Source organism: Streptomyces sp. NPDC002671 (assembly GCF_053592475.1).
Window position 1 is genome coordinate 111336 of sequence record NZ_JBSFVU010000016.1, and the last position, 107200, is coordinate 218535.

The following is a 107200-nucleotide window of genomic DNA, read 5'->3' on the forward strand; positions in this document are numbered from 1 at the left end:
GGCAGGTCCTGGAAGTCGCTGACCTCGGCGAGGCGTTTGGGCGGGAGCAGGTGTCCGAGCGCTCCGCCGATGACCTCGGGGTCGAAGAACGTGCTGTGCGGGATCAGTTCGATCAGTTCCCGTGCGGTCGTGGTCTTCCCCGCACCGAACGCGCCGTTGATCCAGACGACGGTCACGGACTCCCCCTCTTCTATTGGCCCCCTGTGGCTTGCCCGCTCCACCCTGCCACGGAAACCACATCCCGTTGAGGGTGCGCACACGGGAGTGCCGGTGCCCCGGTGCGGCGGGGCACCGGCACTCGGCGCGTACCGCTCCGGGCCCGGGGCCCTACTCCCCGCCGAGGGCGTCGTGGTCCACGGACAGGCTGTCCTGGTTGACGAGGTGGTCGACCTGGCCGACCGTGTCCGAGACGTTGAGGTCGCCGAGGGGGATCTGGTCGGCCGCGTGGGACGGGGTGACGGCGGCCACGACGAAGCCGGTGGCAAGGGTGGCGATGGCGAGGATGCTGCGCTTCTTCATGTGCTGATCAACTGCGGAACCGGCCGGGGGTCACGCGGATCACCACGTTTCCCAACAACGCACCTCTTCCAACAGAGACGGACATGTTCTAACGTAACCGCGCACCGATGACGCGTACCTTGCACCCCCCGTGGGCCCGCCGTCCGCGCGGCCCTGCCGTCTTCTCACCTCTCGCGAGTCGGAGGAACGTCAACGATGCGTCACCCTCACACCCGCACCACCACCACAACCCGCCGAGGAGTGATCGGCACGCTCGCCGCCGCACTGCTGTGCGCGGCGGGCCTCGCCGCGCCCGCCGTCGCGGCCCCCGCGCACGGTCCCGTCGCCCCGTCCCTGGCCGACGGCCTCGCCCTCACCCCGCCGATGGGCTTCAACAACTGGAACTCCACGCACTGCCGGGCCGACTTCAACGAAGCCATGGTCAAGGGCATCGCCGACCTCTTCGTGTCCAAGGGCCTGAAGGACGCGGGCTATCAGTACGTCAACCTCGACGACTGCTGGGCCCTGCCGAACCGGGATGCCGACGGGAAGCTCGTACCCGACCCGGTCCGTTTCCCCGGCGGGATCAAGGCCGTTGCGGACTACGTCCACGCCAAGGGCCTCAAGCTCGGCATCTACACCAGCGCCGGCTTCAAGACCTGCAACAACGCGGGCTTTCCCGGCGCCCTGGGCCACGAGTACAGCGACGCACGGCAGTTCGCCGACTGGGGCGTGGACTACCTCAAGTACGACAACTGCAACAACCTGGGCGTGGACGCCCAGTTGCGCTACAAGACCATGCGTGACGCGCTCAAGGCCGCATCTCAGGCAACAGGCCGCCCGATCGTCTACAGCATCTGCGAATGGGGCGAGAACAAGCCCTGGGAGTGGGCGTCGGAAGTCGGCCATCTGTGGCGCACCACCGGGGACATCAGCGACAACTGGTCGTCGATGCTGTCGATCACGAAGCAGAACCTCCCGCTCGCGCCGTACGCCGGCCCCGGCCACTGGAACGACCCCGACATGCTGGAGGTCGGCAACGGTGGCATGACGGACACCGAGTACCGCTCCCACTTCTCCCTCTGGTCGGTCATGGCCGCACCACTGCTCATCGGCACCGACCTGCGCAAGGCGTCCCAGGCGACCTTCGGCATCCTCGGCAACAAGGAGGTCATCGGCGTCGACCAGGACCCGCTCGGCAAGCAGGGCACGGTGGTCTCCGACGAGGGCGGACGCTGGGTGATCGCCAAGGAGATGAAGGACGGCAGTCGCGCGGTCGCCCTGTTCAACGAGTCCGGCACCGCGCAGCGCATCGCCACGACCGCCGGCGCGGTCGGCCTGCCCGACGCCGCCGGGTACACCCTGCGCGACCTGTGGCAGCACCGTACATACAACACCGCGGGCACCCTCGCGGCGACCGTCCCCGCCCATGGCACGGTCCTGCTGCGCGCCTCGGCCGACCCGCACTGGGCCAGCCACCCGCCTGCCGCCGAACTCGGTCTGGACGGCCGCCCGTTGGTGGAGGCCGGCACCCCGGCCACGCTGACCACCACGGCCACCGACCTCGGCCGCACCACCGCACGCCGGGTGTCCGTGTCCCTGACCGGCCCCGACGGGTGGAGCGTGCAGGCCTCCTCGACGACCACCGCCGCTGCCCTGGCGACCGGCGCGACCCTGCGCACCGGCTGGCGCGTGACCGCTCCAGCGGGCACTCCGCCCGGCTCCTACGACCTTACGGTCCAGGCGAGTTACCGCTCGCCCTCCGGCGAACGCGTCACCGCCGCCCTGCCGCTGACCGCGTCCGTCGTGGTGTCGCCGCCCGCCGGGACGTCGTACCTGAGCGACCTGCCCTGGCTGTCGGCGAGCAACGGCTGGGGGCCTGTGGAGCGTGACACCAGCAACGGCGAGAGCGCCGCGGGCGACGGGCATCCGATCACCCTCGGCGGAGCCCGGTACACCAAGGGGCTCGGCGTCCATGCCGAGAGCGCCGTCGAGTTCTACACCGCCGGCAAGTGCTCGACGGTCACCGCCCGGGTGGGCCTCGACGACGAGACCGGCATCCGGGGTTCCGTCGCCTTCGAGATCCAGGCGGACGGCAGGACGGCCGCCTCGTCCGGCGTGCTCACACACGCGACGCCCGCCCAGGCCGTGTCGGCCGACGTGACCGGAGCTCAGGTCGTCCGGCTCGTCGTCACCGACGGCGGCGACGGCATCGACTACGACCACGCGGACTGGGCTGACGCGAAGCTCACGTGCTGAGCGGCGGGCCCTGACCGACGTCACCGCGTGATCGTCGGGGGTTCACCACCCTCGACGATCACGCGGTGGCCGTCAGTGGCCTACCACCACGCGGTGCAGCGCGCGGTGTTGTCGCCGTTGGCCTGCACACAGACGCGGGCCAGTGCCGGGTCGTTGTCCGGGATGTAGGTGGACTCCTGGGTGTTCCACGGGTCGACCCAGATCCGGTTCTGCAGACCGTCGAAGTGGTTGGTGTCACCCTGCGAGGCCCAGTCGATCCAGCCCGAACAGGTGGTGCCGCCACCGCTGTTGTTCACGTAGTTCCGGACCTGCCAGCCCCCGCCGCCCGAGACGTACTGGGTCATCAGGGTGCCCGAGCAGCCGTTGCTCCAGACCGTGTACCGCGCGGTCTCGGCGGAGGCGACCCCGCTGCCGCCCAGCACCAGCGTGGCGACTCCGGCCAGCGTGCCGGCCCCGACGGCCGCCCGGCGCACGATGCTGCCTGCGTTCATGTTCCGTTCCCTCCCTCAATGTGCAGCGTTCGCCGCACATGAGGGATCGTCCGGGACGGCTCCAACCGCCGACCAACGGCTCCAACCGCCGACCAACGGAACGCCAACCGCCGAATGGAGCGTCAACCGCCGCTTTTCACACGGATGTTGGGGCAGCGGCGCGCAAGGCCGCCGCAGCCGCGCCCACCAGGCCCGCGTCCGTGCCCGTCTGCGCGGGCACGACCGTCAGCCGCTGGACGAAGGACAGAGTCGCGTACTCGGCGAGGGTCTTGCGCAGCGGCGTGAAGAGGATGTCGCCGGCCTTGCCGACGCCCCCGCCGATCACCGCGATGTCGATCTCGACCAGGGTCGCGGTGGCCGCGATCCCGGCGGCCAGCGCCTGGGCGGCCCGCTCGAAGGAGGCCACGGCGACCGGATCGCCCGCGCGCGCGGCGGCGGCCACCGCGGCGGCCGAGGTGTCGCCGTCGGGACCGGGCCGCCAGCCCTGTTCCAGGGCCCGGCGGGCGATGTTGGGGCCGCTGGCGATGCGCTCGACGCAGCCGCGCGAGCCGCAGGGGCACGGGTCGCCGTCGAGGTCGACGCTGATGTGGCCGATGTGCCCGGCGTTGCCCGTCGGGCCGGGGTGCAGCCGCCCGTTCAGGACCAGGCCGCCGCCGACGCCGGTGGAGACCACCATGCACAGCGCGTTGTCGTGCCCGCGGGCGGCGCCCTGCCAGTGCTCGGCGGCGGTGATCGCCACCCCGTCGCCGATCAGCGAGACCGGCAGCCCTCCGGTGGCCGCGCGCACCCGCTCGACCAGTGGGAAGTCGCGCCAGCCCGGCACGTTGACCGGGCTCACGGTGCCCGCCGAGGCGTCCACCGGGCCCGCGCTGCCGATCCCGACGCAGCCGGCGTGTCCCCACAGGTGCGACCCGGCGAGTTCGCCGAGCACCTCCTCGACGGCCAGCATGACCGTTTCGCCGTCCTGCCGCGCGGGCGTCGGGCGCTGCGCCCGCGCCTGGATCCGTCCGTGGACGTCCACCAGAGCGCCGGCGATCTTGGTGCCGCCGATGTCCAGGGCCGCCACGAGGTCGGTGTGCATCAGAGTCAGATCTCCCCGTTGAACCGTGAGTACGCGCGAAACAAGAGAACGCCGCAGGCCGGTCGCGGTGGGGGCGCGGGACCGAGACAGCGGTGGACAGTGTCTCCCGCATCTGACAACGTTGTCCAGGCCCTATGCTCGACGCCACATCCTCATACAAGCCCAGGATCGACGCACCACCCGGGTCGATTCCGGCCGACACCACGGACGACAGGACAGGACACCGCTCGTGCCCGAGACCACCCGCCGCGCAGACCGCCTCCCCGGAAGCCGCTACGGCAACCGTCCGACCATGAAGGACGTGGCCGCCCGGGCCGGGGTGGGCCTGAAGACGGTGTCCCGCGTGGTGAACGGCGAGGCCGGGGTCACCCCGGACACCGAGCGCCGGGTGCAGGAGGCGATCGACGCCCTCGGCTTCCGCCGCAACGACAGCGCACGGGTGCTGCGCAAGGGCCGTACGGCGAGCATCGGGCTGGTCCTCGAGGACCTCGCCGACCCGTTCTACGGCCCCCTCAGCCGCGCCGTCGAGGAGGTGGCCCGCGCCCACGGCGCCCTGCTGATCAACGGCTCCAGCGCCGAGGACCCGGAGCGCGAGCAGGAGCTATCGCTGGCCCTGTGCGCGCGGCGCGTGGACGGGCTGGTGGTGATCCCGGCCGGGGACGACCACCGCTATCTGGAGCCGGAGATCAGGGCGGGCGTGGCGACCGTGTTCGTGGACCGCCCGGCCGGGAAGATCGACGCCGATGTCGTCCTGTCCGACAACTACGGCGGCGCCCGCGACGGCGTCGCCCACCTGATCGCGCACGGCCACCGCCGGATCGGCTTCATCGGCGACATGCCCCGCATCCACACCGCGTCCGAACGGCTGCGCGGCTACCGGGCCGCCATGGAGGACGCCGGTATAGCGGTCGAGGAGCGCTGGATGTCCCTCGGGGCGACGAATCCGGAGCGGGTGCGCCGCGCGGCCGAGGAGATGCTCTCCGGCCCGGACCCCGTCACCGCGGTCTTCACGGGCAACAACCGGGTCACGGTCACCGTGATCCGGGTGCTCGCCGAGCAGGCCCGCCGGGTCGCCCTCGTCGGCTTCGACGACATCGAGCTGGCCGACCTGCTCCAGCCGGGCGTGACGGTGGTCGCCCAGGACGCGGCAGCCCTCGGCCGTACCGCCGCCGAGCGGCTCTTCCGCCAGCTGGACGGCACCCTCGTCGCGCCGGAGCGCATCGAGCTGCCGACCCGGCTCGTCACCCGCGGCTCGGGCGAGCTGCCGCCCGCGGACTGAGCCGCCCGTGACCGACGACGCCGGCCGCACCCTGGAGGAACTCGGCCTCGCCGAGGCACCCCGCGACCATCCGCTGAGCTACCCGGGCGCCTGGCCCGCCGGCTCCGGCCTGCTGCACGGCGACCGGATGCTGCCGCTGGAGCGGCTGGTGTACGACGACCGGGTGCCGGTCCTCGCCGTCGGCTCCAACGCCTGCCCCGGCCAACTGCGGCACAAGCTGGACGAGTTCGGGATCGACTCCCCCATTCCCATGGTGCAGGCGCGGGTGACCGGGATCGACGTGGGCGTCTCCGCGCACGTCAGCCGCATGGGCTATGTCTCGGCCTCGCCGGTCAAGTCCCCGCGTTCATTAGGGGAGTTGTTCCTCATCTGGCTGGACGCGCGGCAACTGGCCGTGATCGACGCCAGCGAGGTGAACTTCTGGCGGGCCTGGCTGCCCGCGCCGGACGTGCGGATCGGGCTGCCGGACGGCTCGGCGCTCCCCGGCGCGTACGCGTACGTCAACCGGCACGGGGTGCTGCACAACGGCGCCGGCGTGCCGCGCCCGCATCCCGGCCAGCACGCATTGCTGTCCGAACTCCTCATGAAATCGGCTCCGTTGAGGAAGCTGTTCGGTGTGACTCCCGAGGAGTTCTGCGCGCGGGCCCGCGCTGATGCCGGGCTGTGCGCTCGGGGCACCCGGCTCTTCGCGGAGCACGCGTGGGTGACGGAGTCGGGGCTGGAGCCGTACGCACACGGCCGGCCGCATACCCCGCCCGGCGCCGGGGGCAGGCGTCGGCGCCCCGGCCCGGGGCGTGAGCTCAAGGAGTCTTGGTGAAGAGCGCGACGACGCTGCGGTTCTTGTCCATGGTGATCTGGTACTCGGCCGTGGCGTCGGTCTGCTTCACGCCGTCGACCTCCCAGCCCGCGAACACGTAGCCGGCCGCCGGGTGGGCGGTCAGGGTCACCTGCGTGCCGGGGTCGTAGGGGCCGAACTCGCTGACCGTGATGGTGCCGCCGCCTGCCGGGGAGACGGACATCGTCAGGGTGTGCCGGTTGGTCGCCTTCGTGGCGCGGTAGGCGGACACGAGCGGGGTGGCCAGCTGGGCGATGCCGGCATTGTTGTTCTTCGCGTCACCGAGGGCCTTGCCGTCGGTCGTCGTATTGACGGTGTTGGAGTACTGGTTGATGACCTTGCAGCTGGGCAGGCAGGGCGTGTTGTAGGCCATCAGCGTGTGGAACTTGTTGTCGGACGTGATCCAGCCGAAGTTGGTGTCGTTCGGGCCCGGCGGCGTCTCCCCGTTGTTCATCACGGTCTTCCGGTCGTGCCGCATGCCCAGGTTGTGGCCGATCTCGTGGCCCAGGTTGTCCCAGTCCTTCACCGACAGGACGCTCGTGACCGAGTAGGCGCTCTCGCTGGTCCCCGAGGTCACGGGAATCGGCAGATCAGCCGAGCCGGAGCTGTTCTCGGCGGGGATGGAGGCGAGCAGGGCCACCAGGTCGGCGCCGTAGTCATCCCGGAACGCGTGGGCCGGGGCGCCGAGCGTCAGGTCCGCTCTCTTGTTGAGCTTGTCGAGCACGGTGCCGGCGTCCTCGTTGGCGACGCCGGACGGCGACGTCTGGTACGAGTGGACGACGTGCACGCTGGCCGGCACATGGCTGGTGGCGAAAGCCTTGTTGAGCTGGCTCACTCCGTAGCGGATCCGGGCCTGCACCTCCGGCACCCCGCCGAGCTCGGTGACGGCCGCGGGGGTGTAGGGGACGAGGACGTCGATCGCGACCGGGTTGTTGTTGTCGGCCCTGGCCGTCTTCTCCGCGTGCCCGGGACGGCCGGCTCGATCGGGCAGGGTCACGGTGTCGCCGGGCTCTCCACTCGGCGGCAGCTTCAGCGTGTCGATCTCCTGCAGGCGGTACTCGCCCGGACGCTTGGGCAGAGGGGTGAACACGTAGTCCTTGGTGCCGACCTCGATGACGCCGTCGAGGGTGACGTGGCCGCCGCCGCGCGTACAGGCTCCGATGATGGACAAGGACACCGTGTCCTCGGGCTGCTTCGGGTCGTGCCCGTCCCAGTAGACGGTGCCGTCCGCGTCCTTGTGGTAGTAGTCCCGCATCGCGGTGATGCCTCGGGTGCGGGGGAAGAGCCGGAACGTACGGTGCTCCGGCACGCCTTCCTTTTGCGTACGGCACAGGGACGCGAACTCCTTGGCGTCGGCGCGCAGTACGGCGGTGCGCACCACCCAGGGCTCGTCCGAGCCGCCGCCTGCGGGCGGTGTGGCCATGGCCAGGGGAAGGGGGGCGAGAAGAGCGGTCGCCGCGGTACAGGCGACGAGCAGGGAACGGCGCATCGGGGATGTCAGCCCTTCTGTGGGGGGAATGTGCCCCATGATCAGCGCCTGATCGCGTCGTACCGTCGAGCGCGGGGTCGCGGGAGCGATGTCGCCCGGAGGTTCATCCGGTCAGCCGCCTGCGGCCCCGGCCGGGACCGGACGCCACCGCAGTGGCCGCTGCCCGGACGCGCAGCCGCCCCCGGCGCCCTCCTCTGCGGGCACCGGGGGCGGCTCGTCCCGTCGTCGGACGCCGCTACTTCGCCGAGGCCGTCAGGTCGCCGCGCCGGGGTGCCGCGAAGCCCTCCAGGCCGGCGCGGGTCAGGCCGGACAGCCGGGCGACCTCGGCGATGTCGAGGGCGCCGCAGTCCAGGCCGCGCAGCAGGTAGCCGCTGAGCGCCTTGGCGGTGGCGGGCTCGTCCATGACGTCGCCGCCCGCGCGGTTGGCGTAGCGGGCGAGGCGGCCCGCGGCCTGCTCGAAGCCCTCGCGGTAGAAGGCGAATACGGCGGCGTAGCGGGTCGGGATGTGGCCCGGGTGCATGTCCCAGCCCTGGTAGTAGGCGCGGGCCAGGGCGCGGCGGGTGAGGCCGTAGTGCAGCCGCCAGGCGGCGTGGACCTTCTCGGTCGGGCCGACGGGCAGGACGTTGGTGGAGCCGTCCGAGACGCGGACGCCTGTGCCCGCGGCGGCGACCTGCATGACCGCCTTGGCGTGGTCGGCGGCGGGGTGGTCGCTGGCCTGGTAGGCGGCGGAGACGCCGAGGCAGGCGCTGTAGTCGAAGGTGCCGTAGTGCAGCCCGGTGGCGCGGCCCTCGGCGGCCTGGATCATCCGGGCGACGGCGGCGGTGCCGTCGGTGGCGAGGATCGACTGGCTGGTCTCGATCTGGATCTCGAAGCCGAGCCGGCCGGCGTCGAGCCCGTGGGCCTTCTCGAAGGCCTCCAGGAGCCGCACGAAGGCGCTCACCTGCTCGGGGTACGTCACCTTCGGCAGGGTCAGCACCAGCCCCTCGGGCAGGCCGCCGGCGTCCATCAGGCCGGTGAGGAAGACGTCCAGGGTGCGGATGCCCCGGTCGCGGACCGCGGCCTCCATGCACTTCATGCGGATGCCCATGTACGGGGCCGCCGTGCCGTTCGCGTAGGCCTCGGCGATCAGGCGGGCCGCGCGGGCCGCCGCCGCGTCCTCCTCGGCGTCGGGACGGGGACCGTAGCCGTCCTCGAAGTCGACGCGCAGGTCTTCGATCGGCTCGCGCTCCAGCTTGGCGCGCACCCGGGAGTACACGGGCTCGGCGAGGTCGTCGGACAGGCCGAGGACGGCCGCGAAGGAGGCGGCGTCCGGGGCGTGTTCGTCGAGGGACGCGAGGGCCTGGTCGCCCCAGGAGCGGATGGTGTCGGCGGCGAAGACGTCCCCGGGTACGTACACGGTGTGGACGGGCTGCCTGGTGCCGGGGTCGCCGGGGTAGCGGCGCTCCAGTTCCGCGTCGACCGGCGCGAGGGAGGCACTGATCTCCTCACTCACGGCGCCCGCGAGGCTTGTCGCCACCTTCTCCTGCTGACCCATCCCACACCCTCCAATTTTCCACTGTGCGGAATCAACAATCCGTAGAATGAAGTTATCCGGGGTGGTTCCCGCAGGTCAACACCCACCGGGATGCCATCAGAATGCACCGAGGCCCCCGTGACCGCGTCGGTCACGGGGGCCTCGTACGCCATGGAGGGGCGCGGAGGGGGTCAGCCCTTGCGGGCGTTGATCTCCTCGGTCAGCTGCGGGACGACGTCGAACAGGTCGCCGACGATGCCGTAGTCGACCAGCTCGAAGATCGGGGCCTCGGCGTCCTTGTTGACGGCCACGATGGTCTTCGAGGTCTGCATACCGGCGCGGTGCTGGATGGCGCCGGAGATGCCGTTGGCGATGTACAGCTGCGGCGAGACCGACTTACCGGTCTGGCCGACCTGGTTGGTGTGCGGGTACCAGCCCGCGTCCACCGCGGCACGCGAGGCGCCGACGGCCGCACCGAGGGAGTCGGCGAGGGCCTCGATGATCGCGAAGTTCTCGGCACCGTTGACGCCACGGCCACCGGAGACCACGATCGCGGCCTCGGTCAGCTCCGGGCGGCCGGTCGACTCACGCGGCGTGCGGGCGGTGACCTTGGTGCCGGTCGCCTTGTCGGAGAAGGTCACGGCGAGGGCCTCGACCGCACCGGCGGCCGGGGCGGCCTCGACGGCGGCCGAGTTCGGCTTGACCGTGATGACCGGGGTGCCCTTGATGACACGGGACTTGGTGGTGAAGGACGCGGCGAACACCGACTGGGTGGCCACCGGGCCCTCGTCGCCGGCCTCGAGGTCGACGGCGTCGGTGATGATGCCCGAGCCGATGCGCAGCGCCAGACGGGCGGCGATCTCCTTGCCCTCGGCGGAGGACGGGACCAGCACGGCGGCCGGGGAGACGGCCTCGACGGCGGCCTGGAGGGCGTCGACCTTCGGGACGACCAGGTAGTCGGCGTACTCGGACGCCTCGTGGGTGAGGACCTTGACCGCGCCGTGCTCGGCGAGGGTCGCGGCGGTGTCGGCGGCGCCGTTGCCCAGCGCGACGGCGACCGGCTCGCCGAGGCGGCGGGCCAGGGTCAGCAGCTCCAGGGTGGGCTTGCGGACGGCACCGTCCACGTGGTCGACGTAGACGAGGACTTCAGCCATGGGATTGCTCTCCTGCGTAACGAAGTTGAGGGGCGGTCAGCGGGGGCGAGCCCTTAGATGAACTTCTGGCTCGCGAGGAACTCAGCGAGCTGCTTGCCGCCCTCGCCCTCGTCCTTGACGATGGTGCCGGCCGTGCGGGCCGGACGCGGGGCCGCGTCCTCGACCTTGGTGAGCGCGCCGTCCAGACCGACCTCTTCGGCGTCGATCTCCAGGTCCTCCAGGTCCCAGGACTCCACCGGCTTCTTCTTGGCCGCCATGATGCCCTTGAAGGACGGGTAACGGGCCTCGCCCGACTGGTCGGTCACGGAGACCACGGCGGGGAGCTGCGCCTCGAGCTGCTCGCTCGCGGCGTCGCCGTCGCGGCGGCCCTTGACCGTGCCGTCCTCGACGGAGACCTCGGACAGCAGGGTGACCTGCGGGACACCGAGACGCTCGGCGACCAGCGCGGGGACCACACCGGCGGTGCCGTCGGTGGAGGCCATGCCGGAGACGACCAGGTCGAAACCGGCCTTCTCGATGGCCTTGGCCAGCACCAGCGAGGTGCCGATGACGTCCGTGCCGTGCAGGTCGTCGTCCTCGACGTGAATGGCCTTGTCGGCACCCATGGACAGCGCCTTGCGCAGCGCGTCCTTCGCGTCCTCCGGGCCGACCGTCAGGACGGTGACCTCGACGTCGTCGTCCGAGTTCTCGGCGATCTGCAGCGCCTGCTCGACCGCGTACTCATCCAGCTCGGAGAGCAGACCGTCCACGTCGTCACGGTCGACGGTCAGGTCATCGGCGAAGTGCCGATCGCCAGTGGCGTCGGGCACGTACTTCACAGTGACAACGATCCTCAAGCTCACGCCGGCTCTCCTACTGCATCGTCATTTCCTGGCTGCCTCTTGCAGGCAGCATAGGCGCCTGAAGCGGCCGATCCCGATCTGGGGCGTCCGCGCGCTCCGACCGAAATATTACTCGTCAGTACACCCAGTTCATGCCCGCTAAGCAAGCGCTTTGAACTGTGACCTTCGCAACGCAGCGTAACCGGAACTCGACGGCTTCGCAGAGGCGGGCGGGCGTGATCAATCCCGCAGGCTGTTGAAGCGGCCCTGGTGATAGAGGAGGGGGCGGCCGGCGCCCGTCGGGTCGCCGAGGACCAGTTCGGCCAGCACGATCCGGTGGTCACCGGCCGGGACGCGGCCGACGATCCGGCAGACCAGCCAGGCCAGTACGTCGTCCAGGACGGGTACGCCTTCCGGGCCCTCGTGCCAGGCGGTGGGCGCGCCGAAGCGGTCGGCGCCGCTGCGGGCGAAGGTGGCGGCCAGCTCGCTCTGGTGCTCGCCGAGTATGTGGACGCCGACGTGCTCCGCCTCGGCGATCGCGGGCCAGCTGGAGGCGCTCGTGCTGATGCCGAAGGAGAGGAGTGGGGGCTCGACGGAGACCGAGGTCAGGGAGGTGGCTGTGAAGCCGACCGGACCCCGGTCGCCGCGGGCGGTGATCACCGCGACCCCGGCGGCGTGCCGGCGGAAGGCGGAGCGCAAGAGGTCGGGCGAGGCGAGCTGGTAGGCGCCGAGGGCGGGCGTGGCCGTCACGGGGGTGTCCTTCTGCAAGGGGTGGTGAGCGGGGTCGGTGGGGGTCAGCACCCCGGACACCGCGCGCTCGCGGTGCGGACCAGGTCGACGTGGACCCGCCCGAAGAGAAGGAGTTCGATCGGCATTGGGTCAGGCTGGCGAAAGATGGCGGGTGCAGTCAAGGTCGCTCAGGGGACCGGGAGATACCTCACGGCCTCCTGAGACTCCCTCACACCGCCTCCCCCAGCGCCGCGATGACATCGGCCTTGCGCGGCTGTCCGGTGGCGCGGCGCACCACCCGGCCGACCGCGTCGAGGACCAGCACGGTGGGCGTCTTCAGGATCTCCAGCTCGCGTACGAGGTCGAGGTGGGCCTCGGCGTCGATCTCGACGTGCGCGACGCCGGGGACCATTCCGGCCACCTCGCCGAGGGTGCGCCGGGTGGCCCGGCAGGGGGCGCAGAACGCGCTGGAGAACTGCACGAGGGTAGCCCGCTCGCCCAGTTCAACGCCCAGCTCGGCCGCCCCGAACCGCCTGTCGTCGTCGTGCCCGCGCACCCGCACTCTCCCGCTCCGCTCCGTGTCCGGCGCTACTCCCTGTGCAGCGCTCCGGTTTCATCACAGCACTCCGGTTCATCACAAGGATTCACGAGTCCGAAATGATTCCGCGCGCTGTAAAGGCGGCCTAAAGATCACTGGCGGAATTTAGGCCGACGTGACGAGGATCTCGCCGCCGCGGGGCACCAGGACTGGCCACCTGTCCATTCTTCGGGCACGATCTGCGAGACGCCGTAAACCTACGGCTGCGTAACTTTCCCGCCGGGAGCCCCTTTCCCGAGCAGAGCAGAAAGGGTCCGTCCCGCCCATGGCAGAGCTGGTCTACCGCCCCGTCGTCGCTTTCACCAAGACGATGTTCAAGGTCTGGGACCTGAAGATCGACTGCCAGGGGTCGCAGAACATCCCGCGCTCGGGCGGCGCCGTCCTGGTGAGCAATCACATCAGCTACCTGGACTTCATCTTCGACGGCCTGGCGGCCCTCCCGCAGAAGCGTCTGGTGCGCTTCATGGCGAAGGAGTCCGTCTTCCGGCACAAGGTGTCCGGGCCGCTGATGCGCGGCATGAAGCACATCCCGGTGGACCGCAAGCAGGGCGAGGCGGCCTACGCCCACGCGCTGGACTCGCTGCGCTCCGGCGAGGTCGTCGGGGTGTTCCCGGAGGCCACGATCTCGCAGTCGTTCACCCTGAAGAGCTTCAAGTCGGGTGCGGCCCGCCTGGCCCAGGAGGCGGGCGTGCCGCTCATCCCGATGGCGGTGTGGGGCACGCAGCGGCTGTGGACCAAGGGGCACCCGCGCAACTTCAAGCGCAGCCACCTGCCGATCACCATCCGCGTGGGCGAGCCGGTCGAGGCCCCTCGCGACCAGTACGCCGGCGCGATCACCCGCCGGCTGCGCGAGCGCGTCCAGGAGCTCCTGGAGGCGGCCCAGCGCGCCTACCCCGGTCTCCCCAAGGGCCCGGAGGACTTCTGGTGGCTGCCCTCCCACCTGGGCGGTACGGCGCCGACGGTGGAGCAGCTGCGCGCGGCCGAGGCGCACTGACACCCCGCGGCCCGGCACCCCGCAACCGGTCGGCGCGCACCGGCCGGTAGGGTTCGCGTTCGTAACGGTAGAGCCCCATGGCTCTCCGGGGACGCGTGCGGCTACGGGGGCGGAGCGATGCGGCGCTGGATGAAGGTGACGGTGGCGGTGCTGGCCGTCCTGGCTCTGGGCGGCTGGTTCGCCGCTCCGTACGTCAAGGACTGGTGGCTGGTGCGCACGGCCTGCGACGGGGTGCTGCCCTCCGGTCCGGTGCGTCAACTCGCAAAGGGCGGCGGCCACTTCACGAAGGCGGAGACGACGTCCCACCGCGAACTCGGCGACTACGGCTGCAGCCTGCGCTTCGAGGGCCACGGGGACTACACGCTGGTGGTGCGGATGGCCGCCTACACCCGGCGGGACGATCAGGACAGCGAGTTCCTGTTCGACTTCCCGGAGAAGGGATTCCCCAGGCTGCGGGCGCTACCGCGGGGCCTGCCCGGGTTCCAGGACAGTTTCGGCGACCTCCATTTCCTGCTGCGCTGCCCGGACCTGGGCAAGGACGCCGAGGGCCGGCCGCGCAGGCTGCTGGTGGACACCGTCCTCGGCGACGCCACCGCGCGCACCACGCATGCCGCGTACGAAACCGTCGTCCCGCTGGTCAACTCCGCCTCGGACCACCTCGGTTGCGGCGCGCAGCCGCTGACGGTGCCGGCGGGCGACAGCGCACCGGCGGGCCCCGAGAACGAACCGCAGGCGGTCCCGGTCACCAGCGCCGCCGGCACCGCCTGCGGCTGGGTGGCCCGCTCGGGACTGCCCCAGGCCTCCGCGTGGAGCGTGGAGGTGCTGATGAACGACGCCGCACCGGCCGGGCGTTGCGATCTCACGAGCGGCGACGCCAACTCCGGGGACGAGAAGAGCATGTTGTTCGCCGCCTGGTACGGCGACTGGAGCAACCGCCTGGTCTCGCAATCCGGCGGGCTCCGCAGCCTGACCGCGAGCGCCCGATGCGACGGCGAGGCCGCCAACTTCGCCGTCGACGTGGACAACGAGAACGTCCCGGCCGCCGAGCGGCGGGAGAAGCGCCGGCTGCTGCAGGCCTTCGCCGAGGACCAGGTGCGGCGGCGCGGCTGCTCCGGGCTGCGGCTCAACGGCTGACCGGGTCCGTCAGAACACTCCGTACCGGAGGCCCTTCACGTACGCGTCGTCGAGCCACTGGCGCAGGGCCGCCACCCGCTCGGCCGGAACGCCGCGGGCCTCGGCCCAGGCGTCCAGCACGGTGAAGAGCTGCCGGCGCCCGTCCATCGGATCCCCGCGCAGCGCTCCGCTCACCGGCCGGGCGGCGATGCCACTCATGGGCGGGCGGCTGGTCAGCTGCCGGGGCGCCGCCCGGTAGGCGCCCCGGGTGTGGCTGCGAACGGTCGCGTCGAAGGAGCCGAGGTCGGAAATGCCGCCGTCGCGGGCGCCGTTCGCCCTGACGCCCATGAGCGCGCCGATGTGGCGGACGATGTCGTCGAGGTCTTCGTCCGGCCCCATGGTGGCCTTGTCCTCTTTCCACCTCTTGTCGGCGTGGAAGTCCGGGTCGCCGCCCTGACGGGTCAGCCGCTCCAGGTAGTAGGCGAAGTAGGCCCGCTCCGCGTCGTAGAGGGTCGCGAACGCCTCGGGGTCCTCGGCCAGGTGCTGGAAGAGCAGCCCCGTTTCGAGCTGCAACGTGCGGGAGTAGGTGAAGCCGAAGTCCGGGTGCGCGTCGCCGGGGGCAAGGAATCGGCCGAAGCTGGACTCCCCCGACGAGTCCGGGGCGGCCAACGAGCCGGGGACCGCCGGGGTGTTCGCATTGTCCTCGGGCACGACGAAGCGATTGGTGTCGACGACGTACCCGGCGAACATGCGGGCCAGGCCCGGCGCCGCGCCGGACGGCACATGGCCCTCGTCGTACACCACGGCGACGAGGTAGACCGCGCGCGCCTGCGCCAGGGTGTGCGGCCTGCCCGGGGCTGTCGCCCGGGTGGCGGCGTCCACCACCTGACCGAGCACCCGGCCGCCGTCGCCGCACAGCTCGCCGGTCGGCAGGAGTGCGCGCGCCGTGTCGAGGCGGGACATGTCGTCGCCGGGGTCGAGGGCGCGGGTGGCCGCCGCCGGGTTCGGTGCCAACGCCCGTGTGGTGGCGGGGAGTTCCTTGCAGGAGTCGTCGCCGGTGAGCGTGAGCGGCACCGCGACGGCACCGGCGACCAGGGCCAGCCCCACGGCCGAGGCGAGCAGCCGGTGCCGCCGAAGCCAGGCGAGCCGGCCACCGCGCTCGACTCCTCCTCGGCTCTGACCGGCTTCCTCCGCGCGGGCGTCCTGCCGGGCGGTCCCGTCTTCCGCTGCTCCCCCGTTGCTCATGGCCGGGAAGATTAGCGAGTGCGACGGAGCGACGGCCAGGCGGGGTGCCCCGAGTTGAGCGTCAGAGGGAGTCGGGGAGCGTCCTCGACAGGTGCGGTCGGTCCGGGGCCGCCTTGAGCGCGCCGAGGACGGCCGGGTGCGGCTCGGCGTACAGGTCCGGGTAGTCCAGCTCACCGGACGCCGGGTCGGGGATCCACGCCAGCCGCTCGCCGTCCAGGGAGAACTGGGCGTCGATGCCGGGCTTGTTGCCGCGCGGGTCCTGCCGGTGCCAGGCTCCGTTGAAGCGCACGGCGACCAGTCCGTGGACGGCATGGCCGCCGCCGTCGCCGTCGTTCGTGAGGCGCTGGTAGCACAGGGCGGTCGGGATGTCCTCGGCTCGCAGCAGGGCGGCCAGGGCGTGGGCCTTGGCGTAGCAGATGCCGGTGCCCAGGCTCAGTACGTCCGAAGCCCGCCAGGTGACACGGAGGTCACCGGAGTCCTGGGAGTGCGGGATGGTGTCGCGCACGAATTCATAGGCGGCGCGCGCATACCCATACGAGTCGGCGGCATCCTTGGCCAAGCGGGCGGCCGTCTCCCGGACGACGGGATGCTGGTGGTCGATGACCTCGTCGGCAGCCAAGTATGCCGAAAGGTCTGCGGTTTTCTGGATCGGCTCCATGTCCGCAGAGCATAGGAATGCGATCACCCGACAGTCAATGACTTTTCAGGTGACCGCATATCTATGCATCAGCCGGGGTCAGCGCGCCATCTCTTCCTTGACCGCCGCCACGAACGCGTCCACGTCCTCCTCCGTGGTGTCGAAGGAGCACATCCAGCGCACCACGCCGGCGGCCTCGTCCCAGAAGTAGAACCGGAACCGCTCCTGCAGCCGCTCGCTCACGTCGTGTGGGAGCTTGGCGAAGACGCCGTTGGCCTGCACGGGGTAGAGGATCTCCACCCCGTGCACGGCCCGCACACCCTCGGCCAGCCGCTGGGCCATCTCGTTGGCGTGCCGGGCGTTGCGCAGCCACAGGTCCCTGGCGAGCAGGGCCTCCAACTGCACCGACACGAAGCGCATCTTGGAGGCGAGCTGCATCGACAGCTTCCGCAGATGCTTCATCCGCCCCACGGCGTCCGGGTTGAGGACGACGACCGCCTCACCGAACAGGGCGCCGTTCTTCGTCCCGCCCAGGGAGAGGATGTCGACGCCGACCGCGTTGGTGAACGTCCGCATGGGCACGTTCAGGGAGGCGGCGGCGTTGGATATCCGCGAGCCGTCCAGGTGCACCTTCATGCCGTGCGCGTGGGCGTGCTCGACGATCGCCCGGATCTCGTCCGGCGTGTAGAGCGTGCCCAGCTCCGTGCTCTGGGTGATCGAGACGACCTGCGGCATGGCGCGGTGCTCGTCCTCCCAGCCCCAGGCCTGCCGGTCGATCAGCTCGGGCGTGAGCTTGCCGTCGGGCGTGGGCACGGTGAGCAGCTTCAGACCGCCCATGCGCTCGGGAGCGCCGCCCTCGTCGACGTTGATGTGCGCGCTCTCGGCGCAGATCACCGCGCCCCAGCGGTCGGTGACCGCCTGGAGCGCGACGACGTTCGCGCCGGTGCCGTTGAAGACCGGGAAGGCCTCCGCGGTGGCCCCGAAGTGGCTGCGGATGATCCGCTGGAGGTTCTCGGTGTAGTCGTCCTCGCCGTACGCCACCTGATGGCCGCCGTTGGCCAGGGCCAGGGCGGCCATCACCTCCGGATGTGCCCCGGCGTAGTTGTCACTGGCGAAACCGCGGACCTGCGGGTCGTGGTGGCGACGCGCGTCGGTCTTGGGAGGGTTCACGGCTTCTCGGTCAGCCACAGACGGTTTCCGTTCACTTCGGCGGCGGACTTGCTCCAGACGCCCTCGATGGCCTCGGCCAGGTCCTTGACGTCCGTGAAGCCCGCGAACTTCGCGTTGGGGCGTTCGGCGCGCATCGCGTCGTGCACCAGCGCCTTCACCACCAGGATGGCAGCCGCCGCGCGGGGGCCTTCAGCGCCCTCGGCGATCCCGGCCTTGCGGAAGCCGTCCGCCATCGCGAGCGTCCAGGCCTCGGCCGCGGCCTTGGCGGCGGAGTACGCCGCGTTGCCCGCGGTGGGCTTCGAGGCGCCGGCCGCGCTGATCAGCAGGTAGCGACCGCGGTCGCTGCGCTCCAGGGCGTCGTAGAACGCCAGGGAGGTGTGCTGGACGGTGCGGATGAGCAGCTTCTCCAGCAGGTCCCAGTCGGCGAGGTCGGTCTCGGCGAAGGTCGCGCCGCCGCGCCAGCCGCCGACGAGGTGGACCACGCCGTCGACGTGCCCGTACTCCTTCTCGACACGCTCGGCCCAGGCGCGGGTCGAGCCGAGGTCGAGCAGGTCGACCGTCTCACCCGTGACCGTGGCACCGCCGCGCGCGTAGCGGGCCGCGTCCACGGCCTCCGCCAGACGCTCGGGGTTGTTGTCCGAGCCGACGACCGTCGCACCGGCCTCGGCGAGCCGGATGAGCGCAGCACGCCCCGCGGGTCCGCCCGCGCCGGCGACCGCGATCACCGCGCCGCTGAGAGGCCCATTGTTGCCCGTGGCCCCGTTCCCCATGATTTTCCCCTTCGAAGCCGTGTTGTGGACGCGGTCGCTCACGCGGCGAGCCGCTCGGCGCTGTCAGCCGTGATGCCCTTGGTGGAGGCGATCACATTCTTCAGCTTCTTGGACAGGGCCTCAAAGAACATGCTCAGCGGAAACTCGTCCGGAAGCACGTCGTCCACGAGCTTGCGCGGCGGCTGGGTCAGGTCCAGGGCGTCGGGGCCCTTGGCCCATTTGGAGCCGGGGTGCGGAGCGAGGTAGGTGGAGACGAGCTCGTAGCCCGCGAACCAGTGCACGAGCTTGGGGCGGTCGATGCCGTCCCGGTACAGCTTCTCGATCTCGGCGCACAGCTGGTTGGTGACCTGCGGGGCACGCTCCCAGTCGATGGAGAGCTTGTTGTCGGTCCAGCGGATGACATCGTGCTTGTGCAGGTAGGCGAAGAGCAGCTGGCCGCCGACGCCGTCGTAGTTGCGGTTGCGGTCGCCGGTGAGCGGGAAGCGGAACATGCGGTCGAAGAGCACCGCGTACTGCACGTCACGGGCCTGCGGGACGCCGTCCGCCTGAAGCTTCACGGCCTCCTTGAAGGCGGTGAGGTCGCAGCGCAGCTCCTCCAGGCCGTACATCCAGAACGGCTGGCGCTGCTTGATCATGAACGGGTCGAACGGCAGGTCGCCGTGGCTGTGGGTGCGGTCGTGGACCATGTCCCACAGAACGAAGGCCTCTTCGCAGCGCTTCTGGTCGTGGACCATCGCGGCGATGTCCTCGGGCAGCTCAAGGCCCAGGATGTCGACGGCGGCGTCGGTCACCCGGCGGAAGCGGGCGGCCTCGCGGTCGCAGAAGATGCCACCCCAGGAGAATCGTTCCGGCGCCTCGCGCACGGCGATGGTCTCCGGGAACAGGACGGCGGAGTTGGTGTCGTACCCGGCCGTGAAGTCCTCGAAGGTGATGCCGCAGAACAGCGGGTTGTCGTAACGGGTGCGCTCCAGCTCGGCCAGCCACTCCGGCCAGACCATGCGCAGCACGACCGCCTCAAGATTGCGGTCGAGGTTGCCGTTCTGCGTGTACATCGGGAAGACGACCAGGTGCTGCAGGCCGTCCTCGCGGTTCGCGGCGGGCTGGAAGGCCAGCAGCGAGTCGAGGAAGTCCGGCACCGGGAAGCCGCCCTCGGCCCAGCGGCCCAGGTCCTTCACCAGAGCCTCGTGGTAGGCGACGTCGTGCGGGAGCAGCGGGGAGAGCTGCTCGACCGCGTCCGCGACACGGCGTACGGCGGCCTCGGCGTCGGCCTTGGCCGGAGCGCCCTCGGCGTCGAAGTCGATCGACCCGTCCGTGGACTGCCATGGCCGGATCTGTTCCACCGCATCCTTGAGCACCGGCCAGGCCGGGTGCTCCACCACCCTGGTCGACGAAGGAATCTGACCCTCCGTAGCCGCCTGCACAAGAATTTCCGTCATGTCCCATCCTCCACGGGAGAACCTCGCGTAAGGACACCGTATGCATAGCTCCTTTCAGCCAGCAAGAGGGGGACCGGGAAATTATTCTGTCCGCAACCTAGGTCACCGCTGTTTTTCCTGCGCCAAACCGTGACGGCGGTCACTTTCGCCGCCGAGGCGGGCTTTCAGTGAGCGCGAGGCGGGCCTGTGTGCCCAGAAGCGGGCACCGATCGGATCCAGCCAGACTCGAGCCGGTCAACCCGCGGAGGACGCGCCCACGCGCGGGTGACATGCGAGAGCGGGTTCAGGCCAGGTTTCGCCGACGGCGCGCCGCGATCGCCCGCGCACGTGCGGGTTCATCGCCGGACCCGGCGGTTAGGCTGCGAGCTTGCCGCGTGGACGGCGACGTCCGTCCGGTCCGCGCGTCGCCGAGCCGCCGTCGACGGAAGCGAGTCGAACCTTGAACTTCCTTACCATCGGTCACCGCGGGGTCATGGGTGTCGAGCCCGAGAACACCCTCCGTTCCTTCGTCGCCGCGCAGCAGGCCGGCCTCGATGTCATCGAACTCGATCTGCACCTGAGCAAGGACGGCGCCCTGGTCGTCATGCACGACACGGAGGTGGACCGCACGACCGACGGCACCGGCCCGATCGCCGAGAAGACCCTGGCCGAGCTGCGCGCCCTGGACGCGGGCCGCGGGGAGCGCGTGCCGGTGTTCGAAGAGGTGCTGGACGCCGTGAAGACGCCGCTGCAGGCCGAGATCAAGGACGTGGCGGCAGCCCGGGCGCTGGCCGAGGTCATGCGGCGGCGGGACCTCGTCTCACGCGTCGAGGTGCTGTCGTTCCACGACGCGGCGATCGCCGAGATCGCCCAGCTGGTGCCGGGAGTGCGCACCGCTCTGGTCGCCAGCCGCTACGGCACGGACGTCGTGGAGCGCGCGCGGGCGGTGGGCGCCGCGACCCTCGTGCTCAACATCCGCCGGCTGACCCTGGAGATCGTGGAGCACGCTCGCCGGGCGGACCTGCGGGTCATCGGCTGGGTGGTCAACACGCAGGACCACCTGCGGCTGGTCCGCGCCCTCCAGCTGGACGGCGCGACGACCGACTACCCGGAGATCAAGCGCACGGCCCGCTTCACCGCGTGACCCGGCACCCGGTGTCCCGTATGAACGTCACACCAGCGGCTTGACCAGCAGCTCGAACCGCAGGTCGGCGCGGCGCGGAATGCCGAAGCGCTCGTCGCCGTACGGGAACGGCGTCATCCGTCCCGTACGGCGGTAGCCGCGGCGCTCGTACCAGGCGATCAGGTCGTCGCGGACCGAGATCACCGTCATGTGCATCTCGGTGGCGCCCCAGGCCTCGCGGGCGTGCCGCTCCGCCTCCGCGATCACGGTCTTGCCGAGCCCGGCGCCCTGAAGGGTGGGGCTGACCGCGAACATGCCGAAGTAGGCGTGGTCGCCGCGGTGTTCGAGCTGGCAGCAGGCGACGATCCGGCCGTCGCGCTCGACGGTCAGCAGCCTGCCGTCCGGCGACTTGATCACCTCCAGCACGCCCTCGGGGTCGGTACGCTGCCCCTCCAGGATGTCCGCCTCCGTGGTCCACCCGGCCCGGCTGGCGTCCCCTCGGTACGCCGACTCGACCAGGGCCACCAGGGCGTCGACATCGGCGTCGGTGGCGTCACGGAAGCTGAGTCCGGCGGCGGTCTCCATGGGGCGGTCTCCGATTCTCGGGCGTGGCTGAGCCAGGGTCGAGGGTATCCCTGCCGCTAGGCTCCGCCGCCATGGTGCACGTACTCAGCAGCCGGACCCTCCTCACCCCCACCGACCCCGAACGGTCCCGTGCCTTCTACGGCGAGCAGCTGGGCCTGTCCGTCTACCGTGAGTTCGGCACAGGTCCCGAGCGCGGGACCGTGTACTTCCTCGGCGGCGGCTTCCTGGAGGTCTCGGGGCGGGGACGCGCCGGGGCCCCGCCCTCGCCCGCCGTACGGCTGTGGATGCAGGTCGAGGACGTAGCCGCCGCCCACGACGAACTGCGCGGCAACGGCGTGCCGATCGTACGGCCGCCGGTGGGGGAGCCGTGGGGCCTGATCGAGATGTGGATCGAGGACCCGGACGGACTCAAAATCGTTGTCGTCGAGGTACCTCAAGATCACCCCATCCGCTACCGCCCAGGTCTCTGATGACCTGTGGAAATGAAGAAGCCCCGCCCAGGGGCCCAGTCCTCCAGCGCTGGGTGTGTCTGCGGGCCTAGAACGTCGAGCAGCCCCGTTGCAGGAACTCTCCTCCGCGGCGGGGCTGTGTCGCACAGTGGGTAGTGGACTATCAGGGCGCAGAATCGATATACGCAGGCTCCGCATCACCAGCCCCTCAGGCGGGGAGGTACACAGATGCCACAGACGACGCGTATCAGGCCCTACTTCGAACTTCGCATCGGCGGCTTCCGCGTCACTTCCAATCGGATCCCCGTGCGGTTCGTAGCGTTCCTGTCCAGCACAGTGACCGGCGTCGCCGCGTTCCTATGGAGACGCTGATCGGTCGGGACGGGAGGATTCGAACTCGCGTTAACAGCCCGTGCCGACCGCTGGTTTGCTTCCCCGATGGCCGCGGTGAGTGGCGGCGGCTAGCGTGTGAAGGAGATCAGATCACCCCTGGGACGCCCCCTGGGACGCCCCCCTGGGGCGCGCGGCGGCCGGGTTCGGAAGGAGCTGACATGAAGTTCGACAAGCCGGTGACCGGCGGCCCCTGCTGGACCGAGCTGGGGACCACTGATCTGGAGGGGGCCAAGCGGTTCTACGCCGAACTGTTCGGCTGGCGCCCGGAGACGGACCCACGGCCGGAGGCGGGCGGTTACACCATGGCGCACCTCGGGGACGCGGCCGTCGCCGCACTGACCCCGCTGTACCAGGAGTCCCAGCCGGTGGCGTGGAACGTGTCCTTCGCGGTGCCGGACGCCGACGCGGCGGCCCGGAAAGTGGAGGAGGCCGGCGGCACGGTGATCCTCGGCCCGATGGACGTCTTCGACGTGGGCCGCTTCACGGTGGCCCTCGACCCGACGGGCGCGGCCTTCCAGTTGTGGCAGGCGCGCGCCTTCCCGGGCGCCGGGCTGTTCAACGCGCCGGGCACGCTGGGCTGGGTGGAGCTGGCGACGCGGCAGACCGACCGGGCCCGGGACTTCTACACCACGGTCTTCGGCTGGAGCGTCAACGCCTCGCAGTGGTACACGCAGTGGGGCATCGACGGCGAGGACTTCGGCGGGATGGCCGACATGGGCGACCGCTTCCCGCAGGATGTGCCGGCGCACTGGATGCCCTACTTCGCGGTGGACGACGTGGACGCGGCGGCCGAGGTCGCGGTGGGGGCGGGCGGCTCCGTCGTCGTTCCTCCCGCGTCCATGCCGGGCGGTCGGCGTATCGCGGTGCTGCGCGATGCGCAGGGAGCGGCGTTCGGGGTGTACAAGGCCGGCGAGGAGGGCTGAGCCGGGCTGCCGCTCAGGCCCGCCTCCGCCCTCACCGGGCGCGCTCCGTCGAGTGCTCCCCGTGTACATCCTTGCGCTCGCGTGCGCGCCGCGTGCCGTGGGCATCGCTTCCCTCGACCGACCGTCGAGCCGGGGAGGTACGCGTGCACGGACCGACGTCGGCGGCCTGGCTGCTGGTCGCGCTGTGCGCGGCGACCGGGGCCTACTGCCTGGTGCGGATGCGCAGCGGGGTCGAGGAGCAGCGCCGGTCGGCAGGCGGCGAGGCGCTCATGGGCTTCGGCATGGCCGTGATGGCGGTGCCCGCCACGGCGTTCACCCCGCCGGGCTGGGCCTGGCCGCTGTACACAGCCGTGTTCGGCATGGCGGCGCTGCACGCTCTGTGGGTCGTGCGCGGCGACCGGCACCATCTCCACCACCTGATGGGCGCGTCGGCGATGGTCTACATGTCGCTCACCATGGCCGCCTCCCCCGCTTCCGCTGCATCCGCGCACCACGCGCACGACGGTTCCGGGGTGCCGCTGCTGACCGGGGCGCTCCTGCTGTACTTCACCGGCTACGTGCTGCGGTCCGGCGCCCGCCTGGTGCCCGCCGCCGCCACAGCCGGCGGCGCGGGAGCCGTAGGGTGGGGGGACCGGCCAGAACTGGCGCGGGCGTGCCGGTTGTCGATGGGAATCGGCATGGTGGCGATGCTGCTGACGATGTGACCGCGCCGAGTGACAGGACGCGGGAGCGTTGTCTCCGTCACTTCACCGCCATGGACCGTACCCGTTCATGGCATCGCCCTCATAGGGTGCTGCCCATGATGGTCCCCGTGGCCCTGTTGCTGCTCGGCGCCCTGACCGCCGTCCTCGCCCCGCGTTGGCTCGCCCGGGCCGACTGGCCGGACCGAGAGCCGGTCGTCGCCCTGTGGGCGTGGCAATGCGTGGTGGCGGCCGTTCTGCTGTGCTGCGCGCTGTCGATGACGCTCAGCGCGGCGGCGGCCTGGCAGGCCGTGCGCGGGCATGTGTTCGCCCCGGCTCCGCACGCGGTGGTGGACGCGTACGCCCTCGGCGCGGCGGGCCCTTGGGCGGCGGCGACCGCGGTGACGCTCGCCTGCGGCGGGCTGTGGAGCCTGGCGATGCTGGTGCGCGAGGTCGTACGGGCGCGGGGGCGACGGCGGGTGCGACGAGCCGAACTCCTTGTGCGCGCCCCGCTGTTGCCGGGCGAGGACCAGGTGAGCGGCCGGCTGGTGGTGCTGGAGGGCGAGCGGCCCGACGCCTGGTGGCTGCCCGGTGCCGCGCCCCAGCTCGTCATCACCACGGCCGCGCTGCGCCGTCTGAAGGGGCGTCAACTGGACGCGCTGCTCGCGCACGAGCAGGGACACGCGCAGGCCCGGCACGACTGGCTGCTGCACTGCTCGGACGCGCTGGCGGACGGCTTCCCGCAGGTGCCGGTGTTCGCGGCGTTCCGGGCCGAGATGCACCGGCTGGTCGAACTGGCCGCCGACGACATGGCCTCGCGGCGCTTCGGCCGGCTGACGACGGCGCTGGCGCTGCTCGAACTCAACGAGGAGCGGGGGGTGTTCGGGCCGTCCCCGACCCCGCAGGCGCATGTGCCGCAGCGCGTGCACCGGTTGCTGACACCGCCCGACCGGCTCCCGGCGCTGCACCGGCTGCGGCTCACGGCCGTGGCCGCGCTGGTGCCGGCCCTCCCGGTCCTGGTGGCGTTCGTCCCCGGGCTCCGGGCGCTGGGCTGCTGAGCCCATGGCCGCCAGGGGTTGGCCCGCCCGCGTGCCCGCCACTGCCGGCGAACCTGCCTGCCAGCGGGGCCCGGTAGAGTCCCCGGCATGTCAGAGATGCGTGGAGTGCTGTTCGACTTCTCCGGAACGCTGTTCCGCATCGAGTCGGCCGAGTCCTGGCTGCGTGGCGCGCTGGACGAGACCGGGTACACCCTGCCCGAGCCCGAACTGACCGAGAAGGCCAGGGCTTTGGAGGTGGCGGGCGCGCTGGCCGGCGGAGCGGAACCGGTCGAGGTGCCGGCGGAGCTGGCCGGGCTGTGGGCGGTGCGGGACCAGAGCATGGAGCGGCACCGGGCCGCCTACACGGGTCTGTCCCGCCTGGTACCGCTGCCCGACCCGAGCCTGCACGACACGCTGTACGACCGGCACATGTCCCCCGCCGCCTGGAGCCCGTACCCGGACGCGGAAAAAGTGCTGCGCACGCTGTGCGAGCGCGGGATCGGCGTCGGTGTGGTCAGCAACATCGGCTGGGACCTGCGCCCGGTGTTCCGCGAGCACGGCCTCGACACGTACGTGGACGCCTACGTGCTGTCGTACGAACACGGTGTGCAGAAGCCGGATCCGCGGCTGTTCTCGGTCGCGTGCGAGGCGCTGGGCGCCGACCCTCGGCAGGTGCTGATGGTCGGGGACAACAGGGTGGCGGACGGCGGGGCCGCCGCACTCGGCTGCGGGGTGCACTTCGTGGACCATCTGCCGGTCACCCAGCGCCCGGACGGGCTGTTGCCGGTGCTGGACCTCGTCGACTGACGGCAGTGGGCGGATGTGCGCCTTTCACATGGCCGTCCGCCTGAGACGATCCCCCGTGTCGCCCCAGACGGACGGCAGCTATGAGCAGGCCGCGCGCCCACGGGCAGCGGCCCCCGCGCTGAGTATAGTTGGCTGGCAGCCAGTCAACGCAGGAGTTACAGGATGTCCCCGCGAAGCGCCTCGGTCAATGAAGAGCTGCGGCGGCGTTCCCGGGAGCGGCTGTTGCAGGCCGCCGTCGAACTCGTCGGCGAGCGGGGGTTCGAGGCCACGACCCTGGGCGACATCGCCGACCGGGCGGGCTCGGCGCGGGGGCTGGTGTCGTACTACTTCCCCGGCAAGCGCCACTTGGTGCAGTCCGCCGTGCACCGGCTGATGCACCGCACGCTGGAGGAGGCGCTGGAGCGGGAGCCGCGCACCGAGGACGGCCGGGAGCGGATGGCGCGGGCCATCGACGCCGTCCTGGGCCTGGCCCACGACCGTCCCGTGCTGATGCGCCAGCACATGGCCGGGCTGCTCCAGGCGGAGGGCTTCGTGCAGTGCCCGGAGCAGCGCCGGCTGGGCGAGCTGCTGAGCGACACCGTCGCCCGGTACGGCTCCCAGGACATCGCGGCCGACTACCCCATGCTGCGGGCGCTGTTGATGGGAGCTGTGTACTCGGCGCTGATACCGGGGGCGCCGATGACCGTTCCGGTACTGCGCGCCGAACTGTTCAAGCGGTACCGGCTCGACTGGGATCTGGGCATGCCACCGGGGAGCGGTCCGGGCAGCGGGGCGCCGGAACAGGACCTGTCGCGGTTCTTCGCGACCGAGGGCCCGGTGGAGGACCGCCCGAGCGCTCCCTGATCGTCGGCGGAACCCGGGACACGTCCCCGAGTCGTCGAAGTCCCGTTACTCAGCAGCGTGCATGACGAGGCGTCAGGAAGCCCGCGTCGCGCGCCTGGGCGATCATCCCGAGGGACCGGCGCCGGCTGTGCCCGGTCGCGCACATCACCGCGAGGACCGGGTCGCCACCCCCCTCCTGCGCGGCGCGGTACTCCTCCGCGACCAGCCGGCATCCCTCGATGCCCCGCGGCCAGGCAGGACGGGCGCGCCGTGGTCCCACGCGGACGGCACCCTCCTCACCACCCCGCGCGGGCGGGCACCCCTCGTCGTCGTACGGCTTCTGCGCCGCAGCGCACGCCTCGAACAGCGGCTCCTCGATCCAGTCGGCGAGTGCGGTCAGGTCGGCGAGGGACAGGGCGGGCTGCGCCTTGATGTCCTCGATGGACACGCACCCCTCGCTGACCACGGCCAGGGCGTCGACCCAGGCGTCGTCGGGGAAGGCCAGCCGGACATACAGCCAGGACGTCGCGCCGCCGTGCTCCTGCACCTCCCACGCGGGCCAGACGGACACCGCGCCGTCCTCGGCATGCCGATCGGAAAGATTGAGAGAGGATGCCTCTAGCACACACACAACGTAACCGCATGATCACATTCCATACGAACGGGACACGCGTCCCGATCACCCCACCGGCCTCTGCCGCTGCGGCCCCGGCGGTGCCATGCTGGAGCCGTCCGCACACCACCTCCTCCGGGCAGGGAGTACCGCCGTGCTGCGTGTCGCCGTCGTCGGTTCCGGGCCGAGCGGGTGCTACACCGCCCAGAGCCTCGTCCAGCAGGACCCGGACGTGCGCGTCGACGTCCTGGACCGGCTGCCGTGCCCGTACGGCCTGGTGCGGTACGGCGTCGCCCCCGACCACGAGAAGATCAAGTCCCTGCAGGGCAACCTGCGCACGGTACTGGAACACGAGCGGGTGCGATTCCTGGGCGGCGTCCTGGTGGGCGGCCCCGGCGGACTGCCCGTGGAGCGGCTGCGGAGCATGTACCACGCGGTGGTGTACTGCGTGGGCGCCGCCACCGACCGCCGGCTCGGGATTCCCGGCGAGGACCTGCCGGGCAGCTGGTCGGCGACGGAGTTCGTGTCCTGGTACAGCGCGCATCCGGACGCGCGGGACACCGGCTTCCTGAACGGGGTGCGCTCGGCGGTGGTCATAGGGGTGGGCAACGTGGCGGTGGACGTCACGCGCATGCTGGCCCGGGGCGCCGCGGAGCTGCGCCCGACGGACATGCCGCAGGGCGCGCTGGACACGCTCGCGGCCAGCGGGGTCACCGACGTGCACATGGTGGGCCGGCGCGGCCCCTCGCAGGCCCGCTTCACGACCAAGGAGCTGCGTGAGCTGGGCAGCCTGCCGGACACCGAAGTCTCCGTGGATCCGGCCGAGTTGGCGCTGGACACCACGGATCTCGCCGCGCTGCCCGCCGTGCGGCGCCGCAACGTGGACGTCGTGCGCGACTGGGCGGACCGGCCGGCCGCCGCCTCGCCCCGCCGCATCCATCTGCGGTTCTTCCTGCGCCCCGTGGAAGTGCTCGAGGACAACGGCCGGGTGGGCGCCGTACGGTTCGAACGGACCGCTCCGGACGAGCAGGGCGGCGTCACGGGCACGGGCCGGTACGAGGACGTACCGGCGCAGTTGGTACTGCGCTCTGTGGGCTATCGCGGAGTGCCCCTGGAGGGGCTGCCGTTCGACCCGGCCACCGGCACCGTGCCGCATCTGGAGGGAAGGGTCGTCCGCGAGGGCGTCGTCTCCCCGGGCGAGTACGTCGCCGGGTGGATCAAGCGCGGCCCGACGGGCGTCATCGGCACCAACCGGCCCTGCGGCAAGGAGACGGCGACCGCCCTGCTCGCGGACGCACCCGCGCTCGCCTCCCGGCAGGTACCGGAGGACCCGGTCGCGGCCCTGCGGGCGGCGGGCGTCGAGCCGGTTCCGTGGACGGGCTGGCAGGCGATCGAACGGGCCGAGGCGGAGCTGGGCGCGCGGCTGGGGCGGGGCGTGGTCAAACTCGCGGACTGGGACACGCTTCTCGGGGCGGCGCGGTCCGCCTAGCGGACCGGCCGGACCGCGTCACGCACTGGGCTGCCCGTCGTCGCCGAGGCGGGCGGACTGGCGGTCGGCGGCGGTGAGGAGGCTGGCGAGAAGGCCCGGGAAGAGGCCGTCCAGATCGTCCCGGCGCAGGCCGTTCATCTTGGCGGTGCCGCGGTAGACCTGCCGGATGACCCCGCTCTCGCGCAGCACCCGGAAGTGGTGCGTGGTGGTGGACTTCGTCACCGGCAGCACGAAGTCCGAGCAGGACAACTCACCGCCGTCGACGGCGAGTTCACGCACGATGGACAGCCGCATCGGGTCGGAGAGGGCGTGCAGCACGGCCTCCAGCCGGATCTCCGCCCGCTCCGGATGCGGAAGCGTGCGGCCGGGCGCGGCGGCGCCTGTCACGTCGGTCACGGCGACTCCCCTTTCCTCGTCCGCCCAGCATTCTTCATCACCTCCCCGCATTGTACGAGAACCGTCGTAGTTTGACATCTCTCGTACTACGAGGTCTATCGTACGAGCAGACCTACGGCCCCGTGACGAATGGAGTCCGCCGTGAGCGCTCTCTTCGAGCCCATCACCCTGCGCGAGGTGACCATCCCGAACCGGGTGTGGATGCCTCCGATGTGCCAGTACTCGGCCGAGCCGGTCGGCCCGCAGGCCGGTGTCCCGCACGACTGGCACTTCACGCACTACGCCGCGCGCGCCACGGGCGGCACCGGGCTGATCATCGTGGAGGCCACGGCGGTCTCCCCGGAGGGCCGGATCTCGCCGTACGACCTCGGGTTGTGGAACGACACCCAGACGGAGGCGTTCCGCCGGATCACCCACTTCCTCGCGGCGCACGGCACGGTGCCCGGGATCCAGCTCGCGCACGGCGGCCGGAAGGCTTCGACCGAGCGGCCATGGAAGGGCGGCGCGCCGGTCGGGCCGGAGGCGCACGGCTGGCAGCCGCTCGCACCGAGCCCGGCAGCGTTCGACGAACTCCACCCCGTGCCCACCGAGTTGACGGTCGATCAGATCCGGCAGATCGTCAGTCAGTTCGCCGAGGCCGCGCGCCGGGCACTCGCCGCAGGGTTCGAGATCGCCGAGATCCACGGCGCCCACGGCTATCTGATCAACGAGTTCCTCTCCCCGCACTCCAACCACCGCACCGACGCCTACGGCGGCTCGTACGAGAACCGCACCCGGTTCGCCCTCGAAGTCGTCGACGCGGTCCGGGCGGTGTGGCCCGACGACAAGCCGCTGTTCTTCCGTATCTCGGCGACCGACTGGCTGGAGGAGGGCGGCTGGACCCCGGACGACACGGTCCGCTTCGCCCACGACCTGCGGGCCCACGGAGTCGACCTGCTCGACGTGTCCACGGGTGGCAACGTCTCCGACGTCCGCATCCCGACCGGTCCCGGGTATCAGGTCCCGTTCGCCGCCCGCGTGAAGGCCGAGACCTCGCTGCCGGTGGCCGCGGTGGGCCTGATCACCGAGGCCGGCCACGCCCAGAAGATCGTGGCCAACGGCGAGGCCGACGCCGTGCTCCTGGGCCGGGAGTTGCTGCGCAACCCGTCCTGGGCCCGGCATGCGGCACGGGACCTGGGCGGCGAGATCCGGGTGCCGGACCAGTACCACCGGTCCGTCTAGGACCACCGCTCCGCCTGAGACCACCGGCCCGTCCGGCCGGGGACGTCAGCCCAGGTGCTCGCGCCCTCCCGCCGAGGACGCCAACTCCCGCTGGTACGCGGCGTACGCGGTGCGCAGCGCCTCTCCCGGCCAGTCGGCGGGCAGGAGTTCCGGCGGCAGAACGGGGTCGGCGAGCAGGTGGCGTACGGCCGCGGCGAAGGCGGTGAGGCGGTCGGCCGGGTGGCGGGCACCGGCTGTTCGCGCGAGCAGGGTACGGGCGGTGGCCGCCCAGTCGTCGAGCGGCCACAGGCGGGCGACCAGGTCCTGCGAGGGCTCGTCCGGGCGGGCCGTGTACGTCTGTGCCACGCGGCGGAGTTCGTCCGGCAGCGGCCGGCCGAGGTTGGCCGGGCGCAGCCAGACGCCCTCGCGGAGTTCGGCCAGCCGCAGGGCGGCCAACCGGGCGCGCAGCTCGGCGCGTTCTGCGGGGCCGCGGCCCGTCGCAGTGATCACCAGCATCTCCCAGTCACCGTCCCACGCGCGCGTGCGCGGATGCACCGCGTCGTCCTGGCGGCGCTGCCGGGCCAGCAGCCGGTCGCTGAGCCCGTAGACGGCGTCCGTGCGCCTGAGGTCCCCGGCAGCCACCATCCGGCTCAGGGCGGCCCGCAGCGTGGAGCCGCCGACGCCGAAGGGCTCCACCAGCCGGACCAGGTCCTTCACCGGCAGCTCCGGCGGATGCGCGCCGAGGAGCAGGCTCAGCACGACGGACCGCGCGGACAGCGGTCGCAGGCCGGCCTCCCCGGGCTCGGCAGACACGTTCATGCGCATGGGCACGTACTGTACGTGCGCCTTCATGTTGCATCATTGCTACGACCGCAGGATGAGTGCAACATAGCCGTATGGTCTCGATACCCGCGCAGTCGCAGCTTCAGCCGCAGCACGCCACGCACGACGTCACCAATCAGGCCCCGCCCCTGGCGCCGTACGACGCCTCCGACGACCCGGCGCTGCTGGAGGGCCTGCGCCGGGAGGGCGCCGGCTGGGCCGAGGAGGACATCCGCCGACTTGGTCTGCGGGCCGGCGGCGAGGAGGCGCAGGAGTGGGGCGAGCAGGCCAACCGGCACGAACCGGAGCTGCGCACCCACGACCGCTACGGCAACCGGATCGACGAGGTCGACTTCCACCCCAGCTGGCACCACCTGATGCGCACGGCGGTCGCCGAGGGCCTGGCGGGCGCCCCCTGGGCGGACGAGCGCCCCGGCGCGCACGTGGCCCGTACCGCGGGCGGGCTGGTGTGGGGGCACACCGAGGCCGGGCACGGCTGCCCGACGTCCATGACGTACGCCGCCGTCCCCGCGCTGCGCGCCCAGCCGGATCTCGCCAAGGTGTACGAACCGCTGCTCACCAGCCGCGTGTACGAACCGGGGCTGCGCGTTCCGGCCGAGAAGCCGGGCCTGATCGCCGGGATGGGCATGACCGAGAAGCAGGGCGGCTCGGACGTGCGCACCAACACCACCGAGGCCGCGCCCACCGGCGAGCCGGGCGTGTACACGCTGCGCGGGCACAAGTGGTTCACGTCCGCGCCGATGTCCGACGTCTTCCTGGTGCTCGCGCAGGCTCCGGGCGGCCTGTCCTGCTTCCTGGTGCCGCGCGTGCTGCCGGACGGCAGCCGCAACACCTTCCGCATCCAGCGGCTGAAGGACAAGCTCGGCAACCGGTCCAACGCCTCCTCCGAGCCGGAGTTCGACCGGACCGTGGCGTGGCTGGTGGGGCCCGAGGGGCGGGGCGTGAAGACCATCATCGAGATGGTCAACTGCACCCGACTGGACTGTGTGATGTCCTCGGCCACGCTGATGCGCAAGACGCTCGTCGAGGCCGGGCACCACGCACGCCACCGCAGCGCGTTCGGCGCCCGGCTCCTCGACCAGCCGCTCATGCGCAACGTCCTGGCCGACCTGGCGCTGGAGTCGGAGGCGGCGACGACGCTGACCCTGCGGCTGGCGGGCGCGGCCGACCGGGCGGTACGCGGGGACGCCGGGGAGCGGGCGTTCCGGCGGATCGCCACCGCGGTCGGCAAGTACTGGGTGACCAAGCGGGGCCCGGCGTTCACCGCCGAGGCGCTGGAGTGCCTGGGCGGCAACGGGTACGTCGAGGACTCGGGCATGCCCCGGCACTACCGGGAGGCCCCCCTGCTGTCGATCTGGGAGGGCTCGGGCAACGTCAACGCGCTCGACGTGCTGCGCGCCCTCGGCCGGGAACCGGAGACCGCCGAGGCCCTGTTCGCCGAACTCGCCCTCGCGCGCGGCGCCGACGCCCGGCTGGACGCGACCGTGGCCGGGCTGAAGGCGCAGTTGGCCGAGACCGACCAGGTGGGCGCGCGGCGTCTGGTCGAGCGGATGGCCCTCGCCCTCCAGGCCTCACTGCTGGTCCGGCACGCCCCGCATCCGGTCGCGGACGCCTTCTGCGCGAGCCGGCTGGGCGGTGACTGGGGCCACGCGTTCGGCACCCTGCCCGCCGCGACGGACCTCGGCGCCATCCTGGAGCGGGCCCTGCCCGACCGGAACTGAAGCCTCCCCCGCCTCTAGCCCGTCTCTCTCCCAGGTGGTGTGCCCGTGGCTGGTGACAGCCGACGGATCGCACACAGTCAGCAGACGATTCCGCATCGTTGTCAGTGCCGTGGTGCAGACTCGCGATGAGGTGGCACTCGCCCGGGGGAGGACAACGTGTTCACGGGGATCGACAAGGTCGACTGGGCCTCGCTACGGCACGCGTACGGCAGCGCGGAGGACGTGCCCGGATGGCTGCGGGCACTGGCCTCCGCGGACGCCGTCGAGCGGGAGACCGCGCTCGACGGCCTGTACGGCGCGCTGCACCACCAGGGGAAGGTGTACGACGCGACGCCGGCCTGCGTGCCCTTCCTGTTCTCGCTCGCGGCGCGCGAGGCGGTGCCGGACCGGGGCGGGATAGTCGAACTGCTGGTCAGCATCGGCACGGACAGCGCGGGCGGGAACCCGCGGGCGCGCTCGGCCGTGTGCGCGGACGCCGAACTGTTCGTGCCCCTCACCGACGACCCCGACCCGGGAGTGCGCCGGGCCGCGGCGGGGGCTCTGGTGCGGTTCCTGGACGAGCCCGGACGGCTCCTGGCGCTGCTGCGCCGCAGGTTCCACGCCGAGCGCGACGACTGCGTCCTGCTCGCCCTCACCGACGCCCTCGGCCTGTTCGCCCGTCGGCACCCGGGGCACGCCGAGGCCGCCGCGGACCTCCTGACCGCGCATAGCGCGCCGCCGTACGCCCCGGCGCCGCGGCTCGCGGCACTCGGCCAGCTCGCGCTCACCGCGCCCGGGCGGATCCCGGCCGACCTGGTGCCGACGGCCGTACGGCTGCTGCGGGACAGGTCCGCACAGCGCGCCCGCGTCCCGCACCCCTCGGACCGGGCCGAGTCGGACACCCTCGTGGGGCGGATACGGCGCCTGCGCCCCTCCGACGAACAGGGCTCGCGTCTGCTGCGCACGCTGCACACCGCGCTCGGCGACCGGGTCGGCGACCGGATCGCCCTGCTCACCGGGCAGTTGACCAGCCCCGACCCGGTGGACCGGTGCAACGCCGTGTGGATGTCGGCGGGCCTGTTCCGCGCGTGGCGCGCCGACTACACCAGGCCCGTCGCCCTGACCGGGGCCCAACTGGCGTCGGAGCAGGACCGGTTACGGGACGCGGCTGTTTCGGTGCTGTCGGAGCTGTACGCCCTGGCCGCACCGGCCGCGAACGACCTGTACGCGTTGGTGAGAGACCGGCCCGATCTGTGGACGCACCGCTGGGAGCGCACCTGCCCGACGCTGGGCGGTCCGCTCAAGGCCCTGGCCAGGACCGGCGATCCACGCGCGGTCCCGGTCCTGGCCCAGCTCCTGGCCGCCCCGGCGGCCCCCGCCGGCCTGGGCTTCGAACTCGCCCACCTGGGCCGCGCCGCGGCCCCGCTCGCCCCCGCGTTGCGACGGCGGCTCGGCCGGATACCACTGGCCTCCCCCGCCGCGGCCGAACTCGCCGCCCCCCTGCTGTCGGCGCTCAGGACCATCCACGACACGGAGGCGGTCCCGGAGGTACTGCGGCTGCTGCCCGAAGGAGGGGACGGTCTGGCGGCGCTCGCCCCGGACGTGATCAGGACGCTGGAGGCTCTCGGCGCCACCGCACACGCGATACCGCGCCTGCGGGAGTTGCTGCACACCCGCCACGCCGCCGCCGCGGCGGGCGCGCTGTGGTCGGCGGAAAAGGACACAGCAGTCGTACTCCCGGTCCTGCTGCGGGAGTTGCGGCAGGGGGAACCGGAGAACCGCCGCCTGGCCGCGCGGCACCTGGGCAGGCTCGGGACCGCCGCGCGCCCCGCTCTGCCGGAGCTGCGCCGGATCGCCCGGTCGGGGCTGCGGGTGCGGGAGCGTACATCGGCCGCGTGCGCCCTGTGGCACATCGACGGGGATCCGGCCCCCGTGCTCCCCGTGTTCCGGGCCGCCTGGTCGGAGCACCCGCACACCCGTGGCCCGATCGCCCGGCGCCTGGCCGCCATGGGCCCGGCGGCCCTGCCGTTACGGGACCTGGTGGCAAGGGAACTGACCACCGCGCGCCGGCACACGGCCCGCGAGGGCGGGTACGGGAGCGAGGACATCCTGAAGGACGAGGCGCTGCTGAGGACGTGCCGGGAGGTGATGTCGCGCTAGGACGTTGCGGAGGCCGAGCGGCCGGGGAGAAGGACTCACCGGCCGTAGAGAAGGGCTGCCCGCTACACCATCCGCCTCCACTGCGGCCCCCACCGGGCCCATTCCGTGTCCCACCGGTCCAGGCGGCGGCGCTCCATCCGGCCGCGCAGGACCAGGCCGCCGACGAAGGGGACGGCGGCGGTGCTCGCCCCGACGAGGACGCCGATCAGGCCGGCCCGGAAGGCGGCCCCGGAGGCGTTGACCGGGCGGGTCACGAGGTGGCCCTGCGGGTCGGTCCAGACCGTGACCCGGGTGCCGGCCGGGCTGCCGGGCGCGACACGGACCTCGCCGGTGTGCACCGAGCCGTCGGCCAGGGTCCAGCGCACCCTGGCCCAGACCCCGTCGGCGACGGGGGCATGGCTGCGCACGCGGGGCGCGCCGGGTGCCTGCGCCACCACGCGTGCGGGAGCGGGCCGCCAGGTCGCGCGTTCCCGGGCCAGCCCGTGCTCCACCGACCGGTCCGCCGCTAAGCCGCCCAGCACCCCGGTCAAGACGGTCAACAGCCAGACTCCGAGCACCACCCAGCCCTCCAGCACGTCGGCCCGCCGCTTCAGCGGACTGCGCCGCCAGCGCCACAGCCACACCTTCGGACCACGGAACGCCTTCAAGGCATCCTCCCCCATGAGCACACCGACAGGCCGGGACGCACTCCCGTACGGAAGAGTCCGCCCCCCTGCTCACGACGAGCCGTCACCTCGACGGTCGCACGAGACACCCGCTTCGCGCAGGCACATCCCGCAACGGACCCGGCCGATCTTCGCGACGGACCGACGACACCGCTGTGACCTGCGGGAACGTGCCGCACCGGGGAGACTGTCAGTGGCGGGGTGCAGACTGGCCGATATCTGACGACTACCCGGACAAAGACGTCCCGGAGGTGATCGGCATGACCGAGGTACTGCTCACCGTGGGCACCCGCAAAGGCCTGTTCATCGGGCGGCGGCGCGGTGGCGCCTGGGAGTTCGACGAAAGCCCGTATTTCAACGCCCAGGCCGTCTACTCGGTCGCGATCGACACCCGGGGCGAGCGGCCACGGCTGCTGGCCGGCGGCGACAGCGCGCACTGGGGACCGTCGGTGTTCCACTCCGACGGCCTCGGCCGCACCTGGACGGAACCGGCCCAGCCGGCCGTCAAGTTCCCGCAGGACACCGGAGCTTCGCTGGAGCGGGTCTGGCAGCTGCACCCGGCCGCCGCCGAGCCGGACGTGGTGTACGCGGGCACGGAACCGGCCGCGCTGTACCGCTCGGAGGACCGCGGAGAGAGCTTCGAACTGGTACGGCCGCTGTGGGAGCACCCCACCCGCTCGCAGTGGGTGCCGGGCGGCGGCGGTGAGGGCCTGCACACGGTGATCACGGACGCGCGCGACCCGCGGGCGGTCACCGTGGCCGTCTCCGCGGCCGGGGTGTTCCGCACCACGGACGGCGGCGCGAGCTGGGCGCCGTCCAACTCCGGTGTGTCGGCGGTGTTCCTGCCCGACCCGAACCCGGAGTTCGGCCAGTGCGTGCACAAGATCGCCAAGGACGCGGGCGATCCGGACCGGCTGTATCTGCAGAACCACTGGGGGGTGTACCGCAGTGACGACGCGGGCGCGCACTGGACCGACATCGGCGCGGGCCTGCCCTCGACGTTCGGCTTCGCCGCCGCCGCGCATCCGCACCGGGGCGGCACGGCGTACGTCTTCCCGATCAACGCCGACGCGGACCGGGTGCCGGCCGGGCACCGCTGCCGGGTCTTCCGCACGGCGGACGCGGGCGAGAGCTGGGAGCCGCTGTCCAAGGGGCTGCCGTCCGAGGACCACTACGGCACGGTGCTGCGCGACGCGCTGTGCACCGACGACGCCGATCCGGCCGGGGTGTACTTCGGCAACCGCAACGGCGAGGTGTTCGCCTCGGCCGACGACGGCGACAGCTGGCAGCAGCTGGCCGCGCATCTGCCGGACGTGCTGTGCGTGCGGGCGGCGGTGGTCACCTGAGAGCGTCCTGAGGGCGTGGTGTGCGGCGCCGGGTCTTGGCCACCGGTTGATCTCCGGCCGCCGTACGGCAGTAGGGTGACGGCCGTGGCACCACGACCCTTGCATGAAATCGTCGAACCGGGCTGGGCGAAGGCCCTGGAACCCGTCGCCGGACGGATCGCCGAGATGGGCGACTTCCTGCGCGCGGAGATCGCCGCGGGACGCACCTACCTTCCGGCCGGACCGAACGTCCTGCGGACCTTCCAGCAACCCTTCGACGACGTACGGGTTCTGATCGTCGGTCAGGACCCGTACCCGACTCCGGGCCACGCGGTGGGGCTCTCGTTCTCGGTCGCGCCCGAGGTCCGCCCGCTGCCGCCGAGCCTGATCAACATCTTCCGCGAGCTGAACACCGACCTGGGCCTGCCCCAGCCGTCGACCGGCGACCTGACCCCGTGGACGCAGCAGGGTGTACTGCTGCTCAACAGGGCGCTGACCACGGCCCCGCGCAGTCCGGGCGCCCATCGCGGCAAGGGCTGGGAGGAGGTCACCGAGCAGGCGATACGGGCGCTGGCCGGGCGCGGCAAGCCGCTCGTGTCCATCCTGTGGGGCCGGGACGCCCGCAATCTCCGGCCGCTGCTGGGCACCCTGCCCGCCGTGGAGTCGGCGCATCCCTCGCCCATGTCGGCCGACCGCGGGTTCTTCGGCTCGCGTCCGTTCAGCCGTGCGAACGACCTGCTGGTCCAGCAGGGCGGACAGCCGGTGGAGTGGCGTCTGCCGTGACCGTCCCCGGTTATCTCGCCGTCGACTCCGGGGGCTCCGGCCTCCGGGTCGTCGTCGGCACCGTCGGGCGGGAGCCGTCGGCCGCGCGGGAGACGGGAGAGCCGGTGCGCACGGGTGCGCGCGGGATCGACCCCGGTCATCTGATGGCGCAACTCCTGCCGCTGGCACGGTCGTTGGCCGCCGAGGCAGGGGTGGGCGAGCTGGGCACGGCCGTCGTCGGCGCCGCCGGGTTCGCCTCCCTGGGCGACGCCCTGCGCGATGAGCTGCCGGGCGCCCTTGCCCGGGAGCTGGGCGTACGCCGGGTGGCGCTCGCCGCCGACGCCGTCACCGCGTACGTCGGCGCCCTGGGGGCGCGCCCCGGTGCCGTACTCGCCGCGGGCACCGGACTGATCGCGATCGGCACCGATCTGACCAGCTGGCGGCGGGCGGACGGCTGGGGACACCTGCTGGGCGACTGCGGCGGCGGTGCCTGGATCGGCCGGGCCGGCCTGGAGGCGGCGCTGCGCGCCCACGACGGCCGGGAGGGCGGCTCCGGCCCGCTGCTGGCCTGTATGGAGGAGCAGTTCGGGCCGGCGCACACGCTGCCCGGCCTGCTCTACCCCCGCTCCGACCGGCCCGCGGTCCTGGCCTCCTTCGCGCCGCGGGTGGCCGGCTGTGCCGCGCACGACCCGGTCGCCGCCGGCATCCTGCGCGTGGCGGCCCGCAACATGGCCGAGTCCGCCGCCGCCGTGTGCCCGGCCTCCGGAGCACCCGAAGTGGCCCTCACCGGTGGCCTGTTCAAGCTGGGCGATCCCGTCCTCGTACCGCTCGGCGAGGAGTTGGCGGCGCGGCTGCCGCACGCCCGGCGGGTTGCGGCCGAGGGAGACCCTCTGCACGGCGCGATGCGGATCGCGGCCGACCTGGCAGTCGGCCGGCTCACTCTGCCGGGTGAACCGTCCCTGTTCTACACGGTCATCACAAAAGGGAATTGACCGCATTTCCGTCACGCATCCGGCAAACGTACGGCTTACATCAGGCAAGTGTCGGTGATGTGCCCGGCATGTGCCTGCCTCACGTGTCACGCGTACGTAACTCATCAGACAAAACCGGACGGAAACCGCTCACCTGCACCCTCCCCGAACAGGGGAGCCCAGGAAGTTAGTAACATGCGGCGCCATGAGCTCCCCCACTGGGCCCGCGTCCGGCCTGCCAGTACGAATGCCGCGACCCCGCCAGCCCGGACGGCACCGCCGCCCGGAACCGCTGGTGGCTCCTGAGGGCGCGCCCGCCCTCGTTCTCGCGGTGCCCGGCGTGCCCAGCACCGCCACGCGCGCTCTCGCCGAGGAGGTCGTGAGCATCGCCCGCTCCGAGCTGCCCGGCCTGGACGCCCGCATCGGTTACCTGGACGGGGACGACACCGAGTTCCCCTCGCTGCGGTCCGTGCTGGCGCACGCCGCCGAGGAGCGCACCGCCCGCTACGAGCAGGCCCTGGCCGCCGGCCTCGACGTCAAGGAGCCCGACGGCCCGGTCGCCGTCGTCGTTCCACTGCTGGCCGGTCCGGACAGCGCCCTGCTGCGGCACATCCGCCAGTCGGTGATGGACAGCCGGGTCGCCGCCGACCTGACCGACGCCCTCGGCCCGCACCCGCTGCTCGCCGAGGCGCTGCACGTGCGCCTGTCCGAGGCAAGCCTCGCCCGCGCCGACCGCGCCCGCCTGTTCACCGTGGCCACCGCCGCGGACGGCATCATCCTGGCCTCCGTGGGCGGCGAGGAGGCCGTGCAGGCGGCCGGGATCACCGGCATGCTGCTCGCCGCGCGCCTGGCCGTGCCGGTCATGGCGGCGGCCCTGGACCAGGAGGGTTCGATCGCCTCCGTCGCCGAGCAGCTGCGTTCCTCGGGCTCGCAGCAGCTGGCCCTGGCGCCGTACCTGATCGGCCCGGAGATCGACCCCGGGCTGCTGGCGGCGGCTGCCGAGGAGGCGGGCTGCGCCACCGCCGAGGCGCTCGGCGCGTACCCGGCGATCGGCAAGCTCGCCCTCGCCAAGTACACGACCGCGCTGGGCATCGCCCCGCCGCAGGCGCAGGGCACGTCCGTCCGCTGACGCGGCACGGCACCGGTACACCCGCACGAGAAAGGGCCCGCTCCAGCCGCTGGAGCGGGCCCTTCGGCGTCCCCGGACGACCGGTTCGGGCAGCTCAGCCGAAGACGACGCAGGAGGCCGCGGGGACCTCCACGTGACCCTCGTAGCGCGGCAGCCCCGACATCTCGTCCACGGCGAACCAGGTCACGTCGCCGGAGCGTTCGTTGGCCGCGTACAGGAAGCCGCCGTACCCGGCCAGCGCACGCGGCCAGTGGCCGCCGCACGGCACCGTGCCGGTCAGCCGGAGCCCGTCCCCCTGGGCCCCCGTGACGGCGAACACGGACAGGACGTCCTCGCCGCGCGTGGCGGTCCACACGAAGCGGCCGTCGGGCGAGACGACGATCCCCGAGGGGTAGGCGTCGCCGGCGGGGGCGCCCGGCAGGACCGGCACCTCGGCCAGCGGCTTCAGGGAGCCGTCGACGGCGTCCCAGCGGCAGACGGTGACCGTGGGGGTGAGTTCGTTGACGACGTAGGCGTGTGCGCCGTCCGGATGGAAGGCCAGGTGGCGGGGGCCGGAGCCGGGGCGGAGCGCGAACTCGCGGTGCAGTACCGGGGTGCCACCGTGCAGCGTGCACACCCGTACCGAGTCCGTGCCCAGGTCGACGCTGACGGCCCACCGGCCGCTGGGGTCGGGCTGCACCTGGTGGGCGTGCGGGCCGCGCTGCCGCCGGTCGTGCAGGCCGGAGCCGGTGTGCCGGAGCACCCCGGAGGGGGCGGCGGCGAGCGTGCCGTCGGAGCGCAGGGGCACGGCGGTGACGCTGCCGGAGCCGTAGTTGGCGGTCAGGACGTGCCCGGCGTACACGCTGAGGTGGGTGGGCCCGCTGCCGTCGACCGGCACGGGCGGACCGGCAGGTTCCGGCTTCTCACCGTGCACCCGGTAGGCGGCGACGGCGCCCTCGGCCGTCTCGCTGACCGCGTAGAGCGTGCCCCCGTCCGGTGACAGGGCGAGATACGAGGGGTCGGGCAGGTGGTTCACGGCGGCGACGAGGCTGAGGGCGCCGTCGTACGGCCGGACCTGCGCGGTCACCACACCGGGTCCGCCCGCCGCGGTGAACGAGCCGATGAACGCCCGGCGCCTGCCCGGGCTGCCGCCCTCTGCCACCGCTGTCCCCTCTCGGTCGGGTCTCGGTCGAGCCGTCCGGGGCCGACGGTAGCAGTCGATCAACGGCGGTCTAGACCAAGGGTGGGGATGGCGAGGCGGTTCTTCACTCGTGCTCAGGAGACGTGGCCGGATGCCCGTTCCGGGCCCGCGTCCGGCAAGAGGCGCGGAGCGCCGCCTCTCAGGCCCCCACCAGCCGCGAACCCGTCGGCGCCCGCAGCGGCTCGGCCAGGTCGGCCAGCGCGCGCTCCACGCCGTACAGGTGGGCCAGGGCGGGCTCGGCGGGCGGCTCCGGGACGAACGTGACGTGGCGGCCCTGGGTGAGCGCCTCGACGGCGGCCTCCACGCGCCAGCAGGCGGCGGCGAGGCGGGCGTCGTGGGAGGCCTCGGGGTCGGCGGCGACGGCGACCAGGCCGCGGATCTCCCGGGCGCAGTCGTCGAGCCGGTCGAGCACCCGGCGGGCGCGCCACTTGCGGCCGAGTATCGGGTTGAGCGGGTGCACCAGCGGGGCGACCGAGAGCCGGACCCGGCCGAGCAGCAGTTCCAGCTCGGCGACGAGCGGCGCCGGGTCGGCCGTGGGCGAGCCGGCGAGGCGGGCCGCGGCCTCCGCGGTGCAGGCGTGGACGCAGCGCAGGGCGCGCTGGATCCAGGCGTCGGTGGTGGCGTGCGTGGTGACCGGCAGCACGAACAGCACGGCGAGCGCGGCACCCACCGCGCCCACTTCGGTCTCGGCGAGGCGCAGGGCGAGCAGGCCGGGGTTCAGGACGCCGAGAAGGCCGTAGAGCATCTCGGCGAGCACGGTCACCCAGAGCATCATCCACGTGTAGGAGACGGCGGCCGAGTAGAAGATCCCGAAGACCGCGACCGCGACGAGGACGACGCTGGGCACGGGCGCCCCGTGCACGGGGATGGCGACGAGGAAGCCCAGCGAGATGCCGATCATCGTGCCGAGGACCCGGCGGAAGCCACGCACCAGCGTCTCCCCGCGCGAGGCGGTGTTGACGAAGATCCACCAGGTGGCGCCGACGGCCCAGTACCAGCGCTGTCCGGATACCAGCTGGCCCACGACGAGCGCGAAGCCCGCGCCCGCGGTCGCCTGGACGGCCTGCCGGGTGGTCACGCGGGCGAGGCCGCTGCCCGCGGGTGGTGCGGGTGCGGCGGGCACGGGCAGCCGGCGCTCGTAGCACCACAGGCCGAAGCGCACCGCCGCGGCGCTGAGCACGGACAGCAGGACGGAGGCGTACAGCTCGGGCAGCCGGTCGGGGGTGGCGTGCAGGAACTGGGCGACGAAGTAGGTCATGAAGGCGAACACGCCGAGGCTGTGCCCGCGCGGCCCCCAACGGCGCGCGTACACGCCGGCGCCGACGACGGCCAGGAAGACCAGGTCCCGCGCCACGGGAACGTCGTGCAGCTCGGCCGCGAGAGCGAGCACGGGCACGCCGACGGCGGGCAGCAGTGCGGTGGTCACCGCCTGGCCGCGCACGGTCGGATCCGCCACGGTGAACAGGGTGAGCAGCGCGGCGAGACCGCCGGTGACCGCACCGACGAGGGAGTGTCCGGCCAGGAAGCAGACCGCGACCGCCAGACCGATGCCGAGGACGGCCCGCGCGGCGAAGCGCAGCCGCGCCCGTCCGGGGTCCGGAGCCACGAACACCCTCTTCAGCACTGCTGCCCTCCCTGGAGCACCGGCATGGACCGGCATGGAAAAGGCGCCGCGGGGTCCGCAGCGCCATCGACGTCCCCATGAGAGCATCACCGAGGTCACTGGCTCAAGCGCTGGCCGAATCAGTGAGCCATTGGCACACTGCTCGTCCTGCGGCGAAGCTCACCGGAATACCAACGGACCAGGTCGGGCGGCACACGCGCTGCGGGGCCACCTGGGCCATTGGTACAGTCGAATGTCATGACCGTGGACGAACTCGACACCCGCATCCTGCGGCTGCTGCTGAAGCAGCCGCGCACCAGCGTGCGCGAGTACGCACGGATCCTCGGTGTCGCCCGCGGCACGCTCCAGGCCCGTCTGGACCGTATGGAGCGCGACGGCGTGATCACCGGCACGGGCCCCTCCCTGTCGCCCGCCGCTCTCGGCCATCCGGTGCTGGCGTTCGTGCACATCGAGGTCACCCAGGGCCATCTCGACGACGTCGGGAACGCGCTGGCCTCCGTACCGGAGATCGTGGAGGCCTTCTCGATCACGGGTGGCGGAGACCTGCTGGCCCGGGTGGTGGGGCGGGATGCCGCCCATCTGGAGGACGTGATCCAGAAGCTGATCAGCCTGCCGGGCGTGGTGCGCACCCGCACCGAGGTGGCCCTGCGGGAGCGGGTCCCGTACCGGCTGCTGCCCCTGGTGGAGTCCGTCGGCCGGGCGGCACGCGCCTGACGCCGACCGCCTTCGACGCGGGGTTCGGTGGCTGACCCGCCGGGAACTCCCCGGGCACGGCTGCGGGTGCTTCCGCGAATGCGGCTACCCCGAAGGCCACTTAGCGTGCTCCCATGACCACAGTCCAGCCCCGGCCGGCCATGGGCGACCGGCGATGGAAGGCGCTCGGGGTCTGTCTGACGGCGGGCTTCATGTCGCTGCTGGACACCTCGATCGTGAACGTGGCGCTGCCGTCGATGGAGCGCGGGCTGCAAGCGAGCGGGGCCGACCTGTCGTGGGTCGTCTCCGGTTACGCCCTCACCTTCGGGCTGGCCCTGGTCCCGGCGGGCCGGCTGGGCGACATGCGCGGGCGGCGCCAGGCCTTCCTGACCGGGCTCGCCCTGTTCACCGTGGCTTCGGCAGCGTGCGGGCTCGCGCCCGGCGCCTCCTGGCTGGTGCTGTTCCGGCTGCTCCAGGGCGCGGCGGCGGGCATGATCGCCCCGCAGACCTCGGGGCTGATCCAGCAGATGTTCCAGGGCCGCGAGCGGGCCCGCGCGTTCGGCCTGCTGGGCAGCGTCATCGGTGTCTCCACGGCGGTCGGCCCGCTCGTGGGCGGCGTGCTGATCCAGGTGTTCGGCACGGACGACGGCTGGCGCTGGGTGTTCTACGTCAACCTGCCCATCGGGGTGGCCACCTTCATCGCGGGGCTACGGCTGCTGCCCCGGTTCCCGGCGTCGACGGACAGGCGGGAGGAGTTCGACCTGTTCGGCGTGCTGCTCCTCGGCGCGGGCGTGCTCGCGCTCATGCTGCCCCTGGTGCAGGAACAGCAGTGGGGCGGGCGGCAGAAGTGGGCGCTGCTGCCGGTGGCCGCGCTGCTACTGGCCGCGTTCTGGGCGTGGGAGCGGCGCGAGGGACGGCACGGACGGGCGCCCCTGCTCGACCTGCGCCTGTTCTCCCTGCGGTCCTTCACACTCGGCGCGCTGATCAGCCTGACCTACTTCGCGGGCTTCACCACGGTCTTCTTCGTCTACTCGCTGTTCCTGCAGAACACGGTCGGCTACAGCGCGCTGGAGGCAGGGCTCACGGTCCTGCCCTTCGCCGCCGCCTCGGCGATCGGCGCAGCCGCCGGGGGCCGGCTCGTGACCCGTTTCGGCCGCAAGCTGGTCGTCATCGGTCTCGGCGGGGTGGCACTGGGGCTGCTCGGAGTGGTCGTGGCGGTGCAGCTGGTGCCCGGGCGCGGCGTGGGGTGGGCCTCGGCGCTGCCGATGCTCATCGGGGGGATCGGCTCTGGCCTGACGGTCTCCCCCAACACGACGCTCACCCTCACCCGCGTCCCCGTCCAGCGTGCCGGTGCGGCCGGCGGGGTGCTGCAGACGGGACAGCGCGTCGGCTCGGCGGCCGGGATCGCCGTGGTGGGCGCGGTGTACTTCGCGCACCAGGCCAACCACGGGCATTCCGCCGTGGCGATCCAGCTCGGACTGCTGACCGCCGTCGGGATCATCATGATCGCGCTGGCACTGGCGATCGCGGATCTACGGGAGCGCCACGTGCATCCCGAGCCGGAGGCCGCCCGGGTCGGTGCGCCGGTCGGACGGGGTTGCGAGGAGGGCGGCTCGGACGAGAGGCTCCGGCGCGGTCCCTGAGGGGGCCGGACCTCGGGTCACGACCTCCGGCGCGGCTTCCCCCGCTTGGCCGGCTTGGCCGCGCCCCCGGAGCCCGCGCGGCCCCGGGCGGTACGGCCCGCGGACTTCCCGCCGCCCGCCGGCTTGCCGCCCGTCGACTTCGCGGGCGCCTGCTTCTGCCGGGCGCCACCCTGCTCGGGCCGTGTCCGCTTGGGCTCGGCCTCCGCCTTCGCCGCCGTGCGGCCCCGCGTGCTGTTGACCGTGCGGCCCCGGACGATGCCGATGAAGTCCTCCACCAGGTCGGTGGTGGCCTCCTCCGGCCAGGACAGGGCGATGCCCGACTCGGGGGCGTCGACGACGGGACGGTAGGTCAGGTCCTTGCGGTGGTACAGGCGGGCCAGCGACTGCGGGACGACCAGGAGGCCGACGCCCGCCGCCACCAGCTCGATGGCGTCCGGCGTCGTCGCGGGGCGTTCGAAGGCGGGCTCGCCGGGCGGGCTGTCCCAGTCGAAGACGTCGTCCAGCGGGTGGAAGAGCACCTCGTCGGCGAGGTCGTCCAGGGTCACCGCGTCCGCCGCCGTGATCACGTGGTCCTTGGGAACGACGACCACCGTGGTCTCGGTGTAGAGCGGGATGGCGCTGAAGAACGTACGGTCCACGGGCAGCCGTACGAAGCCCGCGTCGGCCTCTCCCGCGCGCAGCAGCTCGGGTGCCTCGGCGGCGGGGACCTGGAGGAGGGTGAGCGGAACGTCGGGCTGCCGCTCGTTCCAGATCCGCACCCACTTCGCGGGCGTCACTCCGGGGACGTACGCGAGCCGGAACGACGGTGTTTCCTGCGAGCCTGTCACCAGGCCAGGTTACCGGCCGTGGTCAGCCCTCCCGTACGCGGCCGATACCCTTGACCTCATGAGTTCGCAGCAGAGCCCCCAGACGATGAAGCCCGCGACCGCGGCGAAGAAGCTGGGTGTGTACCTCCCGGCCACCCCTGCCGAGTTCCAGGAGGGCGTGGTCTCGCGCGCCGAGCTGAACGAGCTCCAGGCCAACCCGCCGGAGTGGCTGCGCGAGCTGCGAGCGAACGGCCCCCACCCGCGTCCGGTGGTCGCCGCCAAGCTCGGCGTGTCCATCGCGGGTCTCGCCCGCGGCGGGGTCACCGAGGCGCTGACCACCGAGCAGATCGAGGCGCTCAAGCAGGAGCGGCCCGAGTGGCTGGAGAAGGAGCGCGCGACGCAGGCCGAGGTCCGCAAGGAAGCGGCGCGGCTCAAGAACCTGAAGCAGGAGAAGCAGGAGAAGCTGGACAAGGGCGCCGAGCGCTGATCCTCCGCTTTTCCACGGCTTTACAGCTTCTTCCAGCTCTTCGGCTTTCCACAACGCCCTCCGGTCGCCGGAGGGCGTTGTCAGTGGGCTCCCCTAGAGTTCCCGTCACTTGATCACTGCGGGTGCGGGGAGGCACGTATGGGGTGGGTGTCGGCGGGCGACTACGAGGTCGCCCTCGACGGCGGGAAGGTGGTGTGCCGCAACGCGGCCGGGCGGCAGCTGAAGTCCGTGCCGCCGAAGATCGCCGACGATCCGGCGGTCGTGGGCCTCCGGCAGCTCGTCGAGTGGCTGGAGCGGCACGAGCGGCAGTGCCTGGCCGATGTCGAGCGGTGGATGGTCCGCTCGCTGCCCGTGCCGTTCGCCGTCGTCGCCCGTGTATGGCCGGACCCTGCCTGGCAGGCGGCACTGCGCGATCTCGTGGTCACCGGCGCCGACGGTGAGGTCGCCGGTTTCCTGCGGGACGCCGGCTCCGAGCGCGGCCTCGGCCTCGTCGACCTCGACGGCGACACCGTCCGCATCACCCCCGGCCTGGTCCGCATCCCGCACCCGGTCCTCCTCGAAGACCTGGCGGAACTGCGGGAGTTCGCCGTGGAACTGGGCGTCGAGCAGCGCGCCCAGCAGCTCTTCCGCGAGGTCTGGCACCGCCCGGCCGGCCTCGACGCCGAGGCGACTCAGGTGGAGGACTACGCGGGCGGCTCCTTCAAGGAGCTGCGCTTCCTGCACGGCCGGGCCACCCAGCTGGGCTACCGCGTGCGCGGCGGGCACGCCGTGTGTGCCGTCCTGGAGAACAGCCGCGGCGTCGAGGCCCGCGTGTGGATCGGTGACTACGACGGCTACGCGGAGACCGAGACCGGCCCGCTGGTGTGGACCGGCCCGGACGGCCGCGTCCTGAGGCTCGGTCAGGTCGGCCCGGTCGCCTGGTCGGAGGGCATGCGCATGGCGGCGGCGCTGTACGCCGGCCGGGACATCGAGGACGAGGAGCGGGCGGCATGAGTGACACCACGCGGTTCGACGAGGCCACCGTCGCCGCCCTCCTGGACGCGGGCGCCGTCCTGCCGCCGGGCAGCACCGCGCGTGAGGACGCAGACGTCCTCACCGTCCGCAGCTACACCCACCCCGCCCTGGACGGCCGACAGGTGGTCCGGCTGGTGCCGGGCACGCTCGGCGAGGCCGAGGACCTGGCGCTGGAGTTCCTGGGTCTGGCCCGCGAAACCCAGACGCCCCAGGTCGGCCAGGTACGCCGCGAGACGCTGGGCTTCCCGGCGTGGGCGCTGGTGAACGACCCCGCGAACGGGCACCACGCGCTGGCCCTGGTCAAGGACGTCGAGCGGCTCGCCCGGCAGGCCAAGTCCAAGCCGGGCAGCGCCAAGGAGGGCTTCGAGGCGCTCGGCGAAAAGCTCGGCCGGGCCGTGCCGCACTTCCTGCCGACGTTCTACGAGCAGGCCGCGCGCGTCTTCCTGGAGCACGAGAACACCACGTACGCCGCCGCGTTCTTCGGCAAGGCCCGCGAGGCCGAGCGGGTGCACGCGCTCACGGTGGACGAGGAGCGGCAGCGGGCGGTGTTCCTGGAGTTCGCCTTCGCCGGGGCGCTGACCGTCAAGGCGCTGAAGGAGCATGTGAAGGACCTGGCCGGCAGGCTCGACCCGGCCGCCGCCTGGGCGCAGTTCAGGCAGCTGACGGTGGAGCGCTGCGCGGCCGGGATGCCGCCGTACGCCTCGCTGCCGCAGGACGCGCGCGGGCTGATCAAGGCCGCCGGCCTGGACCGGGTCACCGAGGAGTGCGCGCTGGTCGCCGACCTGATCGCCTCCCCCGCGGCGGTCCGCGCGCCCGCTTCCTTCTGGACCGCCTACCGTGCCGTCCTGCCCGTCCTCACCGAACGTCAGCCGGCTGTCCGGGCACGCCTGTTGGAGATCATGCCGACCGGTCTGGGCCGGGAGGTCGAGGACGACGAGTTCTGGCTGACGCTGCTCGCCGAGTGCGGGGCCGAGCGACTGCTGACCGAAGAGGAGGAGGCGCGCGAGCACGGCGTCGACCCCGGCGAGTGGCTGGGCCGCTGGGCGTTCTTCCGCAAGCACGGCGGCTCGTTCTCCCGCCGCTCACCGGCCACGCTGGCGCTGGTCGAGCGCATGGCCGCGCGGCTGCGGGCCGCCGTCCGCCCGGTCGACCTGTTCACCGGGCGCTGGCACGCCGGTGCCGACCTCGACCTGCTCGACCTGTGTGTGGCCGAGGGCGTCCCGCTGGCCGTTCCGGGCGCGGACGTGCGGGTGTTCCTGCCGCTGGACCACTGGCTGAAGGACACCCGGGCCGGCGTGCGCGACCTGGCGGCCGTCGCGGCCGACCCGCGCTTTCGGGGCCTGCTGCACCAGGCCGTGGAAACGGTCGGCGGCGACCAGCGGAGCGGCGAACTGCTGACCGCCGTCGCCGCGCACCCCGTCCTCCGGGGTGTGCTCGGCGAGTGGCTGGACGAGGCCGCCGACGACGTCACGCGCGCGGTGGGGCTGCCCGGTGCCCGGACGGCCCTCGACCGGCTGCGTCCCTTCCGGGTGATCGCCTCCCAGGTCAATCCGGATGCCGTCGCCCGGGTCGCCCGCCGCGAGACGGCGCCGCTGCTCGGCCGCACCCTGCGCGCCGGAATCCTGGACGAGCTGGGCTGGCCCGCCCTGGACGAGGCGGTGCGGCGGCTCGACGCCGAGGTCGGCAAGGGCACGGAGGACTCGCTCACGGTCCACGAGTCCTGGCCCGCCCTGATCCTGGCCCGTCGGCGCAGGGCGATCGTCGTCGGCCCGCGCGAGGTGCTCCTCGACCACGACCTGCGCCTGCCCCAGGAGCTGGGCCGCCGGCAGTGCCCCCGGTTCCGGTACGTGGACGGGGAGTTGCTGGTGACGTGGCGGCAGGGCAGCAAGCAGTACGGCTACTGGTCGGCCCGGCCCGCCGAGGTGTTCGAGCTGGGCGGCGAGCAGCTCCCGTTCTGGTGGTCCGACTACGAGCCGGTCGTCCCGTCGATCCCGCTGCCCGGCGGCGGCCGGGCCACCGGTGACCGCACCCTGCACGCCGGTGACACGGTCCTGCCGCCGGCCCGCCCGGTCATCGGCGACGGCACCACGTACTGGCGTCAGGGCAGGCAGGGCCGGCAGACGGTGTGGCTCGAACACGACCCGGTCACGGGCACCCACGGGCGGGCTTCCCTGCCCGCGCTGCTGCGCGCGGGCATTCGTGAGGACGCCGAGCTGCTGCCGGGCCAGTGCGAGGTGCTGCCGCTGCAACCGGGCCTGGAGGACAGCCCGTTCGGTACCGACGGCACGGTGCTCGGCCGGTGGGTGCGCATGGAGGGCGAGGGCCCCGGGGCGCGCCGGACCGCCGGGACGCCCGACGGACGGACGGTGTCGGTGCCGGTCTTCCAGGGCAGCCGCGCGGGCGCGGTTCCGCTGGGCGCGCTGCGGCTGCCCGGGGGCGCCGAGCCCGTCGTCACCCAACTGTTCCGGCAGGTCGGGGTGTTCGCGGACGACGACACCTCCGCGCACGGCGAACTCGGCCGGGTGCTGCCGAACAGCCCCGGGGGCGAGTTCGCCGCCGGGACCCGGCTCGTACCCCCGCTGCCCTTCTGGCACGCCCTGCGCCCGCGCGACGAGCAGGGCTCGGCCGTGCTGCGCGCCCTGACCGACGAGCAGGCGGCAGAGGTGCTGCGGGTCGCCGCGACGGCGCTGGCCGGACGCCAGGAGGCGCTCGAGCGCGCCGGGTCGGACAAGGCCGCCAAGGCCGCCGTACCCCCGGCGGACGAGGTCGTCGTGGGCACGGTGGCCCGTGCCCTGCCGGGTCTCACCGACGGCCGGCTGATCACCGGCGTCGCCTCGCTGGTCCGCTCGGCGCTGCGCATCGGCGAGTCGGCCACGACGTTCGCGACTCCGCCTCAGGACCGGGAGCGCCAACGCCCCCGGAACGTGGACATGTTCGCCGACTACCGCCCTGAACACGGCGAGGACCGCATCATGCTCGCGGCCGTCAACGGCATCGTGGGTGTGCACGGCTGGTGGCAGCAGGAGCAGTGGAGCGCGCTGCGCCAGATCCGCGCGGTGAACCACGTGCTGTCCGGCAGGCCCGCCGAGGGCAAGGCGCTGCCCGGCCTGGAGCGCCTCGGCGCCCTGGGGGACGGATGGCACAGCGAGGAGCACACCGTTCCCGGGATCGGCGTGGTGTGGACCTCCTTCCTGGGCGCGCTGCGGGCCCTCGCCCACCGGGCCGCCTCGCCCGCTCTGACCGATGTCCAACGGGAGCCGCTGCTCCTGCTGTTCGAGGCCCTCACCGAGGGGCCGCTCGTCTCGGCGGGCGGCACGCTCCGGGAGGTCGTGCTGAGCGAGCGGGCCGACAAGCAGCAGCGCGCCGGGCAGGTGCTGCGCCGTGACGGCCGCACGGTGGTGATCCTCGGCTGCAAGGGCGTCGACGGGCAGCGGGGCACGCTGAACTGGCTGGCCCTGGATCACGACCCGTCCGGCGCGTTCGGCGCGGTCGCCCACTTCACGCTGGCCGAGGAGGTCCGGTACCCGGCGACCGTCTCGGCCGAGGATCTGGCCACGGTCGCGCGGCTGATCCGGGACAAGGGGGCTGCCCCGTGGCGGGCCGGGGCCGTCGAGGAGCTGGTGACCGCGACCGGTGGCGGACTCGGCCCCCTCCAGGCCGCCGTGCTGCTCGGCGGGCTTCTGCCCGCGCCCGGGACCGAGGGACTGGCCACGATGGGGCTGAAGCCCCGGCAGTGCGAGTTCGGCACCGCCCAGGTCAACGCCCTCGGTCCTGCGGAGCGGACGGCGCTGCTGGGCGCGCTGCTGCCGGCCGACCCGGCCGCGCTGTGGACCGAGGGCCCGGACACGGCTGCCGCGGGGCGGGTGTGGGCCGAACGGCTCGGCTCGCTGGTCCGCGTGCCCGAGGACCTCAGCGCCGAGCTGGCAGGCTTCGGCGCCGGGGCCGCCGAGATCGTGCTCAACCCGTCCCGCACCCCGTGGCTGAACCGCACGACGGTCCTGCGGCCCGACGAGAAGGGCATGCTCGTTCCGAAGGACCCCGAGGCGGTGCCCAGCCGGTACGAACTGGGGGGCGTGGTGCACTCCCTCGCGGCACTGGCCTACGTCCTGCCGTACGGCCATCCGCTGCGCGCCCGGCTGCCGGAGGGCCTGGCCGCCGTGCGCCGCCGGATGACCGACCCGGAGCTACTGCTCGGCCTGGACGTCGACTGGACGGAGAAGGGCGACTCCACCGCGGTGGAACTCCGCAAGGCGTACGGGCTGCCCGAGACCGGGGGCGGCGACGCGCTCGGTCTGATCCGGGTCGGTGAGGCGATCGTGCTGCGTCCCTGGTACCGCGACACGGAGGGGGTCCTGGTCCGGCCGGCCTCGCTCTCCGGCCCCGACGACCCCGCGTTCGGCCTCCTCGAAGGCCTGACCGGCCCCGCGCGCGGCCACGGTCTGCGGGCGCTGCGCACCCTCCTCGGCGAGGAGTTGGCCCGGGCGGTCGCGGCCGGCGCCGAGGGACCTTCGGGGTACGCCCAGGACCCGACCGTCTCCGTACCCGCGCTCGTCTCCGAGGCGGCCACGACGCTCGGCCTGGGTGAGGACGCGGCGGCGCTCTACCTCCAGCTGCTGGCCCTGCCGGACCCCACGGACCGCAACTGCGCCCACTGGACCGGCTGGAAGCCCGCCCGTATCAAGAAGGCCCGCGCCGAACTGGCGGCGACCGAACTGGTGGTGGAGGCCAAACGGCCGCGCGCCGGGCGGACGTTGTTCCTGCCCTGCGGATGGCGCGATCTCAAGTCGCCCGCGCTGCCGGTGGAGACGTGGAAGGAAGGCCTGTACCCGGTGCACGACCACGGTCGCGCGATACCGCTGCTCCCGGTGCCCGAGCTGTTCACGCGTGCCTGGGACCGGGTGCGGTCGGGCGACGCCCCGGCGTACGAGGAGCTGACCACACGTGCGACGCGCAGGGGGCGGCGTCGGTGACCCCCACTTCTTCGACCTTTGTTCGTACGACTCCGAAGGGCACCCCCCGATGACCACCGTCCTCGTCCCCGACGCGACCCGGCAGATCGTCCCTCCCGAGGACCGGTACGCCACCGAGCTGGCGTTTCTCGCCGCGTACGACTCCGGGCCCCGGCCGCCCGCGTGGCGGCTCACGCCCCGTGCCGTCGTCACGTTCGTCATGGGCAGCGGCGGCCAGGCGCTGCGGCTGCCCGACGAGGCGGAGGCCCCCGCCGGGGTGCCGCGCCGGCTGGTGGTGGAGGGCAAGTTCGTCGGCGACCGGGCACTGGTCGAACGGTGTGTCGTCACGCTCGCCGGTGAGCGGGGCCTGCTGCTCGTCGGCGAGCCGGGCACCGCCAAGTCGATGCTGTCCGAGCTGCTGTCGGCGGCCGTGTGCGGCACCAGCGGCCTGGTCGTGCAGGGGACCGCCGGTACGACCGAGGATCAGCTCAAGTACGGCTGGAACTACGCCCTGTTGCTCGCCCAGGGGCCCAGTCGGAAGGCGCTCGTGCCGTCGCCGGTGCTCACCGCGATGGCCCGGGGAGCGGTCGCCCGCGTCGAGGAGGTCACGCGCTGCCTGCCCGAAGTGCAGGACTCCCTGGTGTCGTTGCTGTCGGAGCGGCGGATCGCCATACCCGAACTGGCGGGCAGCGAGGACGCGTTGGCGCACGCGGCACCCGGATTCAGCCTCATCGCCACCGCCAACCTGCGCGACAAGGGTGTGTCGGAGATGTCGGCCGCGCTCAAGCGCCGCTTCAACTTCGAGACGGTGGGCCCGATTTCCGACCTCGACGCCGAGACCGCGCTGGTGCGCAGCCAGGCGAAGGCGTCGGTGGAGCAGGCCGGGGCGCCCTTCCAGGTCGACGACACCGTACTGGAGGCCCTGGTCACCGCCTTCCGGGATCTGCGGGAGGGGCGGTCGGCGGAGGGCTGGGAGGTGGAACGGCCGTCCACCGTGATGAGCACCGCCGAGGCCGTGTCCGTGGCGGGCGCGCTGGGGCTGGCCACGGCCTACTTCCCCGGGGACCGCGATGTCCTCGGGCTGCTGCCGGGTCATCTCCTCGGTGTCGTACGCAAGGACGACCCGGCGGACGCGGCACGGCTGCGCGGCTACTGGGACGGTCCGGTCCGGCGCCGTGCCGAGCAGGGCTCCGCCACCTGGCGCACTCTGTGGGACCTGCGCACGGTCCTGGAGGGCTGACGACCGTGCCCCACGCCTCTCCCGAAGCGGCCCTGGCGGCCCTGACCGACCCGGCGGCGCCCTACCTCATCGGCGTACGGCACCACGCGCCGTCCCTGGCCGCCGCCGTGCCCGCACTGCTGGACGCGGCCGAGCCGGACGTGCTGCTGGTCGAACTCCCCGCCGAACTGCAGGACTGGCTGCCCTGGCTCGCCCACGCGGAGACCCGGGCGCCGGTCGCCCTCGCCGCCGCGCCCACCGACGGGACCGGCGGCCCGGCGTTCTACCCGTTCGCCGACTTCTCCCCGGAACTGGTCGCGGTGCGCTGGGCCGCGCGGCACGGGGTGCGGGTGATCGCCTGCGATCTGCCGCTGGCGGACCGGGGCTGGGGTGCGGATTCGCCGGGGCCCAGCGGGCAGGACGGCAGTACGGGGGACGGCAACGACGCCGACAGGCCGGGGGCGCCCGGCTCCGACCTGCCCGGTACAAGCGCGGGCGTGCCCGGTACGGACGTGGGCAGCGGGTCGGCCTCGCGGGCGTCCGGCGGCCCAGGTCTGCCCGGTGATTCCACCGCGGCCGGACTCGGCGGCGCGCTCCGTTCCCGGCTCACCGGCCGTCCCGGTGACGACCTGTGGGACCGGCTGGTCGAGGCCACGGCCCCCGGTTCCGCGCCGGAGGCGCTGCGCCGGGCCGCGCTGCTCACGGGCTGGGCGCTGCGCGCGGACACGGCCGCCGCGGGCGGGGTGCCGGAGCCGGATCTGCGGCGGGAGCGCTGGATGCGTTCGTGTCTGGCCGCCGCCACGGCCGACGGCGAGCGGGCCGCCGTACTCGTCGGCGCCTTCCATGCCCCGGCACTGCTGGCACCGGCCGATGAGGCGGCGGGTGCCCGGCCCGCCTCGGCGTGGACGACCTCCCTGATCCCCTACACCTACGCCCTGCTGGACGAGCGCTCCGGCTACCCCGCCGGGATCCGTGACCCGCAGTGGCAGCACATGGTGCTGGACGCGGCCGGGGATCCCGCCGCGCTGGCGGAGGCGCTGACCCGGGCCGCCGTGCGGGTGTGTGCGGAGCTGCGGGCACTGGGCCATCCGTCCGGGCCCGCCGACGCGCGGGAGATCGTCCGGCTGGCCGGTGATCTGGCCCGGCTGCGGGGGCTGCCCGCGGCGGGCCGGGGCGAGCTGGTCGAGGCGGTGCAGACCGTGCTGGCACAGGGCGAGCCGTACGGGCGGGGCCGGGCCGTCGCCAGGGCGATGGAGCAGGCGCTGGTCGGCACGCGGGCGGGCCGGCCCGCGCCGAACGCGCCGCGCAGCGGCCTGGCCCCGGCGGTGGAGGCCGAGTTGGCCGCGCTGAACCTGCCCGGCCCGGCCGGCGGCGGCCCCGGCATGGCACGCGACCTACGTCTCGACCCGCTCCGCTCCGACCTGGACCGCCGCCGCGAACTCCTGCTGCGCCGCCTGACGGTGTGCGGGGTGCCGTACGCCGAGCCCAAGGCGGTCACCGGTGCGGGCGGCGCCGAGGCGCTGACCTCCCGCTGGGAGGTGCGCTGGACGCCGGCCACGGCGGCCATGCTGACCGCCGCCGGGGTCCGCGGGGTCACCCCCGCCCAGGCGGCCGAGGGTCTGCTGCGTGAGCGGCGGCGCGGGGAGCGGGACGACGGCGGGCCCACGGCGGCACAGGCCCTGCAGGGGTTGGCGGAGGCCGCGGAGTGCGGTCTGCCCGGCCTCGCCGACGAGCGGCTGGACGACACCGCCGAGGTGCTGCCGGGCTCGGGCACGCTGTCCGAACTCCTCGCCGGACTGGCCCTGTTGGACCGGCTGCGGGCCGGGCACATCGCCGGGCTGGGTGCCGACGAGGGCCGTACGGAGCGGGCGGCGGCCGTCGCCGGGCTGCTCACTGCCGCGGCCGTGCGCCAAGTGGACGGGCTGACCGGCTCCGAGGACGCCGCGGACGCCCACGCCCTGCTGGAACTCGCCCACCGCGCGGCCGTGTCGGGCGGCATCCGGCTCACGGACGCGCTGGCCCGGCTGGCCACCGACGGCTCCCCGCTGATGCGCGGGGCCGCCGGGGCCGTACGCGTGCTGCTGGGGCAGGAGGAGCCCCAGGAGTTCGGCGACCGGGTCGGCTCCTGGGTGGACGGCGCCACCGGCCCCGAGTCCCGGTCGGCGCTGACCGCGCGCCTGACGGGTCTGCTGACGGCGGCCGGGCCCCTGTTGGAGTCGGCACCGCCCGCGCTGGAGCCGCTGCTGAACCGGGTGTCGGAGCTGTCCGACAGGGACTTCCTGGACCGGCTGCCGGCCCTGCGCGGCGGCTTCGACACGCTCAGTCCGGCCGCCCGCGAGCGGCTCCTGGCCGCCGTGGAGGAACGCCTGGGCGAAGACCGGCCGGGCGAGGGCCAGTTGGGCACCGGTCGGCTGGGCGACACCGGCGCCGTCGATCCCGGCGCGCTGGCCGAGTGGACCCGCGCCGACCTCGCGGCCCGGGAGATCCTCGGGGCGTTGGGGCTGCTTCCGTCATCCGGGTCTGCCGAGGAGGCAGCACGCGGGTACGCCGCGAAAGCTTCGCTCTCCTCCGGCGTCGGCACCGTGGGCTCGGGAGACGAGGTCGCGGCCCCTCCGTCCGGCACGGAGCACCGGCTCGCGCCCGCCGACCGCTGGCGCCTGGTGCTGGGCCGTCGCACCGATCAACTACCCGCCCCGGCCCGGCCCTTGGCGACTGCGCTGGACGAGCTGTACGGCAGCGGGCGCGGTGAGGGCAGCCGTGGCGACCTCACCGGTGCGGGGCGCGGCGGCGGGCGCGAGGCGTCGTACCCCGGGGTGCGGGAGTGGTCCGAGGAACTGGCGGCGCTGTTCGGGCCGGGCATCCGGGAGGAGGTGCTGGCGGCAGCCGCCGCGACGGGCCGGCAGGACGTGTTCGAGGCACTCGACCCGGACAGCGTACGGCCCTCCGTCGACCTGCTCCGCTCGGTGCTCCGGCACGCGGGCGGGCTGCCTGAGGCACGGCTGGCGGCGCTGCGTCCGCTGGTCCGGCGACTGGTGGACGCGCTCACCCGACAGCTGGCCACCCGGCTGCGCCCGGCTCTGCACGGCACCGCGCTGCCACGCCCCAGCCGGCGTCCGGGCGGTGGCCTCGACCTGCCGCGCACGCTGCGGGCCAACCTCGCGACCGCGCGCCGGCTGCCGGACGGCACCGTCCAGGTCGTTCCCGAGCGGCCCGTCTTCCGTACCCGGGCGCGCCGGGCGGCCGACTGGCGGCTCATCCTGGTCACCGACGTGTCGGGATCCATGGAGGCGTCCACGATCTGGGCGGCGCTCACGGCCTCCGTACTGGCCGGGGTGCCCACCCTGTCCACGCACTTCCTGGCCTTCTCCACCGAGGTCATCGACCTGACCGACCATGTCGAGGACCCCTTGTCGCTGCTGCTGGAGGTCAGCGTCGGCGGCGGCACCCACATCGCGGCCGGGCTGCGGCATGCGCGCGAACTGGTCACCGTGCCCTCGCGCACGCTGGTCGTGGTCGTCAGCGACTTCGAGGAGGGCTACCCGATCGGCGGGCTGCTCGCCGAGGTGCGCGCCCTGGTCGGCGCCGGCTGCCACGTGCTGGGCTGCGCGAGCCTGGACGACGCCGGCCGCCCCCGGTACGCCACCGGTGTCGCGGGCCAGTTGGTCGCCGCGGGGATGCCAGTCGCCGCCCTCAGTCCGCTCGAACTCGCCCGCTGGGTAGGGGAGAAGATCGCATGAGCGAAGGTCGTGTCGGCCAGGAACGTGTGGGCCAGGATCATGTAGGCCGGGGGCTGCCTCCGGTCGCCCCGGCCGTGACCGCCGAGCTCGTCGCCGCGCTCTCGCCTCGCCTGCGCAAGCGGCTGGACGCGGGCATCGCCAAGCTGGCGGACCGCCCGGCCGTCCGCGACGGCGACACCGTGCGCATCGCAGTCGACGACAGCACGGACCTCGAACTGCACGCCCCCGGCGGCGCGGTGACCAGCGCGGACGGCATCCGGTGCGGCTGTCTGCTGGCCCCGCACTGCCTGCATCGCGCGGCGGCGGCCTCGGCGGCACCGATCGCGGAAGCCGATGACGCCACCAACTCCTGGGAGTCAGCCGCGAGTTCAGTAGAGGCGAGCGCGGTCGCCGAGCCCGAGACGGCGACCCCCGAGCAACTCGCCGCCGCCCGTGCTCTGCGGGACGCGGCGACCGCCGTGCTCGAGGCCGGTACGGACGGGTCCGGGGCCGTGCTCCAGGCGGAGTTGCTGCGCGCCGCGCACACCGCCCGGCTCGCGGGCCTGCCCAGGGCCGCCGCCGCGGCCGTGTCCACGGTCACCGCACTGCGTGCGGCCCGCTCGGCCGACCCGGCCTACCGGCTCACCGACCTCGTCGCCGCGCTCCGCGACGTCCTGTCCCTGGCTCATCGCATCCCGCGCGCCGAAGGCACGGAACTCGCCGGGCTGCGCGGCACCGTACGGCAGCCGTACCGCCCGGACGGCTCGCTGCGGCTGCACGGCCTGTTCTCCGAGCCGGTGCTCACCGCGAGCGGTTACGCGGGGGCCGTCACCTGGACCGCCGACGCCGAAGGCCGCCTGTACCAGGTGTCCGACGTGGCCCCCGGCGGTGCCGGGCGGGCGGTGGGCGCGGCCGACCGGGCCGTACGCGTCGGCGACACCGCCCTGACCCACCGGGAACTGTCCCGGGCGGGCCTCGCGGTGTCGGGGGCCACCGTCTCCCCGGCGGGGCGGCTGGGCGCGGGCGCCGGAGTACGGGCGGTCCGCGCGTCCGGTGCCGGATGGCGCGAGGACCCGTTGGACCGGCTGTGGGCGGAGCCCGTCGCCGAGCAGATCGGCCGTGCCCTGAGCGGCGGCCACGGGCTGCTCTTCCTCGAGGTCACCCTCGCGGGTCCGGTCCGTGAGGCGGCGGCGGGCGACTGTCTGCTGGCCGACTGCGGAGGCGTCGTACTGCGGCTGACCGCCGCCCACGACCATCCCGCGCTCCCCCACCGGGAGAACCTGCGTCTGCTGGCCGCCGCTCGCGGCAGCCGGCTCCGGGTCGTCGCCCGGCTCACTCCGGGCCCATACCCGCGGGCGCTGCTCCTGGCGACCGAGCATCCCACCGACCCCGGCTCCCGGGTCGACGTCGGCCTGGACCGGCTGCAGCACGCCGACCTGCCCGCGGCACACGCCTCCCCGGCAGCGGCGCCGACCGTTCCCACACCGGACGAGGCCCCCGTGCACCTGCTGCGCCGCCGTGTCCACCAGGCGGCCTCGGGCGGCCGACGGATGCTGTCCTTCCCCGGCCGCACGTCCGCCGACGCCCGGCGGCTGCGGCAGCACGGACTCGCCACGGCGGGGGACATCCTGGACGAACTCCAGGGGGCCGCGGCGGAGCGCTCCCGCGACGCCTTCGGCCGCCTGCTCCCGGCGGACCCGGACCGGTTCGCCCGCGCCTGGCTGGCGGCGGCCCACTACACGGACGAGGTCGACCGTGCGCTGTGCGCGGCGGCCTGGAGCGGGTGAGGCCGGTTGAGGGGGGCGGGCTCGTCTGGGCCCTGGCCTGGGCCTGGGCGTGCCTTCGTGATTCGTCTACGGTGGAGCGGTCCGCCGAGCACGCGCAGTACTGAAGGGCCCCGACGATCTGCGCGCCGCACCGACGCCCGGGCCCACGCCCACGCCCGTTTCTGTCCTCCGCGCCACCGATAGGCCCCGACGCCCACCGGTGGCGCACGCTCCCCGCCGAGCGGACTCTCGTCGCCGCCGCCCGCACCGTCACCTCGACGGTGCGCGTACTCGAGGCGCTGCCCGCACTGCTGCGCGACGACCCGCGCGTGAGCTCGTGTTCGGCTACGACCCCACCTCCGCGTTCGCCTCGGGCGTGCTCGACCTCCTGCACGCGTCCGGGTGCCGGGTGATGCCGTGCCTGTCCGACGGGTCGCGTCACCGACCCCGCACCCGACAGCAATGTCACCCGAATGGCGCAACATGACGTGCCACCCACATGGGTGAAGATCAAGCTGACTAGTGCCCCAACCGAGGCAATGCGTGAAAGGGGAACCAAATGCGCATTCGACGAATCCTCGCCGCCGTCATCGCCACGGCAGCCTTCGCCGGACTCGGCCTCACAGGCGCCGCCACCGCCACCGCCGCCACCGCACAGGGTGCCCCATCCTACGTCACCCCTTCTGAGTGCAGGCAGGGCGGCGGAACGCCCGATCTGGCGGACAACCTCTGCAAGGGCGGTACGCACGACGGGGAGAAGGTCGACTAAACCCCACAAGGCGCCCCGCAGCCACGCGCCGCGGGGCGCTCCCGCGCGAGCGTAGCCGGGAGAGTCGCAGGGACTGTGCCGACCCGTCGGGCACGCTAGGTCCGAGTCGGCCCGGGCTCGGAATCGCCGAGGGCGAGCTGTGTGTCCGGACGACGTACGAGTTCCTGGCGGACGGCAGGCCAGTGCAGCTGTCGACGAGTTGGGAGCCGTACGACCTCACCGCCGGCACTCTCGGGGTCACCGTCAGCCACGCCGTGGAGCAGCCGGAGCCAAGGCAGGCGACAGTCGAGGAGGCATCACTGCTCGGCATCCAGAAGGCCGCGCTCGTCACGCACATCCGGCGGACGTACTACAGCGACCAGGGGCGGCCCGTGGAGACGGCGGACATCGTGGCAGCAGGCCCGCCCCGCCGGGCGGGACGCGGCCAAACCTCCCCGCCCAACGTGGTCACGGAGTGGGTCCGAGGCCTGTCTGCAGCCGTCGGCGGTCGGGGCGGCCGACGGCGTCCGTGTCGGTCAGCGGGTGCGGAGACTGCTGGTGTACACGTCCGTACGGTTCTGTGGTGCGCCGGAGTGGGTCTCGGTGAGCACCGCCCGTACTCCCTTGCCGTCTGCCACCAGGCCTTGGTAGTCGCCGAGGAAGTAGCCCCCGGCGAACGGCGCCTGCAGCCAGTCGAAGACCCGCGAGATCCGTCGTTCGGTCCGGAGCTTCGGGTTTCCGTGCTGCAGCGTGGCCAGTTGGTAGGCGGTGGGCAGGGTGGTGGTGTTGCCGGGCTTGAGGAAGCGCAGGTCGTAGTAAGTGAGCGCGACCGTGCCCCGCTCGGCGACCGCGATCGACGGTGAGAAGGCCGGAACGCCCTCGGGGCTGATCAGCTCCGGGGTCCCCCAGGTGCGTCCGCCGTCGGTGGACCGCACAAGCTGGACGGAGTCGAACTTCCCACCGGAGAAGTCCGAGCCCTCGTAGGCCATGTACAGCGTGCCTGTCTTGGGGTCGACGGCCGGGCTCGGCAGGGTGGTCCCGTCGCGCAGCAGTTTGGTGGGGTCGTTCGGGTCGACCTCCGGTACGGAGGTGTCCCGGGCCACGGTGACCGGGGCGCTCCAGGTCTCTCCGGCGTCGGTCGAGGTGACCACCTCGTAGCGGGCTTCGACGACGGTGCTCAGGTCGTCGGAGTAGGTGATCCGGTCGAAGAAGTCGTACAGGGTGCCGGTGCGCCGGTCGGCGACGATCAGATGGCCGATGGTCTGGGTGTTGGGCACGGTGCTGGTGTCGACGAACGGCCGGGCCTTGCTCCAGGTGCGGCCTCCGTCGCGGGTGAGGGAGATGTAGCCGGGACCGTCGAGGGAGCTGGGGCCGGGTGGGTCGTTGTCGAGGCGGTTCCAGACCTGGTAGGCGGTGCCCTTGCGGATCGGGTCGGCGGTGAGTGAGGGCTTGTCGTTGAAAAACGGCTGCTCGTCGACGTGCGTGGTGGTGAGGTTCTGCCAAGTGCGGCCGCCGTCGCGGGAGGTGACGGCCAGGAGGGCGGTCCGCGTGCTCTTCGTGAAGTCGACGCCCTCTCCGCCGGCGTAGACGGTGCCGTCCGGTCCGGTGCTCACCCAGGGGTCGGTGGCCCGTTCGTAGTCCGCGCCGCCGGGGGCGCACAGGCTGAACGGCAGCGTGCTCCGGTGGAAGGTGCGGCCGTCCCTGGTCCAGCCGGCCGCCAGGCCGCGGGCACCGCCGTCGTTCCAGCGGTCCTGCTGGAACACGGTGACCACGCGCTTCGGGTCGCGCGGATCGACGGAGAGGTACGGCTCGACCTCGGTGCCCGGGTAGACGACGCTGTCGGGGGACCTCGCGCCGATGGTGCAGTCGGCGTACGGGTCGCCCTGGGACACCTTGACCAGTGGTGTGCCGTCGGGGTTCCGGTCTGCTGCGGCGGGAGTCGCGCCGGTGACCGTGACGAGCAGGAGCGCGGCGGTGGTGACGGCGGTCAGGGGCAGGAAGACGCGCATGCGGGATCTCCTCCGGGCCTGTCGGCCGGGGTACGGGACCGCCGTCATCGGGGCGGCGTGGGGCGCGGAGGCGTACCGGAACGCGAGGGTGGGGCGACTCCTCTTGGTCCTTTTCGGCGTTGCAGCCGGTGCCCTTGATGAGCCGAACGACGGAGTCATCCCCGGGGTCGTCGAGGAGCACGACGGAGCCGACCGGCGGGTGCACCGTGCCGGTCGGCTCCTTGGTCGTGTGCTGTTACGGCGCCGTCTCGTAGGTCCCCGGAGAGGGCCGTGGGCCGTGTGCCGGTTGGCGATGCCGGCGGGGTCGGCCTTGGCTCAGACGGGTTGGTGGAGCGGGATGACCTGCTGGACCTCTTCCACGGTGGGGATGAATCAGGGCATCGGCAAAGGGCCTTCTGCGCCTGTTCAAGACCTGCCGAGTGTCAACAACGCTCGTGATCAATACAGCTGGGAAATCCGAAATCAATACAGCTAGGAAATGCGAACGACCTCGTCGGTCACTGTATGACGACTTGGCCGAGGCCGTTCAGGACGGCGGCGAGCGCGGTGTTCAGGACGGCGCGGACCGTCTCGAAGCGGTGACGGCCTTGGCTTCGAGACAGTCGGCGTCCACCATCGCGAGTGCCGCGGTGTCGAGACGGGCGCGGGCGATCCACCCAACGGTGGACCGGGGGCCGTCACCCCATACCCACCGCGCCGGGTGCACCGGCCGGACTGGTTGCCCAGCCGTGCGCCGACCGGTCAAGTGATCGCCTGCGTGGTCCCGTCAGGCAGCGCGCAGACGTAGCCGTCGTAGGGGCGTGCAACGATCTGTCCGCCGGCGGCCGTGCAGTCGTCTCTGGAGATGTTCGGAGACGAGGCGGCCCCGGCGCTGACAGCGCCGACGGCGCTCACGCCGGCAAGGGTTGCCGCGGCCAGGGCGAGGCCCAGGATTCTGCGCATGCGCATGACTTCCTCCTCCTCTCAGGCGCCTTCGCTCGGCCTTCGGGAAGGACAAGTCTCAAGACGACGGCGCCCTCTTACTCAGCATGGGCGCTCCGCATGAGGCCTGCGAGGCGAGGCTGGGCGCCGCGCCCGGGCGGTGACTGCCCGGCCCCGGAGAGGGCATGACGTCACCGACCTCGACCGGCCGCATCGGTACGCCGCGCGCGCGTCGGCAGGAGCGGGGCGACGTCGATTTCCTTGGCGTCGAGGCTGCCCACCGGGGCCGCGTTGTGTCCGGGCAGGCCGGGGGTTGAGGAGGAGACGGGCCGTACCTGCCTCCGACCGGTGCCGGCGGGCGGCTGCCGCGCGCGGTTCTCTAACGCGGTTCGTGGGCCGCCGCCCGGCAGGCACCGGTCGCGGCGCCGCCCGCCACTCCGGCCCCGGTCAGCCCGGTCACACAACCCTGCAGGTCTCCGACCACGCCACGGCTGCAGGCCGCTGTGACGGAGTCGGAAGCGGTGGCACCGGCCAGTTCGGCCATCTGTGTGCAGGCGGGGATGTCCGCCCGGACCGCGGGAGCGGCGAGGACCGCACCGCCGAAGGTGAGGGTCAGGCCGGTGAGGGCACCGGCGATACGGGTCGACGTGCGCATGGGACGCACCTGCCTTCCGGGTTGGTCGCGCGGTCCTGGTCCCGGCGGGCCGGATCCACGCGGTAACGCCGCCTGGCGACGCTCGGTGAGTGGTGCCCCGGCCGGCGGGCTCACAGACTGACCGCACAATTCTGCGTCGCGTCCATTGAGCCGCACCGGGACATGGTCGCCAGGCCGAAGGAGAGGGCCCCGGACCGGATGAGACGCACTCGGACCTCCACTCGCGGGCCCCTCTCACTCCAGCGTCGCATCCTCTCCCCCGCCCGTCCTGGGCACCCCGGGGGGCCGCGCTGAGTAACTGCGATTGCGCGAAGCGCGGTAGCCGGCCCGTCCGGCCGACCAGGTGGATCGGACGGCCCAGCGTCCCGCCCAGCCTGTCCCCTGCACACCGCCGGGCGCGGCTCGGCCGGGGAGGCGGCCGGCCTTCGCTTCCCCGCGAGGTGCTGGGCCGCCACTGCGGTGGCACTTCACGGCGAGCGCCGATGGGAGGCGAAGGTGCCGCCGGGGAGAGCGCAGCCCGGCAGGGCCGTGAGGGCGGCGCGGCCTAAGCCGGTCTCCAGCATGTCGCCACACCGGACCGGGACGCTGTGGGCGCGGGCGATGTCGCGGGTACGGCGGCCCCCGAGGCAGGCGTCGACGGCAGTGCCCCTCCCCAGCGTCCCAAGATCCGGACCATTTCCGGACCAGCCCCGCCCAAGGAGCCACCAGGGGCGCCAGATACCCAGATCCCGGGCGCCCATTCCGCCGCCGGTCAGATTTTCTTCCCCTAACGGGCTGAACTTTTGTTGATCGCAGGTGAGTTGATCACTAACGGGCCGTATCTTCGACGTAGCGATGTGGACCAACGGTCACCGCACAACTCAGGGCATCAGCGTCAAAGTTCGCAGCGATCTGCTGCACACACGGATGCTCCGGAGGATGTGTATGTACGTCGGGAAGCGCCGCAAAGAAAAGGGCTCAGCCAAGGCCGTGCAGGCGTTCCTGCTCGGGCTGCTCGGCCGCGTCATTGGCGCTGCCGTCAGCTCGTGGTGGAACAACCAGCACAACCTGTAGCTGAGCCACTGGTTACACAAGCTGACCGTTTGAGCGGTCAGTCGGCCCGTACTCGCGGATGGGCCACCGTGGGGTCGCGCCTGGCAGGGCGCGGCCCCACACACCGGTTGTGCCAAGTTGAAGCACAACTTGAAGCACAACTTGTTTCTTAAGACTCTACAAGGCCAGGTGCCTGGCGTCAGGTTTTACGCGTTGGAGCACTCGATCGGGCTGGTCCGATGGGTACCAGGTGACATACGTCGTGGCCAGCAGTGCCAAGCCCAACACCTGAGCGGTGACTCCCCGCTCCCCGTCATACGACTGGCACGACGTCACGCGCTCGCAGGCCGCACCGCCCGCCGGTCAGCCTTCGACCACCTGGATGTGATGCTTCAGCTCCTCGGCGATGCTCGCTGTGTCCGCGGCCGCGGGCATGCGCCAGTCCGTCTCGAGCCCCCGTTCCACCGCGGGCTCGGAGCTGAAGCGGATCAAGTCCGGTGAGGGCAGGAATGAGTCACGGAGCCAGGCGATGAAGACGGCCGCTTCGTCGGCGGTGTTGTCCGTGAGGACGACCGTGTCCCGGCCCTCGTTGCTGGCGAAGCCGGTGAACTCGATTCCGTCCTGCGTCACGGCCCAGAAGGAGAGCCGCAGTTGACGGCCCTGCCGGGTCTCGTAGCGGACGTCGGGGAACGCGGCGTCGAGCGCGGCTCCGAAGGCGGCCAGGTCGAGGTTCCAGCCGGCGGGGTTCTTGGCGGGTGCGTAGAGCAGGTAGGTCGTCTGGTATTCGTCGAGGTCCACAGCTGGAGGCGTCCTGGCGTCGACCATGTATCCGTGTATCCGTCGTCCGGCCGCATCCCGTCCGCTGCGATGGCGCCCTTCCGGGCGTCGGCGGGCAGCGGGATAAGCCGCTCGGGATAGCCGGCGGTGCGCAGCTGGTAGGCGTTGGCGGGATCGGTCGGGTCGGTGCCCTTCCCGCCGAATCCCATGGGCCGCAGCGTGTTCACCCACGTCACGAACGCCTTCCGGTCGGCGGCGTTGAGCAACTGGGTGGTGCCCGTCACCGGCACCAGCAGAGCCTTGTACGGAACGTTGGAGTCGGGGTCCCGGTAGGCGGCGGGTACGACGCCGGGCAGACCGCCCTTGTACGACGCATCGTCCAGGGCGTGAGCCACATCGCCGAGTCGGTGGAACCACGGATCACCCAGCACGGCGTCGAGGAGGCCGCCGTCGTCACCGTTGCCGCCGAACATGGGCGAGTCCCAGGGCATCTCCACGTGGAAGATGTTCGCCCGGTCGTCGGCGATCTTCACCTTGGCCGACTCGACGTGGTCGGCGTACCGGTCGCACGTCTTGGCGAGCTGGGTGCAGGCAGCCATGAGATTCGCGACCAGCGGCTCGTCGGGGTGAGCCTGCTCGGGCGGGGCGGCGAAGCCGACGAAGCCCTTGAAGTAGCTGCGGAACGCGTCAGCGGCCTGGCCGGAGTGGGCCTTGTCAGCGGTGTGAGCGCACGCCCGGGCGTCCTCCAGAAAACGCGTCACCAGCTTCGCGCCCCGGCGCCAGGTACCCGCCACGTCCCGCAGCTTCTTCGGCGAGCCGCGGAAACGGTCACTCATTTCGGCGGGCGCGTACTGGTCGTACCACGCGGTGTCGCCGACGACCTCCGGAAGCTCCTGCCCCAGCCCGAGGAAGCTCTCCGAGCAGTCCGCTGCGGGATCGCCCATCCCGTCGGTCAGGTCCACCTGCTGGCCGAGAATCGCGGAGGCGACACTGCTCTCCCGCGCCATGAACTCGCGGGACGTACGCATCAGCCCGTTGCCGGTCTCGCCCATCACCGGGGTGTGTCTGTCGCGTTCACTGGCTCTTCGTGGAGATGTCGCGGGTGGCTTCGAGGAGCGGCAACTGGTGGACACCACCTGCCGGCGTGGCGTCGGAGGGCGGTCCCTGCGACTGGACCGACATGACGACGACCACCTGGTAGTCGCTGGGGTGCTTGTCCACGTCGGACCACGTGGTGCCGCGGCAGAGGCTGTCGACCGTCAGGGTCTTGGTGTAGGGGCGTCGGCCGACGGGGTACAGGAGGGCCGACAGGCGAACCGGACCAGTGTGGGCGACCGGCTTCTGGCGACCGGCGATGACGCCGTGCTTGAGCAGGAGGGCCGTGGGCGGGACATCGACGATCGGCAGGCTGAGTGCCTCTGTTCGGTCGTGGGAGGTGATCTTGTAGGTGGTCCGCAGGGTGGAGCCTTGGCGCCGCAGGGACGTGACGGTCAGTCGCAGGGATTCGCCGGGGCCGCTGACGACGACTGGGGGTTCGATGGTGCTGCCGCAGGGCAGGGAGCGGTCCTGGAGCTTCAGCGGCGGGGAGGTGGTGGTCGGGGCGGGGTGGGCCGGATCACCGTTCACCGCGTCGGAGTTCCCCCCGCATCCGGCGAGGGCGAGCAGCAGGACGGGAACGGCGGGCAGCAGGGTGCGGCGCATGGGTTCCTCCGTAAGGTCGTGAGGTGTCGAGAGTGGTGAGGAGCGTTCATCCGGCCAGGGGGGCACGGGCGACGATCAATGAATCGGGGACCCGGCTGCCGGAGGGCGCGGCATTCTGGGCGGCGAGGACGACGGCCACTTCGTAGCCGTCCTTCCACACCGAGCTCCAAGTGGTTCCCGCGCAGGGGCGACCCGACACCGGCGCGAGCCGGGCGCGGTGCGGGTGGTCGGGGGTAGTGGTCACCTGGTTCGTGGTGTTCTCGGATGCCGGTCCGGACGGCTCCTGACCGGCCACGACCCGGCCGTCCTTCAGGACGAGAACCAGTGGCCCGCCAGACAGGACCGCCGGGGCAGTCGAGTTCACCGCGTAGGTGACCTGCGGGGCTCCGTCCGGGGCCGCGCGTACATCGGAGATCCGTACGGTCACTGCTCCGCGGCCGGTACTCGCCGGGATTCTGGCGCCGCAGGTGTGATCAGGGAGCCCCGGAACTGCGCCAGTCGTCGCCGAAGGCTGGCTCTGCAGCGAGCCCATCGGTGTCTTGGTCTCCGGTGTCGAGTCGGACGGCAGTGTGTTCAGCACCACTGCGGCGGCCACGGCCAGGCCTGCCCCGGCCACGGCGGTGTACCGGGCGCGCCTGCGCCGGCGCACCCGGGTCCGGACGAGCTCGGTGTCGATCTCCGGCGGCGGTGTGCGTTGCGCGGCAGCCAGCAGCTGTTCGCGCAGGTCCTCGGGCTTCATGTCTCCAGCCTTTCCTCCGCGGCCTGAAGTGTGGGTGGCCGCAACTGGGCGCCCAGCCGTGCCAGCGCGTCGCTCAGATGACGCTTGACTGTCCCCTCAGCGCAGCCGAGCCGCACCGCGATGTCCGCGGCGGACATGTCCTCGTAGTAACGGAGCACCACGCACGCCCGCTGCCTCGGCGACAGTCCGCGCATGGCGTCCATGAGGTCGACCCGGTGCATGACGTCCGTGCTGTGGTCGGCGACCGGCGCCGATGACACGAGTCGCGGAAGCGCGCGGATCCAACGGGTTCGGCGCCGATGGAGGTCCAGGTAGCGGTTGAGCATCGTGCGGCGTACGTATGCCTCCGCCTCCCCCAGTTCCCACGCACGGCGGGGCCGGGAGAAGACCCGTACCAGTGCCTCCTGAACCAGGTCGGCGGCCTCCGCGCGGTTGCCGCACAGCAGGAAGCCATATCGGTTCAGCTCCGCGCCGCGCTCCTGCGCGAGCTCGGACAGAAGCCTCGACCATTCGGCCAACATCCCCTCCGATCCCCTCACCCGGTATCACGAACAACTCACCCGTCCGGTTGGGGCCTTGCGGCCAGGAAGTTCGACGGGCCGCCGGTGACGGTGCGGCGCGCGATGCCGCCCACAGATGCGAGGGGCACCACAGGCTCCGGGTGGAAGCTCTGTGGTGCCCATCGCGGCGGTGCCGGGTTACTGGTGCGGGTTCAGCTTCAGGCCGAAGTTGCGGAGGATGTCAGTGGCCTCCGTCCACTCGATCTCCCGCGGACCGTCGCCGGCGGAGACGATTCCGCGCGCCTGGCGGTGGGTTCTGTCGTTGACCGCGAAGACAAGGGCACCGGAGTCGCCCTGGGTGCCGGTGTAGGACCCCTTGCCCTGGACACCCCGTACGTGGTGGATCGAGCCGTCATCCCACCTGATGGTGTACCTGTAGTCGTCGCTGGTGGACTTGATGCCGCAGGGGACGCCCTTGCCGTCGTAGTACGAGCGGGTGCCGTCCTGACGGACCGTCTGTCCGTTGTAGGAGTAAGCGCAGGCGGCGCTCCGCTGGACCGCCGCGGCGGCGCAGCGGTTCTGGACTGACCGGCGCATGGCCGAGGCGAAGCCGCTTCCGGACGGCCAGCGCCCGGCACCGGCCGGTGCCCCGTCTCCGAACACGGGAAGGTCCCTGTCACAGCATGCCGGGGTCGGCCCAAGGGGCTTGCACTTCGGCGGGCTGCCGATGATCGGCAGGATGTATGTACAGAGGGGCAGCGGCTCCTACTTCTGCACTGCGAGTGTGATCAACAGCCCGCACCACAACATCGTGCTGACCGCGGGCCATTGCATGGGCTCAAGGATCTTCCCGGTGGACACCGACTCCAGAGGGCGCAGCCAGGTCTGGATCGATCAGCGCTACTACGATCGCGGGCACACGAAGGACGCGCCGTGGGATGTGGCGTTCGTACGGCTCGGGGCGCGCGGCGACGGCAAGCAGGTGCAGGACGTCGTGGGCGCCAACACCCTTGTCACCGAGCACGGTTACGCGTTTCCCCGGGTCAGGCTGATCGGCTATTCGAACACGGACCGGCAACCTCGCGGGTTCTCCGGTGGCTACTCGACGCTCTCTCGCTACGTGCGAACCCTGCGCGACGGCACCGCGGTCCCGGCCCCCGCACCGATCCCGAGCCCGCGTACCATCAGCGGATGGATCATGCGGCCACGCGAGAAGCTCTCGCCTGGTCAGGCCGCTGAGCTGGAACGCGTCCGGCTGGCCTGCCCGGACGTGACCGAAGCATGCAACCTCGCCCGCGCCTTCACCGACCTGGCCCGAAACCGCCGCGGCCATCTCCTCACCGAGTGGATCCGGCAGGGCGAACGATGCGGCCAGCCGTCGATCCGGTCCTTCGCCGGCTTCCTCCGCCAGGACCTCGACGCCGTCACCGCCGGACTCACCCTCGCATACAGCTCGGGCGTGGTCGAAGGGCATGTCTGCAGGGTCAAGCTCCTCAAGAGAAGCGTGTACGGTCGCGCGTCCTTCGCGCTCTTGCGAGCCCGCATCATGGCGCGGCCCTGACCTTGGCATTCACGAGATCGCCGACAGAACCTTGAATCTCCCCACCCCACGCTCACAGGTTCCCCAGACCTGCTCGCCTTCGTTCCCATCCGAGACCAACGTGGATATCGGTCAAGGGATGTAGGGCCACAGCCCCATGTGCTTTCCGATCTTGCTGACTAGCGTCGGCGGCTATGCAGAACAGAAGAGTCGTTCACCGCTCGGTGGCCGAACGTAGGCGCGAGACTTTCGACCGCCTTGCCACGGAGCGGGATGCCTGGGTGGCGACAGCTCACCCCGAACACGGCCCCCATCAGGTCCCCTTGTGGTTCGCATGGGACGGGGAAGCGGTCTGGGTGTGCACGTCCGCGACGTCCGCGACGGTGCGGAACGTACGCAAGGACCCGCGGGTGCGCCTGTCACTACCGGACACCTTCGATGTCGTGCTGCTCCAAGGGGCGGCGCAGTGCTTCACGGACCAGGACGTGCCGACGGACGCAGCGGACGCATTCGCCGGCAAGTTCGGCTGGGACCCGCGCATGGAGGACGGCCCCTTTGTGTATCTACGCATAATGCCGAAGGTGGTACGTGCTTGGCGCGGAGAGCCGGAGTTGAGCGGCAGGGTCATCATGCGTGACGGTGCTTGGCTGGAGTAGTCGCTGCCGTGGACGAACGCCCTGCCTGTAGCGCACCTCCCGCTCGGAGCCGGTGCCTCAAGCTGGGCAACTGGGCTGCGACCATGCTGCGTTCGTTCATTGCGCAATCAACTGGGGGCAATGAGCGGGGCTGTTTCCCGGGCTCGGCGTGCGCGTGGAGCGGGTCAGCGACTCCTCCGGCACCCTGGTGGTGGAGGCGGTATCCATCGGTCGACCGGGCCGCTGTCCGGGCTGCCGGAAGCAGGCGAGACGGGTACACAGTTCGTATCAACGCAGCTTGGATGAGCGGCCGTTGGGCTCGCGCCGGGTCGTGGTTCGGCTCCGGGTGCGCCGGTACTTCTGCGACCGGAAGTGGTGTTCCTGCAGGACGTTCGTCGAGCAGGTGCCGGGCTTGACCGAGCGGCACCGCCGCTCCAGCACCGGGCTGACGCAATGGTTGCGGTCGATCGCGGTGGAGTTGGGCGGCTGTCCGGCGGCACGACTGTGCCATCGCCTGCGGCTGGCCGCGGGCCTGACCCGGCTGCTCCGGCTGCTGACAGCGCCGCCGGTTCAATCCCGCGCCCCGCGGGTGCTGGGGGTGGACGAGTTCGCCTTCCGTAAGGGCTGCACCTACGGCACCGTGCTCGTCGACGTCGAGGCCGGTCAGGTCGTGGACGTACTACCCGACCGCACCTCGGTGACGTTCGCCCACTTGTCGCCTGGGCCTGCAAGACACGGCAGCCCACCCTGGAGATCGTCAAACGCAGCGACGACCGGAGCGGGTTCGTCGTGCTGCCCCGCAGGTGGGTCGTCGAACGCACCCTGGCCCGGCTGATGCGCTCACGCCGCCTGGCCCGTGACTACGAGACCCTGCCCGCCGGCAGCGCGACCGTCGTCCTGTGGTCGATGACCATGCTCATGGGAGGCTGCCCCGCCCGGCCAGCTTGGGAACTTCGAGGTACTGCGCGCCAATATTCGCACCCAGAATGAACTCTTTGTCTCCAACACCAGGTCATCGAGCATCGTGCGGTACCTCGTTGCCCGGAAGCCAGGCTTCGAGCCAGATGTGGCGCCCAACTCACCGCCGAGCGCACGGCACGCACATCCCGGAGCGCCGTAGCGGGTCGAGTATCAACTCACCGCTTTGGGCCGGACCTTGTCGGCACCCATCGACGCCGTCGGAGCGGCCGGGCGCACGATGGCCCGGACCCGGCCGGTCGGGCCGCCGGCCACCTCGATCCACTCCTCCTCGTCGACCTCCGGCTTGGCCATCGCACCGGACTGCACCTCGTCGACCGTCTCGCGGCCCTGGGCCGGGCCCAGGTCGAACAGGTACGGCGCAGGCGGGAGGCCGGTCCCGACGGCGCACTCGCTCCGGCCGAGCCGCGCACCTCTCACCGCACCCGTCGGCGACCTGGCCCGACCACTGTTCTTCGAAGGTTCAGTTGAAGGTTTTACTTGCACTCTCCGTAGCTGTATGAATGGGCCGGAAGACCTCGGCGGGCCCGCCGGGCGGACGGGCGGGAATGGGATGGACGACGAGAGCGGGACGCGGTTCGGTCGGATGCTGCGGGAGCTGCGGCAAGCCCGTGGCCTGACGATCGAGGAGTTGGCAGAGGCCTCCGGCGTTTCGGGGCGCGCGATCGGCGACATGGAGCGGGGGCGGAGTCTGCGCCCTCAGCGCGGAACCGTCACCGCGATCTCGCAGGGCCTCGCGTTGGACGAGGCAGCGCACGCCCGACTGCTGGCGGTCGCCCGCGCCGGCCGCGCGGGCAGCAAGCCCTCGGCTGCCGTCGAGGCGCGGCCCCACGCGCTGCCGAGAGGCGTCCGGGACTTCGTCGGGCGGCAGGCGGAACTCGCTGTGCTGCGGGACCTCGCACACCGGACCATGTCGGCCTCGGCGGCCGATCGCACCATGGCCCCGCCGGCGGCGGTGGTGTTCGGCGCACCAGGCAGCGGCAAGACGTCGTTGGCCGTCCGGCTGGCCGAACAGCTCGCGCCGGAGCTGGCGGACGGGGCGTTCCTGCTGGACATGCAGGGACTGGACGCGCAGCCGCTGTCACCGCAGGACGCGGTGATGCGCCTGCTGGGCGCGTGGGGTGCGGGCGACCTGGACCTGGTACAGCTGAGCCCCGAGGAACGTCTTGCGCGCTACCAGGTGACCGCAGCCGGGCGCCACGGGATCCTCATCCTGGACAACGCCGGCAGCGAGGCCCAGGTCAGGCCTCTGCTGCCGCGCGAAGGGCGGCTCCTGGTCGTGGTGACGAGTCGTCACACCATGGCCGGGCTCGAGGGAGTACAGCACGTCGAGCTCCACTCACTGAGTCCGCAGGAGTCCAGCTCCCTGCTGCGTGCCGTGGTCGGCGCCGGTCGGGCGGACGCGGAGCCCGAGGCTGTCCGCCTGGTCGCCGAGTTGTGCGGCCACCTGCCGCTCGCCGTGCGCGTGGCCGCGAACTGGGCTGCCACCCGCACGAGCTGGAGCCTGCAACGACTGGCCACCCGGCTCACCGACGAGGACCGCCGGCTGGACTCGCTCAGCGCGGGTGACCTGCGCGTCAACTCAGCGTTCACACTGTCCTACTCGCGCCTCGCCCCGCCGACCGCCCGGATGTTCCGGCTGCTGTCCCTGGTCCCGGGACCGGACTTCAGCATCCCGTTGGCGGCCGTCCTCGCGCGGGTCTCCCTGTTCGAGGCGGAGGACCTGCTGGAGGAGCTACTGGAAGCCGGCCTGCTGATGACCCATCGCGAGGACCGCTACCGCTTCCACGACCTGCTGCGCCTCTACGCCAGGGCCCAGCATCGCCGGGAGGAGGGCGAGGCGGAGTCGGACGCCTCTCGTTCCCGGCTCCGTTCCTGGCTGCTCGACACCGCCGTCACCGCCGGCCGCTGGCACGAACCGGACTACGGCGCGCCGCCACCGGACCCCGAGCGGCTGGTCACACTGGAGAACCCCGAGCTGGCCATGGGCTGGCTCAAGGCGGAACGCGACAACTGGCTGGCCGCCTTCCGCGAGGCCGCGGAAAGCGGCGAACACGCCGCGGTCAGCTCGACCGCCGCAGCCATGCACCTGGTCTCCGACAACTGGGTGTCCGCCGGCCACTGGGTCGAGGTCTTCGAGCGCGCCGCCCGAGCCGCATCGGCCCTCGGCGAGCCTGCGATGGAGGCCAGCCATCTGAACGACCTCGCCTGGGCCTACTTGGTGTGCGAGGGCAGCCACGAGAATGCGGTCACCGCCGCCACCGCCGCGCTCGGCCTCGCCCAAGCCTGCGGGGACCTGGTCCAGCAGGCTCGGGCGCACATGCGGTTCTGCGTGGCGCAGGATGCCGTCGGTGACGTCTCATCAGCCGCCGACCACTGCCGCCGGGCCATGGACCTCTTCATCAAGGCGGACGAGGTCAACAACTACCTCCCGGCCTGCAACGTGAGCATCCGGCTGCTGCAAAAAGCCGGCCGCATCGAGGAGGCCATCGCGACCCACCAGGAGGTCATGGACGTCCTCAACGACCCCCGCTACGCCGAACGCATACCGGAGAGCGTGCGGGGCCTCACCACGCTGATCGCCACCTACCACGTGTCCTTGGTCCACATGAACCTCGGGCACTGGGCGGAGGCAGTCGACGCCCTGCGTTCCATCCGCGGGCAGTTCGAGACCCGCGGCTATCACCGTTACGCAGCCACGCTCCACCTCCATCTGGCACATGCGCTCGCTCACCTCGGTGACGACACCGAGGCCGCCACCGAGTACCGCACCGTCCTCACGCTCGAAGACCGCATCCCCGCGGACCTGGTGCAGGAAGCCCGTGCCAGCCTTGAGGGCCTTGCCGCCGGGCGGCTGTCGCCGCCGACCAGTTTCGCGTGACCGGCCACCACAACTCCCGTGCGCGCACCGGAGCCGGGGAGCCGTCGGCGACACCGTCCACGAGGCCGGGGCGAACGCGCTGCTGACCGGCTGGACGGGCACGGCCTCGGGCTGACGGACCGTCCGGCCGCCGGGCCCGGGGTCACGCTGCGACGCCGTGTCCGGACGGGGAGGCGGTCTCCCCGGGCCTGCCGCCCGGAAGCCGCAGCTGGACGGGGCCCGGGGTGAGGCCCGTCCCGTTGCCCGCCCGCCACTCGCGCGGGCAGACTCCGTAGGCGGCCCGGAACGCCCGGCTGAAGTGACTGGCGCTCACGAACCCCCAGCGGCCCGCGACCGCCGCCACGGTCGCCGGTCCCGCCGCCGGGCGGGCCAGGTCCCGGCGGCACATGTCCAGACGCTGGCGCTGGATCCAACGGGTCACGGTCACGCCCTCGAAGTGGAAGATCTTGTGCAGGTACCGCACCGACACATGGTGGGCGGTCGCGATCCGCTCCGGCGAGAGGCCCGGGTCGCCCAGGTGGCGCAGGATGTAGTCCTTGACGCGTGCCAGTGTGGCGAGGGCCGCCTCGGGCGCGTCCGGGACCGACCGCCCCCGGTGCTCGTGGGCGAGCACCGCGAGCAGGTCCAGGGCCGTGGTGGCGAGCCGGCCGGCGACACGTGGCTCGAGCGAGCCGGCCGACCGGGCGAGGCGCTCCAGATAGGCGGCCACCAGCGCGGCGGTGCCGCTGCCGGCGTCGAAGGCCGTCGCGGTGAGCACCCGCAGGTCCTCGTCGGACACACCCACCGCGGAGCGCGGCCAGTGGAAGGCCGTGAAGACGAAGGGCTCCGGCAGTTCCTTGGCGAACGGCCGCCCGGCGTCGGAGATCGCGAAGGTGCCTGGCCGCAGCAGCACCTGGCGGCCGTCCTGCACGAGCCGGGCGGTGCCCCGGTGCTGGAGCGCCAGCGTGAGATGGTCCTCCCCGCCCCGGGCGATCAGGCCCGCGCTGCGGACGACCCGCTGCGGACCGGCCTGGACCAGGGAGACCTGCAGGGCACCGAGGCGCTGACTGGTGATGGTCGCGGCGGCGGGCGCGCTCTCCAGCAGGGACACGTCCAACGGGATGAACGTGTGGGAGACCGCCTCGTGCCAGTACTCGGCTCGTTCGGCGGACGGTACCGGGGCGGTGTCGAGAACGACGGACATCAGCGCTCCTCGGACGGCTGTCGGGCAGACCGGACCAGCCGGTCCGGTGTCACGGGCTGTCGGGCGGGCCCGGGTCCCCCACCTCCCGCCCGCTCCATCACACCGCGAGCCGCCGCCCCGGACCAGGAAGAACCGCAGGAGGAAATCCACCTGCCGGCGTCGCGTCGCCCGACCTCACCAGGAACGGTTACCCGGCCTCACCAGGAGCGGCGGTGCAGGGCCACGTGCACGGTGTCGACGGCCTGGATCAGCGCTGCCCGGGCGGTGCCGGTGGGATGGCGCGCGTCGAGGAGGAGGAAGCCGTGCACGGCGCCCTGGTAGCGCGTGGCCACCACCGGAACGCCCGCCACGCGGAGCCTGGCCGCGTAGGCCTCGCCCTCGTCCCGCAGCACGTCGGCCTCGGCGGTGACCACGAGCGTCGGGGGAAGCCCGGCGAGTTGGTCCAAGGTGGCCCGCAGTGGCGCGGCGGTCACCTCCCGCCGCCGCTGCGCGTCGGGCAGGTAGTCGTCCCAGAACCGGCGCATGTGGTCGCGGTGCAGGAAGTACCCCGTCGCGAACCGACGGTAGGACGGGGTGTCGAAGTCCGCGTCGGTCACCGGACACAGCAGCACTTGGTGCACCAGCCGTACGTCCCCACGCTGCCGGGCGAGCAACGTCAGGGCCGCCACGAGGTTGCCCCCCGCGGAGTCGCCGACGGCGGCGATCCGGTCTCCCTCCAGTCCGATCTCGTGGCCGTGCGCGTGGATCCACCGGGCCACGGCGTAGCACTGCTCGAGGGCCACCGGATAGCGGGCCGCGGGTGCCCGGGCGTAATCCACGTACACCACGGCGGCGTCGGTTCCCAGGGCGAACTCCCGGATCAGGCGGCCGTAGGAGGCGGTGTCGCCGAGCGACCAGCCGAGGCCGGGCAGGAACAGCACTACGGGGCTCGGCTCTGGGGCGCCGACAGGTCTGGTCACCTGAACGTGCACCCGCCCGGTCGGTCCGCAGGGCAGGGCGAGCCATTCCGCCGTGGTGCCGTACGGATCGTCCGGCTCCCCGACGACCGACGCGGCGACGTCCCACGCGTCGTCCGGGGCGAGGAGGGAGAGGTCCGGGAATTCCGTCGCCGCCTTGCCGGCAGATGCGTCCAGGAACTCCTGGAGCGCCCGGTCGATCACCGGTCGTCGGCCGTGCGAGGGGGTGGTGTCGGACAACTCTTCGCTCCTGGCGTGATCGGACGGGCACTACGACGCACGGCGCGCACCGTGGCGGGCACCCGGTGCGCGCCGGGCGCAATGCCGGGCGCGCCTTCCCACTCCGCGCACACGCCGGTCGACCGTACTGCCGGGATGGCGGCCACGGTGTCCTGTCCGTGCACGGATTTCGGCCGCCAGCGAGCGGATCGTCAGCAGGCGTCCGCGGTCCGGAGCGCGCGCCACTCGCGCGGCGAGACTCCGTAGGCGGCCCGGAAGGCCCGGCTGAAGTGCGCCGGGTTGACGAAGCCCCACCGCTGGGCGACCGCCGACACCGTCGGTGCGGTACGACCGCGGCGGCCCAGCTCTCGGGCGCACGCGTCCAGCCGGCGCTGCTGGATGAGCCGGCCCACCGTCACCCCCTCGCTCTCGAAGAGCCGGTGCAGGTACCGCACGGAGATGTGGTGAGCCCGTGCGATCGTCTCGGGCGACAGTTCCGTATCGCACAGGTGACGGTCGATGTGCTCCCGCACCCGGCGGACCAGGTGGTCGTCGGGAGCGCCGGGCCCGCCGGCCGTCCGCGCGGCGGTCAGCTGGGCGACGAGGGTGCTCAGCAGGTCGGCGACGCTGCCGGCCAGTCGGTCACCGACCGGGGCGGAGTAGGAGTGTGCGGAAGCGGCGAGAGTGCTGAGGAAGGGCAGCAGCACGGACCCGCACCCCTCGGCCGGGGTGACGGCCGTCCCCGCCACCTGTCGCAGCTCGCGCTCCGGCACGCCCAGCAACCGGCGCGGCAGGTGGAACACATGGGTGCGGAAGCGCTCCGGGTAGTCGACGGAGTACGGCCGCGCCGTGTCGTACAGGACGAGCCCGCCTGCCGGCACCTCTGCCCGGAGCCCGTCCTGCTCCAGCACGGCCCGACCCGACACCTGCACCGCAACCCCGACCTGCGGCTCGGTCCGCGGGGCCCGGGCGATCAGCGCCGCCGTACGGGAGACCCGCGCCGCATCCGCCTCCAGCGTCGAGATCCGGACGTACCCGAGCCGATGCGACGCCAGGAGCCCCTCGAACGGCCGCCCGGCGAGCGGGACCACCTCCACCGGCACCAGCGTCCGCGATATCGCCCCACTCCAGAACGCCGCCTTCTCGTCGTCCGGGACCGACGCGGTCGTCACCTGCAAGCCCACCTGACTGCCCTTCCGCCGCAACCCTGCGACGTCAGCCTGATCCGCAGGCCGGAAGGCCTGTTAGGTCATCTGACTGTCGGGCTGCGGCGGTGCGCTGCGGGACCGGCCCGGTGCACCGGGAGCACAGGTCGGCCGGGCGCCCCGGCAGGTCAGACGGTGCCGAGGGCGCGGGCGAGCGCGGCCCGCGAGGTGATGCCGAGCTTCGGGAAGACCTTGTAAAGGTGCGCCCCGACGGTACGGGGCGACAGCTGGAGCAGTTGGCCGATCTCCTTGTTGCTCAGGCCGGTGGCGGCCAGCCGGGCGATCCGCAGCTCCTGGCCGGTCAACCCGGCCGCCTCCGGGGCCGGTACGCCCGGCAACAGTGCCACCGGGTCGCCCGCGGCCCGTAGCTCCTCCTCGCACCGCCGCGTCCAGGGATCGGCCCGGAGGCGACGGAACACGTGGTGCGCCGCGCGCAGCACCTCCCGGGCCCCGGGCCGGTGGCGACGGCGGAGCCAAGAGCCGTGGGCAAGCCGCAGTCGCGCGAGGTCGAACACCCACTGCGCGGCACCCGGCACGGCGTACGCGGCACGGTAGGCGGCCTCGGCATCGTCGTCCTCGGCGGCCTGAGCGGTGGCAGCCGCCAGCAGGAAGGCGTGCCGGCCGGAGATCTCAGCGGAACGCCCGGCCCGCGCCGCCACGAGGTGTGCCCGTGCCTCCTCGCGCCGGCCGGTGTGCACGGCGGCCGTCACCAGGTCGAAGACCAGCGCGTGATGCCAGGGCGGGCCACTGGGCAGCCGACCGGGCGGGGTGAGCTCACCGAAGAGCGCGTACGCCTCCTCGTAGCGTCCGTGGGCGAGGGCGGCCAGGCCTCGCAGGTGAGCCAGCCGGTCGAGGACGAACCGCATCCGGGCGCGGGTGGCCGTCGGCCTGATGGTCCGTTCGATCTCGCGCAGTCCGGCCTCGTCGCCTCGCCCGGCCAGGAAGTGGGCGTAGTACAGGCGGAACATCAAGGCGTTGCAGTGATAGCCGAGTTCGTCCGCGATCTCGGCTTCGCGCACACAGAGGGCTGCCTGGTCCCAGTGCCCGAGCAGGTAGTCCTGGTAGCACTTGGCCTTGGCCACCGAGCCCTGGGTGGCGTAGCTGTGCAGCCCTGTGGAGCGCTGCCACAGGTCGGCCTCGGGGCGGTCGAGCGCCGAGGCGGTCCACAGCAGGAGCCAGGCCGCGCCTGCCTCCTGCTCCTGCGTCATGCCCGCGGTCACCGCCTGTAGCGCCTCGGCGACGCCCGAGCCCGGGTCGGTCCAGGCCCGCAGGCAGAGCCGGCCCGCCTCGGAGACGTTCTCCCGGTGCCGCTCCAGAGCTCGCCAGGCCCAGGGGGCGTCCGTGTAGGTGGCGGCCAACAGCAGCTTGAAGTAGGCCTGTTCGACCAGCCCGCCGAAGGTGTCGGCGCCCTGCGCCGTCAGCGTGTCGAGAACCGCGGGCAGCAGTGCGGCGGAGGACTCGAAGTCGATGTGGTGGCTCTGGTCGGCGTAGACCACCGCGTAGGCGAACAGCGGAGCGACATCCTGTGGGACCGTGCCGGCCTTCAGTTCCTCCACCAGGGCAGCGGTGTGTCGCAGTTGCCCGCCGCGGGCCGCCATCACCGCGGCCCAGGTGAGTCGGCGGGCGCGGTCGGCGGGATCGGGGCTGAGGGCGGCGGCGCGTTCGAGCAGGAGCGCTCCCTCCGCGTCACCGCCGCGGAGGGCGAGGCCACGGCCGACCTTCTGCAGTCGGTGCGCGAGGCCTTCCTCCGGGAAGAGCGCGGCCGACGCCTCGTGGACCAGCCGCCGGGGGTCGTCCGGCGCGAGGGAGTCGGCAAGGGCACGGTGGGCCTCGCGCCGTGCCGAGTCCGAGGCCGCCGAGATCACCGCGGTGCGGACCAGGGGGTGCCGGAACACCAGCCGTCCGCCGGCATCGAGCCGGGCGAATCCGTCCGCCTCGATACGCTCCAGGGTGTCCCGCACGTCATCGCCCCCGACGGCGCGCAGCCACACCCGGCTACTGAAGTCCGTACCGGTCGCCAACGCGCCCATCAGCAGGAGACGGCCGGCCTCCGGCGTCACCGATCCCAGTCGCTCGGCGAACATCCGCTCCAGTCTCTGCCCCAGCGGCAGCCGGTCCGGCAGCGGGGCGACCCCCCGCCGCTGGGCGTCCGCGAGTTGCCGGGGCAGCTCCACCAGCGCCAGGGGGTTGCCGGCCGCCTCCGCCAGGACCCGGTCCGTGGTGTTCGCAGCCAGCTCGGGGTAGCAGGTGCCCAGCAGCAGGGTCGCGTCCGCCCGGGACAGGGCTTTTACGTCGACGGGTTCGGCCGACCACGTCTGCGCCGCAGAGCCGTCGGGGCGGCTGGCACCGACGATCACCAGCGGCAGCTCCGCACAGCGCCGGCGGAGGAAGGCGAAGACTGTCGCGCTCGACGAGTCGATCCAGTGCAGGTCGTCCAGGAGCAGCAGCACCGGGGAGCTCTGCGCCGCCTCGTCCAGCAGCGCCAGGGCGGCGGCACCCACGGCGAACCCGCTCGGGGTTCCGGCCCGGACACCGAGCGCGCTGTCCAGGGCCTCGCGCTGGTGGGCGGACAGGGCACTGGCTCGCTGGAGCAGTGACCAGACGGCCTGGTGCAGTGCCCCGAACGCGAAGTCGGTCTCCGCCTCGGTGCCGACCGCCCGCAGGACGGTGAATCCCCGCTCGCGCGCCTCGCGCTCCACCCAGGCCAGCAGCGTGCTCTTGCCGACGCCGGCATCGCCCCGCAGCAGCACCGCGGAGCCGCCCGCACCGGTCTCGGCCTGTGCCAGGGCCGCGGTCAGCAGCTCCGTCTCCCGCTGCCGCCCGACCAGGGCCGGGCGCCGTCTGTCTTCCACCACTCTCGTTCTCCCCGGGTCGGCCGGCCTGCTCGCGCCCCCGGCCAACCAAGGTTATCGCCCGTCAGACCCTCCCGGGAGGCCGATGGATGCCGGTCTCGCCTCGTCCCGTCCACGGCCGGAGCGGGCCCAGGAGCCAGAGCTGGGCGATCCGGACCAGCGCCGCCTGGGTTCCCATCGGCGCGTCCGGTCGCGGCAACCGGCGGCGTGGCGCGTGCCGGGCGGTGGGGCGCGCGGCGAGGATGGCGGGCGGAGCAGCCGGTCGCGAGGCGGAGGCGGGTATGGCGGTGAACCGTGTCGGCCTGGTGGTGCACGGTGGGCGGGCCGAGGCGGGGGCCGCCGCGCGGACCGTGCGCGAGTGGTGCACGGAGCATGCTGTGGGATGTGCCGACATCGACGTGTGGCAGGTGGGCGCCCGGCACAGCGCCCTGGAGGAGGTCGAGGCCGCGGGCGATCCGGACCTGATCGTGACGCTCGGCGGCGACGGCACCTTTCTGCGCGGTGCCCGGCTGGCGGCCGAGCATGACGCCCTGGTCCTCGGCGTCGACCTGGGCCGGGTCGGCTTTCTGACGGAGGTGCCGGCCTCGGCGGTGCGCGTGGCACTGGACGCCGTACGGGCCGGGCAGATCACGGTCGAGCACCGGATGCTGCTGACCATGCGCGCCTCCTGCCGGCTGGAGGTGCCGGCGCAGATGGAGACGCTGCTGCGGTACGGGCGCGGGCCGATGCTGCCGCCGCCCCGGGTGCGCACGGAGTGCGAGACGGGCGACGAGTGGGGCGTCGCCCTGAACGTCACGGCGCTGAACGACATCGTCGTGGAGAAGCTCGCCCGGGACCGTCAGGTGTTGGTCGGCGTCTATCTCGCGGGCCGGCTGCTCGCGTCGTACTCCGCCGACGCGCTGCTGGTGGCCACACCCACGGGGTCCACGGCGTACAGCTTCGCGGCGGGCGGTCCGGTGGTCTCGCCACGCGCGGAGGGGCTCATCTTCACGCCGGTCGCCCCGCACATGGTGTTCAACCGCTCGGTCGTGGCCGCTCCCGACGAGCCCATCGGGCTACGGGTGCTGGAGCGTTCGGGCCAGGCCGCCGTGACCATCGACGGCCAGTTGCGCGGGGTCCTGGGCCCCGGGGACTGGATCGGCGTGTACGCGGCCCCACGCCCGCTCAAGGCCGCCCGGCTGGGCCCGATGGACTTCTACGGCCGGCTGCGCGAGCGCATGAACCTCACCGACGCCCCGGCCGCGCTGGCCGACGGAGAGGCGGCTCCCCTGTGGCCGGTCACCACTCCCCCGCCGGGCGACCTGGCCCATCTCGCGCTGCCCCCGGCCCCGGCCGACGGACCTCCCCCGTCGTGAGCCGGGCCCGCTACAGTTGCCCGCCCCCCTAGAGGTTCACCCCGTCGACCGTGACGACGTCCGTCCGCTCGGAGCCCCCGACGACACGGACCCAGCTGTCCGCTGTCGGCATTCGCGCCGAGCTGACACCCGGCTTGCCGGTTCTCCGCCACAGCGGCGGGAACCGGGGGAGAATGGATCAAGCGCAGGTGCTCCGAGCCGTCCCAGGAGGCGGATGCGAGGAGCACCTCCCGAATCCGTGCGAGAGGAAGCTGATGGCTTACCTGTACGACCCCGAACTGGCCCCCTGGGCACCGCAGCTCAAGCCCTCGGACTACAACGATGTCGCCCGGGCCCGGGCCGAGTTGACCTCGCTGGTCGCACAGTTACCCGTGTACCGGCCCGTCGAGCCGGTGGAAGTGGAGGACCGCAGGGTGCCCGGGCCGCCCGGCGCCCCCGCAGTGCCGGTGCGCGTCTACCGGCCGCGCGGAGTCACCGCACCGATACCGGGCCTGGTGTACATGCACTGGGGCGGGCTGGTCAGCGGCGACCTGGACACCAACCACTCGGCTGTGCTGCGCATCGCCGAGCAGGCTCGGGTCATGGTGTTCTCGGTGGACTACCGGCTGGCCCCGGAACACCCTTTCCCGGCCGGTCTGCACGACTGCTGTGCCGTACTGGAATGGGTCGTCCGGCACGGCCCGGAACTGGGTGCGGATCCCGACCGGCTCGGGGTGGCCGGTGACAGCGCGGGCGGCGCGCTGGCCGCCGGGCTGGCCCTGCTGGCCCGCGACCGCGGCCTGCCGCTGCGGATGCAGTGCCTGAGCTTTCCGACGCTGGACGACCGGCTGGACACCCCGTCCGCCCGTGCCTTCGTCGACACACCGGTGCTGGACCGGGGCGCCGCGCTGCTGAGCTGGCACCACTATCTGGGCGGCAAGGACGGCTCGGAGCGGACCGACGTCTCACCCTACGCGGCACCGGCCCGGGCCGACGACCTGACGGGGCTTCCCGCCACCTTCATCTCGAGCTGCGAGTTCGACCCGCTGCGCGACGAGGACCTCGGCTACGCCGCCCGGCTCATACAGGCGGGCGTACCGACCGAACTGCACCACTATCCCGGCACCTTCCACGCCTGCACCGGCATCACCGAGGCCGCGGTGTCGGAACGGATGGTGCGCGACCAGATCGACGCGATCCACCGGGTCCTGCACGGCTGACGGAACCCCGCGGCGGCCCGGGCCCCGGTCTCACCCGATTGCGGGCTCCGGGCTCGCGGCCTCCGCAGCGGCGATGAACTGCGCCACGTGCCCGGGCAGTTCTGCATTCCGGTACCAGGCCAGGCAGACCGGGGCGGGCGGCAGATCATGGACGGGTACGACCCGGATGGCCGGCGGCGCCATGTCCGTCAACGACGCCACCGAAAGGTGCACCGCGTCGGACTGCACCACCAGGGCCATCATCTCCGGGATGCTGTTCACCCGATGACGCCGGTGGATCGGCCGGCCCTGTGGGGTACGGCGCGGCACGATTTCGTCCCACAGGTACTCGGGGAAGTCACCGGGGCGTTCGAAGGCATCGTATGCGGCGACCTCCTCGACGGAGACGGTGTCGCGGTCGGCGAGCGGATGCCGCGCGCTCACCACGACGGCGCGTGACTCGAAGTGCAGCACCTTGCTCGTGACGAGGTCCGGCTCCTGCGGGCCGAACTTGACGACGACGACGTCGAGTTCGCCGCGGCGCAGTGCAAAGAAGGGGTCAGCGAGATCGTAGGGCGTGAGCACGGCCCGGTCCTCGCTCAGTCCCGCGGAGGCGAGGATGTCCTGGGCCGTTCGCGGGGAGCTGGGGTAGCCGAAGCGGATCGGGCTGTCTGCGGGGCGGCGGGTGGGATCAGGCATCGTGGATTTCCTCGGTGAGGGCGGTGTAGGCACGGAGGCGGTCCGGGCGATCGGGTGTGCCGTCGATCCGCAGGGCCGCGAAGGGACCGGCCGAGGCCGGCAGCCATGGCGCCTGGCGGACGACCAGCTCGTCCCCGGGGCCGACTATTTCGTCCAGTACGGCTTCGACCAGCAGGTGGTTGAGGTGGACCAGAGAGTCGGCGATGGTCACCCCGGCGGTAGCCACATGCAGCTCCCGCCGAACCGGAGCGCGGCCTCGCGGGTCCTGGCCGGTCAGGACCGGCACCACCGCGGGGGGACGGGTCGGCAGGTCAGCCGACCCGTCGAAGAGTTTCAGCAGCCGGCGCAGGGCGGTACTCTCGTCGGCGGGTGCCGGGCCCTGCCAGGCGGCCGACCCGTCGTCGGCCACATGACCGAAGGCGAACCGGTCCTTGAGGTTGTCCGGGTTGCCGGCGAGAAAGACGGTCCGGGTGAAGTCTCGGCGCCAGTCCGCGGCTGCGGACCGGTCGATGCAGGCGGCGAACGCGCACGTGGCACGCACCCAGGCCGGCAGGTCGAAGTCGCGCAGCACACAGACCGCCAGTACCTTGGCATCCTGCGCGGCCCGGGTGATCTCCCGCTTCGCGGCCAGCAGCCCGTCGGCGGTCAGCAGGTCGAAGCGCGCCGCCAGCTCGGGCCGGGCGGTCACGATGCGCCGAGCCACTTCTTCACGGAGCAGTTCCTGGGAGGTGGTCACAGGTAGACCGCCGACAGCAGGTCCGAACTCGGTGCCGGCCGGTGTCTGGCCAGCAGACTGGACGTCAACCGGTACGGATTGACATAGAGGTGGTCACCACGGTGCCGGGAGAGCACCTGCGGCAGCGGTGCCGGGTCGGTGGCCCTGCCTCGGGACAGCAGCCGGGCGGCACGCGCCAGACTCTGACGCAGCGCCTCGGGGCGGAAGGACTGCTGCTGGCCCTGGCCCAGCCCGGCGATGAAGTACAGCCGCATGCCCAGCCGGAGCACCGGATCGTCGTACTCGGCCGCGGCCCTGCTCAGCAGAGCGCCGGTGGTGTGGTCGTGCCAGCCGCCATGGCGCGCGGAGCGGATCTCCCCGTCGATGGGCACCCGGCCGAGAGTGAACCTGCGGACGGTTGCTCCGAACGCGGACAGCGTGCGCTCCAGCAGCAGGTAGTCGGGTTCCAGCTCACGGTCGTACAGCAGCACTATCTCGTCGAACCGTGGTACCAGCGGTACGAGTTCCCGCAGGGCGCAGGCCAGGTAGTTGGGCCGGCCCTGGGCGTCGACGATCTGGCGCAGCGGCAGCCCGTACCGGGTGGCGTCGAGGAAGACCGGGCTGCCGTACGCGCGCTGGTCGAGACACATGCCGACGGCGCCGAGGCGGTCGATCACCTCCTCCAGCCCCAGGCCGGGCGGCTGATGTGCGAGCAGCCCGGGATCGTGCATGCCGAGGCGCGCGTAATGCGCCGCCCACAGCTCCAGGACCCGGGCGCTCGCCGGGTGAACCCAGCCGTGCAGCTCGACAGCATCCGCGTACGGACGCAGGGCGGCGAGGCCGGCCCGCTGTCCTTCGGACCGGTAGCCGACGTACAGTTCGCCGATACCCTCCTCCGTGAGACCGGAGTAGTCGGTGTCCCCGACGGTGCGGTCGAGGTATTCCCAGAACCCGAGGGTCTGTTCCGTGAGGTGGTAGGTGGTGGGGCTGTACCGATAGGTCACCTCGGCAAGTTGCGCGGTGGCCCGGTACATCACGTCGGTCCACAGCAGCCCCTTGAGATGGCTCGGTGTCAGGGGCTTGGACGGGGTCACAGTGATCGGGGCCAGCAGCACCCGGCGCCGCACCGCACCGGGGGGCACGGCTTCGGCGTGCGGGAGCCGTGCCCGGTCGCGCACCGAGGTGGCCTGCAGGATGGTCTCCACTACGCTCCTTCCGCTGCCGCGATCAGGTGGAGGAACTCGTCCCGGCTCGGCGCTGCGGGCAGCAGCGCCGGATCGATCGGGGGCGCCTGCTCCACCCGGGCCCGGAACTTCTCGTCGCCGAAGGCCGCGGCCGGAGTGCTCAGCCCCATGATCACGCGGGTGACGGAACGCCAGACCAGCCCGTCGGTGAGTGTCGCGGCCCGCACCTGCGCGGGACTCGGCACGTTGCCGCGCTGCTCCTGCGGCGGCGCCGGTGGCCGGTCGCCGCTGGTCGCCGCCTTCCACTGAGCGGCTCGCTCCGCGTCCTCCCGAGCCGCGAACTCGTACCAGGGCGTGAAGCACTGCTCGGCGAGCCGGGCAGCCGCCTGAACGAGCGCCTGGTCGGGCGCTGCGCCGGCGAGCAGGTCCGCGAGCCGGAAGGCGTGGTCCAGAGCGAGCGATATGCCGCGGCCGTACAGCGGGTTGGTGACGCAGGCTGCGTCTCCGACCGCGAACAGGCCGGCCACCGGCCGCTGCCGGGTCGTCACCGTGCCGCGCAGCGTGTTCGGCGGGCAGGCGATGACGTTGACCGGGGTGAGCGGGTCGCTGACACCGGGTGCGAGCCAGGCCCCGATACCGGGAGTGGCCCGGGCGGCGGCGGTGAACGCGCCCGGCTCGCGCAGGCGTGCCGTCGCGCGGTCGCCGGGAGGCACCATCACCGCGACGGCGAAGGTGTCGTTGTCCGCCGGGTGCAGCGCGGCGGCGTAGTGGTCCCACACCCCGCCGACCGCGTTGCCGCGGTTGAGCGGTCCGGGGCGCCCGGTACCGCGCAGCCGGTACTGGCGGCTGTAGCCGGTGATGGCGGAGGGCTGGACGAGGTCCTCGGCGACCGGGATCCCGGCGGCCGTCAGCCAGTCGCGCGACTCGGCGCGCCGGCCGGTGGCGTCGATCACGACCGAGGCCGGCAGCACCTCGCCGCCGGCGGTGCGTACTCCCCGCACCCGCTCGCCAAAGGAGTCGAGCGCCAGCCCGCGGACCACCGTTGCGTGGTCGAAGCGGACCTGCGGCAGGTTCCGCACGGTCCGGTACAGGAGCAGTTCGAGGACGCTGCGCCGGCAGGCCAGGGCCACCAGATCGGCGTCACCGACCTCACGGGCACGGTCCTCGACCAGCGGGGGCAGCGCCTCGATCAGGTCCAGCAGTTCGGCGCCGGCCTCCAGAGCCGTGGTGAGCAGCTGCGGGGCCCGGCGGCGCAGCGCCCGTACGCCGACCGAGGTCAGGGTGTGGGAGTGGACCGCCTGCGACACGGTGGGCCGGTGCCAGTCCCGTACGGCCTGCTCGAGGGGCCCCTCGGGAGGTGGGGCCGAGCGCTCCAGCACCCGCACCTCGTAGCCGACGCCGCTGAGGGCGAGTGCGGTGGCCAGACCGGCGATGCTCCCGCCGACTATCGTCGCGCTCGCCATCTCAGCTCCGCCGCCCGTGGACGAAGAACACCCGGCGCACGTCGGCCTCGGAACGGTCCGGTACCGGGTCGGGCCACCGTCCGTAGTCGGCCGCCGGTTCGCCCGGCTGTGTGGCCTCCACGGTGAAGCCGTGTGCGTCGAACAGCGCTTCCGGCTCGTCCGTGCCGAACAGCCACGGGCAGCCCCAGTCGGCGAACACGTCGAGCAGGTCACGCATGTTCGGCAGGGTCAGCGTGGCCGCGTTGACGATGTCCGCGGCGATCCGGCTGCCCGGTTTCATGATCGCCGCCACCCGGTCGAGGATGCGGTGGGTGTCGTCGCCGGGGATGTAGTAGAGCAGCCCCTCCAGCAGCCAGGTGGACGGCTGCTCCGGGTCGTAGCCGGCAGCCGTCAACTCGCTCTCCCAGTCGGGCGAGGTGAGGTCGAGGGCTATCGAGCGATGGTCGACCCGGGGCTGTACGTCCTGCAGCCGCTCCTGCTTGTAGGCCAGAACCGCGGGCCGGTCGACCTCGAAGTAGCGGATACGGGAGGGCCAGTCGAGCCGGTAGGCGCGCGAGTCCATCCCGGCGGGCGCCAGCACGATCTGGTTCATCGCCGGGTCCTGGGCTGCTTCCTGGAGGAAGTCGTCGAAGAACCGGGTGCGGATGGCGTTGTAGTCCGGAGTGCTCGGTACGGTGCGGTCCGCGTCCTTGGGGAAGGTGGCCTCGCGGATCTCGCGGAGCAGTTCCGGACCTCCCTCGCCGGCCAGCCGGGCCGCATAGGGGTCGTTGTAGAGCCGGTCTTCCCGCCCGGTCTCCGCCGCGCGCAGCGCTGCCGTCAGGAGCGCGGTCCGCTCGACGGCGTCCAGTTCCTCGCTCATGCCCTGCCTCCCTCGCTGACCGGATCAGTGCCGGTCAGTCGCTCCCAAAGTGTGTGGTCCTGTCGGAACAGCCGGTCCTTGACCTGGGTCGGCCGGATGCCGGTGGCGACACTGGCGTGCCAGTCGCGCAGAAAGGCGTCGCCGTCCAGGCGCCGCACGGCCACGGGGTCCAGCCGACCGGCCGAACGTGCCGTCCGATAGGCCGCGGCCTGCCGGCCGATGGCTGTGTCCAGCTCGGAGGCGAAACGACAGGTCTCCTGCTCGCTCCACTTGCCGCGGGCCGCGACGGCGAACTCGTAGTGCGGGGCGGCGCCCTCGGGCCGGTCCGCCACCCGGCAGGCGGCGTTGCGGACGTCGAGGCCGGTGGCCTGGGCTGCCTCGGCGAGCGCGCGGATGACCTGGGCGTCACGCAGCCGCTCGCCGACGGCGTCTGACCGGGTGCTCCGGCCCGCGTACTCCACCCGTGGCACGCCGCCGACCCGGTCGACGACCCGGACCACGTCGCCGACCGCGTAGCGGTACAGGCCGCCGATGTGGCTGAAGATCACGTGGTAGTCGCGGCCCGGTTCCAGCTCGTTCATGGTGAGGGTCGAGGAGTCGGGCCTGATGTCGGACTCGGCGTCCAGGAACTCGTAGGCCGACGCGGTCACCACGAGGGAGCCCGCGGAGCCGTGCCGGTCGAGGGCGACACCGACGGGCCCCTCGGACGCGGCGACGGGCGCCGGCAGCGCGGCCACGCCGGGACCGAACTCCTCACGCAACCGCTGCAGGTAGAGCGACGCCATACCCGTCGTCCAGAAGAACAGTGCCCGCATGTGAGGCCAGACATGGGCCGGGCGTACCGTCCCGAAGTGGTCGGCCAGTCGCTCCAGCGTGGCCGCTCGCTCCGGGTTGGGACTGCCGTACGGCACCCCGCCGAGCGTGCCGTCGCGGATCTCCTTGACCAGCCGGGGCCACCAGAGGTTCAGCTGGTAGGGCAGGGCTGCGACCATCGCCGGGTTGATCCCGATGACGCAGCGGACATCGCTCTCCACCGCGAGGCGCAGCCGCAGGTAGGTCTTCTCCAGGTGGTCGTTCTCCTCGACGGGCACCGGGAGCGTGCCCCACGACGCGAACGTACCGGGCTCGGCGGACAGCGGCTCGCCGAACCTGGTGCCGAGGTCGACCTGGCTGGCGCCGACATGGGGCCGGCCCGAGGCGGTGGTCGGGGGCGCGGGACGCGGGTCGTGTTTCAGGTTCAGGACGGCGTCCGGCCGGTCGAGCACATCGGGGAAGTGCTCGATCAGCGGGGCCCAGGCCGCGTAGTAGAAGGGGAAGAAGGTCCGGCGCATGAAGCCCGCGGTGACCGGGATCTTCTTGTGGGCGCCCGTGGTGCCGCTGCTGGTGAAGTACACCGCCGGGTCGTCCGCGCTCAGCAGGTTGCTCTCGCCCGCTGCCATCCGCTCGATCCAGGGTGCCAGCGCCGTGTAGTCGTTGATCGGCACCGCTTTGCGGAAGTCGTCCAGGGAACGGATCGCACCGAAGGAGTGGGCGCGGCCGTACTCGGTGTCCGCGTTGTACTCCAGCAGCTCGGTCAGGACCCGGCGTTGGTGGCCGTCCGCGTCCGCGAGCGCGGCTGCGAGGCTCTCGCGTTCGCCGAGGACCCGCTCCCGATAGCTGCGTATCCGGGCCGGATCAGTCCACAGGTCAGCCGATTTCACGGCCCATCACCTCTCCTAGTATCTGTACGGTCCGCGAGACGTGTTCCTGCTCCTCGACGACGGTGACCGGAAGGTGCCGGACCTCTTCCCACATGGCCTCGCGCAGGTCGGACTGGAACTTCTCGAACGACGGCTGGTCTGGCTGCTGGCCGTAGTACTCCAGGGAGTTGGTCCCGGCTCCTTCGCCGCAGCGCTTCCAGGCCTGGGCCGTCGACACCTCAAGGAAGATCACCCGGCGCGGCTGGGGAAAGGTGCGCCACCAGTCGAACACGGGATGGCTGTCGACTCCGGCCAGTCGGCACTTGGCGAGGATCTTGTAGTAGTAGGAGTCGACCAGAACCGGTGCTCCGCCCGGGCTGCGCTCGATGCTGTCGCGTAGATGGACCGTCGCTGTCTGCAGCAGGCTGACCATGAAGTCGAGGGAGTAGCCGTGGTGCAGATCCGGCAGGACGTCGGCGACCAGGTTGCGGCGCAGTCTTCCGATCAAGGAGTGGCCGGGCTCCAGGAACTCGTCGTCGAGGGAGACGACATGCCAGGAGGGCGCGCGGTCGGCGAGTTCCGTCAGCGCGGACGACTTGCCGGCGTAGTCGGTGCCGAGTAGCACGACGAACGGGGGTGTGGCGCGCAGCGCACCGGCTCCTAAGCCACGGGGGGCCGTAAGGCTCGCGGTGTCCCGCGTCATCGGCGGATCTCCGTGCCGGGACTCCATCTCGAATAACTCAACAGGTCAGGGACAGTGGGTCGTAAACCGAAATCTGCGGAAGTCGACACGCTTTTTCCCCTGATCCTTACGTATGGGTCCATCGGCTCGCGCAGTTAACCCTTCCTGCCGAGCCCACGGCTTTACCGACCCGACAGACATTAGTTCGCCTTTCGTTGCGGATCAAGCCTTGACATTGCCCATTGGATAGACCACGCTGCCCGCAGCACGGCGACCGGACTAGCGGATTGATATATTCCGCACATGGGAATCCCCTGTCGGGGCCGGGTCGCGGGCGAGGGGCCGTGGCGCGTGCGATCAGGGTTCACCGGTCGCCGGAGAATGCCACAGGGAAACCCATTCACGCGCGATTGTAAATGTCGTGCAGTCAAGGAATTCGAGTGTGCGTCGGCCCCTGTGCGGGGTGGACCCAGGCTCTGCAAATACACAGTGCTTTCCGGATGGCCTCGTGTATTTGCCCTGGGCGCTGCCGCCCACGGCGCGACACTTCGGCGAACGTGCCGCACGGCCGGAGGAACCGGCCGTGCGGCACGTCGCCGTCGCCGAGCGGTTACGCGACCGCGGGCCGCCGTGCCGTCACGATCAGGTAGCCCAGCTCGGGCATCTCCAGGTTCTCCCCCTCGGCCGGCTTCAGCTTGGCGAAGACCTCCGGGTCGACCTTGGCGGCGAGCTGCTCCATGTTCTTGGCGAGCGCCTCGCCGAGCCGCTTGACCGACTGCCGGGTGGTGTTCTCGCTGACGTCGATGATCTCGGCGCAGCGCAGACCCGCCTCGCGCAGCATGGACGGGTAGGCCTCGAAGGACGCCGGCGACTGCGTGAGGTACCGCTTGAGGATGCCCTCGATCACCGGGCGCCGCTCGTCCGAGATGGTCTCGCGCTCGTAGTTGTCGGTGAGCGCGAGCCGGCCGCCCGGGCGCAGCACGCGGGCCGCCTCGGTGAGCGCGGCCGTCCGGTCGGGCATCTGCATGACGGACTCCAGCATCCACACGGCGCTGAACGAGGCGTCGTCGAACGGCAGGTTCATCGCGTCGCCGTGCTGGAAGCTGACCTTGCCGCTGACACCGGCCGCCTCGGCCAGCTCGTTGGCCTTGTCCACCTGCTTGCGGCTGACGCTGACGCCCACGACCTCGGCGCCCGTCTTCTGCGCGAGCCGGATCGCCGGCCCGCCGAGGCCACAGCCGATGTCCAGCACGCGGTCGCCGGGGCCGACCTGAAGGCGCTCGATCATCATGTCCGTGAGCCGGTTGGCGGCGTCCTCCAGCCCGGTGGTGTCGTCCTGGCCGTTCCAGAAGCCCACGTGAATGTTGGGGCCGTACAGCGAGGCGTCGAACGCACCCATCAGCTGGTCGTAGAACTGGCCGACCTGCTCACCGACGGGGGTGATGTTCAAAGACGTCACTTCTTCTCCTCTTTCTGAAAATTGCAATCCGCAATCGGTCATCAACGGACCCGGAAGGGAACCTGCGGCCCGAAGGACGCGCAGGCGCCCTTCCGGGTTTCCGTCTTTTCTCTCGCGACGAGCGATCCAGCTCACGGCACACGGCCGCGCGCTCAGATCACACGTTCTCCGCAAGCCAGTCGAGGACGGCTCCGGCGGTGACGCCGGCGTGGTCCTCCATCATCGTGAAGTGGTCACCGGTCACGGCGAGTCGGGTGAGCCGGCCGCCCCACGCCGATTCCTCGTCGATGCCCTGTTCCTCTCCCGTGAAGGCGTTCTCGGCCTTCACGGCCAGGATCGGCGCACCGATCGGAGCCGGCTCCCAGTCCGAGAACAAACGCATGTAGCCGCCCATCGCGGTGAGCCGGACCTCATCCACCACACCGAACATCTTCTCGCGCTCGAACATCTGCCCGGACAGGTTGGTCTGGATCCACGGCAGTGCCTCGCTGCGGGGCAGATAGGTGTCCAGCATCACCACCGCGGACACGGCCCTGCCGCGCTCCTCCAGCCATCCGGCGACCGCCTGGGCGATCCAGCCTCCCGACGACCGGCCGACGAGCACGACCGGGTCGTCCCCGGCGCAGCGGAGCGCGGCCTCCGCCTGCATCTCCACGACCGCGTCGACACTGGCCGGAATCAACTCTCCCCTGGCGAAGCCGGGTTCGGGCAGCACGGTGACGTCCCGCCGGCCCCGGAAGCCCGCGGCGAAACGGGCGTACTCGCGTGCGCCGGAGATGGCCACCAGCGACGGGAAGCACACCAGGCCCGGTGCCGTGCTGCCCTTCGACAGCCGGACGAGCTTGGGCGGGGTCGTCAGCTCGGCGGCCGAACTGAACGTCGGACGCAGCCGGGCAGCCGCCATCAGCAGCTGGGTTCCCGCCACGTACTGCCCGTCGGCGCACGCCTGCCGGTACAGCGCGTCGATCGTCGAACCGGTCCCGCCTCCAGCGGCCGGGGCAGCCCCCGGACGGCCGTCGCCACCCGTCCCGGAGGACGAGTCCTGGTCCGGCGCGGCGCCCGCTGCGCCCGGGGTGAGCCGGCTGCCCAGGTATTGGGCGAGCGCGGCGGGCGTGCTGTGGTCGAAGACCAAAGTGGCCGGCAGGACCAGGCCGGTGGCGTGATTGAGCCGGTTACGGATCTCCACCGCGGTCAGCGAGGTGATGCCCAGCTCCAGGAAGGCGTGGGTGTCCTCGACGTCGTCCGGCGAGTCGTGACCGAGCACCTCGGCGGTGGCCACGCGCACCAGCTCGGTCAGGATCCGGGTCTGCTCCGCCGCGGTCAGCCCCGTGAGCCGCTGCGCGAGCGGTACCTGCTCCGCGACGCCCGCGCCGGAGCCGGCGGGGGCGTCGGCCACCCGGCGCACCGGAACCCGGACGAGGCCGCGCAGCACGGCGGGCGTCCCGGCCGCGGCTGCCTGCGTCCGCAGGGCGGCCAGGTCCAGGCGCATCGGCACCGCGAGGGGATCCGTCACACGGTCGTCACCCTCCGGCGCGGATGACTCCGCAACCGCCAGGTCGAAGAGGGCCAGACCCTCCTCGGAGGTCAGCGCGGCCATTCCGGAACGGTTCAGCCGCTGGACGTCCGCGTCGTCCAGGTTGCCCGTCATGGTGCTGCGTTCCGCCCACAGGCCCCAGGCCAGGGACGTCGCGGGCAGGCCCGCCGCCCGGCGGTGCTGTGCCAGGGCGTCCAGGAACGCGTTGGCCGCGGCGTAGTTGGCCTGACCCCCGGCACCGAACACGCCCGCCGCCGACGAGAAGAGCACGAACGCCGAGAGCGGCAACCCCCGGGTCAGCTCATGCAGGTTCACGGCCGCGTCGGCCTTCGGACGGAGCACCGTGTCCACGCGCTCCGGCGTCAGCGAGCCGAGAACGCCGTCGTCGAGGACGCCGGCCGCGTGCACCACACCGGTCAGCGGATGGCCGGCCGGCACGGTGGCGAGGAGCTCGGTCAGGGCGGAGCGGTCGGCGACGTCGCAGGCGGCCATCGTCACCGAGGCCCCCATGGCGGTCAGCTCGTCCGCCAGTTCGGCGGCACCGTCGGCCGCCCGACCGCGGCGGCTGGTCAGCAACAGGTGCCGTACGCCGTGTTCGGCCACCAGGTGCCGAGCCACCAGGCCCCCCAGCGCGCCGGTCGCACCGGTGATGAGCACCGTGCCGTCCGCGTCCCACACCGAAGCGGTGCCGGGAGTGCTCTCGTCCTCGGTGCCCTGCCCGGCCTCGGCGGGGCGGGCCACGCGTGCCTTGGCGAGCCGCGGTGCCAGGGCCCGCCCCTCGCGCACCGCGAGCTGCGGTTCGTCCCCGCCCAGGAGCTGCGGCAGGACGGCGAAGGAGGCCTCCTCGTCGTCCAGGTCCAGCAGCAGGAACCGGTGAGGGTTCTCCGACTGGGCCGCCCGGACGAGACCCCATGCCGCGGCGCAGGCCGGGTCGGACAGCTCGTCCCCGGGCCGGACGGCGATCGCGCCCCGAGTGACGAACACCAGCCGCGAACGGCCGAACCGCTCCTCGGCCAGCCACGACTGCGCCAGCCGCAGAGCGCGGTGCACCGCGGCGCGGACCTGCTCGGCGGACGGCTCGCGCGGCTCACCCGCCGGATGTGCGGCGGCGTCCGGCTCCGAGAAGAGCGGCACGAACACCAGGTCCGGAGTCCTCCGGCCGGCCGCCACGGACCGGGCCAGGGCATCCAGGTCGGTGAACCTCTCGGCCTGCGCCCCCGAGGCACCCGCCGACTTCAGCGCCGTCGGCAGATGTGTGCCGTCGTCGCCGAGCACCGCCCACACGCCCGCGGTACCGGACCCGGCGGACCCCGTCACCGGGCTCCACGCGAGCCGGAAGAGGGACTCGTGGAACGTTCCGTGCGCCTGACTGAGCTGTTCGTGCGAGATCGCCCGGGTCACAAGGGATTCCACTGAGAGCACCGGCCGGCCCGACTCGTCGACCGCGGTGAGCGTCACCGTGTCCGGTCCCGCCGGAGCCATGCGTATCCGGAGTGCGGACGCACCCGCCGCGTGCAGCGCCACGCCGTTCCAGGCGAAGGGGAGCCGGACCCGTCCGGTGTTGCCGACGGCCGCCCGCTCGTCACGGTCGCCCCCGTCCGCCCCGGTCCCGCCGGAGCCGGGCAGCCTGACGAACCCGCCGAACGCCATCGCGTGCAACGCCCCGTCCAGCAGGGCGGGGTGGACCCCGAGCTGCCTGGCCTCGGACCACTGTTCCTCGGGCAGCCGGACCTCCGCGAACACCTCCTCACCGCGACGCCACACGGCGCGCAGCCCCTGGAACGTCGGTCCGTACCCGAAGCCGTTCTGCGCGAGCCGCTCGTACAGGCCGTCGACGTCGACCGCTTCCGCGTCCGCCGGCGGCCACGCCTCGGCCGTATCGGTGCCAGTGGACGATCCGCCGTCGGCGATCGCACCCGTGGCGTGCCGGGTCCAGGCGCCCTCCGGCGCCTGCGAGTACACGCTCACCGAGCGCCGCCCGAGTTCGTCGGGCCCTCCGACGGCCACCTGCACAGGGACCGCCCCGTCCTCGGGCAGTGCCAGCGGCGCTTCCAGCGTCAGTTCCTCCAGCCTGCCGCAGCCGACGGTGTCGCCCGCGCGCAGCGCCAGCTCCACGAACGCGGTGCCCGGCAGCAACGTCACCCCGGCCAGGGTGTGATCGGCCAGCCACGGGTGGGTACGCAGCGACAGACGGCCCGTCAGAAGCGCCCCGTCGGTGGCCGGCAGCGCCACGGCCGCACCCAGAAGCGGGTGATCGGCGGTGGACAGACCGGCCGCGGCCACATCACCCGCCGTGGCGGGCGCCGACTCCAGCCAGAACCGCTGACGCTGGAACGCGTACGTCGGCAGCTCGACACGACAGGCACCCCCGCCGCCGAGGAGCGCGGTCCAGTCCACGGTGTGCCCCTGGACATGGACACGGGCCAGCGCCTCCAGCGCCGAGGCAGCCTCGTCCCGGTCGGCCCGCAGTACCGGCGCGAACAGCATCGTCGGCGCGCTCTCCTGGCCCATCCCGGACAGCACCCCGTCCGGGCCCAGTTCCAGGCAGGCCGTGACGCCGTGGTCGGCGAGATGTGCGATGCCGTCCCCGAAACGTACCGCCTCACGGACATGGCGAACCCAGTACTCCGGGTCACACACTTCCTGGTCCGTGGCGAGGGTGCCGGTCAGGTTCGACACGAGCGGGATCCGCGGTGCCTGGTACGACAGTTGCTCAGCGGTGTCCCGGAACGCGCCCAACATCGGCTCCATCAACGGGGAGTGGAAGGCGTGCGACACCCGCAGACGCCGCACTCGGCGCCCCTCGCTCCGCCAGATCCGCTCCAGGTCCGCCACCGGGGCCTCGGCACCGGAGACCACCACGGACGAGGGCCCGTTGACCGCCGCCACGTCCACGTCCGCACGGCCGGCCAGGACGGCACGCACGGACGCCTCGTCCGCCTGCACCGCGAGCATCGCCCCACCCGCGGGAAGGGCCTGCATCAACCGGCCGCGTGCCGCCACCAGGGCGCAGGCGTCGTCCAGGGACCACACCCCGGCCGCGTACGCCGCAGCGATCTCACCGATGGAGTGCCCGGCGACATAGTCGGGCCGCACACCCCAGGAGTCGGTCAGCCGGTAGAGCGCGACCTCCAGGGCGAACAGGCCGCACTGGGTGAACACGGTGGCGTTCAGGGCATCGGCATCCTCGAACACCACCTCGCGCAGGGGGCGTTCCAGCAGCAGGTCGAACCGCGCGCAAACCTCGTCGAAGGCTTCCGCGAACACCGGGTGGGCCGCGTACAGCTCCCGGCCCATGCCGAGCCGCTGGCTGCCCTGCCCCGAGAACAGCAGTGCCAGCTTCCCGGGCACTGCCTGGCCCTGGACCACACCGGCCGCCGACTCGCCCGCCGCCAACGCGGCCAGTCCGGCGGCGAACCCGGACCGCTCGTCGGCCAGCACCACGGCACGGTGTTCGAGCTGCGACCGCGACGTGACGAGGGAGAACGCCACATCGGCAGGCGCGGCCTCGGCCTCGTCCCGCGTCAACGGCAGCAACCGCTCCGCCTGCCCCCGCAGCGCACTGCGGGACTTCGCCGACACCACCCAGGGCAGCAGCACCGGACTGTCAGCCGCGCCGTCCGCCGGCTCCTGCGGCTGCTCGTGCGGCGTCGGCGGTGCCTGCTCCAGGATGACGTGGGCGTTCGTGCCGCTGATCCCGAAGGACGACACACCCGCCCGCCGGGGCCGGCCGGTCTCCGGCCATGCGACGGCCTCGGTGAGCAGTTCGACGTCGCCCGCACTCCAGTCCACGTGCGGCGAAGCCTCGTCGACGTGCAAGGTGCGGGGCACCGCGCCGTGCCGCATCGCCAGCACCATCTTCATCACACCGGCCACGCCGGCCGCCGCCTGGGTGTGCCCGATGTTCGACTTGATCGAACCCAGCAGCAGCGGCTGGTCCTCAGGCCGGTCCTGACCGTAGGTGGCGAGCAGCGCCTGCGCCTCGATCGGGTCACCGAGCCTCGTACCCGTACCGTGCGCCTCGACCACGTCGACCTCGGCAGCCGACACCTGCGCGTTCGCGAGCGCGGCACGGATCACCCGCTGCTGCGACGGCCCGTTCGGCGCCGTAAGGCCATTGCTCGCACCGTCCTGGTTGACGGCCGAACCACGCACCACCGCCAGCACCTGGTGGCCGTTGCGCTCCGCGTCCGACAGCCGCTCCAACAGCAGCATGCCGGCGCCCTCGGAGAACCCGGTGCCGTCCGCCCCTGCCGCGAAGGACTTGCAGCGGCCGTCAGGAGCGAGCCCACGCTGACGGCTGAACTCCACGAACAGCGCCGGAGTCGCCATTACCGTCACACCACCGGCAAGCGCCAGCGAGCACTCCCCCTGCCGCAGCGACTGCACCGCCAGATGCAGCGCCACCAGCGACGACGAACACGCCGTGTCCACCGTCACCGCCGGACCCTCGAACCCGAACGTGTACGAGATACGGCCCGAGGCGATGCTGCCGAGGCTGGGGGAGCCGGGAGCGCCGTCGGGGCCCTGCAGATGACCGTAGTCGTGATGCATGATCCCCGCGAACACACCCGTCTGGCTGCCGCGCACCGACGCCGGGTCGATACCCGCCCGCTCCAGCGCCTCCCACGACGTCTCCAGCAGCAACCGCTGCTGCGGATCCATCGCCAGCGCCTCATTCGGCGAGATCCCGAAGAACGCCGGATCGAAGTCACCCGCGTCGTACAGGAAGCCGCCCTCGCGGGCGTACGCCGTGCCCTTGTGATCGGGGTCCGGGTGGTACAGCCCCTCCAGGTCCCAACCACGATCGTCCGGGAAGTCGGACATCACATCCGCGCCCCTGGTGAGCAGGGACCACAGGTCTTCCGGGGCTCGCACACCGCCGGGGTACCGGCAGCTCATCGCGACGACGGCGATCGGCTCGTCCACCCTCGTGTCCGTCCCGGCGACCAGGAGCGCGGGCCGCGCCGCGCCAACGGGATCGCCGGCGTTCGCCGCCGACAGTTCCGTCAGCAGGTGACGGGCGAGCACGGCCGGCGTCGGGTAGTCGAAGACCAGCGTGGCGGGCAGCCGCAGCCCAGTGGCCGCGTTCAGCCGGTTCCGCAGCTCCACCGCCGTCAGCGAGTCGAAGCCCAACTCCTTGAACGCACGGTCGGACGCGACCTCGTCGCCCGGCGCGTAACCGAGTACGGCACCGACATGGGTACCGGCCAGGTCCAGTACGGCCTGTTCCCGCTCGGCCTCCGAGAGGTGCGCCAGGCGCTGCCACAACGCTGAAGTGCCTGTATCGGTGCCGGACGTCTCCACGGAACGGCGAGTGGGAACACGCACCAGCTCCCGCAGCAGCGGCGGTACGACGCCGGACGCTGCCTGGGTACGGAGTGCGGGCAGGTCGATACGAACGGGCAGCAGAACCGCGTCCGTCGTGGCCGGGGCGTCCGCCGTGAGAGCCGTGGCGTCGAACAGGGCGAGGCCCTCGTCCGAGGTGAGCGCCGCGACACCGCCGCGGCGCATGCGCCGCATGTCCGCCTCACCCAAGTGACCTGTCATGCCGCTGCGTTCGGCCCAGAACCCCCAGCCCAGCGACAGCGCCGGCAGCCCCTGGGCCCGACGGTGAGCCGCCAGAGCGTCGACGAACGCGTTCGCCGCCGCGTAGTTGCCCTGCCCCGCACCACCGAACGTACCGGCCGCGGAAGAGAACAGCACGAACGCCGACAGATCCAGGTCCCGGGTCAGCTCGTGAAGGTGCAGGGCCGCATCCGCCTTCGGACGCAGCACCGCATCGAGCTGATCCACCGTCAAAGACGCGATGACACTGTCGTCCAGCACACCGGCCGCATGCACGACAGCCGTCAATGGATGCTCGGCGGGCACTGCCGCCAGCAGCTCCGCCACGGCCTCCCGCTCAGCCGTGTCACAGGCCGCCACCGTCACCGACGCACCCAGATCGGTCAGTTCCGTCGCCAGTTCGGGCGCACCCGCCGCCGCACGGCCCCGCCGGGACACCAGCAAAAGGTGCCGCACACCATGCTTCGCGACCAGATGCCGGGCCACCAAAGCGCCCAGCGTTCCCGTGGCACCGGTCAGCAGGACCGTGCCCTCAGGGTTCCAGGCAGAACCTGCCCCGGCCACCGTCTCGGCCTTCGCGCGCGCCAGCCTCGGAGCGAACAGCTCACCCTCTCGTACGGCGATCTGCGGTTCCCCGGCAGCGAGTGCGGCATCGAGCACCGCACCCGGCGCCTCGGCCGCCTCGGCCGCCTCGTCCAGGTCGATCAGCACGAACCGGTCCGGGTGCTCGGCCTGCGCCGAACGCACCAGACCCCACACGGCCGCCGCCGCCAGATCGGTCACATCCTCACCCGGCACCGCCGACACCGCACCGCGGGTCAACACCACCAGACGCGACCGGGCGAACCGCTCCTCAGCCAACCAGCCCTGGAGCATCTCCAGGGCACGACGCGTCGCCTCCCGCACACCGGTGCTGTCCTGTGTGTGCGTCGTGAAGAACGCAAGAACCACGTCCGGAACAGTCGCCGTTCCCGCCTCCACAGCCGCCCGCAGCTCCGCAAAGTCGGGGCAGACCACGGCCGTCGGAAGAGGAGTCGTCGTTGGAGCACTCGCCGCGACATTGCGCCAAGCGACGTGGAACAGCGCCTGGTCGGTGGCGTGTGCGGCAGCTCCCAGCTGCTCCGGGGAGACGGAACGCGTGACCAGGGACGTGACCTCCGCCACCGGTGCTCCGGTGGTGTCCGCGGCGAACAAGGACACCGCGTCCGGCCCGGCCGGAACGAGCCGCACGCGCAGCGCGTCCGCGCCTGTGGCGAACAAGGACACCCCGCCCCACACGAAGGGAAGAGCGGCACGCCGCTCACCGGCTTTCTGCTCCAGGTCGTTCGATCCCGACGCCACCGGATGCAAAGCGGAGTCCAGCAGGGCCGGGTGCAGCCCGAAGCGACCCGCCTCGGCACGCTGCTCCTCGGCGAGGGCGACCTCGGCGAACACCTCGTCCCCGCGCCGCCACACGGCACGCACACCCTGGAAAGCGGCACCGTACTGCAACCCCGCGACCGCCAGCCGCTCGTACAGATGCTCCACCGCGACCGGCTCCGCATCGGCCGGCGGCCACACACCCAGATCAACCGCAGTGGCCGACTCACTCGTCCCGGCCGCAGAGGACAGCACGCCGGACGCGTGCCGCGTCCACGATTCGTCGGAACCGTCTTCACGACGGGAGTACACGCTCAGCCGCCGGTGCCCGTCCTCCTGTGGGCCTTCCACGACCAGCTGCACCTGTACCGCTCCGTTGTCGGGCAGCACCAGCGGCGCCTCCAGCGTCAGTTCCTCCAGCCGGTCACAGCCGACCCCGTCCCCGGCACGCAGCGCCAGCTCCACGAACGCCGTCCCCGGCAGCAACGTCACGTCCCCCACGGCGTGATCGGCCAGCCACGGGTGCGTACGCAGCGACAGCCGGCCCGTCAGAAGGAACCGCTCCGCATCCGCCAGGGCCACGACCGCCCCCAGCAAGGGGTGTTCTGCGGAGGACAGACCGGCCGCGGCCACATCACCCGCCACGGCGGGCAGCGCCTCCAGCCAGTAGCGCTGGCGCTGGAAGGCGTACGTCGGCAGCTCGACGCGCCGGGCACCGGTGCCCTCGAAGAGCCCGGCCCAGTCGACGGACGCGCCACCGATGAACGCCTCGGCAGCGGAGGTGAGGAGCCGCTTCAGGCCGCCCTCGTCACGTCGCAGCGAACCGACTGCGGTGACAGGGGTGTTGATGTGTGCTTCGGCGGTCTGTTCGACGCCCATGGTCAGCACCGGGTGCGCGCTGGACTCGACGAACAGGCGGAAACCGTCGTCCAGGAGGGCGCGGACGGTGTCGGCGAAACGGACCGTCTGGCGCAGGTTGCGGTACCAGTAGCCCGCGTCCAGACCGGTCGTGTCCAACACCGCGGCGGTCACCGTGGAATAGAAGGGAACACGCGCCGCCTGCGGGACGATGCCCGCCAAGTCGCGCAGGAGGACGTCCTCGATCTCCTCCACATGCGCGCAGTGCGAGGCATAGTCCACAGCGATACGGCGAGCCCGCACGCCGTCCGCCTCACAGCGTTCGAGGAGTTCGTCCAGGGCGTCCGCGTCACCGGAAACGACCACCATAGCCGGGCCGTTGACCGCCGCAACCGACAAACGCCCGTCCCAGGCAGCGAGCCGCTCCTGCACGGCCTCGACACCGAGCGAGACCGACACCATGCCACCACGCCCCGACAGCGCACGGATGGCCTTGCTGCGCAAGGCCACGACCTTCGCCGCGTCCTGGACGGAAAGGGCGCCGGCCACGCACGCGGCGGCGATCTCACCCTGCGAGTGACCAATCACAGCGGCCGGCTCCACGCCGTACGAGCGCCACACCTCGGCCAGCGAGACCATCACCGCCCACAACACGGGCTGCACGACATCGACCTGCTCCAGCCAGGCCTCGTCGTCCGTGCCGCGGAGGATGTCCGTCAGCGACCAGTCCACGAACGGCGCCAACGCCGCCGCGCACTCGCTGATCCGTTCCGCGAACACCGGCGAGGAATCCAGCAGTTCAGCCGCCATACCCAGCCACTGCGAACCCTGCCCGGGGAACACGAACACCGCACGACCATCCGCACCGGCCGCACTCCCCCGCACCACACCCGCAACCTCACGGCCCTCGGCCAGAGCCTCCAACCCAGGCAGACCGTCCAGGACCACAGCCCGGTGCTCGAACACCGACCGCCCCGTCGCCAGCGAGAAGCCGACGTCCACGGGTGACAGCTCGGCAACATGGGCGGCCAGCTCTGCCGCCTGGGCCCGCAGCGCGGCCTCGGACTTGCCCGACAGCATCCACGGCACCACCACCGGCGGCACGACGGCCCCGGTCGGCTCGTCCTCCGGAGCCTCGGCGGGAGCCTCTTCGAGGATGACGTGGGCGTTCGTGCCGCTGATACCGAAGGACGACACACCCGCCCGCCGGGGCCGGCCGGTCTCCGGCCATGCGACAGCCTCGGTGAGCAGTTCGACGTCGCCCGCACTCCAGTCCACGTGCGGCGAAGCCTCGTCGACGTGCAGGGTCTGCGGCAGCACACCGTGCCGCATCGCCAGCACCATCTTCATCACACCGGCCACGCCGGCGGCGGCCTGGGTGTGCCCGATGTTCGACTTGATCGAACCCAGCCGCAGGGGCTGGCCCTCGGGCCGGTCCTGGCCGTAGGCAGCCAGCAGCGCCTGCGCCTCGATCGGGTCACCCAGCTTCGTACCCGTGCCGTGGGCCTCCACCGCGTCCACCTCGGTGGCCGACACCTGGGCGTTGGCCAGGGCGGCACGGATCACCCGCTGCTGCGACGGACCGTTCGGGGCCGTCAGGCCGTTGCTCGCACCGTCCTGGTTGACGGCCGAACCACGGACCACCGCCAGCACCTGGTGGCCGTTGCGCTCCGCGTCCGACAGCCGCTCCAACAGCAGCATGCCGGCGCCCTCGGAGAACCCGGTGCCGTCCGCTCCCGCGGCGAACGCCTTGCAGCGGCCGTCGGGAGCAAGACCCCGCTGACGGCTGAACTCCACGAACAGCGCCGGAGTCGCCATCACCGTCACACCACCGGCGAGGGCCAGCGAGCACTCGCCCTGCCGCAGCGACTGCACCGCCAGATGCAGCGCCACCAGCGACGACGAACACGCCGTGTCCACCGTCACCGCCGGACCCTCGAAGCCGAACGTGTACGAGATACGGCCCGAGGCGATGCTGCCGGGGCTGGGGGAGCCGGGAGTGCCGTCAGGGCCCTGAAGGAGGCCGTAGTCGTGGTGCATGATCCCCGCGAACACACCCGTCTGGCTGCCGCGCACCGACGCCGGGTCGATACCGGCGCGCTCCAGCGCCTCCCACGACGTCTCCAGCAGCAGCCGCTGCTGCGGATCCATCGCCAGCGCCTCACGCGGCGAGATCCCGAAGAACGCCGGATCGAAATCGCCCGCGTCGTACAGGAAGCCGCCCTCACGGGCGTGGATCTTCCCCGGGGTCTCGGAGCCGGGTTCGTAGAGTTCGTCGAGGTCCCAGCCGCGGTCGTCCGGGAACGCGGACATGGCGTCCGTACCGGGTTCAAGGAGCTGCCACAGTTCTTCCGGGGTGCTGACGTCACCCGGGAAACGGCAGCTCATCGCGACGATGGCGATCGGCTCGTCGGCCGTCGTCCGGACGGCCGGGAGCGCGGCCTGTGCCGTGCCGACGGCGGCTCCGCCGTGTTCCGCCGTCACCTCCGCCAGCAGGTGGCGGGCGAGCACGGCCGGTGAGGGATAGTCGAAGACCAGCGTGGCCGACAGCCGCAGCCCAGTGGCCGCGTTCAGCCGGTTGCGCAGTTCCACGGCCGTCAGCGAGTCGAAGCCCAGTTCCTTGAACGCGCGGTCGCTGTCCACCGCGGTCTCGTCGGCGTGGCCCAGGACCGCGGCGACATGGACACACACCAGCGTCCGCAGGACGTCGTCCTGTTCGGCCTCCGGCAGTCCCGCCAGGCGCTGCCAGAGTGCCGACGTGCCGGTCCCGGTACCGGTGCCGGACGCCTCCACCGTACGGCGGGTGGGGATGCGCAGCAGGTCACGCAGCAGCGTCGGTACCACGCCGGACGCGGCCTGGGCGCGCAGTGCGGGCAGGTCGAGGCGTATGGGCAGCAGGACGGCGTCCGCCGCGGCCGAGTCGGTCGCCGGGGTCGCCGTGGCATCGAACAGGGCGAGACCCTCGTCCGAGGTGAGGGCGGCGATGCCGGCCCGGTGCATGCGTCGTACGTCCGTGTCGGCCAAGTGGCCGGTCATTCCACTGCGTTCGGCCCACAGACCCCAGCCCAGCGAGACCGCGGGCAGACCGTTGGCACGCCGGTGGGCGGCCAGGGCGTCGACGAAGGCGTTCGCCGCCGCGTAGTTGCCCTGCCCGGCGCCCCCGAACGTCCCGGCGGCCGAGGAGAAGAGCACGAACGCGGCGAGGTCCAGGTCCCGGGTCAGCTCGTGGAGGTGGAGGGCCGCGTCCACCTTGGGCCGCAGGACCGCGTCGATCTGATGCGGCGTCAGTGACTCGACGACACCGTCGTCCAGCACGCCGGCAGCGTGCACGACCGCGGTCAGCGGGTGCTCGGCGGGCACGGTCCGCAGCAGCTCCGCGAGCGCCGCCCGGTCGGCGGTGTCGCAGGCCGCCACCGTCACCGAGGCACCCAACTCACCAAGTTCAGCAGCCAGTTCGGACGCGCCCGGTGCCGTACGGCCGCGTCGGGAGATCAGCAGCAGATGCCGTACGCCGTGCTCGGCGACCAGGTGTCGCGCCACGAGGGCGCCCAGCGTGCCGGTGGCGCCCGTCAGCAGGACGGTGCCGTCCGGGTTCCAGGAGTCGGCCGGCACGGCACCGGAATCAGAACCGGATCCGGTCAGGGTCCCGGCCGTGGCGCGCGCCAGGCGCGGGGCGAGCGGCTCGCCCGAGCGCACGGCGATCTGCGGCTCGCCCGATGCGAGCACGGCGTCCAGCAGCTCACCGGACACCTCCTGCTCGTCCAGATCCAGCAGCACGAACCGGTCCGGGTGCTCGGCCTGCGCCGAACGCACCAGACCCCACACGGCCGCAGCCGCGAGATCCGTCACGTCCTCACCCGGCACGGCGGACACCGCGCCCCGGGTCACAACGACCAACCGCGAACCGGCGAACCGCTCCTCCGCCAGCCACACCTGCAAGGCCTCCAGCGCACGGCAGGTCGCGTCCCGCACCTCCGCCGGATCATCGGCACCCGCGCCGGTGCTGTCGTCCGTGCGCGTCGTGAAGGAGGCCAGCACCACGTCCGGAACGGCCTCGGTTCCCGCCGCCACCGCGGCCCGCAGCTCCTCCAGGTCCGGGTAGAACACGGTCGACGGGGACTGCACCGGGGTGCGCTGCGCGATCTTGCGCCACGCGACGCGGAACAGCGCCTCGTCGGTGACCCGCGCCACGGCCCCCAGCTGCTCCGGTGACACGGTACGCGTCACCAGGGACGTCACGGCCGCGACCGGCGCGCCCGTGGTGTCGGCGACGAACACGGCCACCGCGTCCGTCCCGGCCGGGGCGAGCCGGACGCGCAGCGCGTCCGCGCCCGTGGCGAACAGGGACACCCCGCCCCAGACGAACGGAAGCCCGGCACGCCGTTCGCCGGCGCTCCCCTCCGGGTCGTCCGGTCCCGACGCCATGGCGTGCAGGGCGGAGTCCAGCAGAGCGGGGTGCAGGCCGAAACGGCCCGCGTCGGCGCGCTGCTCCTCGGCGAGGGCAACTTCGGCGAACACTTCGTCGCCGCGCCGCCAGGCCGCCCGTACGCCCTGGAAGGCGGCACCGTACTGCAACCCCGTGGCCGCGAGCCGCTCGTACAGGTCGTCCACCGCGACCGGCTCCGCGCCGACCGGCGGCCACTCGGCCAAATCGGCGTCGAACAGGGCCTCGTCGCTGTCACCAGCCCGGCCGGCCGTCAGCGCGCCCGTGGCGTGCCGCGTCCAGGATCCCTCGGAAGCGTCCTCCGGCCGCGAGTACACCGCCACCGGCTGCCGCCCCGCCGCGTCCGGGCCGCCGACCGTCAACTGCACCTGTACGGCGCCGTCGTCGGGCAGCACCAGCGGCGCCTCCAGGGTGAGTTCCTCCAGCCGGTCGCAGCCGACCGCGTCCCCGGCGCGCAGCGCCAGCTCCACGAACGCCGTACCCGGCAGCAGCGTTGTCTCGGCCACCGCGTGATCGGCCAGCCACGGGTGTGTACGCACGGACAGCCGGCCCGTCAGCAGGAAACCTTCCGCGTCGGCCAGCGCCACGACCGCACCCAAAAGCGGGTGATCGGCGGACCCGAGCCCCAGACCGGCGGCGGCGTTCTGGCTCACCACCAGGCCTGTGTTCTCCAGCCAGTAGCGCTCGCGCTGGAAGGCGTAGGTGGGCAGGTCGACGCGCCTGGCCCCCTCGAACAGGCCGGCCCAGTCGACGGACGCACCACCGACGAACGCCTCGGCGGCGGAGGTGAGAAGCCGCTTCAGGCCGCCCTCGTCACGTCGCAGCGAACCCACGGCCGTAACAGGGGTGTTGATGTGTGTCTCGGCGGTCTGCTCGACGCCCATGGTCAGCACCGGGTGGGCGCTGGACTCGATGAACAGACGGAAGCCGTCGTCGAGGAGGGCGCGGACGGTGTCGGCGAAGCGGACCGTCTGACGCAGGTTGCGGTACCAGTAGCCCGCGTCCATGCCGGTCGTGTCCAGCACCTCGGCGGTCACCGTCGAGTAGAAGGGCACAGACGCCGCCTGCGGGGTGATTCCCGCAAGGTCGCGCAGGAGGACGTCCTCGATCTCCTCCACGTGCGCGCAGTGCGAGGCATAGTCCACAGCGATACGGCGAGCCCGTACGCCGTCCGCCTCACAGGCGGCCAGCAGCTCGTCCAGGGCGTCCGCGTCGCCGGAAACGACCACCACGGCAGGACCGTTGACCGCCGCCACCGACAGACGACCACCCCAAGCTGACAGCCGCTCCTCTACGTCCTCGACACCGAGCGAGACGGACACCATGCCACCACGCCCGGACAGCGCACGAATGGCCTTGCTGCGCAGGGCCAC

The 107200-nt window shown here is 72.4% G+C and carries 82 protein-coding genes and 4 pseudogenes (1 of these 86 running past the window's edge); 39 read left to right on the forward strand and 47 right to left on the reverse strand.

The window, feature by feature from the left end:
* Both ACWD35_RS24800 and ACWD35_RS24805 read right to left on the reverse strand, forming a co-directional pair.
* Window positions 1-176, reverse strand: partial view of an NUDIX hydrolase gene (locus ACWD35_RS24800; protein ID WP_451353478.1) — the start only. The gene continues 880 nt to the left of window position 1, outside the view; the window shows 176 of its 1056 coding nt (coding positions 1-176); its start codon is at window positions 174-176; its stop codon lies beyond the left edge, outside the window.
* 151 nt (window positions 177-327) lie between these two features.
* On the reverse strand, window positions 328-519 hold the full coding sequence (locus tag ACWD35_RS24805; protein WP_451353479.1) for a hypothetical protein: 192 nt from the start codon (window positions 517-519) through the stop codon (window positions 328-330).
* Between the two features lie 195 nt (window positions 520-714).
* On the opposite strand from ACWD35_RS24805, the gene ACWD35_RS24810 reads away from it, so the two are divergent.
* Window positions 715-2757, forward strand: a complete 2043-nt coding sequence (locus tag ACWD35_RS24810; RefSeq protein ID WP_451353480.1) for an NPCBM/NEW2 domain-containing protein — start codon at window positions 715-717, stop codon at window positions 2755-2757.
* A gap of 80 nt (window positions 2758-2837) precedes the next feature.
* Here ACWD35_RS24810 and ACWD35_RS24815 read toward each other — a convergent pair whose 3' ends face one another.
* Together ACWD35_RS24815 and ACWD35_RS24820 are read right to left on the reverse strand one after the other, a co-directional pair.
* Window positions 2838-3248: a hypothetical protein gene (locus tag ACWD35_RS24815; RefSeq protein WP_451353481.1), complete on the reverse strand. Its 411-nt coding sequence runs from the start codon at window positions 3246-3248 to the stop codon at window positions 2838-2840.
* A 136-nt stretch (window positions 3249-3384) separates the two neighbouring features.
* Window positions 3385-4329 (reverse strand): ROK family protein, encoded by a 945-nt coding sequence (locus ACWD35_RS24820; protein ID WP_451353482.1) that lies wholly within the window; start codon window positions 4327-4329, stop codon window positions 3385-3387.
* 229 nt (window positions 4330-4558) lie between these two features.
* Here ACWD35_RS24820 and ACWD35_RS24825 point away from each other — a divergent pair, with 229 nt between their 5' ends.
* Both ACWD35_RS24825 and ACWD35_RS24830 read left to right on the forward strand, forming a co-directional pair.
* The gene (locus tag ACWD35_RS24825; RefSeq protein WP_451353483.1) at window positions 4559-5608 is read left to right on the forward strand and encodes a LacI family DNA-binding transcriptional regulator; all 1050 of its coding nucleotides are present in this window, start codon (window positions 4559-4561) and stop codon (window positions 5606-5608) included.
* Between the two features lie 7 nt (window positions 5609-5615).
* Window positions 5616-6425, forward strand: a complete 810-nt coding sequence (locus ACWD35_RS24830; protein WP_451353484.1) for a hypothetical protein — start codon at window positions 5616-5618, stop codon at window positions 6423-6425.
* On the opposite strand, the gene ACWD35_RS24835 is transcribed toward ACWD35_RS24830, so the two are convergent.
* The 7 genes from ACWD35_RS24835 to ACWD35_RS24865 all read right to left on the reverse strand — a co-directional run bounded on the left by ACWD35_RS24835 (window position 6409) and on the right by ACWD35_RS24865 (window position 12711).
* Complete coding sequence (locus ACWD35_RS24835) at window positions 6409-7932, reverse strand: InlB B-repeat-containing protein (protein WP_451353485.1); 1524 nt, start codon at window positions 7930-7932, stop codon at window positions 6409-6411. The two genes, ACWD35_RS24830 and ACWD35_RS24835, sit on opposite strands and share 17 nt — an antisense overlap.
* A 235-nt stretch (window positions 7933-8167) precedes the next feature.
* Entirely contained in the window at window positions 8168-9466 is a 1299-nt protein-coding gene (locus ACWD35_RS24840; protein WP_451353486.1) for a DUF6986 family protein, read from the reverse strand.
* 170 nt (window positions 9467-9636) lie between these two features.
* Window positions 9637-10599, reverse strand: coding sequence for an electron transfer flavoprotein subunit alpha/FixB family protein (locus ACWD35_RS24845; RefSeq protein WP_451353487.1), 963 nt, complete (start codon window positions 10597-10599; stop codon window positions 9637-9639).
* Window positions 10600-10652: 53 nt separating this feature from the next.
* On the reverse strand, window positions 10653-11441 hold the full coding sequence (locus ACWD35_RS24850) for an electron transfer flavoprotein subunit beta/FixA family protein (RefSeq protein WP_451353488.1): 789 nt from the start codon (window positions 11439-11441) through the stop codon (window positions 10653-10655).
* A 219-nt stretch (window positions 11442-11660) separates the two neighbouring features.
* Window positions 11661-12170 carry a flavin reductase family protein gene (locus ACWD35_RS24855; protein ID WP_451353557.1) on the reverse strand — a complete coding sequence of 170 codons (510 nt, stop codon included), beginning with the start codon at window positions 12168-12170 and terminating at the stop codon, window positions 11661-11663.
* Between the two features lie 44 nt (window positions 12171-12214).
* Window positions 12215-12295 (reverse strand): putative leader peptide, encoded by an 81-nt coding sequence (locus ACWD35_RS24860; protein ID WP_451353558.1) that lies wholly within the window; start codon window positions 12293-12295, stop codon window positions 12215-12217.
* Window positions 12296-12378: 83 nt separating this feature from the next.
* On the reverse strand, window positions 12379-12711 hold the full coding sequence (locus tag ACWD35_RS24865; protein ID WP_451353489.1) for a thioredoxin family protein: 333 nt from the start codon (window positions 12709-12711) through the stop codon (window positions 12379-12381).
* 301 nt (window positions 12712-13012) lie between these two features.
* Between ACWD35_RS24865 and ACWD35_RS24870 the strand changes: the two genes are divergently transcribed.
* On the forward strand, window positions 13013-13741 hold the full coding sequence (locus ACWD35_RS24870) for a lysophospholipid acyltransferase family protein (protein ID WP_451353490.1): 729 nt from the start codon (window positions 13013-13015) through the stop codon (window positions 13739-13741).
* A gap of 117 nt (window positions 13742-13858) precedes the next feature.
* Window positions 13859-14875, forward strand: coding sequence for a hypothetical protein (locus tag ACWD35_RS24875; protein WP_451353491.1), 1017 nt, complete (start codon window positions 13859-13861; stop codon window positions 14873-14875).
* A 9-nt stretch (window positions 14876-14884) separates the two neighbouring features.
* On the opposite strand, the gene ACWD35_RS24880 is transcribed toward ACWD35_RS24875, so the two are convergent.
* From ACWD35_RS24880 to ACWD35_RS24900, 5 genes are all read right to left on the reverse strand, one after another.
* Complete coding sequence (locus ACWD35_RS24880) at window positions 14885-16099, reverse strand: hypothetical protein (RefSeq protein ID WP_451353492.1); 1215 nt, start codon at window positions 16097-16099, stop codon at window positions 14885-14887.
* A 61-nt stretch (window positions 16100-16160) separates the two neighbouring features.
* Window positions 16161-16757, reverse strand: a complete 597-nt coding sequence (locus tag ACWD35_RS24885) for a transglutaminase domain-containing protein (RefSeq protein ID WP_451353493.1) — start codon at window positions 16755-16757, stop codon at window positions 16161-16163.
* A 78-nt stretch (window positions 16758-16835) separates the two neighbouring features.
* The gene (locus ACWD35_RS24890; protein ID WP_451353494.1) at window positions 16836-17906 is read right to left on the reverse strand and encodes a threonine aldolase family protein; all 1071 of its coding nucleotides are present in this window, start codon (window positions 17904-17906) and stop codon (window positions 16836-16838) included.
* Window positions 17903-18676 (reverse strand): SDR family NAD(P)-dependent oxidoreductase, encoded by a 774-nt coding sequence (locus ACWD35_RS24895; RefSeq protein WP_451353495.1) that lies wholly within the window; start codon window positions 18674-18676, stop codon window positions 17903-17905. Before ACWD35_RS24895 ends, ACWD35_RS24890 begins: the two co-directional genes overlap by 4 nt.
* A 38-nt stretch (window positions 18677-18714) precedes the next feature.
* Window positions 18715-20112 (reverse strand): DUF6421 family protein, encoded by a 1398-nt coding sequence (locus ACWD35_RS24900; RefSeq protein WP_451353496.1) that lies wholly within the window; start codon window positions 20110-20112, stop codon window positions 18715-18717.
* A gap of 439 nt (window positions 20113-20551) precedes the next feature.
* Here ACWD35_RS24900 and ACWD35_RS24905 point away from each other — a divergent pair, with 439 nt between their 5' ends.
* Window positions 20552-21235, forward strand: a complete 684-nt coding sequence (locus ACWD35_RS24905) for a glycerophosphodiester phosphodiesterase (RefSeq protein WP_451353497.1) — start codon at window positions 20552-20554, stop codon at window positions 21233-21235.
* A 27-nt stretch (window positions 21236-21262) separates the two neighbouring features.
* Here ACWD35_RS24905 and ACWD35_RS24910 read toward each other — a convergent pair whose 3' ends face one another.
* A complete protein-coding gene (locus tag ACWD35_RS24910; protein WP_451353498.1) occupies window positions 21263-21799 on the reverse strand; it encodes a GNAT family N-acetyltransferase in 537 nt (178 codons plus the stop codon).
* Between the two features lie 71 nt (window positions 21800-21870).
* Here ACWD35_RS24910 and ACWD35_RS24915 point away from each other — a divergent pair, with 71 nt between their 5' ends.
* The 6 genes from ACWD35_RS24915 (at window position 21871) to ACWD35_RS24940 (ending at window position 26931) form a co-directional block, all read left to right on the forward strand.
* Window positions 21871-22269 (forward strand): VOC family protein, encoded by a 399-nt coding sequence (locus tag ACWD35_RS24915; RefSeq protein ID WP_451353499.1) that lies wholly within the window; start codon window positions 21871-21873, stop codon window positions 22267-22269.
* 530 nt (window positions 22270-22799) lie between these two features.
* Entirely contained in the window at window positions 22800-23564 is a 765-nt protein-coding gene (locus tag ACWD35_RS24920; RefSeq protein ID WP_451353500.1) for a VOC family protein, read from the forward strand.
* 143 nt (window positions 23565-23707) lie between these two features.
* A complete protein-coding gene (locus tag ACWD35_RS24925; protein WP_451353501.1) occupies window positions 23708-24268 on the forward strand; it encodes a DUF5134 domain-containing protein in 561 nt (186 codons plus the stop codon).
* A gap of 95 nt (window positions 24269-24363) precedes the next feature.
* A complete protein-coding gene (locus tag ACWD35_RS24930) occupies window positions 24364-25302 on the forward strand; it encodes a M56 family metallopeptidase (protein WP_451353502.1) in 939 nt (312 codons plus the stop codon).
* A gap of 96 nt (window positions 25303-25398) precedes the next feature.
* A complete protein-coding gene (locus ACWD35_RS24935) occupies window positions 25399-26088 on the forward strand; it encodes an HAD family hydrolase (RefSeq protein WP_451353559.1) in 690 nt (229 codons plus the stop codon).
* Window positions 26089-26250: 162 nt separating this feature from the next.
* Window positions 26251-26931, forward strand: a complete 681-nt coding sequence (locus ACWD35_RS24940) for a TetR/AcrR family transcriptional regulator (RefSeq protein WP_451353503.1) — start codon at window positions 26251-26253, stop codon at window positions 26929-26931.
* Window positions 26932-26980: 49 nt separating this feature from the next.
* Here the strand turns inward: ACWD35_RS24940 and ACWD35_RS24945 are convergent, their stop codons facing one another.
* Window positions 26981-27481: a DUF6214 family protein gene (locus tag ACWD35_RS24945; protein ID WP_451353504.1), complete on the reverse strand. Its 501-nt coding sequence runs from the start codon at window positions 27479-27481 to the stop codon at window positions 26981-26983.
* Between the two features lie 196 nt (window positions 27482-27677).
* Here ACWD35_RS24945 and ACWD35_RS24950 point away from each other — a divergent pair, with 196 nt between their 5' ends.
* Entirely contained in the window at window positions 27678-29012 is a 1335-nt protein-coding gene (locus ACWD35_RS24950; protein WP_451353505.1) for an FAD-dependent oxidoreductase, read from the forward strand.
* 18 nt (window positions 29013-29030) lie between these two features.
* On the opposite strand, the gene ACWD35_RS24955 is transcribed toward ACWD35_RS24950, so the two are convergent.
* Window positions 29031-29399, reverse strand: coding sequence for an ArsR/SmtB family transcription factor (locus ACWD35_RS24955; protein ID WP_451353560.1), 369 nt, complete (start codon window positions 29397-29399; stop codon window positions 29031-29033).
* Between the two features lie 150 nt (window positions 29400-29549).
* Here ACWD35_RS24955 and ACWD35_RS24960 point away from each other — a divergent pair, with 150 nt between their 5' ends.
* Window positions 29550-30629 carry an NADH:flavin oxidoreductase/NADH oxidase gene (locus tag ACWD35_RS24960; RefSeq protein ID WP_451353506.1) on the forward strand — a complete coding sequence of 360 codons (1080 nt, stop codon included), beginning with the start codon at window positions 29550-29552 and terminating at the stop codon, window positions 30627-30629.
* A 45-nt stretch (window positions 30630-30674) separates the two neighbouring features.
* On the opposite strand, the gene ACWD35_RS24965 is transcribed toward ACWD35_RS24960, so the two are convergent.
* On the reverse strand, window positions 30675-31433 hold the full coding sequence (locus ACWD35_RS24965; RefSeq protein ID WP_451353561.1) for a PaaX family transcriptional regulator C-terminal domain-containing protein: 759 nt from the start codon (window positions 31431-31433) through the stop codon (window positions 30675-30677).
* Between the two features lie 71 nt (window positions 31434-31504).
* Here ACWD35_RS24965 and ACWD35_RS24970 point away from each other — a divergent pair, with 71 nt between their 5' ends.
* The gene (locus ACWD35_RS24970) at window positions 31505-33172 is read left to right on the forward strand and encodes a DNA alkylation response protein (RefSeq protein WP_451353507.1); all 1668 of its coding nucleotides are present in this window, start codon (window positions 31505-31507) and stop codon (window positions 33170-33172) included.
* Window positions 33173-33328: 156 nt separating this feature from the next.
* Window positions 33329-35311 carry a HEAT repeat domain-containing protein gene (locus ACWD35_RS24975; RefSeq protein ID WP_451353508.1) on the forward strand — a complete coding sequence of 661 codons (1983 nt, stop codon included), beginning with the start codon at window positions 33329-33331 and terminating at the stop codon, window positions 35309-35311.
* Between the two features lie 62 nt (window positions 35312-35373).
* Here ACWD35_RS24975 and ACWD35_RS24980 read toward each other — a convergent pair whose 3' ends face one another.
* Window positions 35374-35973, reverse strand: a complete 600-nt coding sequence (locus tag ACWD35_RS24980; protein WP_451353509.1) for an Rv1733c family protein — start codon at window positions 35971-35973, stop codon at window positions 35374-35376.
* Window positions 35974-36236: 263 nt separating this feature from the next.
* On the opposite strand from ACWD35_RS24980, the gene ACWD35_RS24985 reads away from it, so the two are divergent.
* The 4 genes from ACWD35_RS24985 (at window position 36237) to ACWD35_RS25000 (ending at window position 40163) form a co-directional block, all read left to right on the forward strand.
* Entirely contained in the window at window positions 36237-37322 is a 1086-nt protein-coding gene (locus ACWD35_RS24985; protein WP_451353510.1) for a WD40/YVTN/BNR-like repeat-containing protein, read from the forward strand.
* An 84-nt stretch (window positions 37323-37406) separates the two neighbouring features.
* Entirely contained in the window at window positions 37407-38084 is a 678-nt protein-coding gene (locus ACWD35_RS24990) for a uracil-DNA glycosylase (RefSeq protein ID WP_451353511.1), read from the forward strand.
* Window positions 38081-39055: an N-acetylglucosamine kinase gene (locus tag ACWD35_RS24995; RefSeq protein ID WP_451353512.1), complete on the forward strand. Its 975-nt coding sequence runs from the start codon at window positions 38081-38083 to the stop codon at window positions 39053-39055. Before ACWD35_RS24990 ends, ACWD35_RS24995 begins: the two co-directional genes overlap by 4 nt.
* 184 nt (window positions 39056-39239) lie before the next feature.
* Complete coding sequence (locus ACWD35_RS25000) at window positions 39240-40163, forward strand: sirohydrochlorin chelatase (protein WP_451353513.1); 924 nt, start codon at window positions 39240-39242, stop codon at window positions 40161-40163.
* A gap of 94 nt (window positions 40164-40257) precedes the next feature.
* On the opposite strand, the gene ACWD35_RS25005 is transcribed toward ACWD35_RS25000, so the two are convergent.
* Together ACWD35_RS25005 and ACWD35_RS25010 are read right to left on the reverse strand one after the other, a co-directional pair.
* Complete coding sequence (locus ACWD35_RS25005) at window positions 40258-41304, reverse strand: lactonase family protein (protein WP_451353514.1); 1047 nt, start codon at window positions 41302-41304, stop codon at window positions 40258-40260.
* Window positions 41305-41482: 178 nt separating this feature from the next.
* Complete coding sequence (locus ACWD35_RS25010; protein ID WP_451353515.1) at window positions 41483-42967, reverse strand: FUSC family protein; 1485 nt, start codon at window positions 42965-42967, stop codon at window positions 41483-41485.
* Window positions 42968-43204: 237 nt separating this feature from the next.
* Here ACWD35_RS25010 and ACWD35_RS25015 point away from each other — a divergent pair, with 237 nt between their 5' ends.
* Window positions 43205-43681, forward strand: a complete 477-nt coding sequence (locus ACWD35_RS25015) for an Lrp/AsnC family transcriptional regulator (protein WP_451353516.1) — start codon at window positions 43205-43207, stop codon at window positions 43679-43681.
* A 113-nt stretch (window positions 43682-43794) separates the two neighbouring features.
* On the forward strand, window positions 43795-45303 hold the full coding sequence (locus ACWD35_RS25020) for an MFS transporter (RefSeq protein ID WP_451353517.1): 1509 nt from the start codon (window positions 43795-43797) through the stop codon (window positions 45301-45303).
* Window positions 45304-45320: 17 nt separating this feature from the next.
* Here ACWD35_RS25020 and ACWD35_RS25025 read toward each other — a convergent pair whose 3' ends face one another.
* Window positions 45321-46130 carry a LysR family substrate-binding domain-containing protein gene (locus ACWD35_RS25025; protein ID WP_451353518.1) on the reverse strand — a complete coding sequence of 270 codons (810 nt, stop codon included), beginning with the start codon at window positions 46128-46130 and terminating at the stop codon, window positions 45321-45323.
* A 58-nt stretch (window positions 46131-46188) separates the two neighbouring features.
* Between ACWD35_RS25025 and ACWD35_RS25030 the strand changes: the two genes are divergently transcribed.
* From ACWD35_RS25030 to ACWD35_RS25070, 9 genes and pseudogenes are all read left to right on the forward strand, one after another.
* Window positions 46189-46596, forward strand: a complete 408-nt coding sequence (locus ACWD35_RS25030; protein WP_451353519.1) for a DUF5997 family protein — start codon at window positions 46189-46191, stop codon at window positions 46594-46596.
* Between the two features lie 138 nt (window positions 46597-46734).
* A complete protein-coding gene (locus tag ACWD35_RS25035) occupies window positions 46735-47589 on the forward strand; it encodes a DUF4132 domain-containing protein (protein ID WP_451353520.1) in 855 nt (284 codons plus the stop codon).
* The gene (locus ACWD35_RS25040) at window positions 47586-52580 is read left to right on the forward strand and encodes a hypothetical protein (RefSeq protein WP_451353521.1); all 4995 of its coding nucleotides are present in this window, start codon (window positions 47586-47588) and stop codon (window positions 52578-52580) included. The genes ACWD35_RS25035 and ACWD35_RS25040 overlap by 4 nt, the downstream gene beginning before the upstream one ends.
* Before the next feature lie 49 nt (window positions 52581-52629).
* Window positions 52630-53799 (forward strand): ATP-binding protein, encoded by a 1170-nt coding sequence (locus ACWD35_RS25045; protein ID WP_451353562.1) that lies wholly within the window; start codon window positions 52630-52632, stop codon window positions 53797-53799.
* A 5-nt stretch (window positions 53800-53804) separates the two neighbouring features.
* The gene (locus ACWD35_RS25050) at window positions 53805-57515 is read left to right on the forward strand and encodes a vWA domain-containing protein (protein ID WP_451353522.1); all 3711 of its coding nucleotides are present in this window, start codon (window positions 53805-53807) and stop codon (window positions 57513-57515) included.
* Window positions 57512-59281, forward strand: a complete 1770-nt coding sequence (locus ACWD35_RS25055; protein WP_451353523.1) for a hypothetical protein — start codon at window positions 57512-57514, stop codon at window positions 59279-59281. The genes ACWD35_RS25050 and ACWD35_RS25055 overlap by 4 nt, the downstream gene beginning before the upstream one ends.
* 179 nt (window positions 59282-59460) lie before the next feature.
* A pseudogene (locus ACWD35_RS25060) lies at window positions 59461-59678 on the forward strand (hypothetical protein); the annotation flags it as partial.
* A gap of 141 nt (window positions 59679-59819) precedes the next feature.
* A complete protein-coding gene (locus ACWD35_RS25065; RefSeq protein WP_451353524.1) occupies window positions 59820-60029 on the forward strand; it encodes a hypothetical protein in 210 nt (69 codons plus the stop codon).
* A pseudogene (locus tag ACWD35_RS25070) lies at window positions 59948-60421 on the forward strand (UTRA domain-containing protein); the annotation flags it as partial. The gene ACWD35_RS25065 and the pseudogene ACWD35_RS25070, both read left to right, overlap by 82 nt.
* A gap of 123 nt (window positions 60422-60544) precedes the next feature.
* Here the strand turns inward: ACWD35_RS25070 and ACWD35_RS25075 are convergent.
* The 3 genes from ACWD35_RS25075 to ACWD35_RS25085 form a co-directional block, all read right to left on the reverse strand.
* Window positions 60545-62017 carry a sialidase family protein gene (locus tag ACWD35_RS25075; RefSeq protein WP_451353525.1) on the reverse strand — a complete coding sequence of 491 codons (1473 nt, stop codon included), beginning with the start codon at window positions 62015-62017 and terminating at the stop codon, window positions 60545-60547.
* A 741-nt stretch (window positions 62018-62758) separates the two neighbouring features.
* Window positions 62759-62965, reverse strand: coding sequence for a hypothetical protein (locus ACWD35_RS25080; RefSeq protein ID WP_451353526.1), 207 nt, complete (start codon window positions 62963-62965; stop codon window positions 62759-62761).
* A gap of 352 nt (window positions 62966-63317) precedes the next feature.
* Window positions 63318-63593, reverse strand: a complete 276-nt coding sequence (locus ACWD35_RS25085) for a hypothetical protein (RefSeq protein WP_451353527.1) — start codon at window positions 63591-63593, stop codon at window positions 63318-63320.
* A gap of 924 nt (window positions 63594-64517) precedes the next feature.
* Here ACWD35_RS25085 and ACWD35_RS25090 point away from each other — a divergent pair.
* The gene (locus ACWD35_RS25090) at window positions 64518-64646 is read left to right on the forward strand and encodes a hypothetical protein (RefSeq protein WP_451353528.1); all 129 of its coding nucleotides are present in this window, start codon (window positions 64518-64520) and stop codon (window positions 64644-64646) included.
* 342 nt (window positions 64647-64988) lie between these two features.
* On the opposite strand, the gene ACWD35_RS25095 is transcribed toward ACWD35_RS25090, so the two are convergent.
* The 6 genes from ACWD35_RS25095 to ACWD35_RS25120 form a co-directional block, all read right to left on the reverse strand.
* Complete coding sequence (locus ACWD35_RS25095) at window positions 64989-65255, reverse strand: hypothetical protein (RefSeq protein WP_451353529.1); 267 nt, start codon at window positions 65253-65255, stop codon at window positions 64989-64991.
* On the reverse strand, window positions 65252-66454 hold the full coding sequence (locus ACWD35_RS25100; RefSeq protein ID WP_451353530.1) for a WXG100-like domain-containing protein: 1203 nt from the start codon (window positions 66452-66454) through the stop codon (window positions 65252-65254). Before ACWD35_RS25100 ends, ACWD35_RS25095 begins: the two co-directional genes overlap by 4 nt.
* 22 nt (window positions 66455-66476) lie before the next feature.
* Window positions 66477-67103, reverse strand: coding sequence for a hypothetical protein (locus tag ACWD35_RS25105; RefSeq protein WP_451353531.1), 627 nt, complete (start codon window positions 67101-67103; stop codon window positions 66477-66479).
* Between the two features lie 46 nt (window positions 67104-67149).
* Window positions 67150-67842: a hypothetical protein gene (locus ACWD35_RS25110; RefSeq protein ID WP_451353532.1), complete on the reverse strand. Its 693-nt coding sequence runs from the start codon at window positions 67840-67842 to the stop codon at window positions 67150-67152.
* On the reverse strand, window positions 67839-68363 hold the full coding sequence (locus ACWD35_RS25115) for a sigma-70 family RNA polymerase sigma factor (protein ID WP_451353533.1): 525 nt from the start codon (window positions 68361-68363) through the stop codon (window positions 67839-67841). Before ACWD35_RS25115 ends, ACWD35_RS25110 begins: the two co-directional genes overlap by 4 nt.
* A gap of 177 nt (window positions 68364-68540) precedes the next feature.
* Window positions 68541-69005, reverse strand: a complete 465-nt coding sequence (locus ACWD35_RS25120) for a hypothetical protein (protein ID WP_451353534.1) — start codon at window positions 69003-69005, stop codon at window positions 68541-68543.
* A 64-nt stretch (window positions 69006-69069) separates the two neighbouring features.
* Here ACWD35_RS25120 and ACWD35_RS25125 point away from each other — a divergent pair, with 64 nt between their 5' ends.
* The 4 genes and pseudogenes from ACWD35_RS25125 to ACWD35_RS25140 form a co-directional block, all read left to right on the forward strand.
* Window positions 69070-69903 (forward strand): transposase, encoded by an 834-nt coding sequence (locus ACWD35_RS25125; RefSeq protein WP_451353535.1) that lies wholly within the window; start codon window positions 69070-69072, stop codon window positions 69901-69903.
* Between the two features lie 173 nt (window positions 69904-70076).
* Window positions 70077-70538 (forward strand): pyridoxamine 5'-phosphate oxidase family protein, encoded by a 462-nt coding sequence (locus ACWD35_RS25130; protein ID WP_451353536.1) that lies wholly within the window; start codon window positions 70077-70079, stop codon window positions 70536-70538.
* A gap of 190 nt (window positions 70539-70728) precedes the next feature.
* Entirely contained in the window at window positions 70729-71352 is a 624-nt protein-coding gene (locus ACWD35_RS25135) for a transposase family protein (RefSeq protein WP_451353563.1), read from the forward strand.
* A pseudogene (locus tag ACWD35_RS25140) lies at window positions 71262-71507 on the forward strand (transposase); the annotation flags it as partial. The gene ACWD35_RS25135 and the pseudogene ACWD35_RS25140, both read left to right, overlap by 91 nt.
* A gap of 177 nt (window positions 71508-71684) precedes the next feature.
* On the opposite strand, the pseudogene ACWD35_RS25145 reads toward ACWD35_RS25140, so the two are convergent.
* A pseudogene (locus ACWD35_RS25145) lies at window positions 71685-71855 on the reverse strand (esterase); the annotation flags it as partial.
* Window positions 71856-72048: 193 nt separating this feature from the next.
* Between ACWD35_RS25145 and ACWD35_RS25150 the strand changes: the two are divergent.
* Window positions 72049-74376, forward strand: coding sequence for a helix-turn-helix domain-containing protein (locus tag ACWD35_RS25150; RefSeq protein WP_451353537.1), 2328 nt, complete (start codon window positions 72049-72051; stop codon window positions 74374-74376).
* Window positions 74377-74518: 142 nt separating this feature from the next.
* On the opposite strand, the gene ACWD35_RS25155 is transcribed toward ACWD35_RS25150, so the two are convergent.
* The 4 genes from ACWD35_RS25155 to ACWD35_RS25170 all read right to left on the reverse strand — a co-directional run bounded on the left by ACWD35_RS25155 (window position 74519) and on the right by ACWD35_RS25170 (window position 80794).
* Window positions 74519-75559, reverse strand: coding sequence for a helix-turn-helix domain-containing protein (locus ACWD35_RS25155; protein WP_451353538.1), 1041 nt, complete (start codon window positions 75557-75559; stop codon window positions 74519-74521).
* Between the two features lie 197 nt (window positions 75560-75756).
* Window positions 75757-76755: an alpha/beta hydrolase gene (locus ACWD35_RS25160; protein ID WP_451353539.1), complete on the reverse strand. Its 999-nt coding sequence runs from the start codon at window positions 76753-76755 to the stop codon at window positions 75757-75759.
* A gap of 191 nt (window positions 76756-76946) precedes the next feature.
* Window positions 76947-77906 (reverse strand): AraC-like ligand-binding domain-containing protein, encoded by a 960-nt coding sequence (locus ACWD35_RS25165; protein ID WP_451353540.1) that lies wholly within the window; start codon window positions 77904-77906, stop codon window positions 76947-76949.
* A gap of 161 nt (window positions 77907-78067) precedes the next feature.
* Window positions 78068-80794, reverse strand: a complete 2727-nt coding sequence (locus ACWD35_RS25170) for a BREX system ATP-binding domain-containing protein (RefSeq protein ID WP_451353541.1) — start codon at window positions 80792-80794, stop codon at window positions 78068-78070.
* 278 nt (window positions 80795-81072) lie between these two features.
* Between ACWD35_RS25170 and ACWD35_RS25175 the strand changes: the two genes are divergently transcribed.
* The gene (locus ACWD35_RS25175; RefSeq protein WP_451353542.1) at window positions 81073-82146 is read left to right on the forward strand and encodes an NAD(+)/NADH kinase; all 1074 of its coding nucleotides are present in this window, start codon (window positions 81073-81075) and stop codon (window positions 82144-82146) included.
* Window positions 82147-82400: 254 nt separating this feature from the next.
* Window positions 82401-83345: an alpha/beta hydrolase gene (locus ACWD35_RS25180; protein WP_451353543.1), complete on the forward strand. Its 945-nt coding sequence runs from the start codon at window positions 82401-82403 to the stop codon at window positions 83343-83345.
* A gap of 30 nt (window positions 83346-83375) precedes the next feature.
* Here the strand turns inward: ACWD35_RS25180 and ACWD35_RS25185 are convergent, their stop codons facing one another.
* The 9 genes from ACWD35_RS25185 to ACWD35_RS25225 form a co-directional block, all read right to left on the reverse strand.
* Window positions 83376-84023 carry a LysR substrate-binding domain-containing protein gene (locus tag ACWD35_RS25185; RefSeq protein WP_451353544.1) on the reverse strand — a complete coding sequence of 216 codons (648 nt, stop codon included), beginning with the start codon at window positions 84021-84023 and terminating at the stop codon, window positions 83376-83378.
* The gene (locus tag ACWD35_RS25190; protein ID WP_451353545.1) at window positions 84016-84759 is read right to left on the reverse strand and encodes a DUF6182 family protein; all 744 of its coding nucleotides are present in this window, start codon (window positions 84757-84759) and stop codon (window positions 84016-84018) included. Before ACWD35_RS25190 ends, ACWD35_RS25185 begins: the two co-directional genes overlap by 8 nt.
* Window positions 84756-85943 carry a hypothetical protein gene (locus ACWD35_RS25195; protein ID WP_451353546.1) on the reverse strand — a complete coding sequence of 396 codons (1188 nt, stop codon included), beginning with the start codon at window positions 85941-85943 and terminating at the stop codon, window positions 84756-84758. The genes ACWD35_RS25190 and ACWD35_RS25195 overlap by 4 nt, the downstream gene beginning before the upstream one ends.
* Window positions 85943-87385, reverse strand: coding sequence for an FAD-dependent oxidoreductase (locus tag ACWD35_RS25200; RefSeq protein WP_451353547.1), 1443 nt, complete (start codon window positions 87383-87385; stop codon window positions 85943-85945). The genes ACWD35_RS25195 and ACWD35_RS25200 overlap by 1 nt, the downstream gene beginning before the upstream one ends.
* Before the next feature lies 1 nt (window position 87386).
* Window positions 87387-88244, reverse strand: a complete 858-nt coding sequence (locus ACWD35_RS25205) for a class I SAM-dependent methyltransferase (protein WP_451353548.1) — start codon at window positions 88242-88244, stop codon at window positions 87387-87389.
* Complete coding sequence (locus tag ACWD35_RS25210; protein WP_451353549.1) at window positions 88241-89944, reverse strand: GH3 family domain-containing protein; 1704 nt, start codon at window positions 89942-89944, stop codon at window positions 88241-88243. The genes ACWD35_RS25205 and ACWD35_RS25210 overlap by 4 nt, the downstream gene beginning before the upstream one ends.
* Window positions 89931-90626 carry a hypothetical protein gene (locus ACWD35_RS25215; RefSeq protein WP_451353550.1) on the reverse strand — a complete coding sequence of 232 codons (696 nt, stop codon included), beginning with the start codon at window positions 90624-90626 and terminating at the stop codon, window positions 89931-89933. Before ACWD35_RS25215 ends, ACWD35_RS25210 begins: the two co-directional genes overlap by 14 nt.
* A 589-nt stretch (window positions 90627-91215) precedes the next feature.
* Window positions 91216-92064, reverse strand: coding sequence for a methyltransferase domain-containing protein (locus ACWD35_RS25220; protein WP_451353551.1), 849 nt, complete (start codon window positions 92062-92064; stop codon window positions 91216-91218).
* A gap of 157 nt (window positions 92065-92221) precedes the next feature.
* Window positions 92222-107200 (reverse strand): SDR family NAD(P)-dependent oxidoreductase, encoded by a 14979-nt coding sequence (locus ACWD35_RS25225; RefSeq protein ID WP_451353552.1) that lies wholly within the window; start codon window positions 107198-107200, stop codon window positions 92222-92224.

Bases quoted from the DNA above. Each gene is read 5' to 3' on its own strand.
- ACWD35_RS24805 (WP_451353479.1), bottom strand. From the start codon at position 519: ATGAAGAAGCGCAGCATCCTCGCCATCGCCACCCTTGCCACCGGCTTC.
- ACWD35_RS24810 (WP_451353480.1), top strand. From the start codon at position 715: ATGCGTCACCCTCACACCCGCACCACCACCACAACCCGCCGAGGAGTG.
- ACWD35_RS24815 (WP_451353481.1), bottom strand. From the start codon at position 3,248: ATGAACGCAGGCAGCATCGTGCGCCGGGCGGCCGTCGGGGCCGGCACG.
- ACWD35_RS24820 (WP_451353482.1), bottom strand. From the start codon at position 4,329: ATGCACACCGACCTCGTGGCGGCCCTGGACATCGGCGGCACCAAGATC.
- ACWD35_RS24835 (WP_451353485.1), bottom strand. From the start codon at position 7,932: ATGCGCCGTTCCCTGCTCGTCGCCTGTACCGCGGCGACCGCTCTTCTC.
- ACWD35_RS24840 (WP_451353486.1), bottom strand. From the start codon at position 9,466: ATGGGTCAGCAGGAGAAGGTGGCGACAAGCCTCGCGGGCGCCGTGAGT.
- ACWD35_RS24845 (WP_451353487.1), bottom strand. From the start codon at position 10,599: ATGGCTGAAGTCCTCGTCTACGTCGACCACGTGGACGGTGCCGTCCGC.
- ACWD35_RS24860 (WP_451353558.1), bottom strand. From the start codon at position 12,295: ATGCCGATCGAACTCCTTCTCTTCGGGCGGGTCCACGTCGACCTGGTC.
- ACWD35_RS24870 (WP_451353490.1), top strand. From the start codon at position 13,013: ATGGCAGAGCTGGTCTACCGCCCCGTCGTCGCTTTCACCAAGACGATG.
- ACWD35_RS24875 (WP_451353491.1), top strand. From the start codon at position 13,859: ATGCGGCGCTGGATGAAGGTGACGGTGGCGGTGCTGGCCGTCCTGGCT.
- ACWD35_RS24880 (WP_451353492.1), bottom strand. From the start codon at position 16,099: ATGAGCAACGGGGGAGCAGCGGAAGACGGGACCGCCCGGCAGGACGCC.
- ACWD35_RS24885 (WP_451353493.1), bottom strand. From the start codon at position 16,757: ATGGAGCCGATCCAGAAAACCGCAGACCTTTCGGCATACTTGGCTGCC.
- ACWD35_RS24895 (WP_451353495.1), bottom strand. From the start codon at position 18,676: ATGGGGAACGGGGCCACGGGCAACAATGGGCCTCTCAGCGGCGCGGTG.
- ACWD35_RS24900 (WP_451353496.1), bottom strand. From the start codon at position 20,112: ATGACGGAAATTCTTGTGCAGGCGGCTACGGAGGGTCAGATTCCTTCG.
- ACWD35_RS24910 (WP_451353498.1), bottom strand. From the start codon at position 21,799: ATGGAGACCGCCGCCGGACTCAGCTTCCGTGACGCCACCGACGCCGAT.
- ACWD35_RS24915 (WP_451353499.1), top strand. From the start codon at position 21,871: ATGGTGCACGTACTCAGCAGCCGGACCCTCCTCACCCCCACCGACCCC.
- ACWD35_RS24920 (WP_451353500.1), top strand. From the start codon at position 22,800: ATGAAGTTCGACAAGCCGGTGACCGGCGGCCCCTGCTGGACCGAGCTG.
- ACWD35_RS24930 (WP_451353502.1), top strand. From the start codon at position 24,364: ATGATGGTCCCCGTGGCCCTGTTGCTGCTCGGCGCCCTGACCGCCGTC.
- ACWD35_RS24935 (WP_451353559.1), top strand. From the start codon at position 25,399: ATGCGTGGAGTGCTGTTCGACTTCTCCGGAACGCTGTTCCGCATCGAG.
- ACWD35_RS24940 (WP_451353503.1), top strand. From the start codon at position 26,251: ATGTCCCCGCGAAGCGCCTCGGTCAATGAAGAGCTGCGGCGGCGTTCC.
- ACWD35_RS24965 (WP_451353561.1), bottom strand. From the start codon at position 31,433: ATGCGCATGAACGTGTCTGCCGAGCCCGGGGAGGCCGGCCTGCGACCG.
- ACWD35_RS24970 (WP_451353507.1), top strand. From the start codon at position 31,505: ATGGTCTCGATACCCGCGCAGTCGCAGCTTCAGCCGCAGCACGCCACG.
- ACWD35_RS24980 (WP_451353509.1), bottom strand. From the start codon at position 35,973: ATGGGGGAGGATGCCTTGAAGGCGTTCCGTGGTCCGAAGGTGTGGCTG.
- ACWD35_RS24985 (WP_451353510.1), top strand. From the start codon at position 36,237: ATGACCGAGGTACTGCTCACCGTGGGCACCCGCAAAGGCCTGTTCATC.
- ACWD35_RS25000 (WP_451353513.1), top strand. From the start codon at position 39,240: ATGAGCTCCCCCACTGGGCCCGCGTCCGGCCTGCCAGTACGAATGCCG.
- ACWD35_RS25015 (WP_451353516.1), top strand. From the start codon at position 43,205: ATGACCGTGGACGAACTCGACACCCGCATCCTGCGGCTGCTGCTGAAG.
- ACWD35_RS25020 (WP_451353517.1), top strand. From the start codon at position 43,795: ATGACCACAGTCCAGCCCCGGCCGGCCATGGGCGACCGGCGATGGAAG.
- ACWD35_RS25030 (WP_451353519.1), top strand. From the start codon at position 46,189: ATGAGTTCGCAGCAGAGCCCCCAGACGATGAAGCCCGCGACCGCGGCG.
- ACWD35_RS25035 (WP_451353520.1), top strand. From the start codon at position 46,735: ATGGGGTGGGTGTCGGCGGGCGACTACGAGGTCGCCCTCGACGGCGGG.
- ACWD35_RS25040 (WP_451353521.1), top strand. From the start codon at position 47,586: ATGAGTGACACCACGCGGTTCGACGAGGCCACCGTCGCCGCCCTCCTG.
- ACWD35_RS25045 (WP_451353562.1), top strand. From the start codon at position 52,630: ATGACCACCGTCCTCGTCCCCGACGCGACCCGGCAGATCGTCCCTCCC.
- ACWD35_RS25055 (WP_451353523.1), top strand. From the start codon at position 57,512: ATGAGCGAAGGTCGTGTCGGCCAGGAACGTGTGGGCCAGGATCATGTA.
- ACWD35_RS25065 (WP_451353524.1), top strand. From the start codon at position 59,820: ATGCGCATTCGACGAATCCTCGCCGCCGTCATCGCCACGGCAGCCTTC.
- ACWD35_RS25075 (WP_451353525.1), bottom strand. From the start codon at position 62,017: ATGCGCGTCTTCCTGCCCCTGACCGCCGTCACCACCGCCGCGCTCCTG.
- ACWD35_RS25080 (WP_451353526.1), bottom strand. From the start codon at position 62,965: ATGCGCATGCGCAGAATCCTGGGCCTCGCCCTGGCCGCGGCAACCCTT.
- ACWD35_RS25085 (WP_451353527.1), bottom strand. From the start codon at position 63,593: ATGCGCACGTCGACCCGTATCGCCGGTGCCCTCACCGGCCTGACCCTC.
- ACWD35_RS25090 (WP_451353528.1), top strand. From the start codon at position 64,518: ATGTACGTCGGGAAGCGCCGCAAAGAAAAGGGCTCAGCCAAGGCCGTG.
- ACWD35_RS25100 (WP_451353530.1), bottom strand. From the start codon at position 66,454: ATGGGCGAGACCGGCAACGGGCTGATGCGTACGTCCCGCGAGTTCATG.
- ACWD35_RS25105 (WP_451353531.1), bottom strand. From the start codon at position 67,103: ATGCGCCGCACCCTGCTGCCCGCCGTTCCCGTCCTGCTGCTCGCCCTC.
- ACWD35_RS25110 (WP_451353532.1), bottom strand. From the start codon at position 67,842: ATGAAGCCCGAGGACCTGCGCGAACAGCTGCTGGCTGCCGCGCAACGC.
- ACWD35_RS25115 (WP_451353533.1), bottom strand. From the start codon at position 68,363: ATGTTGGCCGAATGGTCGAGGCTTCTGTCCGAGCTCGCGCAGGAGCGC.
- ACWD35_RS25125 (WP_451353535.1), top strand. From the start codon at position 69,070: ATGATCGGCAGGATGTATGTACAGAGGGGCAGCGGCTCCTACTTCTGC.
- ACWD35_RS25130 (WP_451353536.1), top strand. From the start codon at position 70,077: ATGCAGAACAGAAGAGTCGTTCACCGCTCGGTGGCCGAACGTAGGCGC.
- ACWD35_RS25150 (WP_451353537.1), top strand. From the start codon at position 72,049: ATGGACGACGAGAGCGGGACGCGGTTCGGTCGGATGCTGCGGGAGCTG.
- ACWD35_RS25155 (WP_451353538.1), bottom strand. From the start codon at position 75,559: ATGTCCGTCGTTCTCGACACCGCCCCGGTACCGTCCGCCGAACGAGCC.
- ACWD35_RS25175 (WP_451353542.1), top strand. From the start codon at position 81,073: ATGGCGGTGAACCGTGTCGGCCTGGTGGTGCACGGTGGGCGGGCCGAG.
- ACWD35_RS25180 (WP_451353543.1), top strand. From the start codon at position 82,401: ATGGCTTACCTGTACGACCCCGAACTGGCCCCCTGGGCACCGCAGCTC.
- ACWD35_RS25185 (WP_451353544.1), bottom strand. From the start codon at position 84,023: ATGCCTGATCCCACCCGCCGCCCCGCAGACAGCCCGATCCGCTTCGGC.
- ACWD35_RS25200 (WP_451353547.1), bottom strand. From the start codon at position 87,385: ATGGCGAGCGCGACGATAGTCGGCGGGAGCATCGCCGGTCTGGCCACC.
- ACWD35_RS25205 (WP_451353548.1), bottom strand. From the start codon at position 88,244: ATGAGCGAGGAACTGGACGCCGTCGAGCGGACCGCGCTCCTGACGGCA.
- ACWD35_RS25215 (WP_451353550.1), bottom strand. From the start codon at position 90,626: ATGACGCGGGACACCGCGAGCCTTACGGCCCCCCGTGGCTTAGGAGCC.